The sequence below is a fragment of the Pseudomonas sp. MAFF 730105 genome, from assembly GCF_055380705.1.
On sequence record NZ_AP018438.1, the window covers coordinates 1,059,908 to 1,173,210 of the forward strand.

The 113,303-nt window shown below is 59.7% G+C and carries 110 protein-coding genes, 1 tRNA gene and 2 pseudogenes (2 of these 113 running past the window's edge); 66 read left to right on the forward strand and 47 right to left on the reverse strand.

The genetic code is table 11. The features are described from left to right. Both PCOSP_RS04545 and PCOSP_RS04550 read right to left on the reverse strand, forming a co-directional pair. On the reverse strand, positions 1-62 hold the 5' end (the start) of the coding sequence (locus tag PCOSP_RS04545; RefSeq protein WP_464710427.1) for an N-acetylmuramoyl-L-alanine amidase. It extends 706 nt beyond the left edge of the window; the window shows 62 of its 768 coding nt (coding positions 1-62); the start codon lies at positions 60-62; the stop codon falls past the left edge of the window. 180 nt (positions 63-242) lie between these two features. After that, positions 243-500, reverse strand: a complete 258-nt coding sequence (locus PCOSP_RS04550) for a hypothetical protein (protein WP_139645842.1) — start codon at positions 498-500, stop codon at positions 243-245. Between the two features lie 614 nt (positions 501-1,114). On the opposite strand from PCOSP_RS04550, the gene PCOSP_RS04555 reads away from it, so the two are divergent. The 4 genes from PCOSP_RS04555 to PCOSP_RS04570 all read left to right on the forward strand — a co-directional run bounded on the left by PCOSP_RS04555 (position 1,115) and on the right by PCOSP_RS04570 (position 8,092). After that, complete coding sequence (locus PCOSP_RS04555; RefSeq protein WP_139645844.1) at positions 1,115-2,908, forward strand: DUF1302 domain-containing protein; 1,794 nt, start codon at positions 1,115-1,117, stop codon at positions 2,906-2,908. Positions 2,909-2,930: 22 nt separating this feature from the next. Next, positions 2,931-4,298: a DUF1329 domain-containing protein gene (locus PCOSP_RS04560; RefSeq protein WP_139645846.1), complete on the forward strand. Its 1,368-nt coding sequence runs from the start codon at positions 2,931-2,933 to the stop codon at positions 4,296-4,298. 302 nt (positions 4,299-4,600) lie between these two features. Beyond that, a complete protein-coding gene (locus tag PCOSP_RS04565) occupies positions 4,601-7,153 on the forward strand; it encodes a helix-turn-helix transcriptional regulator (RefSeq protein ID WP_464710428.1) in 2,553 nt (850 codons plus the stop codon). 237 nt (positions 7,154-7,390) lie between these two features. After that, a complete protein-coding gene (locus PCOSP_RS04570) occupies positions 7,391-8,092 on the forward strand; it encodes a hypothetical protein (RefSeq protein ID WP_464710429.1) in 702 nt (233 codons plus the stop codon). Here PCOSP_RS04570 and PCOSP_RS04575 read toward each other — a convergent pair. Then, positions 8,081-8,878, reverse strand: a complete 798-nt coding sequence (locus PCOSP_RS04575) for an IclR family transcriptional regulator (protein WP_139645852.1) — start codon at positions 8,876-8,878, stop codon at positions 8,081-8,083. The genes PCOSP_RS04570 and PCOSP_RS04575 overlap by 12 nt on opposite strands. Positions 8,879-8,995: 117 nt before the next feature. Here PCOSP_RS04575 and hmgA point away from each other — a divergent pair, with 117 nt between their 5' ends. From hmgA to maiA, 3 genes are read left to right on the forward strand one after another with little or no spacing between them, the layout of a single operon-like run. Then, complete coding sequence (hmgA, locus tag PCOSP_RS04580) at positions 8,996-10,300, forward strand: homogentisate 1,2-dioxygenase (protein ID WP_139645854.1); 1,305 nt, start codon at positions 8,996-8,998, stop codon at positions 10,298-10,300. Between the two features lie 3 nt (positions 10,301-10,303). After that, positions 10,304-11,608 carry a fumarylacetoacetase gene (gene fahA, locus PCOSP_RS04585; protein ID WP_464710430.1) on the forward strand — a complete coding sequence of 435 codons (1,305 nt, stop codon included), beginning with the start codon at positions 10,304-10,306 and terminating at the stop codon, positions 11,606-11,608. Positions 11,609-11,618: 10 nt separating this feature from the next. After that, entirely contained in the window at positions 11,619-12,260 is a 642-nt protein-coding gene (maiA, locus tag PCOSP_RS04590; protein ID WP_139645858.1) for a maleylacetoacetate isomerase, read from the forward strand. 136 nt (positions 12,261-12,396) lie between these two features. On the opposite strand, the gene PCOSP_RS04595 is transcribed toward maiA, so the two are convergent. Then, positions 12,397-13,200, reverse strand: a complete 804-nt coding sequence (locus tag PCOSP_RS04595; RefSeq protein WP_139645860.1) for a SirB1 family protein — start codon at positions 13,198-13,200, stop codon at positions 12,397-12,399. A 185-nt stretch (positions 13,201-13,385) separates the two neighbouring features. Between PCOSP_RS04595 and PCOSP_RS04600 the strand changes: the two genes are divergently transcribed. Then, a complete protein-coding gene (locus tag PCOSP_RS04600) occupies positions 13,386-14,405 on the forward strand; it encodes a Glu/Leu/Phe/Val dehydrogenase family protein (RefSeq protein ID WP_041022375.1) in 1,020 nt (339 codons plus the stop codon). A 33-nt stretch (positions 14,406-14,438) separates the two neighbouring features. Here the strand turns inward: PCOSP_RS04600 and PCOSP_RS04605 are convergent, their stop codons facing one another. Next, complete coding sequence (locus PCOSP_RS04605) at positions 14,439-15,638, reverse strand: benzoate/H(+) symporter BenE family transporter (RefSeq protein ID WP_464710431.1); 1,200 nt, start codon at positions 15,636-15,638, stop codon at positions 14,439-14,441. 323 nt (positions 15,639-15,961) lie between these two features. Here PCOSP_RS04605 and PCOSP_RS04610 point away from each other — a divergent pair, with 323 nt between their 5' ends. After that, complete coding sequence (locus tag PCOSP_RS04610; protein WP_139645864.1) at positions 15,962-17,350, forward strand: aminotransferase-like domain-containing protein; 1,389 nt, start codon at positions 15,962-15,964, stop codon at positions 17,348-17,350. A gap of 48 nt (positions 17,351-17,398) precedes the next feature. Here the strand turns inward: PCOSP_RS04610 and PCOSP_RS04615 are convergent, their stop codons facing one another. Continuing rightward, positions 17,399-17,662: a YebG family protein gene (locus PCOSP_RS04615; RefSeq protein ID WP_139645866.1), complete on the reverse strand. Its 264-nt coding sequence runs from the start codon at positions 17,660-17,662 to the stop codon at positions 17,399-17,401. A gap of 355 nt (positions 17,663-18,017) precedes the next feature. On the opposite strand from PCOSP_RS04615, the gene PCOSP_RS04620 reads away from it, so the two are divergent. Then, positions 18,018-18,518, forward strand: a complete 501-nt coding sequence (locus PCOSP_RS04620; protein ID WP_041022371.1) for a phosphate-starvation-inducible protein PsiE — start codon at positions 18,018-18,020, stop codon at positions 18,516-18,518. Here the strand turns inward: PCOSP_RS04620 and PCOSP_RS04625 are convergent. Continuing rightward, on the reverse strand, positions 18,515-18,826 hold the full coding sequence (locus tag PCOSP_RS04625) for a DUF3509 domain-containing protein (RefSeq protein WP_139645868.1): 312 nt from the start codon (positions 18,824-18,826) through the stop codon (positions 18,515-18,517). The two genes, PCOSP_RS04620 and PCOSP_RS04625, sit on opposite strands and share 4 nt — an antisense overlap. 485 nt (positions 18,827-19,311) lie before the next feature. Here PCOSP_RS04625 and PCOSP_RS04630 point away from each other — a divergent pair, with 485 nt between their 5' ends. Beyond that, a complete protein-coding gene (locus PCOSP_RS04630; protein ID WP_047699635.1) occupies positions 19,312-19,719 on the forward strand; it encodes an HPF/RaiA family ribosome-associated protein in 408 nt (135 codons plus the stop codon). A 76-nt stretch (positions 19,720-19,795) separates the two neighbouring features. Here the strand turns inward: PCOSP_RS04630 and PCOSP_RS04635 are convergent, their stop codons facing one another. After that, on the reverse strand, positions 19,796-20,671 hold the full coding sequence (locus PCOSP_RS04635; RefSeq protein WP_139645870.1) for a helix-turn-helix domain-containing protein: 876 nt from the start codon (positions 20,669-20,671) through the stop codon (positions 19,796-19,798). Positions 20,672-20,811: 140 nt separating this feature from the next. Here PCOSP_RS04635 and PCOSP_RS04640 point away from each other — a divergent pair, with 140 nt between their 5' ends. Beyond that, the gene (locus PCOSP_RS04640; RefSeq protein WP_464710432.1) at positions 20,812-21,729 is read left to right on the forward strand and encodes a DMT family transporter; all 918 of its coding nucleotides are present in this window, start codon (positions 20,812-20,814) and stop codon (positions 21,727-21,729) included. 90 nt (positions 21,730-21,819) lie between these two features. Here the strand turns inward: PCOSP_RS04640 and PCOSP_RS04645 are convergent, their stop codons facing one another. From PCOSP_RS04645 to norR, 5 genes are all read right to left on the reverse strand, one after another. Then, positions 21,820-22,791, reverse strand: coding sequence for a 2-hydroxyacid dehydrogenase (locus tag PCOSP_RS04645; RefSeq protein ID WP_139645874.1), 972 nt, complete (start codon positions 22,789-22,791; stop codon positions 21,820-21,822). A gap of 204 nt (positions 22,792-22,995) precedes the next feature. Continuing rightward, a complete protein-coding gene (locus PCOSP_RS04650; RefSeq protein ID WP_139645876.1) occupies positions 22,996-23,745 on the reverse strand; it encodes a YkgJ family cysteine cluster protein in 750 nt (249 codons plus the stop codon). A gap of 77 nt (positions 23,746-23,822) precedes the next feature. Further along, the gene (locus PCOSP_RS04655; RefSeq protein WP_139645878.1) at positions 23,823-24,149 is read right to left on the reverse strand and encodes a hypothetical protein; all 327 of its coding nucleotides are present in this window, start codon (positions 24,147-24,149) and stop codon (positions 23,823-23,825) included. Positions 24,150-24,243: 94 nt separating this feature from the next. Beyond that, positions 24,244-25,146, reverse strand: coding sequence for a chemotaxis protein CheV (locus tag PCOSP_RS04660; RefSeq protein WP_139645880.1), 903 nt, complete (start codon positions 25,144-25,146; stop codon positions 24,244-24,246). Between the two features lie 199 nt (positions 25,147-25,345). Further along, positions 25,346-26,902 carry a nitric oxide reductase transcriptional regulator NorR gene (gene norR, locus PCOSP_RS04665; RefSeq protein WP_464710433.1) on the reverse strand — a complete coding sequence of 519 codons (1,557 nt, stop codon included), beginning with the start codon at positions 26,900-26,902 and terminating at the stop codon, positions 25,346-25,348. 150 nt (positions 26,903-27,052) lie between these two features. Between norR and hmpA the strand changes: the two genes are divergently transcribed. Beyond that, positions 27,053-28,234, forward strand: a complete 1,182-nt coding sequence (gene hmpA / locus PCOSP_RS04670) for an NO-inducible flavohemoprotein (protein WP_139645885.1) — start codon at positions 27,053-27,055, stop codon at positions 28,232-28,234. 155 nt (positions 28,235-28,389) lie between these two features. Here hmpA and PCOSP_RS04675 read toward each other — a convergent pair whose 3' ends face one another. Together PCOSP_RS04675 and PCOSP_RS04680 are read right to left on the reverse strand one after the other, a co-directional pair. Further along, positions 28,390-29,226: an IS3 family transposase gene (locus PCOSP_RS04675; RefSeq protein WP_254705043.1), complete on the reverse strand. Its 837-nt coding sequence runs from the start codon at positions 29,224-29,226 to the stop codon at positions 28,390-28,392. Then, the gene (locus PCOSP_RS04680; RefSeq protein WP_047230570.1) at positions 29,223-29,525 is read right to left on the reverse strand and encodes an IS3 family transposase; all 303 of its coding nucleotides are present in this window, start codon (positions 29,523-29,525) and stop codon (positions 29,223-29,225) included. The genes PCOSP_RS04675 and PCOSP_RS04680 overlap by 4 nt, the downstream gene beginning before the upstream one ends. A gap of 421 nt (positions 29,526-29,946) precedes the next feature. On the opposite strand from PCOSP_RS04680, the gene PCOSP_RS04685 reads away from it, so the two are divergent. The 6 genes from PCOSP_RS04685 to cyoE all read left to right on the forward strand — a co-directional run bounded on the left by PCOSP_RS04685 (position 29,947) and on the right by cyoE (position 36,094). Continuing rightward, on the forward strand, positions 29,947-30,456 hold the full coding sequence (locus PCOSP_RS04685) for a disulfide bond formation protein B (protein ID WP_139645889.1): 510 nt from the start codon (positions 29,947-29,949) through the stop codon (positions 30,454-30,456). Between the two features lie 824 nt (positions 30,457-31,280). Further along, the gene (gene cyoA / locus PCOSP_RS04690) at positions 31,281-32,195 is read left to right on the forward strand and encodes a ubiquinol oxidase subunit II (RefSeq protein WP_464710435.1); all 915 of its coding nucleotides are present in this window, start codon (positions 31,281-31,283) and stop codon (positions 32,193-32,195) included. A gap of 3 nt (positions 32,196-32,198) precedes the next feature. Further along, on the forward strand, positions 32,199-34,229 hold the full coding sequence (cyoB, locus tag PCOSP_RS04695; protein ID WP_139645892.1) for a cytochrome o ubiquinol oxidase subunit I: 2,031 nt from the start codon (positions 32,199-32,201) through the stop codon (positions 34,227-34,229). Between the two features lie 3 nt (positions 34,230-34,232). Then, the gene (locus PCOSP_RS04700) at positions 34,233-34,859 is read left to right on the forward strand and encodes a cytochrome o ubiquinol oxidase subunit III (RefSeq protein WP_024777554.1); all 627 of its coding nucleotides are present in this window, start codon (positions 34,233-34,235) and stop codon (positions 34,857-34,859) included. Continuing rightward, complete coding sequence (cyoD, locus tag PCOSP_RS04705) at positions 34,860-35,195, forward strand: cytochrome o ubiquinol oxidase subunit IV (protein ID WP_041022358.1); 336 nt, start codon at positions 34,860-34,862, stop codon at positions 35,193-35,195. Between the two features lie 11 nt (positions 35,196-35,206). After that, on the forward strand, positions 35,207-36,094 hold the full coding sequence (cyoE, locus tag PCOSP_RS04710) for a heme o synthase (protein ID WP_025211928.1): 888 nt from the start codon (positions 35,207-35,209) through the stop codon (positions 36,092-36,094). Between the two features lie 177 nt (positions 36,095-36,271). Here cyoE and PCOSP_RS04715 read toward each other — a convergent pair whose 3' ends face one another. From PCOSP_RS04715 to PCOSP_RS04725, 3 genes are all read right to left on the reverse strand, one after another. Beyond that, the gene (locus PCOSP_RS04715) at positions 36,272-36,976 is read right to left on the reverse strand and encodes a hypothetical protein (RefSeq protein ID WP_047699663.1); all 705 of its coding nucleotides are present in this window, start codon (positions 36,974-36,976) and stop codon (positions 36,272-36,274) included. 91 nt (positions 36,977-37,067) lie between these two features. Next, a complete protein-coding gene (locus PCOSP_RS04720) occupies positions 37,068-37,859 on the reverse strand; it encodes a DUF72 domain-containing protein (RefSeq protein ID WP_464710436.1) in 792 nt (263 codons plus the stop codon). Positions 37,860-37,955: 96 nt separating this feature from the next. Next, positions 37,956-38,864, reverse strand: a complete 909-nt coding sequence (locus tag PCOSP_RS04725; RefSeq protein WP_175361703.1) for a LysR family transcriptional regulator — start codon at positions 38,862-38,864, stop codon at positions 37,956-37,958. Positions 38,865-38,962: 98 nt separating this feature from the next. On the opposite strand from PCOSP_RS04725, the gene PCOSP_RS04730 reads away from it, so the two are divergent. Both PCOSP_RS04730 and PCOSP_RS04735 read left to right on the forward strand, forming a co-directional pair. Beyond that, complete coding sequence (locus PCOSP_RS04730; protein ID WP_464710438.1) at positions 38,963-40,135, forward strand: acetylornithine/succinylornithine family transaminase; 1,173 nt, start codon at positions 38,963-38,965, stop codon at positions 40,133-40,135. A 122-nt stretch (positions 40,136-40,257) separates the two neighbouring features. Then, complete coding sequence (locus PCOSP_RS04735; protein ID WP_024777561.1) at positions 40,258-40,992, forward strand: OmpA family lipoprotein; 735 nt, start codon at positions 40,258-40,260, stop codon at positions 40,990-40,992. Positions 40,993-41,171: 179 nt separating this feature from the next. On the opposite strand, the gene PCOSP_RS04740 is transcribed toward PCOSP_RS04735, so the two are convergent. Both PCOSP_RS04740 and PCOSP_RS04745 read right to left on the reverse strand, forming a co-directional pair. Further along, positions 41,172-42,977, reverse strand: coding sequence for an alkaline phosphatase D family protein (locus PCOSP_RS04740; RefSeq protein WP_464711868.1), 1,806 nt, complete (start codon positions 42,975-42,977; stop codon positions 41,172-41,174). Between the two features lie 333 nt (positions 42,978-43,310). After that, positions 43,311-44,306, reverse strand: a complete 996-nt coding sequence (locus PCOSP_RS04745; protein ID WP_464710440.1) for a TRAP transporter substrate-binding protein — start codon at positions 44,304-44,306, stop codon at positions 43,311-43,313. Positions 44,307-44,481: 175 nt separating this feature from the next. Between PCOSP_RS04745 and PCOSP_RS04750 the strand changes: the two genes are divergently transcribed. Both PCOSP_RS04750 and PCOSP_RS04755 read left to right on the forward strand, forming a co-directional pair. Further along, entirely contained in the window at positions 44,482-44,994 is a 513-nt protein-coding gene (locus PCOSP_RS04750) for a type VI secretion system amidase effector protein Tae4 (protein WP_047699671.1), read from the forward strand. Beyond that, the gene (locus tag PCOSP_RS04755) at positions 44,991-45,218 is read left to right on the forward strand and encodes a hypothetical protein (RefSeq protein WP_175361701.1); all 228 of its coding nucleotides are present in this window, start codon (positions 44,991-44,993) and stop codon (positions 45,216-45,218) included. Before PCOSP_RS04750 ends, PCOSP_RS04755 begins: the two co-directional genes overlap by 4 nt. 81 nt (positions 45,219-45,299) lie before the next feature. Here PCOSP_RS04755 and aceE read toward each other — a convergent pair whose 3' ends face one another. Next, positions 45,300-47,969 carry a pyruvate dehydrogenase (acetyl-transferring), homodimeric type gene (gene aceE, locus PCOSP_RS04760; protein ID WP_464710441.1) on the reverse strand — a complete coding sequence of 890 codons (2,670 nt, stop codon included), beginning with the start codon at positions 47,967-47,969 and terminating at the stop codon, positions 45,300-45,302. A gap of 174 nt (positions 47,970-48,143) precedes the next feature. Between aceE and PCOSP_RS04765 the strand changes: the two genes are divergently transcribed. Then, a complete protein-coding gene (locus PCOSP_RS04765) occupies positions 48,144-48,596 on the forward strand; it encodes a MarR family winged helix-turn-helix transcriptional regulator (RefSeq protein WP_464710442.1) in 453 nt (150 codons plus the stop codon). A 30-nt stretch (positions 48,597-48,626) separates the two neighbouring features. Here the strand turns inward: PCOSP_RS04765 and PCOSP_RS04770 are convergent, their stop codons facing one another. From PCOSP_RS04770 to dctP, 4 genes are all read right to left on the reverse strand, one after another. Next, positions 48,627-48,836: a hypothetical protein gene (locus PCOSP_RS04770; RefSeq protein WP_175361698.1), complete on the reverse strand. Its 210-nt coding sequence runs from the start codon at positions 48,834-48,836 to the stop codon at positions 48,627-48,629. Positions 48,837-49,074: 238 nt separating this feature from the next. Continuing rightward, on the reverse strand, positions 49,075-50,358 hold the full coding sequence (dctM, locus tag PCOSP_RS04775; protein WP_047699676.1) for a C4-dicarboxylate TRAP transporter large permease protein DctM: 1,284 nt from the start codon (positions 50,356-50,358) through the stop codon (positions 49,075-49,077). Further along, on the reverse strand, positions 50,355-50,987 hold the full coding sequence (locus PCOSP_RS04780) for a TRAP transporter small permease (protein ID WP_175385497.1): 633 nt from the start codon (positions 50,985-50,987) through the stop codon (positions 50,355-50,357). Before PCOSP_RS04780 ends, dctM begins: the two co-directional genes overlap by 4 nt. 64 nt (positions 50,988-51,051) lie before the next feature. Next, complete coding sequence (gene dctP, locus PCOSP_RS04785; RefSeq protein ID WP_047699677.1) at positions 51,052-52,047, reverse strand: C4-dicarboxylate TRAP substrate-binding protein DctP; 996 nt, start codon at positions 52,045-52,047, stop codon at positions 51,052-51,054. A gap of 213 nt (positions 52,048-52,260) precedes the next feature. On the opposite strand from dctP, the gene PCOSP_RS04790 reads away from it, so the two are divergent. Further along, positions 52,261-52,632: a PH domain-containing protein gene (locus PCOSP_RS04790; RefSeq protein ID WP_039592153.1), complete on the forward strand. Its 372-nt coding sequence runs from the start codon at positions 52,261-52,263 to the stop codon at positions 52,630-52,632. Between the two features lie 47 nt (positions 52,633-52,679). Here PCOSP_RS04790 and PCOSP_RS04795 read toward each other — a convergent pair whose 3' ends face one another. The 6 genes and pseudogenes from PCOSP_RS04795 to PCOSP_RS04820 all read right to left on the reverse strand — a co-directional run bounded on the left by PCOSP_RS04795 (position 52,680) and on the right by PCOSP_RS04820 (position 62,321). Continuing rightward, positions 52,680-54,986 carry an Orn/Lys/Arg family decarboxylase gene (locus PCOSP_RS04795; RefSeq protein WP_464710444.1) on the reverse strand — a complete coding sequence of 769 codons (2,307 nt, stop codon included), beginning with the start codon at positions 54,984-54,986 and terminating at the stop codon, positions 52,680-52,682. Between the two features lie 13 nt (positions 54,987-54,999). Further along, positions 55,000-56,390 (reverse strand): annotated as a pseudogene (gene potE, locus PCOSP_RS04800) (putrescine-ornithine antiporter); the annotation flags it as partial. 123 nt (positions 56,391-56,513) lie between these two features. Further along, complete coding sequence (locus tag PCOSP_RS04805; RefSeq protein ID WP_175361695.1) at positions 56,514-56,918, reverse strand: DUF488 domain-containing protein; 405 nt, start codon at positions 56,916-56,918, stop codon at positions 56,514-56,516. Between the two features lie 255 nt (positions 56,919-57,173). After that, positions 57,174-57,407: a pyocin S6 family toxin immunity protein gene (locus PCOSP_RS04810; protein ID WP_175385495.1), complete on the reverse strand. Its 234-nt coding sequence runs from the start codon at positions 57,405-57,407 to the stop codon at positions 57,174-57,176. Next, entirely contained in the window at positions 57,404-58,684 is a 1,281-nt protein-coding gene (locus PCOSP_RS04815) for a colicin E3/pyocin S6 family cytotoxin (protein ID WP_464710445.1), read from the reverse strand. Before PCOSP_RS04815 ends, PCOSP_RS04810 begins: the two co-directional genes overlap by 4 nt. A gap of 340 nt (positions 58,685-59,024) precedes the next feature. Continuing rightward, positions 59,025-62,321, reverse strand: a complete 3,297-nt coding sequence (locus PCOSP_RS04820; protein ID WP_464710446.1) for an ATP-binding protein — start codon at positions 62,319-62,321, stop codon at positions 59,025-59,027. A 204-nt stretch (positions 62,322-62,525) separates the two neighbouring features. Between PCOSP_RS04820 and PCOSP_RS04825 the strand changes: the two genes are divergently transcribed. The 4 genes from PCOSP_RS04825 to PCOSP_RS04840 all read left to right on the forward strand — a co-directional run bounded on the left by PCOSP_RS04825 (position 62,526) and on the right by PCOSP_RS04840 (position 67,379). Next, a complete protein-coding gene (locus PCOSP_RS04825; RefSeq protein WP_175385492.1) occupies positions 62,526-64,448 on the forward strand; it encodes an MAC/perforin domain-containing protein in 1,923 nt (640 codons plus the stop codon). Between the two features lie 69 nt (positions 64,449-64,517). Beyond that, positions 64,518-65,369: a hypothetical protein gene (locus tag PCOSP_RS04830; protein WP_175385491.1), complete on the forward strand. Its 852-nt coding sequence runs from the start codon at positions 64,518-64,520 to the stop codon at positions 65,367-65,369. Between the two features lie 250 nt (positions 65,370-65,619). Further along, on the forward strand, positions 65,620-66,822 hold the full coding sequence (locus tag PCOSP_RS04835; protein WP_464710447.1) for a hypothetical protein: 1,203 nt from the start codon (positions 65,620-65,622) through the stop codon (positions 66,820-66,822). Positions 66,823-66,833: 11 nt separating this feature from the next. Then, on the forward strand, positions 66,834-67,379 hold the full coding sequence (locus tag PCOSP_RS04840; RefSeq protein WP_464710449.1) for a DUF4256 domain-containing protein: 546 nt from the start codon (positions 66,834-66,836) through the stop codon (positions 67,377-67,379). 53 nt (positions 67,380-67,432) lie between these two features. Here the strand turns inward: PCOSP_RS04840 and PCOSP_RS04845 are convergent, their stop codons facing one another. Further along, positions 67,433-69,076, reverse strand: coding sequence for an alkaline phosphatase D family protein (locus PCOSP_RS04845; protein ID WP_464710450.1), 1,644 nt, complete (start codon positions 69,074-69,076; stop codon positions 67,433-67,435). Positions 69,077-69,446: 370 nt separating this feature from the next. On the opposite strand from PCOSP_RS04845, the gene PCOSP_RS04850 reads away from it, so the two are divergent. After that, a complete protein-coding gene (locus PCOSP_RS04850) occupies positions 69,447-70,151 on the forward strand; it encodes a hypothetical protein (RefSeq protein ID WP_217510094.1) in 705 nt (234 codons plus the stop codon). A gap of 19 nt (positions 70,152-70,170) precedes the next feature. Here PCOSP_RS04850 and PCOSP_RS04855 read toward each other — a convergent pair whose 3' ends face one another. Then, positions 70,171-71,040, reverse strand: coding sequence for a LysR family transcriptional regulator (locus tag PCOSP_RS04855; protein ID WP_464710451.1), 870 nt, complete (start codon positions 71,038-71,040; stop codon positions 70,171-70,173). A 116-nt stretch (positions 71,041-71,156) separates the two neighbouring features. Between PCOSP_RS04855 and PCOSP_RS04860 the strand changes: the two genes are divergently transcribed. Together PCOSP_RS04860 and PCOSP_RS04865 are read left to right on the forward strand one after the other, a co-directional pair. Further along, positions 71,157-71,576, forward strand: coding sequence for an ester cyclase (locus PCOSP_RS04860; protein WP_139645933.1), 420 nt, complete (start codon positions 71,157-71,159; stop codon positions 71,574-71,576). A gap of 3 nt (positions 71,577-71,579) precedes the next feature. Further along, positions 71,580-72,617 (forward strand): SDR family oxidoreductase, encoded by a 1,038-nt coding sequence (locus PCOSP_RS04865; protein WP_464710452.1) that lies wholly within the window; start codon positions 71,580-71,582, stop codon positions 72,615-72,617. Positions 72,618-72,696: 79 nt separating this feature from the next. On the opposite strand, the gene PCOSP_RS04870 is transcribed toward PCOSP_RS04865, so the two are convergent. Continuing rightward, positions 72,697-72,927: a hypothetical protein gene (locus PCOSP_RS04870; protein WP_464710453.1), complete on the reverse strand. Its 231-nt coding sequence runs from the start codon at positions 72,925-72,927 to the stop codon at positions 72,697-72,699. A gap of 1,091 nt (positions 72,928-74,018) precedes the next feature. On the opposite strand from PCOSP_RS04870, the gene PCOSP_RS04875 reads away from it, so the two are divergent. From PCOSP_RS04875 to PCOSP_RS04895, 5 genes and pseudogenes are all read left to right on the forward strand, one after another. Continuing rightward, positions 74,019-74,858 (forward strand): helix-turn-helix domain-containing protein, encoded by an 840-nt coding sequence (locus tag PCOSP_RS04875; protein ID WP_464710454.1) that lies wholly within the window; start codon positions 74,019-74,021, stop codon positions 74,856-74,858. Then, complete coding sequence (locus PCOSP_RS04880) at positions 74,858-77,260, forward strand: hybrid sensor histidine kinase/response regulator (RefSeq protein WP_464710455.1); 2,403 nt, start codon at positions 74,858-74,860, stop codon at positions 77,258-77,260. The genes PCOSP_RS04875 and PCOSP_RS04880 overlap by 1 nt, the downstream gene beginning before the upstream one ends. Position 77,261: 1 nt before the next feature. Beyond that, on the forward strand, positions 77,262-78,869 hold the full coding sequence (locus PCOSP_RS04885; RefSeq protein ID WP_464710457.1) for a TonB-dependent receptor: 1,608 nt from the start codon (positions 77,262-77,264) through the stop codon (positions 78,867-78,869). Then, positions 78,833-79,165 (forward strand): annotated as a pseudogene (locus tag PCOSP_RS04890) (TonB-dependent receptor domain-containing protein); the annotation flags it as partial. The gene PCOSP_RS04885 and the pseudogene PCOSP_RS04890, both read left to right, overlap by 37 nt. Positions 79,166-79,500: 335 nt before the next feature. Then, entirely contained in the window at positions 79,501-79,635 is a 135-nt protein-coding gene (locus PCOSP_RS04895; protein ID WP_464710458.1) for a hypothetical protein, read from the forward strand. Here the strand turns inward: PCOSP_RS04895 and PCOSP_RS04900 are convergent. Beyond that, positions 79,619-80,704: a diguanylate cyclase domain-containing protein gene (locus tag PCOSP_RS04900; protein ID WP_464710459.1), complete on the reverse strand. Its 1,086-nt coding sequence runs from the start codon at positions 80,702-80,704 to the stop codon at positions 79,619-79,621. The two genes, PCOSP_RS04895 and PCOSP_RS04900, sit on opposite strands and share 17 nt — an antisense overlap. Positions 80,705-81,113: 409 nt before the next feature. On the opposite strand from PCOSP_RS04900, the gene PCOSP_RS04905 reads away from it, so the two are divergent. Continuing rightward, positions 81,114-81,548 (forward strand): hypothetical protein, encoded by a 435-nt coding sequence (locus tag PCOSP_RS04905; RefSeq protein ID WP_464710460.1) that lies wholly within the window; start codon positions 81,114-81,116, stop codon positions 81,546-81,548. Positions 81,549-81,725: 177 nt separating this feature from the next. Here PCOSP_RS04905 and PCOSP_RS04910 read toward each other — a convergent pair whose 3' ends face one another. The 3 genes from PCOSP_RS04910 to PCOSP_RS04920 form a co-directional block, all read right to left on the reverse strand. Beyond that, positions 81,726-81,995: a Rho-binding antiterminator gene (locus PCOSP_RS04910; protein ID WP_464710461.1), complete on the reverse strand. Its 270-nt coding sequence runs from the start codon at positions 81,993-81,995 to the stop codon at positions 81,726-81,728. Between the two features lie 95 nt (positions 81,996-82,090). Further along, complete coding sequence (locus tag PCOSP_RS04915) at positions 82,091-82,978, reverse strand: dihydrodipicolinate synthase family protein (protein WP_464710462.1); 888 nt, start codon at positions 82,976-82,978, stop codon at positions 82,091-82,093. Between the two features lie 19 nt (positions 82,979-82,997). Then, complete coding sequence (locus tag PCOSP_RS04920) at positions 82,998-83,780, reverse strand: aldolase (protein ID WP_210642950.1); 783 nt, start codon at positions 83,778-83,780, stop codon at positions 82,998-83,000. A gap of 150 nt (positions 83,781-83,930) precedes the next feature. Between PCOSP_RS04920 and PCOSP_RS04925 the strand changes: the two genes are divergently transcribed. Further along, a complete protein-coding gene (locus PCOSP_RS04925; protein ID WP_175385154.1) occupies positions 83,931-84,497 on the forward strand; it encodes a helix-turn-helix domain-containing protein in 567 nt (188 codons plus the stop codon). A gap of 499 nt (positions 84,498-84,996) precedes the next feature. Continuing rightward, complete coding sequence (locus PCOSP_RS04930) at positions 84,997-85,356, forward strand: DUF6124 family protein (RefSeq protein WP_175361678.1); 360 nt, start codon at positions 84,997-84,999, stop codon at positions 85,354-85,356. Positions 85,357-85,421: 65 nt separating this feature from the next. Here PCOSP_RS04930 and PCOSP_RS04935 read toward each other — a convergent pair whose 3' ends face one another. Continuing rightward, the gene (locus PCOSP_RS04935; protein ID WP_175361677.1) at positions 85,422-86,198 is read right to left on the reverse strand and encodes a sulfite exporter TauE/SafE family protein; all 777 of its coding nucleotides are present in this window, start codon (positions 86,196-86,198) and stop codon (positions 85,422-85,424) included. Positions 86,199-86,331: 133 nt separating this feature from the next. On the opposite strand from PCOSP_RS04935, the gene PCOSP_RS04940 reads away from it, so the two are divergent. Next, complete coding sequence (locus PCOSP_RS04940) at positions 86,332-87,207, forward strand: LysR family transcriptional regulator (RefSeq protein ID WP_464710464.1); 876 nt, start codon at positions 86,332-86,334, stop codon at positions 87,205-87,207. Positions 87,208-87,354: 147 nt separating this feature from the next. Here PCOSP_RS04940 and PCOSP_RS04945 read toward each other — a convergent pair whose 3' ends face one another. The 3 genes from PCOSP_RS04945 to PCOSP_RS04955 all read right to left on the reverse strand — a co-directional run bounded on the left by PCOSP_RS04945 (position 87,355) and on the right by PCOSP_RS04955 (position 89,461). Next, on the reverse strand, positions 87,355-87,867 hold the full coding sequence (locus tag PCOSP_RS04945; RefSeq protein ID WP_175361675.1) for a hypothetical protein: 513 nt from the start codon (positions 87,865-87,867) through the stop codon (positions 87,355-87,357). Between the two features lie 160 nt (positions 87,868-88,027). Next, positions 88,028-88,864, reverse strand: coding sequence for a macro domain-containing protein (locus PCOSP_RS04950; RefSeq protein WP_464710465.1), 837 nt, complete (start codon positions 88,862-88,864; stop codon positions 88,028-88,030). Between the two features lie 33 nt (positions 88,865-88,897). Continuing rightward, entirely contained in the window at positions 88,898-89,461 is a 564-nt protein-coding gene (locus tag PCOSP_RS04955) for a TIR domain-containing protein (protein WP_175361673.1), read from the reverse strand. Between the two features lie 285 nt (positions 89,462-89,746). Here PCOSP_RS04955 and PCOSP_RS04960 point away from each other — a divergent pair, with 285 nt between their 5' ends. After that, positions 89,747-89,941, forward strand: coding sequence for a hypothetical protein (locus PCOSP_RS04960; RefSeq protein WP_175361672.1), 195 nt, complete (start codon positions 89,747-89,749; stop codon positions 89,939-89,941). Beyond that, positions 89,938-90,264, forward strand: coding sequence for a low molecular weight protein tyrosine phosphatase family protein (locus tag PCOSP_RS04965; protein ID WP_464710467.1), 327 nt, complete (start codon positions 89,938-89,940; stop codon positions 90,262-90,264). The genes PCOSP_RS04960 and PCOSP_RS04965 overlap by 4 nt, the downstream gene beginning before the upstream one ends. Before the next feature lie 34 nt (positions 90,265-90,298). Here the strand turns inward: PCOSP_RS04965 and PCOSP_RS04970 are convergent, their stop codons facing one another. The 4 genes from PCOSP_RS04970 to PCOSP_RS04985 form a co-directional block, all read right to left on the reverse strand. Beyond that, positions 90,299-91,021, reverse strand: coding sequence for a PD-(D/E)XK nuclease domain-containing protein (locus tag PCOSP_RS04970; protein WP_464710468.1), 723 nt, complete (start codon positions 91,019-91,021; stop codon positions 90,299-90,301). Then, a complete protein-coding gene (locus PCOSP_RS04975) occupies positions 91,018-91,383 on the reverse strand; it encodes a hypothetical protein (RefSeq protein WP_464710469.1) in 366 nt (121 codons plus the stop codon). The genes PCOSP_RS04970 and PCOSP_RS04975 overlap by 4 nt, the downstream gene beginning before the upstream one ends. A 6-nt stretch (positions 91,384-91,389) precedes the next feature. Then, entirely contained in the window at positions 91,390-91,719 is a 330-nt protein-coding gene (locus PCOSP_RS04980) for a hypothetical protein (protein ID WP_464710471.1), read from the reverse strand. Between the two features lie 230 nt (positions 91,720-91,949). Continuing rightward, a tRNA-Leu gene (locus tag PCOSP_RS04985) sits at positions 91,950-92,034 on the reverse strand. 108 nt (positions 92,035-92,142) lie between these two features. On the opposite strand from PCOSP_RS04985, the gene queA reads away from it, so the two are divergent. The 6 genes from queA (at position 92,143) to PCOSP_RS05015 (ending at position 98,225) form a co-directional block, all read left to right on the forward strand. Then, complete coding sequence (gene queA, locus PCOSP_RS04990) at positions 92,143-93,192, forward strand: tRNA preQ1(34) S-adenosylmethionine ribosyltransferase-isomerase QueA (protein WP_053192626.1); 1,050 nt, start codon at positions 92,143-92,145, stop codon at positions 93,190-93,192. Between the two features lie 14 nt (positions 93,193-93,206). Then, a complete protein-coding gene (tgt, locus tag PCOSP_RS04995; protein ID WP_162843649.1) occupies positions 93,207-94,322 on the forward strand; it encodes a tRNA guanosine(34) transglycosylase Tgt in 1,116 nt (371 codons plus the stop codon). A gap of 43 nt (positions 94,323-94,365) precedes the next feature. Further along, positions 94,366-94,701 carry a preprotein translocase subunit YajC gene (yajC, locus tag PCOSP_RS05000; RefSeq protein WP_024777037.1) on the forward strand — a complete coding sequence of 112 codons (336 nt, stop codon included), beginning with the start codon at positions 94,366-94,368 and terminating at the stop codon, positions 94,699-94,701. Between the two features lie 65 nt (positions 94,702-94,766). Beyond that, entirely contained in the window at positions 94,767-96,635 is a 1,869-nt protein-coding gene (gene secD, locus PCOSP_RS05005; protein WP_175361668.1) for a protein translocase subunit SecD, read from the forward strand. A gap of 9 nt (positions 96,636-96,644) precedes the next feature. Continuing rightward, positions 96,645-97,559, forward strand: a complete 915-nt coding sequence (secF, locus tag PCOSP_RS05010; protein WP_175361667.1) for a protein translocase subunit SecF — start codon at positions 96,645-96,647, stop codon at positions 97,557-97,559. A 117-nt stretch (positions 97,560-97,676) separates the two neighbouring features. Beyond that, on the forward strand, positions 97,677-98,225 hold the full coding sequence (locus PCOSP_RS05015; protein WP_041023394.1) for a glycine zipper 2TM domain-containing protein: 549 nt from the start codon (positions 97,677-97,679) through the stop codon (positions 98,223-98,225). Positions 98,226-98,465: 240 nt separating this feature from the next. Here the strand turns inward: PCOSP_RS05015 and suhB are convergent, their stop codons facing one another. Beyond that, positions 98,466-99,284: a type III secretion system regulator SuhB gene (gene suhB, locus PCOSP_RS05020; RefSeq protein WP_041023393.1), complete on the reverse strand. Its 819-nt coding sequence runs from the start codon at positions 99,282-99,284 to the stop codon at positions 98,466-98,468. A gap of 144 nt (positions 99,285-99,428) precedes the next feature. On the opposite strand from suhB, the gene trmJ reads away from it, so the two are divergent. The 17 genes from trmJ to PCOSP_RS05105 all read left to right on the forward strand — a co-directional run. Next, on the forward strand, positions 99,429-100,199 hold the full coding sequence (gene trmJ / locus PCOSP_RS05025) for a tRNA (cytosine(32)/uridine(32)-2'-O)-methyltransferase TrmJ (protein ID WP_175361666.1): 771 nt from the start codon (positions 99,429-99,431) through the stop codon (positions 100,197-100,199). A 1-nt stretch (position 100,200) separates the two neighbouring features. Further along, positions 100,201-100,977, forward strand: a complete 777-nt coding sequence (gene cysE / locus PCOSP_RS05030; RefSeq protein WP_139645972.1) for a serine O-acetyltransferase — start codon at positions 100,201-100,203, stop codon at positions 100,975-100,977. 239 nt (positions 100,978-101,216) lie between these two features. Next, entirely contained in the window at positions 101,217-101,708 is a 492-nt protein-coding gene (gene iscR / locus PCOSP_RS05035) for a Fe-S cluster assembly transcriptional regulator IscR (protein ID WP_024777044.1), read from the forward strand. A 50-nt stretch (positions 101,709-101,758) separates the two neighbouring features. Next, the gene (locus PCOSP_RS05040) at positions 101,759-102,973 is read left to right on the forward strand and encodes an IscS subfamily cysteine desulfurase (RefSeq protein WP_024777045.1); all 1,215 of its coding nucleotides are present in this window, start codon (positions 101,759-101,761) and stop codon (positions 102,971-102,973) included. A 43-nt stretch (positions 102,974-103,016) separates the two neighbouring features. After that, a complete protein-coding gene (iscU, locus tag PCOSP_RS05045) occupies positions 103,017-103,403 on the forward strand; it encodes a Fe-S cluster assembly scaffold IscU (RefSeq protein WP_464710472.1) in 387 nt (128 codons plus the stop codon). A gap of 23 nt (positions 103,404-103,426) precedes the next feature. After that, the gene (gene iscA, locus PCOSP_RS05050) at positions 103,427-103,750 is read left to right on the forward strand and encodes an iron-sulfur cluster assembly protein IscA (protein WP_024777046.1); all 324 of its coding nucleotides are present in this window, start codon (positions 103,427-103,429) and stop codon (positions 103,748-103,750) included. A gap of 8 nt (positions 103,751-103,758) precedes the next feature. Then, positions 103,759-104,280, forward strand: coding sequence for a co-chaperone HscB (gene hscB / locus PCOSP_RS05055; protein WP_139645973.1), 522 nt, complete (start codon positions 103,759-103,761; stop codon positions 104,278-104,280). Positions 104,281-104,330: 50 nt separating this feature from the next. Beyond that, positions 104,331-106,193, forward strand: coding sequence for a Fe-S protein assembly chaperone HscA (hscA, locus tag PCOSP_RS05060; protein WP_139645975.1), 1,863 nt, complete (start codon positions 104,331-104,333; stop codon positions 106,191-106,193). Positions 106,194-106,196: 3 nt separating this feature from the next. Beyond that, a complete protein-coding gene (gene fdx, locus PCOSP_RS05065) occupies positions 106,197-106,538 on the forward strand; it encodes an ISC system 2Fe-2S type ferredoxin (protein ID WP_008014719.1) in 342 nt (113 codons plus the stop codon). Positions 106,539-106,551: 13 nt separating this feature from the next. After that, positions 106,552-106,752: a Fe-S cluster assembly protein IscX gene (gene iscX, locus PCOSP_RS05070; RefSeq protein WP_024777049.1), complete on the forward strand. Its 201-nt coding sequence runs from the start codon at positions 106,552-106,554 to the stop codon at positions 106,750-106,752. Between the two features lie 89 nt (positions 106,753-106,841). Further along, the gene (ndk, locus tag PCOSP_RS05075; protein ID WP_003185145.1) at positions 106,842-107,267 is read left to right on the forward strand and encodes a nucleoside-diphosphate kinase; all 426 of its coding nucleotides are present in this window, start codon (positions 106,842-106,844) and stop codon (positions 107,265-107,267) included. A 27-nt stretch (positions 107,268-107,294) separates the two neighbouring features. Then, entirely contained in the window at positions 107,295-108,440 is a 1,146-nt protein-coding gene (gene rlmN, locus PCOSP_RS05080; RefSeq protein ID WP_041023387.1) for a dual-specificity RNA methyltransferase RlmN, read from the forward strand. 12 nt (positions 108,441-108,452) lie between these two features. After that, positions 108,453-109,211 (forward strand): type IV pilus biogenesis/stability protein PilW, encoded by a 759-nt coding sequence (pilW, locus tag PCOSP_RS05085; RefSeq protein WP_041023386.1) that lies wholly within the window; start codon positions 108,453-108,455, stop codon positions 109,209-109,211. After that, the gene (locus PCOSP_RS05090) at positions 109,211-110,245 is read left to right on the forward strand and encodes a RodZ domain-containing protein (protein ID WP_464710475.1); all 1,035 of its coding nucleotides are present in this window, start codon (positions 109,211-109,213) and stop codon (positions 110,243-110,245) included. The genes pilW and PCOSP_RS05090 overlap by 1 nt, the downstream gene beginning before the upstream one ends. A 3-nt stretch (positions 110,246-110,248) precedes the next feature. Next, a complete protein-coding gene (gene ispG / locus PCOSP_RS05095) occupies positions 110,249-111,358 on the forward strand; it encodes a flavodoxin-dependent (E)-4-hydroxy-3-methylbut-2-enyl-diphosphate synthase (RefSeq protein WP_020795607.1) in 1,110 nt (369 codons plus the stop codon). A 25-nt stretch (positions 111,359-111,383) separates the two neighbouring features. Next, a complete protein-coding gene (hisS, locus tag PCOSP_RS05100) occupies positions 111,384-112,673 on the forward strand; it encodes a histidine--tRNA ligase (protein ID WP_139645981.1) in 1,290 nt (429 codons plus the stop codon). A gap of 40 nt (positions 112,674-112,713) precedes the next feature. Further along, on the forward strand, positions 112,714-113,303 hold the 5' portion of the coding sequence (locus PCOSP_RS05105; protein WP_041023383.1) for a YfgM family protein. 52 nt of this gene lie beyond the right edge of the window; only the first 590 of its 642 coding nucleotides appear in the window; it begins with the start codon at positions 112,714-112,716; the stop codon falls past the right edge of the window.

Below are 113,303 nucleotides of genomic sequence, written 5' to 3' on the forward strand. Positions count from 1 at the left end.
AAGCGAATGCGGTTGTTGTGGCCTTTGTTTGAACGGTAACGGGTGGAATTTATCGGGTACATAAATGTGCTCATTGATAATTGAAGGGGTCGAAGCTGCGCGCTTCGATTAACTTCAGACTAACAATGATCTTCAAATTGGCTTGTAGTGAGGGTCTTGGTCTTTTGTAGGAATTGGCGTTTGGTTTGTGGGGTTCTATAACCTGGAGATAAAGAAATCGCTGTACAGGCAGCGGCTAATGGTTAGGTGTATCTTTTTTCAAGAAAGAATTTTGGTGCTTTCCAGTTGGGGCCCTTAATGCAAAGACCTTTTTTGCCGTTTGCCAGGACCCCTGTTTTGAAAAGCTTAGTGTAAGTTCTTTCAAGCTCACCATGCTGTATAAGCTTAATGTTATGGCGTCTGATCATCATGTCCAAATGTGGGGGCGCTTTCAATAGTGCAAATACTGTGACGATTTCTTCTAATGGCTCATTCTTGATTATTTGCTCAATGGTGTTCATTAAACTCTCCTTTCAAAAGTCTGATCCATCCCTGATCGACGAATAAAGACTATAAATTCGATCCTGAAAGTTGGGCAGGTGAGAGATTCCGAAGGTGTTGTAGGAAACAAGAAATCTCACGCCGGAGAAAACCGCGCCGCAGAACTCAAGTCAGCTTGGGTACCCATCTGGAAACCATTGATATAAAAAAGGCCGCTGCAAAAAGCAGCGGCCTGAAGATGACGTTGCAAAGGAGCCACAAACCAACGTCGGTAAGCACGGGGTGATGGATCGATAATCCATCCGAATGACGGTGCGCCAGGCGTGAGGGATGCCATGGCGGGTGCTTGCAGGCCCGTTACCCTGAAAGCCCGGCCAGCATAGGGATCGGGCGCATCGGGAAACAGACCGGATCCGGACATGCACTGTTACGGCGCGCGCAACAGTCGAAACGAAGCGCCGAACATGCATTGCACTGATGGGCCACTATCCAGCCCATCCATGGCGTGTGCAAAGCCCCGTCTTGTGCGGGCAATCATCCTTTCGAGCGACAACGTGAATACCTCCTTGGTGCGCTTATCGCCCATGACGGGCGGCAGTAGGGTGAAGTCTCTGTCACTCACCGGGGAAGACGCATGACAACAATAACAATGCGCGCCATCTTCAAGCCGCAGGCGCTGGCCGTTGCGGTGGCCTTGGGCTGCTGTGCCCAGGCTCAGGCTGTCTCATTCAACATTGGCGAGATCGAAGGCCAGTTCGACTCCTCGCTGTCCGTGGGCGCGAGCTGGGGTATGAGCGATGCCAACAAGGACTTTATCGGCACGGTCAACGGCGGTCGGGGCCAGGCTTCCACCGGTGATGATGGGCGGCTGAATTTCAAGAAGGGCGAGACCTTCTCGAAGATCTTCAAGGGGCTGCACGACCTCGAACTCAAGTACGGTGATACCGGCGTGTTCGTGCGTGGCAAGTACTGGTATGACTTCGAGCTGAAGGACGAAAGCCGTCCGTTCAAGGACATCAGCGACAGTAATCGCAAGGAGGGCGCCAAGTCCTCAGGGGCGGAGATTCTCGATGCCTTCGTCTATCACAACTATTCCATCGCCGATCTGCCGGGCACCGTGCGTGCCGGCAAGCAGGTGGTCAGTTGGGGGGAGAGTACCTTCATCGGCAACTCCATCAACAGCATCAACCCGGTGGACGTGTCCGCATTCCGTCGCCCGGGTGCCGAGATCAAGGAAGGCCTGATTCCGGTGAACATGCTGTTCGCCTCCCAAGGCCTGACCGACAAGCTCACCATCGAGGGCTTCTACCAGTTGGAGTGGGACCAGACGGTGGTCGACAACTGCGGCACGTTCTTCGGCAATGACGTGGTAGCGGATGGCTGCACCAGTGGCTATACCGTGGGCAGCCCGGCTATCGCGCCGTTCGTACCGCTGACCCAGGCGTTCGGTCAGGGGATCGAGGTGTCCAGCGAAGGCGTGGTCATTCCTCGTGGCGGCGACCGTGATGCCCGTGACTCCGGCCAGTGGGGCACGGCGTTGCGCTGGCTTGGTGATGACACCGAGTACGGTCTGTACTTCATGAACTACCACAGTCGCACGCCTACGGTCGGTACCACGACGGCGGGAGCTTCAACCCTGGCGGCTCTACCGGGAATGGTTGCGATTGCCAACGGTCTGGCTCCGGGCAGCGGTGCGGGGCTGGCGCAAAGCGTGATGCTGGGTCGCGGTCAGTACTACCTGGAATACCCCGAAGACATCCATCTGTACGGTGCCAGCTTCTCCACCACGCTGCCCACCGGCACCGCATGGACCGGTGAAATCAGCTATCGCCCCAACGCTCCGGTACAGCTCAATACCAACGACTTGACCCTGGCCTTGCTCAATCCGATTGCCGGTGGAGCAGCCTCACCGATTGCAACCAGGGCCGGCGCCGACAACACCGGCTACCGCCGCAAGGAAATCACCCAGATCCAGAGCACCATGACGCACTTCTTCGATCAGGTGTTGGGCGCGGACCGCCTGACCCTGGTGGGCGAGGCGGCGGTGGTGCATGTCGGCGGGCTGGAGTCCAAGGACAAGCTGCGTTACGGCCGCGATTCGGTCTACGGCCAATATGGGTTCAACGGTGACACTGATGGCTTCGTCACCTCGACCTCATGGGGCTATCGCGCCCGGGCGATCCTCGACTACTCCAACGTCATCGCCGGCATCAACTTCAAGCCCAACATGTCCTGGTCCCATGACGTGGCCGGCTACGGTCCCAACGGTCTGTTCAACGAGGGCGCCAAGGCCGTCAGCCTCGGCGTCGATGCCGACTATCGCAACACCTACACCGCCAGCCTGAGCTACACCGACTTTTTCGGCGGCGACTACAACGTCCTCAAGGATCGCGACTTCCTCGCGTTGAGCTTCGGCGTGAACTTCTGATCTGGCTGACAAGGAAAAACCTATGCGCAAGATGATCCTGCAATGCGGCGCCCTGGCTTTGAGCCTGTTGGCCGCAAACGTGATGGCGGCGGTCTCGCCGGACGAGGCGAACAAACTGGGCACCAGCCTGACGCCGCTGGGTGCGGAGAAAGCCGGTAACGCCGATGGCTCGATCCCGGCCTGGACCGGTGGTATTCCGAAAAACGCCGGTGCCGTGGACAGCAAAGGTTTCCTGGCGGATCCGTTCGCCAATGAGAAGCCGTTGTTCATCATCACCGCCGCGACGGTGGACAAGTACAAGGACAAGCTTTCCGAAGGCCAGGTCGCGATGTTCAAGCGCTACCCGGAGACCTACAGGATCCCGGTCTATCCGACCCATCGCAGCGTTGGGCTGCCGCCGGAAATCTACGAGTCGGCCAAGCGCAGTGCGCTCAATGTCACCGCGATCAACGACGGTAACGGCCTGGCCAATTTCACCGGTAACCGCTACTACGCGTTTCCGATTCCCAAGAACGGTGTGGAAGTCATCTGGAACCACATCACCCGTTATCACGGTGGCAACCTGCGACGCATCATCACCCAGGCGACACCGCAGACCAACGGCAGCTTTACGCCGATCCGTTTCGAAGAGGAAGCCGCGGTGCCGGCCCTGATCAAGGACGCCGATCCGGAAAAAGCCAGCAACGTGCTGACCTATTTCAAGCAGGAAGTCACCGCCCCCGCACGTCTGGCCGGCAACGTACTGCTGGTGCATGAAACCCTCGACCAGGTGAAGGAGCCGCGCCTGGCCTGGATCTACAACGCCGGCCAGCGCCGTGTGCGCCGTGCCCCTCAGGTGGCCTACGACGGCCCGGGTACTGCCGCTGACGGGCTGCGCACGTCCGACAACTTCGACCTGTTCTCCGGTGCACCGGATCGCTACGACTGGCAACTGGTCGGCAAGAAGGAAATGTACATTCCGTACAACAGCTACAAGCTCGACTCACCCAACCTCAAGTACGACGACGTGATCAAGGCCGGCCACATCAACCAGGACCTGACCCGCTATGAGTTGCACCGGGTCTGGGAAGTGATCGGTACGGTCAAGCCCAACGAGCGGCACATCTATGCCAAGCGCCACATGTACTTCGACGAAGACAGCTGGCAGGCGGCGCTGGTGGATCACTACGACGGTCGTGGTCAACTGTGGCGTGTGGCCGAAGGGCATGCGCAGTTCTATTACGACCACCAGAACCCCGCCTATACCCTCGAGACGCTCTACGACATCATCGCCGGCCGCTACATTGCGCTGGGCATGAAGAACGAAGAGAAGCACAGCTATGAGTATGGTTTCGAGGCCAGGGCAGCCGACTACACGCCGGCGGCGCTGCGCTCGAGCGGGGTTCGGTAAGCCTTGATGGCCTTCTGATTGTGGCGAGGGATTTTATCTGCGGTGAGGGGATGATCTGTGGCGAGGGGATTCATCCCCGCTGGGCTGCGCAGCGGCCCCAAACCCTACGACTCGGTGTATCAGGCTGATTGAGTCGCCTGTGTTGGGGCTGCTACGCAGCCCAGCGGGGATGAATCCCCTCGCCACAAGAACATCTTTCCGGTCGTTTTCTTATGGCGCGCGATCAGCGCGCTGAATACTTCTCCAAAGGTTGGCGACACAGGGCTAGGGTGGTGAGACAACAATAAAAGGGACTCTCGCACATGACCGCCATGACCCCGTGTCCGGATCGTCCTGGATTGCTGCCTCGCCTGTCCTCGACGCATGTGCCACGTCGGTCCCTGAGCGAGCCGTTGCTCACTTCCGAAGCTCGGATAAAACTGCTCTGCGCGCCGGCGGGCAGTGGCAAGAGCGCGTTGTTTGCCGAATGTTTTCTACAGGCTCCCGCCGGATGCCAGTTGCACTGGCTGCCGCTGGGGGGCGCGGCGTTGGATGCGAAGCAGATGTGCGAGCAACTGGCGCAGACCCTCGGGCTACCGGTGATGGAGGAGGCGGCGCTGTTGTCCCATCTGGCGCGCTTGCAGACGCCGACCTGGTTGTTCCTGGATGATTATTGCCGAGTACCTAATCCCGAACTGGACCAGTTCCTTGACCGTCTGCTGAACGCCAGCAGCCCGGCGCTGCACCTGTGGCTCAATGGCCGTCGCCGACCACATTGCAACTGGTTGCGCTTGTTGCTCGATGACGAGCTGCACGAGTTCGATGCGAAGGCGCTGGTGTTCAGCCCTGACGATATTCAGCCGTTGCTCGGTCATCTGCCTGGCCCTCTGGCGATCCGTACGGCTCGCGAGGTAATACAGCGCAGCGGCGGCTGGTGCGCCGGTGTGCGCATCGCCTTGCTCGAGCGTTGCGAGTGGGCGCGCCGCCACGCATCGCCGGGACGCCCCGGTACCTTGCTCGATTATCTGGAGCACGAATTGTTCAGCGCGTTGACCCCGGACCTGGCACAGGCCTGGCGCGTGCTGGCCCATCTGCCGCGCTTCAATGCGCGGCTGTGCGAGCATCTGTTCGGTGACACCGTGGGAGCGGAATGCCTTCCCTTGTTGCAGGATCTGGGATGCTTTATCGAGCCGTGGGAGCAATCCTCGGACTGGTTGCGGATATTCCCGGCCCTGGCCCGGCTGGTGCGTGAGGAACCCTGGCCCCAAGGGCGCTCCTGGCATCGACGGGCCTGCCAGTGGTTCGCGGCCGAGCAGGATTGGCCGATGGCGTTCGAGCAGGCAATGTTGGCTGAAGAGTTCGAGGCCGCCGTCAGTGTTCTGCAGCACCTGAGCTTCGAGCATGTCTTGCAAGGTCGCAACGTGGCGCTGTTACTGGGTTTGCATGATCGACAGGGCGAAGCGCTGGCGCTGGGTACGCCGCAGTCGGTGGGGTTGGTCACGGCCGCGCTGCTGTTCGCCGGTCGTTTCGATCAGGCATCGGCGTGTATCGAGCAACTGGCCAGGTTTGCCCCCCAACCCAAGGCCTGCCAGCAGCGCCAGTTGATTGCCCGGTGGCAGGTTCTCAGTGGCTGGTTGCGGCACCTGGCAGGAGAGGGTGATCAGGCGAGCGAACATTTTATCCAGGCCCAGAACAGCTTGGATCCGGAGGCCTGGGCTTCACGACTGCTGTGCCAGTCGGGGCTGACACAACAGGCGTTGCTCAGGGGCGAGTTGGCGTCGGCCCAATGGATCAACCGCCAGGCGCTGTGCCTGGCGCGTGCACAGGGTTCGCTGGTGTTCGAGGGGGTGTTGGAGCTGGATCACGCCCAAGTGCTGGAGCAGCGCGGCGCGCCTCACCGGGCCGACCATCTGTTGAGTGCGGTGCAGGGGCTGCTGGATAAGCCAGGCCAGGACTTTTCTCCGTTGCTGGGGCGCATTGCCCTGCGGCGCGGGCGCCTGGCATTGCGCATGGGGTATGCAGAGCAGGCTGCGGAGCAGTTTCAAACGGGTCTGGAGACGAGTCTTCACTGTCAGGACAAACAAGTGCTCTACGGCTTTCTCGGCAAGGCCAGTCTGGCCGCCAACCAGGGCGACTACGGCGAAGCCTTCGTGCAACTGCGTGAAGCCGAGCGGGTCATGCAGCAGCGGCACATTCCCGACACCGTATACCGTGGTGTGTTGCTGCAGACCAGTTGCCAGTTCTGGTTGCAGCAAGGCCGCCCGGAACTGGCCCATGAAGCCTTGACCCGGGTCTTGCGACATTTCCGCGGCCCACAGGCCAGGCACGCGCCGCCTGCGACCCTGGAATTGATTCCGCGGCTTGAATACCTGTTGGTACTGGCCGAGGTCTACCTGCAGCGGGCGCAAGATCCGCAGGGCCGGTTGAGAGACATGATTGCCCAGGCGCAACGCTGTGGAATGCAGGGACTGGAAACCGAGCTGCATCTGGCCTTGGCCGAAGTCGTCTGGCTGTGCGGCGAGCATTCCCAGGCCCGTGTCCTGATGCAGGAAGGTCTGGAACGAGTCGCCTGTTGGCGCGCGCAGCAGGCCCTGTGTGAGCTGCGCTTGCGCCAGCCGGAACTGATGCGTTGGGCACAGTCGGCGGAGCCCGTCGGACAGCCAACGGTCATTGCCGAAGGCGCCTTGCTCAGTCAGCGAGAGTTGGAAGTTCTGGAGCTGATTGCCCAAGGCCATTCCAATCAGCAAATTGCCGAACGGTTGTTCATTTCGCTGCACACGGTAAAAACCCATGCGCGGCGGATACATAGCAAGTTAGGCGTGCAGCGACGTACCCAGGCGGTGGCGAAGGCCAAGGTCATGGGTGTCATGGGTTAGTTCCGCTATTAGAAGCCCGGTTGTTTTGTGCAAGGTAGGCACTGCCTGAGATAACTGTTTGCAACTCCTCACGCACGCTTACATTTGCCGTTTCACGATAAGCGGGGGCTCTGGTGTATAACGGCCCTGGTGAAGTTGCACGGGTTGTTTTACCCGGTCGCTTTATCAGTGAACCCTGCCTGGGTGAACATCAATAAAGGATCGGACAGGAAGTCCGAATACAAGACAAGGATGCTTATGAATATGCCGTTGTTTTCCTCTCACGCTGAAAGGCTTTTTACGCTCAAGAAAACCCGTGTGGATTTTGCCGTGCGGGTACTGTTGGGCCAGTCGCTGGAGGCGCGAGGGATTAATCCCCATGCCAACTACCTAACGACACTGACCAATGTTTCGAGCGCAGAGCTTCAATCTTCCGAGACCTTGTTCGATGTCGCGCTGAGTTGCGTCGAAGAACAAGTACTGCCTCATTACACGCAAGGACTCAGTAATGTCTTCAGCAAGCGTTATTCCTTTGCTGCCGAAGACCGGGTAAAGGCTCTGGATCTGATCGAGTTCGAACGCATTGTCATGGAGATCGTGACAAGCCTTGCCGGAAAACCTTCAATGGATCTGTCTTGGCGCACGATCAAGCGTCTGACGGTCGAGGATATTCGCGGGGCGTTGAACATTCATTTGCCCGGGGTAAATCTCGATGAAGTCTACGTCACCAGTTTCGTCACCCATGACTTCGGCAAGCGCGTGGTGTCTTCCTCTCAGCAACTGGCCGAGTACCTGCTGGGCCATTTCGAGCAGGATGAAATTCCTTACCACTCGCACGGCAGTCACCAGGCCATTCATGCCGTCCCCTTCAGTGGCAGCGACGAGCACCTGCATCCACAGCTGACCACCGTGCATATCAACGATTTACTGATCAGAATGGTTCCGGACTTACTGAGCTGATCCTGAGCCGGACTCATACCCCATCCGCCAACTCACGGCCCGGGTCGCCGCCAACAATCGTTGGGCCGCCGGGCCATTTTCGTCGGCATGGAACAGCGAGGTCGGGCCGACGATGGTCATGACGGCCGTGACTTGGCCGACGGCATTGAAGACCGGCGCGGACAAGGCGTCCACGCCTGGCATCAGCAAGCCATGCACATGATGCAATCCCCGACCGCGGATCTGTTCGCACAGGGTGGCATAGGCGTGGTCGTCGGCCAGTGCATGAGTGTCGGTGGCCGCCACCTCCTGTTCTCGCAGCCCGATGGTCTCGCGCTCCGGCAGATAGGCACTGAACACCAGTCCGGTGGACGAACTGAGCAGCGGCAACACCGAACCCAGTTGCGTCACCACAGTCACGGCGCGCACGGCGGGTTCGATCCGTACCACGGTCGCGCCGTGATTGCCCCACACCGCCAGGAAACAGGTTTCGTTCAAGTCGTCCCGCAGTTCCGCCAGGGGCAGGGCGGCCACTTGCAGCACGTCCATGCCGTTCAGCGCCGCCAGGCCCACCCGCAAGGCTTCGCGCCCCAGGCCGTAATGGTTGGTGGCGGTGTTCTGCTCGGCGAACCCGCTGGCAATCAAGGCCTGCAGGTACCGATGAACCTTGCTCGCCGGCATCTGCACGTGTTCGGCCAGGCGCGACAGCGACGTGGAGGGGGAGAGTTCGGCCAGGGCCTTGAGGATGTCGGTGCCGACTTCGGCCGAGCGGACTTTCTGTTTGCCGTTATTGAGCGGGGTTTCCATGGAGGCACTGGATCCGGAGGGCGAATGGGCGTCTTTATAGCTTGACGGTCGCTGTCGAGCAAATTACGTTATGCGTAATCGAATTACGATAAAAACAACAGGTGTTCAGGAGGCTCCATGAACCTCGATTCCACAGCGTCTGAGCTGGCGTACCAATCAGGCTTTGGCAACGAATTTGCCAGCGAAGCGCTGCCTGGCGCGCTGCCTGCCGGCCAGAACTCGCCGCAGAAGGCCCCCTACGGTCTCTACGCCGAATTGTTTTCCGGTACGGCATTCACCATGGCGCGCAGCGAGGCGCGGCGCACCTGGATGTATCGCATCCGGCCATCGGCCAACCATCCGGCTTTCGTCAAGCTGGAACGCCAACTGGCCGGCGGGGCGCTGGGCGAGGTCACCCCCAATCGCCTGCGCTGGAACCCGTTGGACATCCCCGCCGACCCCACCGACTTCATCGACGGGCTGGTGCGCATGGCCGCCAATGCCGGCCAGGACAAGCCCGCCGGGATCAGCATCTTCCACTACCGTGCCAACCGTTCCATGGAGCGGGTGTTCTTCAATGCGGACGGCGAATGGCTGATCGTGCCGCAGTCGGGGCGATTGCGGATCGTCACCGAGCTGGGGCGGCTGGAACTTGAACCGCTGGAAATCGCCGTGTTGCCTCGCGGCTTGAAGTTTCGCGTCGAGCTGCTCGATCCGCAGGCCCGTGGCTACCTCGCCGAGAACCATGGCGCGCCGCTGCGCCTGCCTGATCTCGGTCCCATTGGCAGCAACGGCCTGGCCAACCCGCGGGACTTCCTGACCCCAGTCGCGCATTACGAAAACCTCGCTCAGCCGACCACGCTGGTGCAGAAATTCCTCGGTGAGTTGTGGGCTTGCGAACTGGATCATTCGCCGTTCGACGTCGTGGCCTGGCACGGCAATAACGTGCCGTACAAATACGACCTGCGCCGGTTCAACACCATCGGCACGGTCAGCTTCGATCATCCGGACCCTTCGATTTTCACGGTGTTGACCTCGCCTACCAGCGTCCACGGCTTGGCCAATCTCGACTTCGTGATCTTCCCGCCGCGCTGGATGGTGGCGGAAAAGACCTTCCGTCCACCCTGGTTCCACCGCAACCTGATGAACGAATTCATGGGGCTGATCCAGGGCGCCTACGATGCCAAGGCCGAGGGTTTCCTGCCGGGCGGAGCCTCCTTGCACAGTTGCATGAGCGCCCACGGTCCGGACGGTGAAACCTGCACCAAGGCAATCAACGCCGAGCTGACACCGGTGAAAATCGACAACACCATGGCCTTCATGTTCGAAACCAGCCAGGTGCTGCGCCCGAGTCGTTTCGCACTGGACTGCCCGCAACTGCAAACCGACTACGATGCCTGTTGGGCTTCGCTGCCCGTCACGTTCGACCCGACCCGGAGATAATCCATGACCCAAGTTTCCCCTGCCCGTAGCTGGGTTGCCTCTGCCAACGGCCATGCCGATTTCCCACTGCAAAACCTGCCACTGGGGATCTTTAGCGTGAACGGCGACGCTCCTCGCAGCGGTGTTGCCATTGGCGATCATGTGTTCGACTTGCAGGCCGCGCTGCAGGCAGGCCTGTTCGATGGCGCAGCGCGCGAAGCCGTCGAAGCCATGAGCGGCGGCCAGTTGAACGCATTCTTCGAGCTGGGTCGCAATGCCCGGGTGGCCTTGCGTGAACGACTGCTGGCCTTGTTGGGCGAAGACAGTGCGCAACGCGAGCAGATCCTGGCCCAAGGGACGAAGATGCTTCCCCTGGCGACGGATTGCCAGATGCACCTGCCGGCGAAAATCAACGACTACACCGACTTCTACGTTGGCATCGAGCATGCGCAAAATGTCGGCAAGCTGTTTCGCCCCGACAACCCGCTGTTGCCCAATTACAAATACGTTCCCATCGGCTACCACGGTCGCGCCTCGACCATCCGCCCGTCCGGTACCGATGTACGCCGCCCCAAGGGCCAGACCCTGCCCGCTGGCCAGAGTGAACCGACTTTCGGCCCCTGCGCGCGGCTGGACTACGAGCTGGAGCTGGGGATCTGGATCGGCAAGGGCAATGCACTGGGCGAGCCCATCGCCATCGGTGATGCCGCTGAACACATTGGCGGGTTCTGCCTGCTCAACGATTGGTCGGCGCGGGATATCCAGGCCTGGGAATACCAACCGCTTGGGCCTTTCCTGTCGAAGAGTTTCCTGACCAGCATTTCGCCGTGGGTCGTGACGGCTGAAGCCTTGGAACCGTTCCGTCGCCCTCAACCGGCGCGGCCTGAAGGCGATCCGCAACCGCTGCCGTATCTGCTGGACAAGCGCGATCAGGAAGGCGGCGCCTTTGATATCGAGCTGGAAGTCCTGCTGCTGACCGAAGCCATGCGTGAGCGGAACCTGCCGGCCCATCGCCTGACCCTGAGCAACACCCGCTACATGTATTGGACCGTGGCGCAGATGGTCGCGCACCACAGCGTCAATGGCTGCCAGTTGCAGGCCGGCGACCTGTTCGGCTCGGGCACCTTGTCGGGCCCGGAGAACGGTCAATTCGGCAGCTTGCTGGAGATCACCGAGGGCGGCAAGAAGCCGATCGAGCTGGCGTCCGGTGAAGTGCGCAAGTTCCTCGAGGATGGCGACGAAATCATCCTGCGGGCCCGTTGCAGCCGTGAGGGCGTCGCCTCCATCGGCTTTGGCGAATGCCGGGGCAAGATCCTGCCGGCGCGTTGAGGGACAGGGCATGGAACTCTATACGTACTATCGCTCCACTTCGTCTTATCGGGTGCGCATCGCCCTGGCACTCAAGGGCCTGGATTACCGTGCCGTGCCGGTCAACCTGATCGCACCGCCGGGAGGCGAGCATCGTCAGCCGACTTACCTCGCGATCAACCCGCAAGGGCGGGTACCGGCGCTGCGTACCGACGAGGGGGCGCTGCTGGTGCAATCGCCGGCCATCATCGAATACCTGGAGGAGCGTTATCCACAGGTGCCGCTGCTCAATCCTGACCTGGCGGTGCGTGCCCATGAACGCGGCGTCGCCGCCCTGATCGGTTGCGATATCCACCCATTGCACAACGTCAGCGTGCTCAACAAGCTGCGGCAGTGGGGGCACGATGAAACGCAGGTGACGGAGTGGATCGGGCATTGGATCAGCCAGGGGCTGGCGGCGGTGGAGCAGTTGATCGGCGACGAGGGCTACTGTTTCGGCCCCGCGCCAGGATTGGCAGATGTCTACCTGATCCCGCAGTTGTACGCGGCTGAGCGTTTCAACGTGTCCTTGCAAGGTTATCCACGGATCCGTCGCGTTGCGGCGCTGGCAGCTGCACATGCCGCGTTCCAGCGGGCGCATCCGGCTCATCAGGTGGACACGCCTGCCAGCTGACATCAAGGGTGGCTGATCTGGCGCCATCGCGAGCAGGCTCGCTCCCACATGGTTCGCGTTACACCGTCCCGTGTGGGAGCGAGCCTGCTCGCGATGGCGGCCTGACATTCAACCAGGGCGCCGGCCTCTCTGCAGATCAATGCACAATCGAATTCGGCGGCAGATGCCCCAGCCGTTCTGTCAGCCGGATCCGCTGGATCGGGTCGTCACTGAGCATCAGCGCATGTTCCAGGTCGAAGCGTTCGGCGTTGGGGCAGTCGAGCCGCTGGTACAGGCTGGCGCGGGCCAGATAATCGGCGGCGCTGGCGTTGCCGAGTTCCAGCACCCGTTCAGCATCGATCAGCGCGTCGATGTACTCGTCGTTCGTCAGATGCAACTGCCGGAGATTGCGTGACAGGCGCTGGAGCATCTGCAGCGGTTCGGCGCTGGCCAGGTGTTCAGCCTTGAGCGACACGTTCGAGCCATATTGGCGCTGTAACAGTTCCCGGCAGTCGTTGGGATACAGCCGACGGCCGCCGCATGGGTCGAGCAGGTGATCGGCACCGGGCACCCGGAGCAGGAAGTGACCGGGGAAATTGACCCCGACCATCGGTATTTCCAGACCTCGGGCCAATTCCAGGGCAATCAGGGCGAGAGCCAGCGGTTGGCCGCGCTTTCTGGCCAACACTTTGTCGAGCAACGCTACACGCGGGCGCAGGGGCGTGAAATCGTCCTGGGCAAACCCCAGGTCATTCAGGCAGCGCAACAAGGGCTGGCCCAGCTCAGCGACGGGCAGCAACGGCAGGTCATGGCTGACCCGCTGTTGCAGATCCCTGAAGTCCCTCAGCAGGGCCGGTACGTCGACGTCGCGATCATGCTCGGCAGCGATCCAAAGCGCCGCTTCGAACAGCGCAGCAGGCGACCGGTGCAGACATTCAAAAAAGGCTTGGCGCGGTTTCATCACACTCTCCGGACATTGCCTCGTTTTAGCCCTGCCACGGGCTTTCGTCCAGTATCGGAGAGAGGCGGCAACGGTTATGTCCGAAAAGACTGACAGCTGAAGCGGCTTATTCCGGCGTGCTCCAGCAAATTTCAGCTACGCGCCTATACTGGCGAAACAAACAGAAGTGATTCGGGAGCCTGTCGATGTTTGCGCTCATGCAAAGCTCCCGCCTTGAATCGCTGCACTTGAGCGTGGACCCGACAACAGGGTTGAAGGCGGTCATTGCCATCCATAGCAGCCGCCCAGGGCCAGCCTTGGGCGGATGTCGTTATCTGTCCTACCCCGACGATGAAAGTGCCGTGGTCGATGCCGTGCGCCTGGCCCAAGGCATGAGCTATAAGGCCGCCCTGGCGGGGCTGCCCGTGGGTGGCGGGGTGGCGGTGATCATGCGTCCGGCCCATGTCGAAAGCCGGGCCGCGTTGTTCGAAGCCTTTGGTCGCTGCATCGAGCAACTGGATGGCCGGTACATCACCGCCATCGACAGCGGTACCTCGGTGGCCGACATGGATTGCATCGCCCAACAGACCCGTCATGTCACCAGTACCACCGCCTCGGGAGACCCGGCACCTCACGCGGCGATGGGCGTGTTTGCCGGCATTCGTGCCACGGCCATGGCCCGGCTGGGCAGTGATAACCTTGAAAGCCTGCGCGTGGCGATCCAGGGCCTGGGCAATGTCGGGTACGCCCTGGCCGAACAGTTGCACGCGGCCGGTGCCGAACTGCTGGTCAGCGACATCGACCCCGGCAAGGTGCAACTGGCAATGGAGCAATTGGGCGCCCATCCCATTGCCAACGATGCGTTGCTCAGCACCCCTTGCGACATTCTTGCTCCTTGCGGCCTGGGCGGTGTGCTCAACAGCCATAGCGTGGCGCAACTGCGTTGCTCGGCCGTGGCCGGCTCGGCCCATAACCAGTTGAGCAACCTGCAAGTGGCCGATCAACTGGAAAGGCGCGGGATTCTCTACGCGCCGGACTATGTGATCAACTCCGGCGGCCTGATCTACGTCGCCCTCAAGCATCGCGGCGAAGAGTTGCCAACCATCACCGCTCACCTGTCGAAAATCGCTGCCCGGCTCACGGAAGTCTTTGCCCATGCCCAGGCGGAGAAACGCTCACCAGCCCGGGTGGCGGATGAATTGGCGGAGCGTTTGCTGTATCGCTAACAACGGCTCGCAGCGCACCGCGAACCGTCATGATCAGTTGCCCGCGGCGATGACGGCGGTTTTGGCTTGCCGGGTATGGGTCAGCACGAAATGCGCCACGAGACCGAAGATCAGGCCCCAGAATGCGGCGGCCAGCCCCAGGAAACTCATGCCCGATGCGGTCACCAGGAAGGTGATCAGCGCTGCTTCCCGCTGCTTTTCATCGGCCATGGCTCCGGTCAGCCCTGCGCTGATTGCACCGAACAAGGCGAGGCCGGCGAGGGAGGCGATCAGTTCTTTCGGCAGTGCGGAAAATACCGAGGCCAGCGTTGCGCCGAAGGTGCCCATCAGGATGTAGAACACCCCGCAGGCGATGCCGGCGATGTAGCGTTTGTCGCGGTCCTCATGGGCCTCGCGGCCGGTGCAGATCGCTGCGGTAATGGCCGCCAGGTTCAAACCGTGGGAGCCGAAGGGCGCCATCAGCGCCGCGCCAATTGCAGTGACCGAAATGATAGAGCGCGCCGGCGTGTTGTAGCCCGCGGTCCGTAACACGGCCATGCCCGGTACGTACTGGCCGGTCAGCGTCACCAGCGCCAATGGCAGGCCGATGTTGATGATTGCGTGCCAGCTCCATTCAGGGGCGATAAAGACCGGATGGGCCACCTCGATGGTAATCGAACCACTGTTGAGTTCTCCGAACGCGGCGGCCATCGCGCAGCCGACCACCAGCACCGACAGAATCGCGTAGCGCGGCGAAAAGCGCTTGCAGAGCAGATAAGCCGCAATCATCGACAGTACCAACGCCGGCTGCAGTTTGATCGAAGTGAACAGCTCTGCGCCGAAGCGGAACAGGATGCCGGCGAGCATGGCGGCGGCGATGGCTTTGGGCAGGCGACTCATCAGTTTGTCGAACGCGCCGGACAAACCCACGACGGCAATGATCAGCGACGCCACTGCATAGGCGCCGATGGCCTGGGGCAGGGTGACGGTCGGCAGCATCGACACCAGCAAGGCCGCGCCCGGTGTCGACCATGCGGTGATCACAGGAACACGCAGGCGCCAGCTCAGGAGCAGGCCGGTGATCCCGCTGCCGATGGAAATGGCCCAGATCCATGAGGACACCACATCGTTGGCCAGGTGTGCCTCCTTGGCTGCCTGGAACACGATGATGAGGGGGCCGGCGTAGGAAATGATCACGGCGATAAAGCCCGCGATGATCGCTGACAGGGATAGATCCTTTCTGAGTGTGGCCATGATGTCTCGACTTGGCACGGCAGGAGCGTGCAGTTGATCAGGGATTGATTGAATCGATTGATTCGATTCTGGATGAGTGTATTTGAATGAATTGAATTGATTCAATGGTTCGGTGATAGGTTTCGCAGCGTTCTGCTTTTTTTTCAATTAACTATATGATTTATATGTATATTAATTTTCAATGCGTTGTCTTTTGAGAACCGGTTTTGGATTGGATATCGAATCAATCGACTCAATTCCTTGATTGTTCCCATCATTAATGGCCTCGCCTCGATGTGATATGCTCGCAAATTCATCATTTCTACGAGGGGCGGCGATCATTCATGTGGATTCCCCAGCTAAGCGAGTTCAACCAGCCGATGTACCTGTCAATTGCCGATGCGTTGGCACGCGACATCGGTAATGGGGTGCTGAGCGAGGGTGACCGCTTGCCGACCCTGCGGGAATTGGCCAATGCCCTGGATGTCACGCCGGGCACCATCAGCCGGGCCTATGGCGAAGCCCATCGACGTGGGCTGGTGCAAGGTGAGGTGGGGCGTGGCACGTATGTGCTCAGCCAGCAGCAACTGGACCTGCCGACAACTCATGGCGCCGCGCCGTTGAACCTGGGGCAGCCCGAACTGCTCGATCTCTCGATCATCAAGCCTTCCAGCGAAACCCTGGAGTACTGGTTGCGCGGTGCGCTGGTGGGCATGGCAAAAAGCACCGATTTTGCCGGCGCCCTGGATTACGCCCCGGACGGTGGTCACCCGGCCCATCGTGAAGCAGGCGCGCAGTGGCTGCGTCATTCGTTGCCCGACGCGCAATGGCAGCAAGTGGTGATCACCGCCGGGGCCCAGCATGGCTTGATGGTCGCGATGAGCGCGCTGACCAACGCTGGCGACCTGGTACTCTGCGAGGCGCTTTGCTACCCGGGCATCATTTCCCTGGCCCATGGCCTCGAACGCCGCCTGCGCGGTGTGCCGATGGATGACGAAGGCATCATCCCCGAAGCGTTGCGTGAACTGTGTTTGCGAGAGAAACCAGCGATGCTGGTTTGTGTGGCGACTTGCCAGAATCCGACGGCGGCGATCATGTCGCAAAAGCGTCGGGCACAGATTGCCGCGCTGGCCGAGGAGTTCGACTTCATCATCCTGGACGATGATATCTATGGTTTCCTCGCCACCGATCCGTCGACCAGACCGCTGTCGGCTTTTGCGCCGGACCGGTCGGTGTACCTGACCAGTCTGTCGAAGGCGGTCATGCCGGCGCTTCGGGTCGGTTATCTCTACAGCCCGCCGAAACTGCTGTCACGGCTGACCTCGATGGTGCGCAGCAGTGTCTGGATGCCGTCACCGTTGACCGCGCAACTGGCGAGCAATGTGATCACCGAGGGCCTGGACAAGAAACTGATCCGCATCCAGCGCAATGAAGCCGCCGGGCGGCAAGCGATTGCTCGGGAAGTCTTTGCCAACTTCGAGCTCAAGGCCCAGCCCTATGCGTACCATGTCTGGTTGACGCTGCCCGAACCGTGGACCGGCGACGAATTCACGATGCTGGCCCGGGCCAACGGCGTACTGGTACTCAGTGGCTCGCAGTTCCAGGCTGAACGCTCCGGGACTAGCCGAAGTGTAAGGGTGGTGCTGATGTCCCCTACCAGCCAGGACGAGCTGCGTTTCGCCCTGACAAAGTTGGCCAGCCTGATCGATTCCGATCCACGCCGTTACTATTGAGTCGCCCCAGGCTGGACCTCACGCTGCATTGAGCAGTCGGCAACGGCCTCACTCGCTTTCTTCGGTACCCAGAAGCTCCCCGAGGGCGGCTGCGTTGCTTTTGAACGCGGCTGCAAACGCCGCTCTGTTTTTTGCCATGAAGATGCTCGCATCCTCAGCCTGTTTCTCGTTCAGGCCCTGCACGTTCTTCATCAGAACAGTGGTCAGCACCTCCGCCAGTTCGAGCATCTGGTCATGGGCATCAGCGAGCTTACGGTCCAAAAACGTAGTCTCCAAATCACGTGTACTGCGGTACAGAATCTCAACAGCCATGGCTGGCCTCTCGTTTGTTTGCATGTCTGCCGCAAGCATGGGAAGCCAGGCTGCGGAATCTATAAAATCCAAGCATCACGGCTGTGAGGTGCGACGGTCGGTCCCGCCTCGTGCGCCTTCAAACCGGTAATCTGCGAATACTGTATTTATATACAGCTCGGAGGATAAGCGAATCCTTTCTCTTTGGGTAGTGGCTTTTTAATGTAGACCGGTTTCGGCGTTTGTCGTGGGGAGGACGTGTCGGTTGCCAGCCTTTCGCCATCTCACTCACGGCGCTGGCCTTTTTTCTGCATGCAGAACAACCGTCACGTCCAACCCGCATCATTCGGTCGAGTCGACCTAAGGAAACCGTATCGTGAAAATCAACTGGGCCGAGAATCTGCGCCAGAACGTCCATCAGTTGGCCGAGTCCCTGGGCAACCTGTTCGTCGAGACGTTCCACTATCTGGCGCTGTTCGCCATCGGGGCGGTGACCGCATGGGCGGCGGTCATGGAGTTTTTGCAGATGATCGAGGCAGGGCACATCAAGATCGACGATATCCTGCTGCTGTTCATCTATCTGGAATTGGGCGCGATGGTCGGGATCTACTTCAAGACCAACCACATGCCAGTACGGTTTCTGATCTACGTGGCCATCACCGCCTTGACCCGCCTGCTGATCTCCAACGTTTCCCACCACAGCCCGCCGGACCTGGGGATCATCTACCTGTGCGGCGGAATCCTGCTGCTGGCATTCTCGATCCTGGTGGTTCGCTACGCGTCGTCGCAGTTCCCGTCGGTGAAGATCGAGCACCCGCACCGTAAGGTCGGCGCGGGCTCCAGCGAGCATGCAGAAATAGAAAAAGGGGAAATCTAAAGGCTGGCGGAGGCCGGTCCTTGGGTGCGCGGTGGTGGCAGCTTGACGTTGTCGCCGCCGGTCATGGCTTCGAGGATCGCCACGGCGCTGTGGCCCTGTTCGATGGCGATGCCGAACTGAATGCTTTGCACCAGGCGCTTGAGCCGTTCCGGATCGTTGCGCTGCTGGGCACTGATCATGCGCTTGGCGACGATCCGCCCGGCCCGGGACAGGGTCAGCATGATGCTGCCGTCGAGGCCCTGGATGCTCAGGTTGATTTGATACTGCGGCGCAAAAGCGTCGGTAATGATCTGAAAAGGGTTGTCCATGATGCGTCACCGCCTGATTGAACGTGCAGTTGTTGACCGGCCTTGATCGGGATTAGTTCGCAATACCGGACCATCGGCCATTCCATGATCGTGTTCCATCGCTGAGTGCAAGCAACCATCAGCAGATTGCAGCCTCTGGCCGCTGCAATAAGACGATAGCAAGGGGCATGCCGGAAAAACTGTCGGTCAATGTTCGCGGTGAGACAGCTCGCGACGCTCTGGAACGGGACCCCAGGGACTGCCCGTTTCGGGGCGGGATGTTCGTTGACGGTGCGGTGCGGGGCGCAAATCGCGAAAGATGGCGGGGCGAGGAAACTCCCGACATTAACAGCGCTTTTGCCTGTTGTCCGGCTTTATTTGCAAATCAATATTTATCTTTTTAAAGGGCTTGAATTGTTCCTCGGGCAGCCCGACTCTGTACTCAAGGGGCCGTTACGCCAACGTCGACAGGCCCCTGGCGAGCTAGCCGAAATAAGGGATGAACTATGCAAATCCAAGTCAACAGTGATAACCATATTCAAAGCAGCATCCGACTGGAGGAGTGGGTACGTACTACCATCGAAAGCACGCTCGAACGTTATGAGGAAGACCTGACTCGGGTCGAAGTCCATCTGGGGGATGAAAACGGCGCCAAGCCTGGTCCCCATGATCTGCGCTGCCAGATCGAAGCCCGGCCGAAGGGCCATCAACCGATTTCCGTGACGCATAAGGCCGGTTCGCTGGAGGCAGCGATCGAGGGCGCGTCGACGAAGTTGGAAAATGCCCTGGAACATCTGTTCGGCAAGTTGCGTGGCAAACGCGCCGCTGCGGTCCAGACCGAATCCGTGGCCCTGGCCGATGCGATGCTGGAAGAAGAATTCCTGGAGAACGAGCGAGCCGCACGTCACGGCTGAAGTTTCGTTTACCTTTAATCCCAACTGAAAAAACGGGCCTTGCAATTGCAGGCCCGTTTTTCGTTAGCAATCACCATCAGCGCAAGAAGGCCTGCCGATACTCCCCAGGCGTCGCCCCCAATGCCTGGCGGAAACGGTGGGTGAAGTGACTGGCGCTGGCGAATCCGCAAGCCAGTGCCACGTCGCCCAAGGGTTGTGAGGTGTGGCGCAGCAGGTGCCGCGCCTGTGCCAGGCGCCTCGCCAACACATACTGGTGGGGTGGCAGCCCGAAGCTCTCGCGGAACATCCGGGCGAAGTGGTATTCGGACAGCGCACACAATGCCGCCAATTGCCCGAGGCTGATAGCGTCGGCCAGATGGCTGTCGATGTAATCCACCAGCAACCGGCGTTGGTGTGCGGCGAGCCCGCCTTTGAGGCGCAGGTCCTGGCGTTGGCCGACCTGGCTGAGCAGCAGGTGATTGAGCAGTTCGTGGGCCAGGCTGGTGGTCAGCAGGCGTTCGCCGGGTTCGTCCCAGTTCAAGGCGATCAACTGACGAAAGCGTTGTGCCTGTTGCTCGTCGTCGAGGAACGTCGCCTCGCGCAGTTGCACTTGCCGGGGTTCGCGATCCAGCAGCGTGACGCAACCGAGGGCGAACTGTTCGGCGCTGAAGTACAGGTGAGCGAGGCGAATGTCGCCGTTGATGACCCAGGCCGACTCATGGTCCGCCGGCAGGACGCAGAGTTTGTCGGGGGCCCCGAGCGTGTCGGGTCGCTCGCGCCGAAAGGTACCGGTGCCGCCGGCGATGTAGCAGGACAGCGTGTGGTGGGTCGGCGCGTCGTAGTCCCGGGCGTCATGATGATTGGTCCACAAGGCGGCCGCCATGCCGTCACCGAGCTCGGCGCTGTGCTCCAGACGGGCATTGGGCGAGCTGTTGAGGGCTTGAAAGACTTGCAGGGTTTGCAGTGTGGGCATGATCGGTTATCTCCAACGCCTTGCATCCTACTCCGTTGAAAGACCCGTGCCAGCCTGCACGCCGACAAAACCGCAAGTTTACGCAAGCGCCCGGTGGACGGCGGCGTGACACTGAACGCCATCGTCCAGGAGCCGTCACCATGAACCTCTCGTTATACCTGCTCACCGTGCTCATCTGGGGCACCACCTGGATTGCTCTGAAACTGCAACTGGGCGTCGTTGCCATCCCGGTATCGATTGTCTATCGCTTCGGCCTCGCGGCCCTGATCCTGTTCGCAATGCTCCTGCTCAGCCGGCGCCTGCAAGTGATGAACCGTCGTGGGCATTTGATCTGCCTGGCCCAGGGACTGTGCCTGTTCTGCGTCAATTTCATGTGTTTCCTCACGGCCAGCCAGTGGATTCCCAGCGGCCTGGTGGCGGTGGTGTTCTCCACGGCCACGTTGTGGAATGCCCTCAATGCCCGGGTGTTCTTCGGCCAGCGGATCGCCCGCAACGTGCTGTTGGGCGGTGCATTGGGATTGTCGGGGCTGGGGCTGTTGTTCTGGCCGGAACTGGCCGGCCATCACGCGAGCCCGCAGACGCTGCTCGGATTGGCGTTGGCATTGCTGGGCACGCTGTGTTTCTCGGCGGGCAATATGCTCTCGAGCCTGCAACAAAAGGCTGGGCTCAAGCCGCTGACCACCAACGCCTGGGGCATGGCTTATGGCGCGACGATGCTGGCGGGGTGGTGCCTGTTCAACGGGATTGCTTTCGATATGGAATGGAACCTGCGCTACATCGGTTCGCTGCTGTACCTGGTGATCCCGGGCTCGGTGATCGGCTTCACCGCTTACCTGACGCTCGTGGGGCGCATGGGGCCGGAGCGGGCGGCGTATTGCACTGTCCTGTTCCCAGTGGTGGCGTTGAATGTCTCGGCGTTTGTCGAAGGCTACCAGTGGACGGCGCCGGCACTGGCCGGGCTGGTATTGGTGATGCTGGGGAACGTGCTGGTGTTTCGCAAGCCTCGACCAGCGGCGACCAGTGTCGCGCTTTGTGAAAGCAAGGCTTGCCCGCTATGAAGACGACGCGCTCTGTCAGAAACCGAGGCGTTCGTTTCGCGGGCAAGCCGTGCTCCCACAAAGCGGGGCGATGGGATACGGCGCCGGCTTCTACTTCCAGACTTGCGGGTTGACCAGGTTCTGCGGCCGCTCACCCAGCAACGCACTGCGCAAGTTTTCCACCGCGAGATTGGCCATGGCTTCACGGGTTTCGTGGGTAGCCGAGCCGATGTGGGGCAGGGTGACGGCGTTCTTCAGCTGGAACAGCGGCGACTCGGCCAACGGCTCCTTTTCGTAGACGTCCAGCCCGGCGCCGCGGATGCGGTTGTTCTGCAAGGCCTCGATCAATGCAGGCTCATCCACCACCGGGCCGCGGGAAATGTTGACCAGGATCGCGCTTGGCTTCATCAGCGACAGTTCACGCTGTCCGATCAGGTGGCGGGTCTTCTCGCTCAGGGGCACAACGAGGCAGACGAAGTCCGCTTCGGCCAACAACTGGTCCAACTCGCGGAACTGCGCGCCCAGCTGGTTTTCCAGTTCGGTCTTGCGGCTGTTGCCGCTGTACAGGATTGGCATGTTGAACCCCAGCCGGCCACGCCGGGCGATGGCCGCGCCGATGTTGCCCATGCCGACGATGCCCAGGGTCTTGCCGTGCACGTCGCTGCCAAACAGTTGTGGCCCCACCGTCGCCTGCCATTGTCCGGCCTTGGTCCAGGCGTCCAGTTCCGCAACGCGACGGGCACTGCTCATCAGCAGGGCGAAGGCCAGGTCGGCCGTGCTTTCGGTGAGCACGTCCGGGGTGTTGGTGAGCATGATCCCGCGTTCATTGAAGTAGGCCAGGTCGTAGTTGTCGTAACCCACCGACACACTGGCAACCACCTGCAGGTTCGTGGCGCCTTGCAATTGCTCGCGACCGAGTTTGCGACCAACCCCGATCAGGCCGTGGGCATGGGGCAGGGCTTCGTTGAACTGTGCATTAATGTCACCCTTCGATGGGTTCGGCACGATCACGTCGAAGTCCTGTTGCAGGCGCTCGACCATCTGGGGCGTGACACGGCTGAAGGCAAGTACGGTTTTTTTCATCGTGCAAGGCTCGTCTTGGAGGCAATACCAAGCACGCTAACATTCTCGGCGAGGGTTAGGCGAGAGGGGGGTGCAGTTTATGACTTGGAATGACCTGTGGGAGCGAGCCTGCTCGCGATGGCGGCGGTTCAGCCAGCGTTGATGTTGACTGACATACCGCTATCGCGAGCAGGCTCGCGCCCACAAGGGGCCTTTATGTTGTCTCTAGGCCGCCCGCAGCGAAATGAACGCATAATCCGAAGCTGCCTCGGTGACGACCCGAGCCCCACAGGCCATGACCTCGCGGGCGACGTCATCCCCGGACAGATGGAATTGCCATTCACTGGTTTCCTGCGCCGTTGGTCGCAAGCGCACCTGATCGATGGCGGCGGCGAACGCTGTCATGTCCGGCAGATAGGCGGCAAACCCGTCACCTTTCAGCGCGGTGGTATGGATGCCCAAGGCCGCACAGATGCGGTCCTTGATCGCAATCTCTTCGCGATCGGCCTGGCGCGAGCGTTCGATCAGCTCGGCCAGTTCTTTATCAACCAATTTCCCGCCGACGATCAGTTGCGGACCGGTTTCCCAGGATTCCGGGGGGCAGTCCTTCGCTGCGATATTGAGCGGGATATGTGGGTTGATTTCCATCGGATAGATCCGGCACACCAGCGGCCTGCGTTCGTAGATGCTGCACAGGTTTTCTTCGTCGAGATTGTGGCAGCGGCCGGGGTTATAAGCGGCGAAGGTGATCGCCACGAAGGCATCGGTGCCGCCGCTCCGGACCCTCGCGGAACGGCGTTCGGCATGCTCGCGCTGCGCCACCGGCAGACCGAGGCCGTTGGGCAGGAAGGCTTCCACCAGGACGATGACCTGGCCGCCGTCGCTTGCCCACATCCGGGCTTCATCGAGGGTCAGGGGAACGTGGTGGCCAGAGCAGCATTTGCCGCAGCCTACGCAGGAAAACGTTGTATTCATTGAGCGACCGGTCGAGAGCTGAAAGGCGGCGACAGAAAAACGCCGTGATGAGCCTCGCGAAGCAAGTTATGCGCCACTCACTGATCGGTCGCGGTGGAGCGTATCGAGTCCCATTCGGTCACGTGGGCGGTCTTGGTTTTCTTGCGGTAGAGGCACAGCTCGGTACCGCTCGCCCCTTTCATGTGTTTCTGCGGGTATTGGCCTTGCAGCAACAGCGCGGTATAGCCGACCCGGTCGTCGAATTGCGCGGCGGTGCCTACCGGCTCGGCGTTCTTCAAGCCACTGGCCTTGATGCAACTGGCCAGCACGGCTTTGTCGTAGGCAGCCCAGGCTTCCGGGCTGGAGGCATGGGCTTGGGAGGCCAGGGCAGCGAGGCCAAGGAGAAACGATGCGCGGATGTTCATCGGGATGTCTCGTTCCGGAAAGTCATGGCAAAAGTATGCCTGAGATTGCCGGACCCTCCCACGCCGGAACGCAGGAGCGCACCGTCGGTACAACTCAGTGGCCTTGTTCGGCCACCGCCTTGGCTGCCGTGATCAGGCACTTGGTCAGTTCGGGCGAGGAAAACTTGGTCAGCACCCCATTGGCGCCGGCCAACCGGGCCTTTTCACTGTTCATGGCACTGTCCAGCGAGGTGTGCAGCAACACGTAGAGGTGGGCGAAGTCCGGCGTTTCCCGCAGCGTGCGGGTGAGGGCGTAACCGTCCATTTCCGACATTTCGATGTCGGAGACGATGAGGTTGATCTGTCCGGCCGTGCCTTGCAGGTCCAACAGGCATTCGATGGCTTCCTTGGCGCTGCGGGCGGTGTGGCATTGCAGGCCCAGGTTGCGCAGGGTGTGCACCGATTGTTGCAACGCCACCTGGCTGTCATCGACCACCAGGATCCGTGCGTTGCCCAGCACTTCGGCGTCTTCCATGCTCAGCTCGGTGGGCGCGGTTTCGATCTGCGCCGGGGCGATGCCATGGATGACCTTCTCGATGTCCAGCACCTGCACGAGCTTGCCGTCCACCGACGTCACGCCGGTGATGAACGCGCGATTGCCGCCGGAGCCGTAAGGCGGTGGCTTGATGTCGGTGGTCAGGCAGTGGACGATCTTGCTCACCGCCTGCACGTGCAGGCCCTGCTTGGAGCGGCTGACATCGGTGACGATCAGGCAGCCGCCGTCCGGATCTTCCAGCGGCCGCTCGCCAATGGCACGGCTCAGGTCAATCACCGACAGCGATGTGCCACGCAGGGTCGCAATGCCTTTCACGTGTGGATGCGACTCCGGCAGTTTGGTCAGTGGCGGGCACGGGATGATCTCACTGACTTTGAGCAGGTTGATTGCCATCAGCTTGCCGCTGCGCAACGTAAACAGCAGAAGCGAAAGTGAATCTGCGCGGGCTTTGTTGGAAGACATAAAAACCTTCTGTGTAAAAAGGTGGGGCGAACGTGAAGATCGCCAAAACAGCTTTTGATATCGGGTTATCGACTTGTTGAGGGCAGGCTTTAGGGCGAAAGCGGCCGACATCCGCTTTCCGGGCCAGCGGCCTGTGAATACACACCTGTGGCGAGGGGATAAATCCCCTCGCCACAAAGGCTTGAGCAACTTGAGGGCGTTATTTGAGCCCCAACCGTCGTGCCATCCGCCCCAGGTTCGCCCGATCCAGCCCCAGTTCTCGGGCGGCACTGGCCCAGTTGTGTTGATGGCGTTCCAGGCTGGCGCCGATCAGCCGGCGCTGGAAATCGTCCATGGCTTCGCGCAGGTCTCCCGTCACGGGGGTGATCGCCAGCGCAGGGGGTGTTGCTGAAGGCTCGGACGTTGGCTCGGTGGCCTGGGGCAAGTCCAGGTCCTGGGCACCGAGGCTGAGGATTTTCGGCCGCACCGGGCATCTGCCAAGCGCTTTCAGGGCGCTACGGCCGATCAGGTGTTCAAGTTCACGCACGTTACCCGGCCAGTCGTAGGCCAGCAGCGCGGCCTGGGCATCGCTGCTCAGACGCAGGCTGTTGAGGCCCATGCGCGAGCGATTCTGCTCCAGGAAAAAACCGCTGAGCAGCAGCACATCGCGGCCACGATCCCGCAGCGCCGGTACCTGCAAGGGATACACGCTCAAGCGGTGGTAGAAATCGGCCCGATAGCGGCCGTTGCGCACCTCTTCGGCCAGGTCGCGATTGGTGGCGGCGATCAGACGCACATCCACCAGATGCTCCTTGTCCGAGCCCAGGCGCTGCAACTGGCCGCTCTGCAACACTCTCAGCAGTTTGGCCTGGACGGTCAGGGACAACTCACCCACTTCGTCGAGGAACAGCGTGCCGCCATCGGCCAACTCGAACTTGCCGCGCCGGTCGCTCGTCGCTCCGGTGAACGCGCCGCGTACGTGGCCGAAAAGTTCGCTTTCCACCAGAGTGTCCGGCAGGGCGGCGCAGTTGAGGCTGATCAGCGGCTGTTCGGCGCGTTTGGAGGCTGCATGGATGGCTTGGGCGACCAGCTCCTTGCCGACGCCGGTTTCACCGGTGATCAACACGGTCAGGTCGCTGCCGCCCACCAGCTTGATCTCTTCCACCAGGCGTTTATGGGCTTTGCTCTGGCCGACCATGTCGCGGGATTGCTGGCCGCTGGCCTGGCGATAGACCTCGGCTCGGCGGTGTTCGTCTTCGGCTTTCAAGGCCAGGCGTTCGATGCGTTCGGCGGCGCTGACCGTGGCGGCGGCGAGGCTGGCGAAGGCCTGCAGCGCACCGAGGTCGATGGGTTCGAAGCGCTCCGGATCCAGGGAGTCAAGGGTCAGCAGGCCCCAGGGGCGCTCATCGACGAACAGCGGGCAGCCCATGCAATCGTGAACTTCCAGATGGTCGTCGAGGCCTTCAACCAGTCCGTCGTAGGGATCGGGCAGGTCGCTGTCGGTGGCGAAACGGGTGGGGTTCGGGTTGGCCAGCAGCGCTTCGAAGCGCGGGTGTTCACTGACCCGGAAGCGCCGGCCCAAGGTGTCGGTGCTCAAGCCGTCCACCGCCAGCGGCACCAGGCTGTCCCCGTCCAGCCGCAACAGCGCTGCAGCGTCGCAAGGCAGCAAGGCGCGCAGGGCGCCGAGCAGGCGGCGATAGCGCTCGCCTTCAAGCAGTTCGCGAGACAGGTCAGCTACCAGCGGCAACAAGGCGGTCAGCAGGGAGGTTGCGGTCATAATGACTCCGTGTAGTCAAAAAGACTATAGCTTCACGTGTGTCGTTATGACTACATTATTTTTAAGCTATTGAAAATTAACGAAAATATTTGTGGCATGAAACCTGATAAGCATCGGTATCCGTTTCCGTAACACACGAGGATTCACCTTATGCTCACCCGGGAAGAACGCGCCATCATTCGCTCCACCGTTCCATTGCTTGAAAGCGGTGGTGAAGCGCTCATCACTCACTTCTACCGCATGATGCTTTCCGAATATCCTCAGGTTCGACCGCTGTTCAACCAGGCTCACCAAGCCAGCGGCGATCAGCCTCGGGCCCTGGCTAACGGTGTATTGATGTATGCACGGCATATCGACCAGCTCGACCAGTTGGGTGACCTGGTGGCGAAAATCGTCAACAAGCATGTCGCCTTGCAGATCGAGCCACAGCATTACCCGATTGTCGGCTCCTGCTTGTTGCGGGCGATTGCCGAAGTGCTGGGCAACGAGATCGCCACGCCCGAAGTGATCTCCGCCTGGGGCGCCGCTTATAACCAATTGGCCGATATTCTCATCGGCGCCGAAGCCGGCATGTACGACAAGAAGGCCGCGGCGCCGGGTGGATGGCGGGGCGAGCGGGAATTCATCCTGGTGGCCAAGGTCCAGGAAAGCTCGGAGATCACCTCGTTCTACTTCGAACCGGCGGACAAGGGGCCGATCCTGCTGGCCGAGCCGGGTCAGTACATCGGCATGAAACTGTTCCTGGACGGTGAGGAAGTGCGCCGCAACTATTCGTTGTCGGCCCTGGCGGACAACGGCCAGTACCGGATCAGTGTCAAGCGCGAGCCGGGTGGGCGGGTATCGAACTACCTGCATCATGATTTCCAGATTGGCAGCCGCATCCAGTTGTTCCCGCCGTCCGGGGACTTCTACCTGACCGCCAGCGACAAGCCCTTGGTGCTGATCAGCGGTGGCGTCGGTATCACCCCAACCCTGGCGATGCTGCAAGCGGCGCTGCAAACCGAGCGACCAGTGCATTTCATTCACTGCGCACGTAATGGTCGTGTCCATGCCTTCCGTGAGTGGATCGACGACCTGGCCAAGCGGCACCCGCAACTCAAGCGCTTCTATTGCTACGACGAAGACGACGGCTTGAGCGAGGCAGCCGATCGGATTGGTTTGTTGAGCCAGGAGCAACTGGCCAAGTGGCTGCCGGAACAGCGTGACCTGGATGCCTATTTCCTGGGGCCGAAGGGCTTCATGGCCGCCGTGAAGCGTCATCTCAAGGCCCTGGGCGTACCGGATGGGCAGAGCCGTTACGAGTTCTTCGGGCCGGCTGCGGCGCTGGAATAAAGGCAAGCGGCAAGCCCGGCAGAACCGGGTTGCCTTTATCGCGAGCAGGCTCGCTCCCACAGGAAATTGCGGCGGACGCACAGTTGTGAGTGCTGCAAAAAAACGGTGGGAGCGGGCTTGAACTGGTCAAGTAATTCTGGACACCAGTTAAGGTTTCACGCCGCCAGTTTCTCCATAGCTACCGGCGACCGGTAATCGTTGTAGCTATGGAGCCTGACGTTGTTGTATCGCATCACATAGCGTTGCACATCCACGCGGGCTTCATGCTCCGAACTGTAGCCCGCTTCGGGCACCCACTCTGACTTCAGGCTGCCAAAGAAACGCTCCATCGGGGCATTGTCCCAGCACTCACCTTTGCGACTCATGCTTTGCAGAAGCCCTTGTTTGCGCACCTCATTCCTGAATTTGTGGCTGGTGTATTGGCAACCTTGATCAGAATGAAACAACACCTCTTTTGGGCGCCCTCGCAATTGAACCGCCATCCGCAACGCTTCGCAGGTCAGAGCGGCGTCGGAAATCATTGAAAATGACCATCCCACGATCCGACGAGCAAATAGATCCAAAACCGCTGCGAAATACATCCAGCGTCTGCCGACCTTGATGTACGTGACATCGCCGCACCACACTTGGTTGATCGCAGTGACATCAAACTTGCGTTTGAGCACATGCGGCGCCACCAGCGCTTCCACGCCGCAAGACTTGTACTTGTGCCGACGCCGCTGATGACTGGCAACACCGGCTTCGCGCATCAAACTGCGAGCCATATGGCGCCCAACGCGATGCCCCTTGGCTTGCAGCTCCTTGGAAAGAGTACGAGACCCTGCGGACGCTCTGGATTCCTTGTGATGTTCGATCAGCACGGCTTTCAGTTTCTCCCGCTCAGGCTTCACCTTGCCTTGGCGCTGACGCCAGGCGTAAAAGCTGCTGCGGTTGACTCCAAACGCCCGGCAGCAATTGTTAACGCCGTACTGCTCGTCCAGCTCGTTGATCAACGAGAATGATCTTTGGAGTCCAAAAGCAGGAGAGCACTGGCCTTTTTTAGGATTTCAATGTCCAGGTCTTTTTGCCTGAGCAGCGCTTTGAGCTGCTGGATCTCTCGCTGATCGGCGGTAATCGCCTTGGCCCCTTCCGGGGTCGACCCCAAGCGCTCTTTGCGAACCTGGTCGACCCAACGGCGCAAGGCAGTAGGGCCAATATCCAGACTGGCACAGACCTCAGGAACTGACTGGCCTTCGTCCAGCACCATGCTGGCAGCCTTGAGCTTGAACTCACTGGAATAAGATTTACGCATAGCCAAACACCTCAGATTTGGGCGCCATCATAGCGCCCGATTGAAGTGTCCAAAATCATTAGGCCAGTTCAGCTTGCTCGCGAAGACGGCGGCATCGTCGACATCGAGGTTGCCTGACACACCGCTTTCGCGAGCAAGCCCGCTCCCACAGTGGAGCCGCGGTGCACGCAGCATTTGCATGCACCATCGGACCCTGTGGGAGCGAGCCTGCTCGCGAAGGGGCCGGCATGCTTTGCACACTCAACTGACCTTTCGCCCGCTCAAAGTTAATCCGCACTTAACCTTTTTCCTGTCTATTCCCCCCAAAGATGGCGCAAGCCGCTCGTTCACTGTCATGGCCAACGTGTAGACTTCGGCCATCCGACTGTGCGCCGAGTGTCGCAAGGCTGTGCGTCGATCCATGCATTCAAAGGAAAAGGTAATGAGTGAGGAAATGATGCGGTTGGGCCGCGAGCGGCGCTACCTGGTGTTGCTGGGGCTTATCTGCCTGGCGCTGATCGGTGGTGCGCTATATATGCAGGTGGCCTTGGGTGAGGCACCGTGCCCGCTGTGCATCCTGCAGCGTTATGCGCTGTTGCTGATCGCGATCTTCGCGTTCATCGGCGCGGCCATGCGCACCCGTCGCAGCCTGACGATTCTCGAGGGGATTGTGGTGCTCTGTGCCCTGGCCGGTGCGGGGGTGGCGGGACATCACGTGTATACCCAGTTCTTCCCGGCAGTCAGCTGCGGTATCGATGTGCTGCAACCGATTGTCGATGATCTGCCGCTGGCGAAGATCTTCCCGTTGGGGTTCCAGGTCGACGGGTTCTGCTCCACCCCATACCCGCCGATCCTGGGCTTGTCCCTGGCGCAATGGGCGCTTCTGTCCTTCGTACTGATCGTGGTACTGGTACCCTTGCTGGTGTCGCGTAACCGCAAGACCCTTCGCTGAAGCACCTCGATGAAACGCCCCGGTTTCCCTGTTGGAGAACCGGGGCGTTTTGCATTCAGCGATAGGAGGGACAGGCCTTGATCCGGGACAAGAATGACCTGCGACACTGTGCGACACGTTGTCACACATCCCCAGGTTCCGGGGGCGTTCGCGGCAGGAATATACGCCTCGTCCTGTAATAAAAAAATGTACCGGCTTGCCACGCCCATTACCTTGGCGGAGCCGGCAGCAGGCATTTTTAACAGCGCAGCGCCATTTGGCGAGCCCCCCGAAAAACGGGCGCTTGCCAGGCAAAAAACCTCAACGCGTTTCGTTCAGGCTGTCTGAATCGGGCGTAGTAGGCCTACGTTTTTTGGGGTTCTTGTTGAGAATCAATTTCGATAACATGCCGGACCGTTGCGGTATCGGGAAGAGATTGTTGCCGGTTTGGATAAAAATTATTTCGGGATGAGACATGGTCTACAGCGCTCCAGCTCACTACAATCGCCCGCACCGAATATCCGACCCGGCTCAGGCTTGAGCACGAGAGGCGGTCGAAGGGTGCCAGCGCCCCATGCGACCCCAGGTGTCGGTGCCTTCCAACTACCCGCACCAAATGGAATTGGGCTGTAACAAGGCCTTTTACCGACGAATTCGAATAAGAACTCACTGCTGGCCCAGGATATGTCGAACAGCGTCTGACGCTCGACGGGCAGCCCTTATTCAAATCCAAGAAATGCCAACCCTTGGCAGGGTGAAGTGTTGGCGATCAAAACCCAACTGCATTGCGCAAGCTGCTTTAGAGGTCGTGAGATGAGTAAAAACAGGTACCCCGATTACTAGGCTTGTTGCCGCTGCTCGGCACGTTGCTGCTGGGAGGCTGCAACATGACCTTGCTCGATCCCAAGGGCCAGGTCGGCCTGGATGAACGAAACCTGATCATCACCGCCACGCTGCTGATGTTGCTGGTCGTTGTGCCGGTTATCGTCATGACGTTCCTGTTCGCCTGGAAATACCGCGCGTCCAATACCAAGGCGGTGTACACGCCGAAGTGGTCGCACTCCACCAAGATCGAAGCTGCCGTGTGGACAATCCCGGTCCTGATCATCATTGCCCTGGGTTATGTCACCTACAAGTCGACTCACGCCCTGGACCCGTACCGTCCGCTGGAATCCGACGTCAAGCCGATCACCATTGAAGTGGTCTCGATGGACTGGAAGTGGCTGTTCATCTATCCGGAACAGGGCATCGCCACCGTTAACAAGATCGTGTTCCCGGCCCACACGCCGATCAACTTCAAGGTCACCTCCGACACCGTGATGAACTCGTTCTTCATCCCGGGCCTGGGCGGCCAGATCTACGCGATGGCGGGCATGCAGACCAAGCTGCACCTGATCGCCAACCAGAACGCCGAACTCGAAGGTATCTCCGCCAACTACAGCGGCGCGGGTTTCACCGGCATGAAGTTCAAAGCAATCGCCACCACCCAGGAAGACTTCGACGCCTGGGTCAACGATGTGAAGAAGGCACCTAAACAGCTTGAAAAAGCTGAATACGAAGCCCTTTCCAAACCGAGCCAGAACAACCCAGTCGAACTCTACTCCGCGGTCACGCCGAACCTGTTCCAGACCATCATCGACAAGTATGAAGGGATGAATCCGGGCAAGCCGATGCACCACGAGAAGAAAGAGCAGGAAGTGGCGCACAACATGGAAGGGATGGACATGAGTTCGCATTCAGCTGCCGGGGCAGAGGAGTAAACGATGTTTGGTAAATTAAGTTGGGAAGCGATCCCGTTCCACGAGCCGATTGTCATGGTGACCCTCGCCATCATCGCGCTCGGTGGTCTGGGGCTGTTCGCCGGGATCACTTACTTCAAGAAGTGGACCTACCTGTGGACCGAGTGGCTGACGTCGGTCGACCACAAGAAAATCGGCGTGATGTACATCGTCGTCGCCATGGTCATGCTGCTGCGCGGTTTTGCCGACGCCATCATGATGCGTACCCAGTTGGCCATGGCCACCGAGGGTTCGCCTGGCTACCTGCCACCTGAACACTATGACCAGATCTTCACCGCCCACGGTGTGATCATGATCATCTTCATGGCGATGCCATTCTTCACCGGCCTGATGAACCTGGCAGTGCCGCTGCAGATCGGTGCCCGCGACGTTGCCTTCCCGTTCCTGAACTCCCTGAGCTTCTGGCTGCTGGTGTCCGGCGTCGTGCTGATCAACGTTTCCCTGGGTGTTGGTGAATTCGCCAAGACTGGTTGGGTTGCCTATCCGCCGTTGTCGGGGCTGCAATACAGTCCGGGCGTAGGTGTGGATTACTACATCTGGGCGCTACAGCTATCCGGGTTGGGTACGACGCTCACGGGGGTCAACTTCCTGGCCACCGTGCTGAAAATGCGTACCCCGGGCATGAAGCTGATGGACATGCCGATCTTCACCTGGACCTGCACCTGGGCCAACGTACTGATCGTCGCTTCGTTCCCGATCCTGACCGCCACCCTGGCACTGCTGACGCTTGACCGTTACATGGATTTCCACATTTTCACCAATGAACTGGGTGGAAATCCGATGATGTACGTCAACCTGTTCTGGGCCTGGGGTCACCCCGAGGTGTACATCCTGATCCTGCCGGCGTTCGGGATCTTCTCCGAAGTCATCTCGACCTTCTCCGGCAAGAAACTGTTCGGCCACCACTCGATGATCTACGCTTCCGGCGCGATCTCGGTGCTGGGCTTCATGGTTTGGCTGCACCACTTCTTCACCATGGGTTCGGGGGCCAGCGTCAACGCCTTCTTCGGCCTGGCGACGATGCTGATTTCGATCCCGACCGGGGTGAAGCTGTTCAACTGGCTGTTCACCATCTACCAGGGCCGTCTGCGTTTCACCAGCCACGTCATGTGGACCCTGGGCTTCATGGTGACCTTCGCCATCGGCGGCATGACCGGCGTACTGCTGGCCATCCCGGGTGCCGACTTCGTCCTGCACAACAGCCTGTTCGTGATCGCGCACTTCCATAACGTGATCATCGGCGGCGCGGTGTTCGGCTACATCGCTGGCTTCGCCTTCTACTTCCCGAAAGCGTTCGGCTTCAAGCTGCACGAAGGCTGGGGCAAGGGCGCGTTCTGGTTCTGGATCACCGGCTTCTTCGTCGCGTTCATGCCGCTCTATGTACTGGGCTTCATGGGCATGACCCGTCGTCTGAACACCACCACCAACCCTGAGTGGGTGCCGTACCTGTACGTTGCCATGTTCGGTGCGGTGCTGATCGCCGTCGGTATCGCCTGCCAGCTGATCCAGCTGTATGTCAGCGTACGTGACCGCAACAAGCCAGAGAACATGTGCGCACACGGCGACCCGTGGGATGCCCATACCCTGGAGTGGTCGACTTCTTCGCCACCGCCGTTCTACAACTTCGCCGTGCTGCCGAAAGCGGACACCATCGACCCGTTCACCGAAGCCAAGGAAAACGGTACTGCGTACCAGACTCCGGCCAAGTACGCGCCGATCCACATGCCGAACAACACCGCTACCGGTGTGGTCATGGGCGGCCTGTTGACCGTGTTCGGTTTCGCGATGATCTGGCACATCTGGTGGCTCGCCGCTGCCAGCCTGGTCGGCACCGTGGTGTATTTCGCCATCCATGCCGCCCGCGACGATCAGGGCTACATGGTGCCGGTGGATGTCATCGAGCGCATCGAAGCCGAGCAGCACAAACGTCTGGTCGCGGCCGGGAAAGTCCGGGCTACCTCCACCCGTGTTGAAACCTCGTTGGAACAGGCTTAAACCATGTCGAACTTAGTGACCAATGTTGGACACGCCCATGGTCATGACCATGGGCATGATGACCATCACCACGACTCGGGCGAGATGACCGTATTCGGTTTCTGGCTCTACCTGATGACCGACTGCATTCTGTTCGCGTCGATCTTCGCGGCCTATGCAGTGCTGGTCAACAACGTCGCCGGTGGCCCGTCGGGCCACGACATCTTCGAGCTGCCTTACGTACTGGGCGAAACCGCTCTGCTGCTGTTCAGCTCGATCACCTACGGCTTCGCCATGCTGGCGTTGTACAAGGGCAAGAAAACCCAGGTCCTGGGCTGGCTGGCCATGACCTTCCTGTTCGGTGCCGGCTTCATCGGCATGGAGATCAACGAGTTCCACATGTTGATCTCCGAGGGCTTCGGTCCTAACCGCAGCGGCTTCCTGTCCGGGTTCTTCACCCTGGTCGGCACCCACGGTCTGCACGTGACCAGCGGCCTGATCTGGATGGCGATCATGATGTACCAGGTCCAGAAAAATGGCCTGACCGCCACCAACAAGACCCGCCTGAGCTGCCTGAGTCTGTTCTGGCACTTCCTGGACGTGGTGTGGATCTGCGTATTCACCGTTGTTTATCTGATGGGGACCCTGTAAATGGCTAACGCACATTCCCATGATGGTCATGACGCCAGCCACGGCAGCGTCAAGTCCTATGCCATCGGCTTTATCCTGTCGGTGATCCTGACCGTCATCCCGTTCGGCCTGGTGATGTACCCATCGCTGCCCAAGAGCCTGACCCTGTGGATCGTCCTGATCTTCGCCGTGGTCCAGGTCCTGGTGCACCTGGTGTACTTCCTGCACCTTGACCGCTCCGCCGCCCAGCGTAACAACGTGATTGCGTTTGTCTTCGCGGCGTTGGTGATCGTCCTGCTGGTCGGCCTGTCGTTGTGGATCATGTTCAGCATCCACACCAACATGATGGCGCACTGAGGAAAGTCCGGATGTCCTTAAAGCACTTTATCCAAATCACCAAGCCGGGGATCATTTTCGGTAACGTGCTTTCTGTGGCAGGCGGGTTCTTCCTGGCCTCGAAAGGGCATGTCGATCTGGCCATCTTCCTGGCGGCGATGATTGGCACGTCCCTGGTGGTGGCGTCCGGTTGCGTGTTCAACAACTGCATCGACCGCGACATCGACATCAAGATGGAACGCACCAAAAACCGCGCGCTGGTCCAGGGGCTGATCCCGGTACAACTGGCCCTGGCGTTCGCCACGGTGCTGGGCGTGGCCGGTGTGGCGCTGTTGTACCGGGTGGCCAACCCGTTGGCGGCGCTGTTCGCGGTGATCGGTTTTGTCATCTACGTCGGTCTCTACAGCCTGTACCTCAAGCGCAAGTCGGTTCACGGCACGCTGGTGGGCAGTCTGTCGGGGGCGATGCCACCGGTGATCGGCTATGTGGCGGTCAGCAACAGCTTCGACATGGCTGCGCTGACGCTGCTGGTGATGTTCAGCCTGTGGCAGATGCCGCATTCCTATGCCATCGCGATCTTCCGCTTCAACGACTACCTGGCAGCCTCGATTCCGGTGTTGCCGGTCAAGCGCGGTATTCGCGTGGCCAAGAAGCACATCCTGCTCTACATCCTGGCCTTCCTGGTGGCGACCTTGATGCTGACCTTCAGCGGCTACGCCGGCATGAGCTACCTCGCCGTCGCCGCCGCCATGGGCATGTACTGGCTGTACATGGCCTGGACCGGCTACAAGGCCGTGGATGACACGGTCTGGGCACGCAAGCTGTTCGTGTTCTCGATCTTCACCATCACCGCCCTGAGCGTCATGATGTCCCTGGACTTCAAAGTGCCAAGTGAGCTGCTGCTGACCTACGCACCTTAAGCGCCAGATGCCCCACAAAAAGCCCCGCCTTCGAGAGAAGCGCGGGGCTTTTTCATGGGCGTCTTCCCGCACTGTTGTTTCTATTGTGGGAGCGAGCCGGCTCGCGATGGCGGCGGCACATCCACCCTCCATTCAAACTGATTCACCGCCTTCGCGAGCAAGCCCGCTCCTACAGGCTTACTGCTGGGCGATGCTGTAGCCGTCAAAGGCCTTTTGCTGCTGCAAAGCGGTGATGATGCTTTTGCGGGTGGCCTGTTGTTCGGTGCCGTCGTTGTCCAGGAACAGGTCGTTTTCCAGTTCGGCCTCGTCCCCTTCGCCGACGAAATTGAAGCCCAGGAATTCGAAGGCCTCACGGTCGACGTTCGGCTTGGAACTCGGGGTGCGCAGGGGCAGGGTGACGCTGATGCCGTCCTTGCTGATGACAAACACTTGCGCTTCCTTCTTGGCTCGCGAGGCCTTGCCCTTGCTGCCGCTCGGGTTGCTGATGGCCTGGTGGGTCTGGTTCAGCACCTTCAAGGCCAGGCCATAGACCAACTCCTGGAAGGCCGGGTCATCCTTGTAGCTGGAGAGAATCCGGCTGATGGGGAAGCGGCTGCTCAGGTCTTCCAGCGCGGCGAAATCGGCAGCTTCGGCGTCCTTGAGCTGCTTGAGCTGGCCCATCAGTTCGTAGGCCTTGTCATCGTCGAACGCATCGTGAGCCTGGCGAATGGCGCTGCGCAGCTCGCGGATCTGGTCGCTCTCGCGGTTCGACTGGAAGGCATCCAACACCATCTCACTGATGGTCTTGGCTTGAGGCAGATGCTGTGAAAGATTGATGGAGTTTTCGTATTCCGCTTTGGACGACAAGGTGACTACGGATTCAGCGGTATTGGAATCGGACATTGAAATTTCACTACTTCTGTTAGCTGGATAAGACGAGAAAGGCATTGAGCTTTTTTTCGGCCGCCTAATCTATTGGACACGGGCGGCGTTGTCACGGTTGATCCGGTGGCTGGTCGGCATTTGTTGCAGGCCACGGTGTTTTCGTACGCATCAGCGCCTCCAATCGCAATGCGTCGGGGATAGCCGCGCCACTGGCGGTGTTGTCGAAGATGCACCAGGTCGGTGTATCGGGTTCGCGTTTCAACTGCCGGGCGAGTTGCTCCAGCCAAATGTCTTCGTAGCGGGAGTAATAGATTCGCGGTGAGCCGTGCAACCGGTAGTAGCGCACCCCGGGCCAACCCCCGGGCTGGTCGCAGCCGGGCAAGGGCGATGGATCGGCGGCCACGCGGCCGATGTGTTCAGCGTGCAGCAATGCCGTGACGTGCTCGGCCAGCCAGCTTGGATGTCGGGGCTCAAGTACCGCGTGGCCCTGATAACGGTCCCGCAATGCCTTGAAAAACGATTCGGCCGCTCCGGCATCGAAGGCCAGTGACGGTGGCAGTTGGATCAACAGGCAGCCCAGCTTTTCCCCTAACTGCGAACACTGGCCGAGAAACTCATCCACAAGCCCGTCACAATCGCGCAACCGCCGTTCATGGGTGATCTGCTTGGACACCTTGACCGAGAAACGGAAGTCCGGCGCGACGCTGTCTGCCCACTTCGCATAGGTGGCGGGACGGTGCGGACGGTAGAACGAACTGTTGATCTCCACGGCCGGGAAGCGGGCGCTGTAGCGTTGCAGATGGGTGCCTTCCTCGGGAAAGGCCGGCCATTGTTCCCGGGGCAGCGACCAGCCGGCGCAGCCCAAATGAAAGTCAGGTGAAGAGCGAGATTGAATCGACAAGGGCAATGACCTGTAGCGTCTCTGATTTCGCTGGGTTGTTCTGTAGCCCTGAAAGGCTACATTTCCAAAAGTAGCCTCTCAGGGCTACTCCTACGTTTAGTCAGCGGATCTCGCCCATTTCTCCAAGGCAAATTCCACAAAACTGCGCAGCTTCGGCAACCGGTAGCGGTCCTGGGCGTAGATCAGGTTCATCGGCCGATGAGGCAGTTGATAATCCTGCAGCAACGCCACCAGGTGCCCGTCCTTCAAATCCTGTTCCACCAGCGCATCGGGCAGCATCACCACGCCCATGCCGGCCAGGGCCGCGCGATGCAGCCCCGCCGAACTGTTGATCAGCATCGGTCCGTTCACCGGCACTTTGATTTCGCCGTCCGGGCCGTCGATGGGCCAGTGGTCCTGGGCGAAGCGCCACTCGTCACTGGCGGAATAGGCGAACGACAGGCAGTCATGTCGTTGCAGATCGGCGGGTTGTTCCGGGGTGCCCCGGCGGGCCAGGTAAGCCTTGGAAGCGCAGATCGTCAGGGTGTAGTCCATCAATGGACGGGCGATCAGTTTCGGATCGGACAGGCCGAGGCGGATGGCGGCATCGAAGCCGTGGTCGAGCAGATCCAGGCGCTGGTTGGTCAGAACCACGTCGAGTTTGACCTGCGGGTAGCGCTGGCTGAATTCGGCCAGGGCCGGTGCGAGGCGTTCGGTGCCGAAGGTCAGTGGCGCGGTGATGCGCAGGGTGCCGGTGGGTTCGCCTTGGGTCTGCTCGGCCAGGCGCTCGGAGTCGGCCACCAGTCCCAGGACTTCCAGGCAACGCTGATAATAGGTCGAGCCGAATTCCGTCAGGCGCTGACGACGGGTCGTGCGGTTGATCAGGCGCACTCCCAGGCGTTGCTCCAGTGCCCGAAGGTGATTGCCCACCATGGTGGTGGACATTTCGCACGCCTGGGCCGCCGCGGTCAGGCTCCCGGTTTCTACCACTTTGACGTAAACCGTCATTGCCTGGAACAGATCCATTATCAAGCCTGGCTTCTAAATGATTGAAGTAAAGCAGTGTTTATCCAGCAAGGGTGGCTAACCATACTGGAAAAAACCACTTGATGGAGCTTGATGTCATGACCGCTGCCTGCCTGATGACCACCTACCAACCCCTGGCGCTGAGCTTCACCCACGGGCTGGGGACGCGCCTGTGGGACCAGGACGGTCGTGAATACCTCGATGCGGTGGCCGGTGTGGCGGTGACCAATGTCGGTCACTCCCATCCCCGGTTGGTAGCCGCCATCAGCGAGCAGGCCGGTTTGCTGCTCCACACGTCGAATCTGTACAGCATCGACTGGCAGCAACGGTTGGCGCAAAAGCTCACGCAACTGTCGGGGTTGGAGCGGGTGTTTTTCAATAACTCGGGTGCCGAGGCCAACGAGACCGCGTTGAAGTTGGCGCGTCTCTACGGCTGGCACAAAGGCATTGAGCAGCCCCTGGTGGTGGTCATGGAAAACGCCTTCCACGGACGCACCCTGGGCACCCTGTCCGCCAGCGACGGCCCGGCAGTACGGCTGGGTTACAACCGCTTGCCGGGGGATTTCATCAAGGTGCCGTTTGGCGATCTCGCCGCGCTGGAAGACATCCAGCAAATCCACGGTGAACGCATCGTCGCGATACTGGTGGAGCCGATCCAGGGTGAAAGCGGCGTGCAAATGGCCCCGCCGGGCTACCTCAAGGCTTTGCGGCAGTTGTGCTCCCGGCGTGCCTGGTTGTTGATGCTCGACGAGATCCAGACCGGCATCGGCCGCACTGGCCAATGGTTCGCGTTTCAGCATGAGGGCATCGTGCCGGATGTCATGACCCTGGCCAAAGGGTTGGGCAATGGTGTGCCCATTGGCGCATGCCTGGCGCGGGGCAAGGCGGCCGAACTGTTCACTCCCGGCAGTCATGGCAGCACTTTCGGGGGTAATCCGCTGGCTTGCCGGGTCGGCTGCACGGTGTTGGACATCATTGAGGAGCAGGATCTGGTGGGCAACGCCAGGCGTCAGGGCGAGCAACTGCTCGTCCGGCTGCGGGCGGAACTGGCGGATAACCCGAACGTGCTGGCGATTCGTGGCCAGGGATTGATGATCGGCATCGAACTCAAGCAACCGGTCCGCGACCTGGCGCTTTGCGCCGCCCGGGACCACGGCTTGTTGATCAATATCACCCGGGGCAAGACCATCCGTTTGTTGCCGCCGTTGACGATTGATGGCCGGGAAATAGGAATGATTGTCCGGGGGGTAAGCCGCAGCCTTGTCCAATGATAAAATCGGCCTGGGCGAAGCGCAGCGGAACGGAATTTTTAACGTTTGCTGCGTTCCAACGCCAGCCAGAGTCGATTGCCCATGCCCTGGCACATCAGATTGAAAACCCAGGAGCTTGTCCCATGTTCACCTCGCGTCGCTTGATCGTTGTCGCTACCGCCGTGGCCCTGTTGTCCGGCTGTGCGTCGCCTAACCCGTATGACAATCAGGGCCAGGCTTCCACGGATTCTTCAGGGATGAGCAAGACCGCCAAGTACGGCGGCCTCGGAGCCCTGGCCGGGGCACTGGCCGGTGCGGCCATCGATCACAACAATCGTGGCAAGGGCGCGTTGATCGGCGCTGCGGTCGTGGGCGCTTCCGCGGCAGGTTACGGCTACTACGCCGACCAGCAGGAAAAGAAACTGCGGGCCAGCATGGCCAACACCGGTGTTGAAGTGCAGCGCCAGGGCGACCAGATCAAACTGATCATGCCGGGCAACATCACCTTCGCCACCGACTCGGCGAACATCGCGTCCAGCTTCTACCAGCCGCTGAACAACCTGGCCAACTCCCTCAAGGAGTTCAACCAGAATCAGATCGAAATCGTCGGCTACACCGACAGCACCGGCAGCCGCCAGCACAACATGGACCTGTCCCAGCGCCGTGCCCAGAGCGTGGCGACCTACCTGACTTCCCAGGGCGTCAGCGGTGCCAACCTGAGCGCCCGCGGGGCCGGTCCGGACAATCCGGTGGCCAGCAACGCCGACGTCAACGGTCGGGCGCAGAACCGTCGCGTCGAAGTCAACCTCAAGGCCATTCCGGGCCAGCAATACCAGGCACCGGCGCAGCAAGGGCAGACTTACCAGCAGTACCCGTGATTGCCTGACGGCAGTTGAAAACGGGGGGCCATGGAAACATGGCCCCCCGTTTTTTTTCAGCCTGATGCCAGCCCTGTGGCGAGGGCGCTCGTTTCCACAGAATCTGGCACACCGCAGATCCACTGTGGGAGCGAGCCTGCTCGCGATAGCGGTCTACCGGCCTCGGTAAAGTCCCACCGTCAACGCGGCCCCAGCATCCGCGTCGGCGGTTTGCCGTTGGCGTTGTGCTGGTAGATCTGCGTGGGCTGGCCTTGCTCATTGAAAAACACCTGCCCGATCCCGGCCGAGTTCCACAAGCGCTCACCCGCCTCGGCATGTTCCGGGGTGTGGGGGATGATGCGCATGCGTCGGCGCTGGGTGAACCAGTTCAGGGGCGAGCGTGGGGCGTAGAGCCAGCGGTTCAGGCGGTCGAACCATTCCAGCAGCACCGGCGGGAACTCATTCTTGATGCCGCTGCTGGTGACCTGCCAGATGCGTGGGCCACCCTTGCGATGGGGGATCAACACTTCGTAGACGAAGGAATAGTGCACATCCCCTGACAACACCACGTAGTTCCCCGGCGTCCGCGAGTGTCGGAAAATGTTCAGGATCACCTGGGCCGCACCGCGATGGGCCATCCAGTTTTCCGCGTCCACCAGCAGCGGATAACCACACCAACTGAACACCCGTTGCACGGTTTCGATCAGCTTCACGCCGAAGATCGGGGCCGGCGAAACGATGATCGCCGAAGGGTGGTCCAGCAGTTCCTGTTGCAGTTCGCTCAGGGCTTCCCAATCCAGCAAACCGGAGGGATGCCTGAGGTTGCGTTCGCTGCGCCAGCGGCGGGTGCGGGTGTCGAGCACCACCAGGGCCGGGGTGCTTGGCAACACGTAGTGCCACTGCTGGAAGCCCAGCAAGGTATCGATCAATTTGTCCTGGGGGCCGCTGTCCAGGTAGCGGTCCCGTGCCGTGTCACTCAGGGCCACGGTCTGGCGAACCACCTCCTCGAACGCATCCGGGTTGTTGCCCCAGCCTTGGCAGAGCATGTAGGCGATCAATGCGTTGCCGATGATGCGTTTGGAGAACGGGTGGCCGTAGGCCGTTTCCTCCCACTGCGCGGACAGATTCCAGTCATCGGTGATGTCGTGATCGTCGAAGATCATCAGGCTCGACAGATGCGCGAACACCCGTGCCACACCACCCAGGCCGGCCTTGAAGCCATCGATGCGTTGCTGCTCCAACGCGTAGCGCTGACGCCGCTCGACGGTCAGCTCGGGTGGCTGCGGGTCGATCAACGTCCAAGGCACCGGCGACCAGGCCAGCAGATACATCGCCATGACCTCGGCGAAGGTCACCAGGTGATTGTCGGCGCTGCTGCTGGTGAAAATCGGCTTGCGTGCGCCGCCGAAAAACCGCTCGCGCAGGGTTTCGTTGCTTTCCAGGGCCGGTAGCAGGTCGGCGCGATGGTAGTAGCTGGCCGGGTGTCGATAGAGCCGGGCGCTGTCTTCCACCACCGCACCGTCCAGGCACTCCTCGAACAGCCCCAACCGCTCGATCAACGCATGAGTCGCCCGCAGCATCGGCCCGGCAACGTCGTCGGCGTAGATTTGATCGCCGCTCATCATCAGCAGTGCCGGCCGTTGCTCAGGCGCCTGGGCGAGCAGCCGGTCGACACAGAGCAAACCGTCGTTGGCTGGATGATGGGGTTTGCGACATGAGCCGTGGACCAGTTGGCCGATACGCGAGTGCAGCACGAAACTTGGGCGTTTCGCCTTGCCATACAACAAGTGTGGCGCCCATTCGGCGATGGGCGCGCCGTCCACCAGCAGGTCGTATTCAAGCGCGACGTCCTGGGGCAGGGGATGATCGAGCCGGACATCGATCAGGTGCACAAACGCTTGCTGCCCCACCGGCACCACCGTGCAGCGTTCGGTATCCAGCGCCAGATCGCTCACACCTTCCACCTGCAATGTCAACGCCAGCGACCGCGTCCCTACCAGCCACATCACCAACCGCGTGGGTTCCAGCCGCCGCAACAGCGGACCGACCAGGACGGGGGCAGGGTGATGGAGATATCAGCAGTGGAAGGCATGCGCGGGTAAAGCCCTGGTTCAGAACGAGGAGGGGATCATAACGCAATGCGCTTTGGCACTGAGGAGGGGTGAACAAGAGCAGCAAAGCGACACGGCTCTTGTGGCGAGGGGATTTAGCGAAACGTCGCACCGCCCCGTTGGGGTGCGCAGCAGCCCCCTAACCATGAGCGAGCGATGTGCTCGTAGTTTGGATGGGGCCGCTTCGCGGCCCAGCGGGGATGAATCCCCTCGCCACAGGTCGCTCGATCACTGAACCTGATTGGCCGCTTGCGCCGCCTTGAGCAGATCCGTTCCGATCTCCTTCTCGAACTTCGCCCATACCGGCTTCATCTTGTCCCGCCAGGCGTTGCGCTGTTCCGGCGTGAGGGTAATGATCTCGGTGGTCTTGGCGTCCAGGGCATGTTGCTTATCCTGCTGGTTCAACCGCTCTGCCTCACCGTTGGTATAGGTGGTCACCTCCGCCACGATCTTGTCCAATTCGCTGCGGATGTCCGGCGGCAGGCCATTCCAGAAATCGGACGTGGTGATCCACATGTAGTCGAGCGCACCGTGGTTGGTTTCGGTGACGTATTTCTGCACCTCATGCAGCTTCTGGTTGTAGAAGTTCGAATAAGGATTTTCCGCGCCATTGACGACACCTGCGCGCAAGGCCTGGTACGCCACGGAAAAAATCATTGGCTGCGCCTTGGCGCCCACTGCCTTGAACTGTTCTTCCAAGACTGCGGACGTCTGTATGCGGAACACCAGGCCACGGGCATCATCGGGCATGCGCAAGGGCTTGTTGGCCGACAACTGCTTCATGCCGTTGTGCCAATAAGCCAGGCCGGTGATGTTCTTGCTTTCCATGGACTTGAGCAGCTTCTGGCCTTCGGGGCTCTGTTGAAAGCGCTCCACCGCGGCCATGTCGTCAAACAGAAACGGCAGGTCGAACAGTTGCACGGTCTTGGTGTACTGCTCGAACTTGGCCAACGACCGCGCAATCATCTGCACATCTCCCAGCAGCAGCGCCTCCATCTCTTTGTCGTCGTTGTACAAGGTGGAGTTGGGATACACCTCGACCTTCACTTTGCCTGCCAGTCGCTCCTCCACCAGCTTCTTGAACATCAACGCGCCCTGGCCCTTCGGAGTCTGTTCGGCCACGACGTGGGAAAACTTGATCACGATTGGTTCTGCCGCCATCGCGGTGGCCCCTGCACTGAGGACGAGGATGCAGAGGAGTGTCTTCCATATCGGCTTGAGCATTGCAGGCTTCCTTTTTATTTGTCTTTATCGTACGGGTTCATTCAAAACCCGGCGTACAGCGGACCACGACAAGTCTAGGGGAAAAAAAGCAGACTGCAGGATGCCGTCCAAGTGAGGGGTTCGAGTGTCTGCTAGGCTACGTCGTCAGAATCGAGGAACCTAAGGAAGGGGCAGCATGTTTACATTCGATAAATTATGGAACAGTCATCCGCAGATATTCGGCGACGCCGCGCCCTGTAGAACCAAGGGCGCCAAGAACTTCAGCGACCAATGTGCGATCAGCCTCGGCGTCGCGCTGCGTCGCGCCGGTGCCGACATGAGCCAGCTCAAAAGCGTGCGCCATTGTTGGCAGCACCCCAAAAGCGAAGGGCACATATTGGCCGCCGAAGAGCTCGCCAACGCCTTGACCCGCGCCAGGATTCCCGGCTTGCAGCCCATGAAGACGGTCAAAAGTGAAGACTTCGAAGATGCCCTGAAAGGCCAGCAGGGCGTTATTTTCTTCAAGGACTTCTGGCGTCGGGCAAATGAAACCACTGCCGGTCGCAGTGGTGACCACATCGACTTATGGAATGGTCGACGCCTGACGGATTGGATGAGCTACGTGCGTATACAGATGGGTTTTTCGATCGAAGGTACGTTTTCGGATTTCCATGACTCCAAGGACATATGGTTCTGGAGGGTCATATGAACGTCATCAAGGGAACGTTGTTTGTCCTCCTGATCATTGCCCTGGCCGTCGGGGCGTTCAATCTGGTTTTCATCGCGGTCGGCAACTACTTTGGGCCGTTCTACGAAAGCGAGGCGGATCAGAGCCGTAACTTTGCAATCTGGTTGTTCGGTAATGTCGGGGTGGTGATCATTGCGGCGGTGGTCGGGGTCTTGTGGAATCGCCGGCGCAACCGCCGAATCTAACCGAGCCACAGCATCGCAGGAATGCTGCGGCACCCACAGGTCACAGCGACGCCCTGAAGGGCGCCGCTGCAAGGCTGAGACTCAAACCTTTGCAGGGTTCTGTTTTTGCGGATCAATGCCGTAAAGCCTGATCGCCTCGGCTACTTTTTCCCGGGATATTTTTCCGTCGTCGGCCAGGGCCTTCAACGCCGCGAGGGCGATGAAGTGCCGATCCACTTCGAAAAATCTACGCAGCGACTCGCGCGTATCCGATTGGCCGAAACCGTCGGTGCCCAGGGCCACGAAGCGGCGATTGGGGACGAATGGGCGGATCTGGTCGGCGAATATCTTCATGTAGTCAGTCGCGACCACCACCGGGCCCTGTTTGTCCTGCAGGCAATTTTCCACATAACCGATACGCGGCGCATGCTCGGGATGCAGCAGGTTCCAGCGTTCGGCTTCCTGCCCGTCGCGACGCAATTCGGTCAGGCTGGTCACGCTCCAGACTTCACTGCTGACGCCAAAGTCCTGTTCCAGCAACTGAGCGGCTGCGACCACTTCCTGGAGAATCGAGCCACAGCCCATCAGCTGGACATGCTTGCCTTCGACCGCTTTTTCAGGCGCCGAGAGCCGGTACATGCCCTTGAGGATGCCTTGCTCAACGCCTTCCGGCATCGCTGGATGGGCGTAGTTTTCGTTCAGCACGGTGATGTAATAGAAGATGTCTTCGTTTTCGGCATACATCCGCCGCATGCCGTCCTGGATTATCACGGCCAGCTCATAGGCGTAGGTAGGGTCATAGGATACGCAGCACGGGATGGTCGACGACAGCACATGACTGTGACCATCGTCATGTTGCAGGCCCTCACCCATTAGCGTGGTCCTGCCGGAGGTGGCGCCGAGCAGGAAGCCACGGGCACGAGCGTCACCTGCCGCCCAGGCGAGGTCGCCGACGCGCTGGAAGCCAAACATGGAATAGAAGATGTAGAAGGGCACCGTCATAACGCCGTGGGTGCTGTAGGACGTACTAGCGGCAATCCATGAAGAAATCCCGCCGGACTCGTTCAGTCCCTCCTGCATGATCTGGCCATCCCGGGCTTCTTTGTAATAGCTCAACTGGCCGGCGTCTTGAGGCGTATACAGCTGGCCCACGTGGGAATGAATACCGATCTGGCGGAACAGGCTTTCCATGCCGAAGGTGCGTGATTCGTCCGGGACAATGGGCACGATCAGCTTGCCGATGTGCGGGTCCTTGAGCAACGTGCCGAGGATGCGCACGAATGCCATGGTGGTGGAGATTGCCCGTTCGCCAGTGCCTTTGAGCTGTGTGTCCAGGGTCGACAAAGGGGGAACCTGCAATGGTGCTACGGCATTGAAGCGTGCCGGAATGTAGCCACCCAATTGGTTGCGCCTGGCTTGCAGGTAAAGGGCCTCGACGCTGTCCGCCGCTGGCTTGAGGTAAGGCATGTCGCCCAGTTGGTCATCGGTGAGGTCCAGTCCGAACCGATCCCGGAACGCCTTGACCGCGTCGTCGCCCATTTTCTTGAGTTGGTGATTGATATTCTGGCCTTCACCGGCTTCGCCCATGCCGAACCCCTTCACGGTCTTGGCCAGGATGACGGTCGGCCCGCCGGTATGGCGCATGGCGGCGGCATAGGCGTTGTGGACTTTCTCCGGGTCGTGGCCGCCACGAGACAGCTTCCAGATATCGTCATCGCTCAAGTCGCTGACCAGTTCCAGCAGCTCGGGGTACTTTCCAAAGAAGTGTTCGCGCACATAGGCGCCGTTCTGGGACTTGTAGTTCTGGTAGTCGCCGTCCACGCACTCCATCATCCGTTGGCGCAGCAGGCCGCTCTTGTCCTTTTCCAGCAGGGCATCCCAGCCGCTGCCCCAGATCACCTTGATTACATTCCAGCCGGCCGCCCGGTACAGGCTTTCGAATTCCTGAATCACCTTGCTGTTGCCGCGCACCGGGCCGTCCAGGCGTTGCAGGTTGCAGTTGACGACAAAGATGATGTTGTCGAGCTTCTCCCGACCCGCCAGGGAAATCGCCGCCAGCGATTCCGGCTGGTCCATTTCACCGTCACCGAGGAAGGCCCAGACCTTGCGACCCTGGTGTTCCTTCAGGCCGCGATCTTCCAGGTAACGCATGAACCGCGCCTGGTATGCGGCTGTGATGGGGCCAAGCCCCATGGATACCGTTGGGAACTGCCAGAAGTCCGGCATCAGCCGTGGATGCGGATAGGACGAAACGCCATCGCGGTCGGTCTCGCGACGGAAGTTATCCAACTGATCCTCACTCAGGCGTCCTTCCAGATAGGCGCGTGCATAGATGCCGGGCGAGGAGTGGCCCTGGATGTACACCATGTCACCGGCGAACTGCTCCGTGCGGCCACGGAAGAAATGTTCGAAGCCGACGTCGTACAGAACCGCCGCCGACGCGTAGGACGCGATGTGCCCGCCCACGTTCGAATGTTTGCCGGCGCGCAGCACCATGGCCAGCGCGTTCCAGCGGATGTAGGCGTTGATCCTGCGCTCCACGGTCAGGTCGCCGGGGTAAGGTTGCTGGCGGTCGACCGGGATTGTATTGACGTAGGGTGTCGTCACGCGACCGTAGAAATCACCGTGGCGGTTGGCGTCGAAATCAAGCATCTGATCGATCAGGTAGTGGGCGCGAGGGCGCCCTTCGACACTCGCCACCGATTCAATGGATTCGAGCCATTCGCGAGTCTCTTGTGGATCCTCGTCGAGAAACATGGATTGTTGTGCCATCGTTGTCGTCTCCTGGACAGTGCAGCAGCACCGAGTCGTTTGGTGCCTGACTAAGGGGCGTGGGTCGACGCCAACCTTCGAGAATTTTGTAGTTGCAGTTGCAACTACATGCGAGAACTTAGCCTGCCGCGCGCTACAATTGCAACTAAATCGATTTCTTGAAAAAGGTGTTGCATGTCTTCCAGCGAGCCGGATACCTGGTTCAGATTCGTCAGGGCCCACCGTTGCCTGATCCGCGAAATCGAGCGTCGACTGGCGGCTGCCGGGTTGCCTGCCTATGCCTGGTACGACGCTTTATGGGGCCTGGAAAGCGGCCCGGATGGCGCGCGCCGCATGAACGAACTGGCCGATGTCATGGCCATCGAACGCTACAACCTCACCCGCCTGGTGGACCGCCTTGAGGCGGAAGGCCTGGTGACCCGCAGCCGCGCCAGCGACGACGGCCGAGGTGCGTATGCCGCCATCACCGAGAGCGGAAAAGTGCTGCGCAAGAAGATGTGGAAAATCTACGAAGGAGCGGTGGACGAATTGTTCCTGTCACAATTCGACGACGACCAGCAGCGGGTCTTCAGCCAAGCGCTGGAGCGTGCGGCCAATGCCGCGCGCAGCAGCGGTCGAACGAAATGAGCGCGAATTAGCCACATACGCCACCAGGTTTCATTGCAGCAGGTAACGACTCATTGCCTGTTTGACGCATGCCTGTTCGATGACACCTTCCTGAGCCAGCGCTTGCAGCGCCAGCACCACGATCCAGTGCTTATCCACTGTTTGCAAAGAGGTCCCGGTAGAGTCGGCGCCAAGCGCTACGAACCGTGACGTGACGTGGGCGCCGATCTGATCGGCGACGTGCTGCGCGTAGCCCGTCACCGCAACGACCGGGCTGCTCCCCGCGCCCAGGCAAAGTCGCTAAATGCTACTGAAATGTCGCCAGTCGTCCATCTGGACTTCGGTGATCCCGCCCGGCCTTCATATTCGCTCCAACTCCAGAACTCCAGTTTCCCCTGCGATGAAGTCAACGCGTTGATCTTGGAACCGAGGCGTCTTTATCGCGGGCAAGCCTTGCTCCCACAGTCGATCGGCAGTTCGGTCACTGAGCCTGGTTGAATCAACTCATCCCCAACCAGTTCGGCAACACCAGCGAGATCCATGGCACATAGGTAATCAGCACCAGGAACGCCAGCAGGATCATCAACCATGGCATGGCCGCGCGGATGGTGGCAGGCAAGGACATGCCGGTCACCGCCGAGGTCACGAACAGGTTCAGACCCACCGGCGGTGTAATCAACCCAATCTCCAGGTTCACCACCATGATGATGCCCAGGTGGATCGGATCGATGCCCAATTGCATGGCGATGGGGAACAGGATCGGTGCCAGGATCAGGATGATTGCCGATGGCTCCATGAACGCGCCGGCAACCAGCAGCACGATGTTCACCACCAGCAGGAACGTCACGGGCGTGAGCCCGGCATCGATCACCCATGCCGTGATTTGCTGGGGAAGCTGCTCAGTGGTCAGCACATGGGCGAAGAGCATGGCGTTGGCGATGATGAACATCAGCATGATGCTCAGCTTGGCCGACTCCAGCAGCACCTTCGGCGTTTCACGGAACGTGAGGTCCTTGTAGACGAACAAGGCGATGAACGCTGAATACACCGCAGCCACCGCAGCCGCTTCGGTCGGAGTGAACATCCCCGAATAGATCCCGCCGAGGATGATGATCATCAACAGCAGGCCCCACAGCGCTTTGCGTGCCGCAGACAGCCACTCGCGAAACGTTGCCCGGGGCAGGGCCGGCAGGTTCTTTTTCACGGCGACGATGTAGATCGCGATCATCAGCACGACGCCCAGCAGCACCCCGGGAATCACGCCGGCCATGAACAGTTTGCCCACGGAGGTTTCGGTCGCGGCGGCATACACCACCATCACGATCGAGGGCGGAATCAGGATTCCCAGTGTCCCGGCGTTACACACGATGCCAGCACCGAATGCCTGTGGATAACCCGAGCGCACCATGCCGGCAATGGCGATGGAGCCGACCGCCGCCACCGTTGCCGGGCTTGAGCCGGACAGTGCCGCAAACAGCATACATGCCAGTACCGCGGCAATCGCCAGGCCGCCGCGGATGTGGCCGACACAGGCGTTGGCGAAGTCGATCAGCCGTCGCGCCACGCCGCCGGTGGTCATGAACGCGCCGGCCAGCAGGAAGAATGGAATGGCCAGCAATGTGTAGTGCTCGGACGTTTCGAACAGCTTGATCGCCAGGGAGCGTACCGAGTCCGGGCTGAAGAAAATAATGGTCAGCGAGCCGGCCAACCCCAACGAGATGGCAATAGGCACGCCAATGAACATCAGCACGAACAGTGCCACGAACAGGAAGGCAATGGTCATGGCTTGTCTTCCTCGTGCTCGGTCAGTTTGATGGCCTCCGCCGCTTCATCGGCCAGGCCCAGTCCTGTCTGACGATTTCTCAGGATGCGCACGAGGATTTCCGCGAAGCGGATGAACACCAGGGCAAAACCCACCGGTACGATCAACCCGATGTGCCATTGCATGATGCCGAATTGACCCAGATCCTCGGCGCCGATCTGCGCGATCATCAACGTATTGATCCATTCATAGCTTGCCACCGCCAGCAGTCCGGCGTAGGTCAGGCAGAACAGGCAGGCGATCACCCCGATAAAGCGTTGTACCGGCTTGCTGGCCAGTTTCACCAGCGCATCGACGCCGATATGCCCGGCGGTGCGCACGCCATACGACAAGCCGAAAAAGATCAGCCAGCCGAACAGCGCCTTGGTCAGCGAGCTGCTCCAGGTCATGGCCTGGGCCAGATTCATGATGCCGTCGCCAATGGCGGACGCCGGTTCACTGACGGCAGACCAGTTGTCGCCGATGCTGTAGAAGACGCTGTAGAGGTTGTTGAGCACCACATAGACGAAAGTGATCAACGTCATGGCGGCCAGAAGGAAGGCAATGAAACCTTCCTCGAAGTGTTCCCAGATGCGCCGAAAAGCGTTCATGGAGGACATCTCCTGCAGGGGATGACAAGCCGGCGCTGCCAGGGCGGCAGCACCGGCCAACCCATTACTGAGCTTTATTGGAGGCTTCGGCCGCTTTGATCAGATCGGCACCGATGTCGCCTTCGAACTTCTTCCACACCGGTTTCATCTTGTCGCGCCATTCGCCACGCTGTTCAGGTGTGAGCGTGATGATTTCGGTGGTTTTGGCGTCGACGATTTTCTGCTTGGCGTCCTGGTTCAGTTGTTCGGCTTCCTTGTTTACCTGGGTGGTGACTTCCTTGATGATCTTGTCCAGTTCGGCACGGACATCGGGTTGCAGGCCGTTCCAGAACGTGGTGTTGGTGATCAGCATATAGTCGAGTACACCGTGGTTGGATTCGGTGATGTACTTCTGAACTTCATGCATTTTCTGGCTGTAGATGTTCGAGTACGGGTTTTCCGCACCATTGACCACGCCGGTCTGCAGGCCTTGGTACACCTCGGCAAAACTCATCTTGCGCGGGTTGGCGTTCACCGCCTTGAACTGTTCCTCCAGTACGGCCGAGGCCTGTACCCGGAACTTCAGGCCACGGGCATCCTTGGGTTCACGCAGCGGCTTGTTGGCCGACAGCTGCTTCATGCCGTTGTGCCAATAAGCCAGCCCGGTGATGTTCTTGCTTTCCATGGACTTGAGCAGCTTCTGCCCATCAGGGCTCAACTGGAAGCGGTCCACGGCAGAAATGTCGTCGAACAGGAACGGCAAGTCGAACAACTGCACGCTCTTGGTGTATTGCTCGAACTTGGCCAGCGATGGCGCAATCATCTGTACATCGCCCAGCAGCAAGGCTTCCATCTCCTTACCGTCTCCGAACAGCGAGGAGTTGGGGTAGACCTCCACCTTCACTTTGCCCGGGAGTCGTTCTTCCACCAGCTTCTTGAACAGCAACGCGCCCTGGCCCTTGGGCGTTTGTTCGGCCACCACGTGAGAGAACTTGATGATGACCGGATCAGCCGCCATGGCCGTGCTCAATGCACTGAGGGCGAGGGTACAGACGAGTGCTTTCCAGATTGGTTTGAACATTGTGGGGATACCTCGTTATTTTTGTATTTATCGTGCGGGCTCATTCAACCCTAACGCACGTTGGGACAGTTGCAAGTCTAGGCAGAAAACCGCCTGCCGGTGGAAGTCCTCTTTCAGTCCTTGTGAGATTCGCTTCAACAGCCTCAGAATCCCATCCGCCAGCCTCCACTGGCCGGGTGACCTGGAATACTTTTCAACTCGAAGGATTTACGGATGATCGACTTCAACAACAAAGGCTTCTTCAAACTCAAGCAGAACGACGAATATGCCGAACGTGTCACGGCCCTGCTGCTGGACGGCGAGCAGGTCATCGACGCTTACAAATCCATGCGCGATGGGGTGGTCTTCACCAACAAGCGCATCATCGCGGTGAACGTACAGGGCATCACCGGCAGCAAGAAGGATTTCACCTCCCTGCCATACAAGAACATCGTGGCTTACTCGGTCGAAACGTCCGGCACTTTCGATCTGGATTCCGAGCTGGAGATCTACTTCTCATCCCTGGGCAAGGTGAAGTTCGAGTTCACCGGCAAGACAGGGATCGTCGAGATCTCGAAGGTGATCTCCCGGCATCTCCTGGCTTGACCTCAGGACCCGCTGGGAGAGAGGGCGCCAGTAATCGGCGCCTACCCTCACTCGAAATCCGTCCCACCGGACGTCAATACCAGTAAACGATAGACGCCGTTCTCCACTTCGATCCCATGGGTGTCATGGGCGAAGCCGGGGAAGGACCTATCGAAGCTCTCCAGTGCTTTCAGATAAGCCAGCAACGGTCCATCCGCGGGGCCGGTGTTTTCCCCCGGCATCAACAAGGGGATGCCGGGTGGGTAAGGCACGATGCCGGTGGCGGCGATGCGTCCGGCTGCGTCCTCCAGGGTCACTTGCTCGACGTCGTTGCGCACCAGCTTTTCGTAGGCCTGCACCGGGCTGAACACGGCCTTGGGCAACGTGCCGAACGCCTGGGCCATGGTGGAGGTGGTCTTGGTCTTTTTCATCGCGGCGAAGATTTCATCGGCCAGGTCCTTGAGGCCCATGCCGGCGTAGCGCTGCTGGTTGGCGGTCAGCAGGTCCGGCAGGCACAGCTCCAGCTCGGTGTTTTCGTCATAGTCGCGCTTGAAGTCGAGCAGGGCGTTGACCAGGGTGCCCCATTTCCCTTTGGTGATGCCGATGGAGAAGAGAAACAGGATGGTGAAGTCGGTGGTCTTCTCGACCACGATGCCCTGATGCTCCAGGTAGGCCGTCAGGACGCAGGCCGGGATGCCGAAGTCGAGCAGGTTTCCATCATCCCCCATGCCGGGGCTCAACACTGAGACCTTGATAGGGTCGAGCATGCAATAGCCTTCTTCGATATCGCCGAAGCCATGCCAGACCTCGTTCGGATGCAACACCCAGCAGCTCGGGTCCGTCTTGAGCAGCGCCGGATCGACTGCATGGAACGGCATTTGGCTGGCGCCAACGCGCACCGACGGCGGTTGCCAGCAGGTGAAGAACCATTCGTGCTTGCTCGACATCTCGTTGTGCATGCGCGACAGAACCTGGCGAAACGCGACGGCTTCCTCGATGGATTCGCTGGTCAGAATCTGCCCGCTCGGTGCTTCCATCATGGCCGAACTGACGTCGCAGGAGGCCATGATCGCGTAGTTGGGCGAGGTCGAGGCGTGCATCATGAACGACTCGTTGAACCGCCCGTGTTCGATCGGGTTGCGGCCATTGCGCACATGAATCATCGAGGCCTGGGACAAGGCAGCAATCAGCTTGTGTGTCGACTGGGTGGCGAACACGGTTGGCTTCGAGTCGTCGTGATCGTCGGGGTCGCCATGCATGGCGAAGCGGTCGCGGTACAGCGGGTTGAAACGTGCATAGCCGTACCAGGCTTCGTCGAAATGCAGGCGGTCGACGCTTTGTCCGAGCAGTTCTTCTACGCGGGTGACGTTATAGGTCAAGCCGTCGTAAGTGGAGTTGGTGATGATCGCGTGCACCGGTTTCGGGTCGACGCCCTTCTTGACCAGCGGGTTATTCGCAATGGCCGCTTTAACCCCTTCGGCGCTCAGGGTCTGCGGCAGGATCGGGCCGATGATGCCGTAGCGGTTGCGGGTGGGGACCAGGTAGGTGGGCAGCGCGCCCGACAGGGTCATCGCATGCTCGGCCGACTTGTGGCAATTGCGGTCGCAGAGGGCGATCTGGTTGCGGGTGACGCTGGCCATCAGGATCACGCGGTTGGACATCGAGGAACCGTTGGTCACGTAGTACGTGCGATGGGCGCCGAACACCTTGGCCGCATAGCGCTCACCTTGGCCGATGGGACCACTGTGATCCAGCAGCGAGCCCAGCTCCCCGACCGAAATGGACAGGTCCGCACGCAACAGGTTCTCCCCGAAGAACTCGTAGAACGCCCGACCTGCGGTGCTCTTGAGAAACGCTGTGCCGCCTGCATGTCCGGGAGTGTGCCAGGAGTATTCGTAGGAACTGGCAAACCTGACCAGAGCACCGAACATCGGTGGCAGGGAGGCTTTGCGATACCGCTCGATGGCTGCCAGGACACGCCCGCTGAGGAAACGGCTGGTGTCCTCCGGCAGCCAGATGAAGTCGTCGGCGTATTGCATGACCACCAGGGGAATACTGGAGGCGCTGCTGCGATCGCTGATCAGGAAGACCGGTACCCGGGTGTTGCGTTCACGCAGATTGGTCAGCAGCTTGATGCACTCGTCATGGTCCTCGCTGTCGTCCATTTCCCAACTGAGCAGGACACATTGAATCGCCGGGTCCGAATTCAGGATCGACGTGGCGTCGCTCAGGGATTCCGACACCAGCAGGCTGATGGCCCGTTGCTCCACGTCGCTGATCAGCTGAAGCAGGGCACGACCGAAGACTGTGCGTTTATCCGGCGGGCTGCTGACCAGCAGGGTGAGCATCCCCAGAGTGTGCTTGTTTTCCGTCATGGCAGGCCCCCGAAGTGGCTTTATTCAAGTGGTTCACAGGTACTGGCTCGCCTCTGGATGTTGTGCGCTGACGGTTTGCGTCGGCGCACTGTTATTGAGCGCTTCGAGGCGAATGAGGCGGGTGTTGATGAAGCCGAACAACGTGCAGCCGAAAAGGATCACCACGCCACCGAGCATCAACGCCTGTTCGCCCGAGCTGTAGAGCGCGAGATAACTGTAGGCCGCCGCTACCCAGGCAATGATGTTGGTGACCAAGGCCTTGCCGGCGGGGACGTTGGACACTTTTTGCAGGGTCATCAACGCGGCCATCGAAAGGATGTAGGGCACCAGGTTGGTGACCACCGCGAGGTTGACGAGAATGTTGAACTGCTTGCTCAGGTCAGGGCTGATGGTGAGCAGGCCCAGTGCCGTTTGCGCGGCAAGCAGCACCAGCATGCCGACAATCGGCGTACCGGCTTTGTTGGTCTTGGCGAAGATCGGCAGGAAATACCCGGTATCCGCCGAGCTTTTGTAGACCTGGGCAATGGTGAACTGCCATCCCAGCAACGAACCGATGCAGGCCAGCACCATCAATCCCATCACGATATCGCCCACGAACGGGGTGAACATCTTGGCGAAAACCAGCCCGAACGGCGCCGTGGATGCGGCCAGTTCGGGGTTGTCGACGATCCCGGCAATCACGTTGGTTGAGACAATGTAGAGCGCCGCTGCCCCCAGCGTGCCGCCCAGCACCGCAATGGGTACGTTCTTCTCGGGATTCTCCACAGCGTCGGTATTGGCACACGCCGACTCCAGGCCGAGAAAGGCCCACAAAGTGATCGCCACGGAAGCCCCCGCCGCGTCGTACCAGCTCTTGTCATGCGGGTTCCAGCCGGCAGCGTAGACACTGCTGTCGAACCAGAACCAGCCGATGGTCGAGACAAGCGCCACCGGCGCGATGACCCCCCACACGGTGACCGAACCTATCCGGCCGGTGATCCGCGCACCGCCGAAATTGGCGAGCGTGGTGATCCACAACAGCGCGATGGTCGCCAGCCCCACTTGCAGGGCATCCAGCCGGACCTGCAGAAGTTCCTGGATGTAGCCTACGGCGGTAATGCTGATCGCCACGTTGGCGATCAGCAGCGACAGGCCATAGGTGTAGTTGGTGATGTAGTTGCCGCCCTTGCCGAAGGTATATTCGGCGTAGCCCCCCATGCCACCGGTCTTGCGACTGAGCATTCCGCAGCGGGCGAACGAATAGGCCAGCGCCAATGAACCGGTGGCCGTGACCAGCCAGGAGAGGATAGAAATGCCCCCGACCTCGGCGAGTTTGGTGGGCAACAACACAATGCCTGAGCCGAGCATGTTCACGGCGGTCAGCATGGTCAATTGCATCACCGTCATCTTCTCGGTGACTGACATCCCTGCCTCACTCAAACGCACAGTAAAGACTTAGCTATAGCTGAAGATAGAGATGTCGCAAGGCTTTGCGTGGTGAGTTCGGGGGGCCGGTAGTGTGGAAAAACCTTCGGCGTCGCCTCGGGTTCAGTGGCCCGGAAACTCAGGCAGGTAACACGCAGGCGAACTCATTTGCGCCCGTTTTTCCACCTCATCCTCCAACCATTCGGCCAGCACCACGGCATTGTTTTCGAGGGGCGATCGGGCTGCGCAGACCAGGGTGAGGGTGCCATTGCAGGCGATATCGACCAGCTTCCACCAATGCTGCGGTTGCGCGCCCAGTTCCTGGCGATAAGCCGTTTTGAACTGATCGAAGGAGATCTCACCGCCCTTGAATGCCTTGCGCAGCTCAGGGGATGGAGCGACGTCCTGGAGCCATGCGTCGATGCTCAACGCGTCCTTGCGGCAGTTGCGCGGCCACAGGCGGTCGACCAGCACGCGCTGGCCATCGTCGAGGGCGGGCGCTTCGTAGGCGCGTTTGCATTGGATCATCACGAGCGGCCTGTCGCGGGGATTGGGTCAGCATAGGCCTTGGCGGCTGGGTTATCACGGGAGAAAGGCGATACCAGATGAGATGCCGACGGAGCGGAAGCAAAGATGCCCGAGCAAACACGGAACCTGTGGGAGCCAAGCTTGCTCGCGATGGCGGCGGTCCGTCCGACATTGATGCAAGCTGACCCAACGCCATCGCGAGCAGGCTCGCTCCCACAGGTCTGGTGCCGTACTTCAGTACCGCATACCAATTTTTCAGTCAATGTTGCAGGTAAGCTGGAAGAGATGGTCTGCGTCGTAAAACTGCCTGCCGACCAATGCTTCAATGGCCGCTGCCTGGTTGGCGTTAAGGTTGTAGCCCTCATCACCACGCTGTGCTGCTGACCAGCCCATGATTTGTGCAAGCTGCGAATCGCAACCCTCAGGCAATTCGATTTCGAATGCCAGGAAGTCAGATTCCTTATCGAACGCTTCAATGATGTACTTCAAGGTTCTACCTCGCGGCTGTCGTCCGCATCTTTGGTTTGCTCACCTGTTTCGGGGTTGAATTCCCCTAGGTGCTTCCCTCGCTTGTTATATTTTTCAACGGCTCCGTGCTGGCTGTCCCATTCAAAAATAGTCCCGTCTTTCGTCCTCCATCGTTTCCGAAGACCTCCTCCGCCTTTTATGAGCGTTTTTCGAGGGGCAATCCTGGCGTCTGGGAACGCACTCAGTACTTTGGGGGGAGGGTAATATTTATGGTCACCCGGAGCGGGTTTTGAAAACACCACATACAGCGACTTCAACCCCGTATCCGCCGGAAAAACCAGAATACAGTCGTCGGTGGTAATGTCCTCCCCCGGCAGCCCCTCTATCTGACTGTCGACATCCGCTGGTATGGGATGCACGAGAATGGTGCCCAGCCGCCTACCCATGTCACCGGGATAGATCAGCGGCGGAATCGATCCGAGGGGCCCGTGCTGAGGTGTCCATAACAGGGTGATGCCATTCAGCTTGGCCTCCATCGCGGTTTTATCGGCGTTCCATGTCACCTGCACCGTGCGAACCGAATCGTCGCCCGCGGCACCGCTATGGATACCGTAAACCTGCAACACGCCGTCTGGGTCCCGGCGAAACTGAAAGCGCACCCGTGTAGGCGCGTGGCTCATGTTGCGCAACTGCTCGTCGGTATGAAGTGTGCCGTCTCCCATCTTGACCGGTAGCATCCCCAGGACGAACACGCTGGCCGGTCCGCCCGCGCCGCGTACCAGCCAGTTGAGGCGTTGCTGCAGGATGCCGCCACCGGCCAGGCGTCCCAGCGCCAGATCGGCACCGAGCGCCGAGGCAATGGCGGTACTGGAGGACGGTAGAAGCATTGCTCCCGCCACCATTATCCGCCCGAAGTTGGAGGCCGATTCGATGGTCGTCCCGGCGTTCGTTTGGCACCAGTTTTCAGCGATGCAGGATTTGGCGAACACCTGGTCTTCGCGTGGTTTGGGGGGCGGCCAATGATCCTGGACTATATGGATCGGTTCAGGTACTGGCGATGGGCGGGGCATCCAGCCGCCCCCCGAGCCGGTTGTAGGTGGCTTGATCAACAGCAGGTCACCTTTGCTGATCGCCTCTACAATCTCGCTGTCGCTGGCGATCCGGGCCAGGCTTCCAATCTGGTCCAGCCCATCGATGGTGTGCCTGCCGCGCATCAACGCGTCATTCACCATCCGAGCCGCGGAGTGCGGGGGCTCGGTCTGTTCGATGCCCTTGTCCGCACTTCTTATCAAGCGCATTGCAATCCTTGCCATTATGTAGGGCGGGGTATTCTGGTGTGGGCGTTCATGGCCGGCAATGAAAGGACTTTTGCGGTATATGTCCGGGCTGGGATGAAATGTCAGCCGGTTTTAGGCCAAGCAACGCCAATCCTGTGGGAGCCAAGCTTGCTCGCGATGGCGGCGGTCCGACATTGATGCAAGCTGACCCAACGCCATCGCGAGCAGGCTCGCTCCCACAATGGTTCTGTGTAGGCGAGAGATTTGTATTCACCACAAGTCCCTGTGGGAGCGAGCCTGCTCGCGATGGCGGTATGTCAGCCGACGACGGTGTGTCGGCTGCCACGGACCACGCATTGCGTCACTGAGCGTCCAGCAACTGCCGCAATCGCGGCATCGTTGCCGCGAATCCCATCTGCTGCGCCTCGCGTTGGAGCCCTTTCAACGGCTCCTCCTTCGTTTGATCGCCCCGCAACCACTGGCCTGCCACGTCGATCAGCCGCACATGATGATTGACCCACGCGCATGACGCGGACTCGGGCAGTACCGCCATCTGCTGTCCATGCCGGATTGCCTGTTCGATGTTCCCCGCCAGCAGACAGGTTTCAGCGGCAGCTACGCGAAAGCGCAGGGTATTGTGGGCGAGGCACGCTTGGGTGAGTTGAGTTTCGCCCTTCAATAGCGCCTGTTCGCTGAGCTGCGGATCGTCGACCATCATCGCCAGGCTGCCGTAGATCCAGGGTCCGATGTAGCGGTGCAAGTCGAAGCGTTCAACCAGGCTTGCTGCGCCCATGATCAACGTCTGCGCCAGCTCGCGTTCACCCTGGTGCAAGGCCACCCGTGCCAGCCCTTCCAGCAGGATCGCTTCGAAACGGCTGGCGCCCAGGTTGCGCGCCAGTTCAAGGGCACAGGTCAGTTGCTGCTCTGCCGACGCCTGCTGAGTACTTGCCGCCAGCACCCAGGAGGCGGTCAGGCGCGAGAACACTTCCGCCCGATGGTTGCCGATCCTGCGGCTGCATTCGATGGCCTCCGTGGCGTCGCGCAACGCCAGGTGCGGCTGGCCCAGGTAGAACTGCGCCGAGCCGCGGGCGCTGCGATTGCCCGCTTCCACGTCCACCAACCCATGGCGCTCGCACAGGCGCACGCATTGGTCGAAGACTTCGTAGGCGGTCTGCATGTGCCCTTGGGCGTAGTAGGAGTCGCCGATCCCGCTCAGGGCCTTGGCCTCGGTTTCCAGATCCCCGCCGATCCTCGCAAAGGAGAGCGCCTCTTCGTGCAAGCGGCGACACTCGACATAGTCTCCGCGCGGAAAGTAGATATTGCCGTGCAACTGATGCAGCCGGGCCAGTGCCGTGTGGGCGCGCAGGGCCTGGGCAACGGGCAGCATGTCTTCGATCAGGCGTTCTTCTTCGTCCAGGCACTCGAGGGTATTGAGGACTGCCGCCAGGCCCAGCGCCGACTCGATCCGGTCCTGCGGCTGTTCCGCCAATGCCAGCGCCCGCTGGAAATGCTCCCGCGCTTGCGCCGTCTGGCCAAGGCCTGAACAGGCTTGGCCGCACAAGAACGCAAGGGAAAAACTGCCGTGGGTGCGCTCGCCGAACACCGCACATTGATGTGCCAGCGCGAGCACGCTGTCGTACTGGCAGGCGAGGCGCTTTTCGTCCATGGCCGCCAGCAGCGCATCGAACGCTGCCGGGTCTTTGGCTCGCAGCAGATGCTGGGCATGGAGCACCCGGTCGCGCTCGCGGTAGAGCTTCGCTACCGTCCGATGCAACTGTTCACGCAGCACGTCGGGGATCGCGTCGTAAAGGCAATGCATGACCAGGTCATGGACGAACAGGTAGTTTCCCGGCTCGACTTCGCGCAGCAGCCCTTGGCGCATGTCCGCCGTCGGCAGATAGTCAGGTTGTCCAAGTGCCTCGCGCCAGAGCGTCAGTTCGAAGCGATTGCCCAGCACCGCAGCGTAGTGCAGGGCGCGACGCTGGTGCGAGGCCAGCTTGTCGAAACGGGTCTGGATCAGGTGTCGCAGGCTGTCGGGAAAAGTACCTTCCTGGCTCGCCAGCAACTGCGTCAGGTACAACGGGTTGCCTTGGGCGCGGATGACGCAATCGGCGCGGTAATGCGGGTCGACATCAATGAACTGAGCGGCCAGGGCGGAGGCCTCCCGTGCGCGGATCGGCGCGATGTCGAGCACGCTCATGGGCGTGTTCGCGTGCGCTCGGATTGCGTTTTCCAGCGGGTCGCCTTCGGGGCGGGACGTCAGCAGCCAGACGATGGGCGCGTCGTCCGTGGCATCGAGCAGTTTGCCCAGCAGCGTAAACAATGGAGCGTCGCCCCAGTGCAGGTCCTCCAGGCCAATCAGCAAGGGCTGCTGCACCGCCATTCGCCGCAGCACCTCGAGCAAGGCGAGCAGCAGCCCCTGTGTGCGAGCCGGGCTGCTCATCGCTGCATACAACGCGGGCGGCTCGGCGGATGAAACAGCCGTCAGGACCTGGAGGAACATCCAATGTTCGGGCGCCACTTTCAGGCGGGATAACCCGGCCTCCAACTGCGAAGCATTGATCGACGTAGCGCCAGCGACACCCAGCAAGCTGCCCACCAACTGCCCCAACGGCCAGAGGCTGTTGTCCATGCCGAAGTCCAGCACATCGGCACGATGACAAGCGAAACCGCTTTGCCGGGCGATGTCGAAATACTCGCTGACCAGCCGTGTCTTGCCGATGCCCGCCATGCCGCGCACATAGACCACATGGCCGTCCTGGCACTCGTGGGTGGCCTCGATCACGCCCTTGAACTGCAGCAATTCAACGGCCCGTCCCACCAACGGTCGGGGCGCGTTTTCGTCGAGGCTGCGCAGGCGCCGACACTTTCGATAGGCGGCAAAGGCCTCATCGGTGGAGGAAAACTCGAAGCGCGAAGCGAGTTGTTCCAGCAAGTTCTGCGCGACATACACCGGTGCGTGACCGTGTCGATCCGACAACGGCTGTTGCGCCAGCAGGATTGCATCGCCCTCCGGCATTGTCGTTTCGCTGCCCAGGCGCACTAGCCGCAGCAACAAGGCGTGCCCCGGCTTTACGAATTGCTCCCGGCTCAGCGCCAGTGCGCACAGCAGGCCACGTTCGCTGTCGCTGCGATAGGCTTGAGGTGAGCCGAACCGCGCGATGACGACATCCTGGGCGATGACGGGGGCTGCGCCGCCGAACTGCCGGACCAGGCGTTCGATGTCGTCCGCCAATACCTCGGGCACCCCCTCGATGGCAAAAGACAGTTCCAGCACGTAGCGGATGACCGCGTCGTCGGCTTGTTTCAGCGTCTGTTGTGCCAGGGCCTTCTCATGCAACTCGGTGACCGATTGCTCGATCTCCACCAGCATCGTCGACACAGCAGCGCCCAACAACGCACTCACGTCGACATCGAAGGCCGTCGCCAGGTGACGGGCCGTGCGGTAGAGCACCGGTTTGCCGGTTTCGGCGCGTTTGATGGAGGCGATGGATACGCACAGGTGCCGGTTCAGGCAGGCTTCAGCCAGGGTCTCCTGGCTCAGGCCATGTTGTTTGCGCAGCCCTTTCAACAGCCCGGCGTCCAGCAGTACACGGCCATCGGACACCGAAGCTTCGCGCTTGGGTGGAGCAGGGTGCACGCGGTGTCTGGAGTCCATGTTGATCGCCAGGGGAAGTCAACGGCAGACGCCCGAGTCTACTCCTCTCCATCCGCGACGTTAATGAAAAGATGGCATTTTGCCTGATACCAAACTGATACCGGACTGACACCGCTCTGGACTGTCGGCTCGGCAGCGGCCTCCTGATACTGAATCCCGTCAATTGGCATCAGTTGATACAACGTGAGCGATGGGAGAAAGGCGATGAACGAAGGACTCCAAGGCAGCGCAAATGATCCGCGTGATATCGGCGGCTCGCAGTTACTGGGACGCGGCCTGAATCGGCTCGACTGGGCCGGCGACAGGAAGGAATGTCAAAAGGTCGGTGATACCGAGTCGGGTAAACGGACCGTGCCCTACAAAGACACGTCCTACAACGTGGGCAAGCACGTCACCATGAGCACAGCGGTCTCCCAGGACAACTCCACGGTCGAGACATTTTCTTCCCGCGACGATTATGAAAGCCATACCCAATCGAGCGTCGAGGCGGCTGGTAAGTACGGTGCCTTTTCCGCGGGTTTCAAAGTCACGTTCGGCAGCGAGATCAAAACCTTCGAGGAGCGTGAGGCTGCGCTCTACAGCCACACGGCACGGCTGTGGAAACTGACGCTTGCGGTCGACCCCGCCAACGCCACCGACGTCTTCAAGGAACGAGTCAAGGCACTGCCGTCGGCTTTCGACGAGGACAATCCGCAGCCGTTCTTCGACTTCTTCCTCGCTTTCGGCGTCGATATCGTCAGTGAGGTCACCGTCGGCGGCTCGCTGAACTACGCGATGACCGCGCTCAAGAGCTATCTCAGCCAGACCAACACCCTCGATGCGATGGTCAAGGCCGAGTACGGCGCTTTCGTCAGCGGCAGCGCCTCGACCTCGATTTCGGAAACGGTCAAGAAACACCTGGCCCATCGCAAGGCCAACCTGACCACCCGGGGGGGCACCCATTCGATCAACTTCAACTCGATGGAGCCCAATAACTGCAACGCGGATTTCAGCAAATGGCGCGAGTCGCTGGCCAACGATCCCGCGATTGTGGAATTGAACCTCTCGCCGGTCTATTACTTCATCAACACTGGTGCAACTCGCACGGCAGTGGAGCAGGCCTACCGGTGGTACACCAGCTACAAGGCGGAAATCAAAGCGGATTGGCAAGAGTCGACGATTGTTCTCGGCCGCTCCAATCGGCTCAAGGCATCTGTCGCGGCGACAGCCGGCCCAGCCCTGCGGCTTGTGTTCGTCGACAACAAGAGCAAGGAAACCAGCGAAACCTTTCACACCCCACCGGCAGCGGATGCCTCCAGCGAAGACTTTGAACAGTTCTGGGATGCGCTGGCCTCGCTGGTGAAACAAAAAAGCGGGCACAAGCTATTGATGGCCACTGAGCGCTGGCCTCGTGACAAGCGTTACTACCCCGGTCGTCGCATGCGTGAGGTGCTGCTGCTGAACGGCGCCAGTGAAAAGGCGCTCCAGCGTTGGGAGGCCCTGACCAGGTACATGGTGCCAAACCCATTGGCCGGCCTCACTTATGTGCTGGCGGGCAATGACCTGGAAACGCCGGGCGTCGACGGGCTCGTCGCCGGCTTCGGCCAGGCGGGCAAAGACCTCAACCCAACGGTGAAAGTCTCGGCGCGCCTGTGTCATGACTCGTTCGGCAACGTCAAAGTGGTGCAGACGGAAAAGACCCAGGAAGACCCGTGTACGTTGCTGTACATCGTGCGCAACAACACCGACTCCAAACCGGCCCTGGCCACCGACCCGCAGAACAAGACCCGGATCGCCATGCAAACCCCGGACAGGCACAACCTGGGGCAATACTGGTACATGCCCGAGCTGGAAAAACCTTATCCGGAAATCAACCACCCGGTGCTGCTGATCAACTACGAGACGGGTACCTGTCTGCAAGGCATGCATGACCAAAATGACTGCCGGCTCAAACCCATCGAAGCAGGGCGCCAGCAAGACGACGTGATCTGGGATCGGCGTGGCGACGACGTGTTCCATCTGTTGCTGGTGCACTACTGGATGAACGCCATGTGCCTGACCCAGATCGAAAAACGCGCCGCTGTCCGGCCATGGCGCCTGCCCCACGGCATGGACTGGTTCCGCGAGGCGCATCGTCCGTATAGTTGATAACCAACAGACAGACCCGGCCTATACGGCCGGGTCTCCCGTGCTTTCTTGCGTGAGTGGTCCCTGACGATGCAAGTCTTCAACAGTGTTCCCTTTATCGACGAGGGCGTGGAAGCAGCGCTCGATCCGCGAACCTTTCCTTATCTGTTCAATGACCATGGCCTGGCCCAGCCCAGCGCCTACGTGCGCGGCAAGCTGATCTCCCTGACACCTGAAAACCCCGACCTGCTGCTGGGCGCCCGCTATTCCGGCATCACCTGGTGGGACCGTGAAGTGCCGACGAGCTGCGGTTCCTATCGGATCAAGCAATTCGATTTCCGCGTCAAGGAAGTACGCTACGAGCCCATCTGGGCCACGAAGGAAACGGCACAAGCCTTCGGCATGACCCTGCTTGCCAATGGCGAATGCCTGCGCTTCGAGTACGACCAGTTGATCCTGGGCCAATACACCTATGGCAAATGGGCGGGCCATCAATCCCCGTATCTGGGGCCGGAGCGCATGCGTGAACTGCTGACCTACAACCCCACCGACCTCGAATACCACAACTTTCCCCATGCCTTCTTCTCTCGCTACGGACGTCTGCCACTGGTCATCAGCGTCGCCCGCTGGCGTCCTGCGGCACGGGAGATCTACCTGGCCGACCTGTGGCTGCGCCCCGGCGACGCGTTGGTCCTGCCGCCCAAGCACTACCCCGACATCCCACCCAGCGACGCCGGTGGCCTGGAGAACTGGCCGGTGGTGGTGGACATGCATGGCAATAGGAACTCGGCCCTGGCTTGCTGGTTTGGGGGAGAGGACTGCCTGCTGACGGAGACGGTATTGGCGAACTCGGCCTTGATGAGATCGCCGGCGGGGCGGCCGCATTATCACGAAGAAAAGACGGCGACGCGGCATGAGATGCCGGTGGGTTATCGGCTGTAAAAAGGCCTGGACACGGATGTTGAATGTGTCGACGCCATCGCGAGCAGGCTCGCTCCCACAGGGTCCGTTGTCGTACCTGAATACCACTAGCACCACAGCCCCCCATGTGGGAGCGAGCCTGCTCGCGATGACGGCCTGTCAGTCACCCCGATACCGACAGTTGCCGCACAGCCAATTCCCCTAGCTGGACGTCCCGAATTCCCCTGTCTAGAGTGAAATATCCGCGCCGGATACATTGGGAGGGATTCCTGTGAATCAGCTTAATGACTACACCAGCCTGACGGATCCATTGAATGTAAAAATCATGGAACTGGCTCCCAAGGAAAAGCGCGATGGTAAGAAAACCAATTTGTTCTTCACCCCCGACACTGCATTCGACTCCAAGCCACTGACCCTGACGACCGGCAGCTATCCCTTCACGCCCATCGGCAGCCTGGGCATCACCCAGGTGGATACCACCGGAAAGGAATGGAGGCATGTCGTCAATCAAATCACCAACAGGCATGGCCTCACTTCGGATTACGGCAATCCTGACCGGGCTGATCAACTGGTCTTGCTGGACACCCTGGATGCCGTGAAGATCAAGGAGGCCGTCGCGCGGGACAAGCAATTCACCAAAGGCAGCTACTTCCACCCGGACGTCGAACAGGTATTCGGGACAACCAACCCTGTCACAACCTATGCCGCCCAACAGGTCATCGAACGCCGAGCCGTCTTGTGTCAACCCGTGCCCGATCCGATTGCGCTCAACTACTGGAACCTGCTCAGCTCGGACCCCGCCGCGCAGGCGAAGCTATATAACTGGCTGCAAACCCATGGGGGGATTTCTCACAAGTTCTCGGTCAATGACAGAAAATCAGGGAACAGAATCCAGAACCACTTCCAGAACTTGGAGAACTCCAACGCCATCCATTTCGCCAGCGAAACCCGTGGTGAATATGCTGCCACCAAACTGCTGATTACCGTCCTCGGCAACGAATACCAGATGAAGATCGGCAAAGCCTCTTCAGGCCGCACCAATGGAATCGACCAGATATGGGTCAAGCGCAACCTGATCAGCGGCGTGGTGGAGGAGTACATCATCGTCGAGTGCAAAGGCAGCGTGGATGCGTCGCTCAACGAAGCCAAGTATGGCTGGCAAATGTCGCCCTGCTGGGTCTTCTACTGCCTTGTCGGTCTTCTGGGCACCAACGGCAATCTCGCCAGCACCTCGACCACGGATGTGTTCGCCAAGACCACCATGGTCAGGAAAATCCTCGACGCCTTGATCAACCCGGGTCCCCCCGTGGTGAAAGGCCTGGTCATCCAGCCCATGACCAAATCCGTCACGGCGCCCAATAACATCGAAATGGTCGACTTGGGGGCCTATGACCTGGTCGAGCAATATACGAATGCGGCGGCTGGGCACTCGAAGTTCCATAACGCCCAAGTGTTCACCGGCACCTTGTTCTAGGAGCCAATGCCATGAAAAAACCAGAACAGGAAAACCTCCTGCACACGCTGAAGTCCCGTTTCGAACAAAACCCTCATCGCCACCCGGACCTTCAATGGCCTGACGTCCAGGCCCGGCTCGAAAGCAACCCCGCCGCGCTGAAAACCCTCCAGGCCATGGAAACCACTGGAGGCGAGCCGGACGTGATCGGCCACGACAAGCACACCGGGCGCGTGACGTTCTGCGATTGCGCCAAGGAAACCCCGGCCGGCCGTAGAAGCCTTTGCTACGACCGCGCGGCCCTGGAAGCGCGCAAGGAGAACAAACCTCGGGGCAGCGCGCTTGAGCTGGCGGAAGAGATAGGCATCGCCCTGTTGACGGAGGATCAGTACCGCGAGTTGCAGGCGTTGGAGGCATTTGACCTGAAAACGTCCAGCTGGCTGGCAACACCCGCTGACGTTCGCTCGCTGGATGGGGCGATATTCGGTGACCGGCGTTATGGCAGGGTGTTCGTGTACCACAACGGCGTGCAGTCGTATTACGCGGCGAGAGGGTTTCGTGGGGTGTTGTGTGTTTGAACTGGGTCAGCGCTATCGAGCCACTGATCGGCGTTGCCCAGTTCGTGTCGATCTCAGCGAAGCCGGAGTGTCTTCACCACTGCCTCTCCCTGGGCGCCGCCAGGCCAGCATAGGTCAACGGAGGCTGAGGCCCCACCCGTTACATGGAAGATTGCAAAGTTCTTATCTTCCGAATGGCCGAACAGATGCTCAAAGTAAATGGAGGCATGGCCGCTGATCCTTCCTGAGCTTGCAATTCCACCCCCGGCAAGCTGGCCGGCGGGCATGCGCGAAATAGCGCTTGAGGTGATCTGGTAAACACTGGCTCTACGGTAGTCATCGTGGCTCAGGCGAAAAGCCGCCGCGCAGTGGACATCACCGCTGATGAATACAAGGGTCTTCCCGCCTTTATCCAAAGCCTGAAAAGCCGCATCAAGCAGCAGGTTTCGCTCTGTGTGATTGGTGCTGTGGTCCCACTCATCCATACAGTCATCTTTGGCTGAGTCAAACCATGACCCCACCGTCAATAGAACCGATTTCCAGTGGACGACGGGCACTGAGCTGACCACAAATAATACCGGTGAGGAGGTGTGCTCGTTGCTTGTCAGCCACGTTTTGAATCTTTCGACTTGCTGTGTTCCGAGAATAAAATTCTTATGTTCGGGGCTCTCGACGTCGTGATGCCCGCGAAGATCAAGCATGTAGAAAGGAACCCCACCCTTTTCGAAGCTGTAATCCCAAATACATGATTCCGGCGTCTTTAATGAGTCTTTGGAAATGCCGGTGTCTGGATTGTGGCTATGCGCATACTCAAAGTAGGCAGTCCGCGCCGCTGTCCACATGGACGCGACCAGTTTTCTGTCAGTCGCGTTGTCGTCGGATTTGAAAATCCTCGAGATGATTGCAATTCGTTCTTCATCGGTACGGGAGCCCCAGCCATCCATGATTTCATGATCATCCCAGATCATGTACTGCGGATATCTCGCAAACACTTCCTGCAGGTGAGGGAATTTCCAGTACACCCGATAATACCAGCGGTACAAATTCAACAGATACGCGTCGAGTTTCCTGGTATCAAGCCTCTTGCCGGTGGAACACTCGGCTATCAGATCGTCCTTGTTCTCGACCAACCATTCCCAGATGTCTGGAAAGTGTTTGCTATCCTGACAGTCCACGTAAACCTGATCGCCTCCACCTATTGAAAACCTGGCGTCCGACGTGTTCATTCGCTCAAGAAAGAGCGGCCACGCACCATAACTTCCGTTGGCGTTGAATGGGTCGTGGCAGCTATAGAACCCAAAGCTGAAGTCCTGCATTGCGTCAGCCATGGTCCTGAATGTAAGGGACTTGTGACAGCCGATTTCAGTTTTGCGAAAGGCTTCCGTGCCGTCTGTCTCGTCGGTCATCAGGTAGTAGTAATAGACAGTATTTTGATCCAGACCTTTAAGATCAAACGTATGGGTCAAGTCATCATCCCAACTGAACGAGTGCGATTCATACGCACAGTCGAATGATTTTAAAAAAACCACCAAGGGTTTTCCGTCCAACTTGACCAGATCCCCGTCAATGGGTTTGGTCGACCAGACCAGGCTCCATGTCCCCGGTCGATACGCACGAATCCAAATTCGCGCAGTATCGGAGGTTACATGGCCAATGATGCTCGCGCTCTGGAGTTTGCAAACGTCGTATTCGTTATTTCTGGGATCGACCAGGGCCATGGGAAGTCCTTTGCCCGAGCTCATTTCCGTCGGGCATGAGATGAACCGGTTGTGCAGGTCTTTACCTTTCAGCAGGACCCACCACTCGGGATTTCGGCTCCAGTGGGAGCGATGGCCCTGTGAATATAGACGTGCCGCTTCGCTTGTCTAACCGACCTTCGTAACGTTTGGCGATAAGCAGATGCAGAATCGGCCACAGTCACGGCCTTTTGGCGATGACGACCAATCCGCCCGCAATCAACACCGCGCCTATCCGCGTGCGCGGGGTGATCACTGATACATCGAAGCAGAGGTAGTTGTAAGCTGGCAATCACAACAGACAACGCCCGCCCCCGAGCCACGACACGGTGGCAATTGATGGACACCTCACATGCCCCAAGCAACCCTGAACCTGATCCTGAATGCCTTGAACGAAACCGAACTGGGCCCTCTTGCCTCACGCCCATATGACTGCGCGTTCAACGTACTGGCAGCACCGCCGGAACAGAAAAGGCTGATCGTGATGGGGTTCAACGGCTCTGAGGCCGACAAGGACTTCACCAACGTTTCCGCCATCGAAGGAGACTTCCAACAGCCCGAGGTCTGTAATGTGGGGCTTGGCGTAGAGGGCAAATGGGGCAGCACTCGCCTGGCGAACCAGCTCAACACACTGCCGGACAAACTGGGCTTCACCAAGGCCGAAACCCTCTACACCAACGCCTTGCTGCTGTGCTCCAAGGACGCCGCTTCAATCGGCAGAGCGGCCAGGGCATCGGCGCTTGGCAGTCATCAGGTGCTTGCCGAGCGATCCATGCGGTTTTTTGCCGAGGCGACCATGAAGCTGAGTCGCCCGGAGTTGATCATTGCCTACAGCAACTCACTCCGGGCGCCTTCTGCTGCCAGCATTCTTTATGCGGCATTTGGTCAAGGCGAGGTCATCGACCACATCTGTACCGGCTCGCATACCGCAACATTCGGCTTCACTGCGACCATTGCTGGCGTTCGAGTGCCGGTGGTTGGCATACGCCACATGTCGCGTTTTACCGCCAGGCCGGAGCTCATTCATGAAGCCTGGAAGCGGCAGTTGTCCAGGTGAGTACGCGGCTTTCCAAGTCCTAACCCCCGGACACACTTTCCAGCAACACCTGCTCCATCATCTCGAAAAAACATTTGATATGGGCCTGCTTCAACGCCTGGGGCCGGCTCACCAGATAGATTTCCAGGTCTGGAATAGGCAGCTCAGGAAACACCTCGATCAGATCCTGCGCCAATACCCGAGGCAATACCGCCACCCCCATGCCTCGCCGCACTGCCTCGAGTTGTGCGGTGAACGAATTCACGCTGATCGGCGCATGCTCTAGGCCGCCGGCTTTTGCCGCGCGCAGTTGCGGCAACATGTCCAGCGGGGGAAGCAAGGCGATATGCGCCGCCGTGGCTGGGGTGAGCGCTGGAGAGCGCTTCAGATAGGCCGCATCGGCGAAGACGCCGTAAGCGACTCGGCCGATGTGCTTGTAAATCAGTGACGGCTCACCCAGATGGGCGGTGCGCACCGCAATGTCTGCCACGCCGCGGACGATCTTGTGGAATTCGGCGGTGACCAGCAATTCCACCGAACAATTGGGGTGCAGGGCGGTGAAGCGGCTCGCGGCCTCCAGCACGGAGGAAGAGAAACCCTCCCCGGCACTGACCAGCACGCTGCCACTGAGCTCAGCCTGCCGCCCGGGCGGGCTCGCAAGGGTTTGTCGGCGCAAACCGGTTTCCGCGGCCAGGGCGACTTCCACCAGCGACTGGCCTCGCGAGGTCAGCCAACAGCCTTCGACGCCCCGCTCGACAAGGGGTTCGCCCAAGGCGCTTTCCAACTGCGTCAGGCGACGGGACACTGTAGACGCCGCGATTCCCAACAACTGCCCCGCCTGAAGAAAACTGCCCCGCCGCGAGACGGCCAGCAGCAATCGAAGATCGTCCCAATTCGCCTGCGATGCCATGCGTCCTGTCTTCCCTGGTTTGCATATGTGCAAAGCCATTATGCAGCAGTCGCTGTTTTTCAAAAACGGCGCCAACGGTATATCTACGGCCCTTCGAAACCCACGGAGTGGACTGTATGACCGCCGGCCCCAACGACTACGCGGAACGCGCCTCAAGAGCCTTCAATTGCCGTGATGTGGAGGCGATGCTTGCATTGGTGAGCGAGGATTTCATCTACCTCGATGGCACGGGCATTCAGATTGGTCGCGAGGCCATGCGCAAACGGGAACTCGCGTTGTTCGAAGCGCTGCCCGACGCCGAAATCACCTTCAGCCCCTTCATGGTCGCCGAGGATCGACTGGCACTGGTTGCCGTACTGTCCGGCACCTTCACTGCTCCCCTGGTGCTGCCGGAGCGGGTGATACCGCCCCATGGTCGGCACATCACTGTGCACTTTGCGGCGCACTTTATCTTCAAGGATGGGCTGGCCACCCATGAAGAAGTGTTCTTCGACAGCGCGGTGCTGCTGCCGTCCGCCGAACAGGGCGAGGCTTGAGTCATGCGCAACGTATTTGTGACCGGCGCCACCGGCCTGCTGGGCAACAACCTGGTACGGGAACTGGTTGCGCGTGGCTACGCCGTCAAAGCCCTGGTCCGCTCCAGAAGCAAAGGCGAACAGCAATTCAGTGACCTGCCCGGTGTGGAGCTGATTGTCGGCGACATGGCCGATGTCAACGCCTTCGCCGCTACGCTGCAAGGCTGCGATACGGTGTTCCACACGGCGGCATTCTTTCGCGATAACTACAAGGGCGGCAGCCACTGGGCGGCGCTTGAAGCGATCAACGTCGGCGGCACCCGAGACCTGCTTCATCAGGCGTACCGCGCGGGTATACGCCGATTTATCCACACCTCTTCCATCGCTGTGCTCGACGGTGAACCCGGCGCGTCCATCGATGAAACCTGCCTGCGGGCCGAGGCCGATGCGGACGATTACTACCGCAGCAAGATCCTCGCCGACCGTGTCGTGTTGGCCTTCCTGGACGCCCATCCCGACATGCACGCCTGCATGGTCCTGCCCGGCTGGATGTGGGGCCCTGGCGACATGGGCCCGACGTCCTCGGGACAACTGGTCAAGGACGTCGTGAACGGCAAGTTGCCCGGGCTGATCCCCGGCAGCTTTGCCGTGGTCGATGCCCGCGATGTGGCCTGGGCACTGATTGCCGCCGCCAAGCTGGGACAGCGAGGCGAGCGCTACCTCGCGGCGGGCCGGCACATGACCATGGGGCAGTTGGTGCCTGTGCTGGGCCGTATCGCGGGCGTCAAGACCCCTTCACGGCAACTGCCGCTGCCCTTGCTATACGCCCTCGCGACGGCCCAGGAGATTTATGCGCGGCTGACCGGCAAGCCGATCCTGTTGAGCTTGGCGACGTTGCGGCTGGTGATACGCGAGGAGCATCGCACCTGTTTCGACCCTCGCAAGAGCGAGCAGGCGCTGGGGCTGCGTTTCCGGGATCTGGAGGTGACCGTTGCGGATACGGTGGCGTGGTATCGGGAGCATGGTGGGTTTGGCAAGCACAATGCGCTAAACACTGCATAACGACCGGGCCGCTCTATGGCGAGGGGATTCATCCCCGCTGGGCTGCACCGCAGCCCCAACCCCCTCAGCCTAATGCCAATCAGTTAATCCACAAACCTGTGGGAGCAAAGCTTGCTCGCGATTGCAGTAAGTCAGTCAGCAGCAATGTCGACTGGTTTGCCGTCATCGCGAGCAAGCTTTGCTCCCACAGGTTTTCTGTTTCGACCCTCGCAAGAGCGAGCAGGCGCTTGGGCTGCGCTTCCGGGATCTGGAGGTGACCGTTGCGGATACGGTGGCGTGGTATCGGGAGCATGGTGGGTTTGGCAAGCATAATGCTCTAAACACTGCATAACGACCCGGCTGCTCTGTGGCGAGGGGATTCATCCCCGCTGGGCTGCACCGCAGCCCCAACCCCCCCCTCAGCCTAATGCCAATCAGTTAAGCCACAAACCTGTGGGAGCAAAGCTTGCTCGCGATTGCGGTAAGTCAGTCAGCAGCAATGTTGACTGGTTTGCCGTCATCGCGAGCAAGCTTTGCTCCCACAGGTTTTCTGTTTCGACCCTCGCAAGAGCGAGCAGGCGCTGGGGCTGCGCTTCCGGGATCTGGAAGTGACCGTTGCGGATACGGTGGCGTGGTATCGGGAGCATGGTGGGTTTGGCAAGCACAATGCGCTAAACACTGCATAACGACCGGGCCGCTCTGTGGCGAGGGGATTCATCCCCGCTGGGCTGCACCGCAGCCCCAACCCCCCCTCAGCCTAATGCCAATCAGTTAAGCCACAAACCTGTGGGAGCAAAGCTTGCTCGCGATTGCGGTAAGTCAGTCAGCAGTGTTGACTGGTTTGTCGTCATCGCGAGCAAGCTTTGCTCCCACAGGTTTTCTGTTTCGACCCTCGCAAGAGCGAGCAGGCGCTGGGGCTGCGCTTCCGGGATCTGGAAGTGACCGTTGCGGATACGGTGGCGTGGTATCGGGAGCATGGTGGGTTTGGCAAGCACAATGCTCTAAACACTGCATAACGACCGGGCCGCTCTGTGGCGAGGGGATTCATCCCCGCTGGGCTGCACCGCAGCCCCAACGCCCCCCTCAGCCTAATGCCAATCAGTTAAGCCACAAACCTGTGGGAGCAAAGCTTGCTCGCGATTGTGGTAAGTCAGTCAGCAGCAATGTTGACTGGGTTGCCGTCATCGCGAGCAAGCTTTGCTCCCACAGGTTTTGCGTCGTTTGATCCTTAGCCTCGCCGCAAGACCGCTTCAGCACCGGCGTCTAACGGGGAGAAAGCCACGGACGACCCAGCCTCTTCAAGTCTTCGCTGCACCTGCCGCTATCGGTATAACGATTTTTACCGTATCCCTCGATTGTCTTTGCGATACCTTTGCCTTTCGGCAATGACGTTGGCAAAAGCACGATAAGAGAACGTAGCGAATGGACGACGGACGAGACGAAAGGCGGGCGGCTGTGTCTGGGGGGGCGACGGTGTCTGGCGACGCGCTGCCGCATATTCTGCTGATCGACGATGTCCCGGAGGACCTCCGTGCCACGCTCATTCTGCTGAAGGCACAGCCCTGGCGCATATCCCTGGCCAGCGATGCCCAGCAGGGCTACCAACGGGCCCTGGCATTGCGTCCCGACTTGATCGTGCTGGATGTGCACATGCCGCACATGGACGGCTTCAGCCTGTGCCGGCTGTTGCGCGAGGCTCCGTCGACCCGGCAGACGCCCATTCTCTTCTTGTCTTCGGCCAACAGCACCTTGGAACGCCTGGAAGGGCTGACCGTGGGCGCAGTCGATTACATCCCCAAATCTTGCGCCCCCGAAGAAGTGCTGGCGCGCATCAAGATCCACCTGCAGTTGACCTGGCGCGCGCCGCCAACCTATCAAGCCAGCCCGGCGGACCCAGAGCCCGAGGGCGACGAGATCGTGCTGCGCGCCGCGATGCGATGGATTGAACAGCACCTCGACGACATGCCCTCCCTGGTGCAATTGGCGCAAAAAGTCGGTACCCATGAAAAACGTCTTTCCCGGATATTTCGCGAGCATCTGGGGCTGACTGTGTTCGCTTACATTCGCGATGCGCGGCTGCGTCGTGGCCAACAATTGCTGACCGAAAGTGCTGTGAGCGTGCAAGACGTCGCCGAGCTGGTGGGCTTTCGCAATGCCTGCAACTTCACCACGGCCTTCCGTCAACGCATCGGCATGACGCCCAGTCAGTTTCGCCAGCAAACCCTGGGTATAGCCGATACCGAGTCGGCCGGGCGCGCCTGATGCGGGGCCTGCAATTTTTGTTGCTGGCGATGACGTTGTTGTCCGCCGGCCTGCTGCGCGCGGCGCCTGTGGATATCTGCCAGGCTGAACAGCTGGATGTGATGCCCGCGATGCAGTTTGTCGAAGACCCCCAGGCCAGGTTGAGCCTGGAGGAAGTCGCGCAACTGCCCGACGGGCGATTCAACACCGCGACCCCTGGCTGGCCGGCGCAAGGCTACAGCCGCTCGGCATTCTGGTTGAAACTGCAACTCACCAATGCAAGCGCCAGGACCTGTTCGCGCCTGCTGGTGATCGGGGCGCCGCGGCTGGAAGACATCCGCGTCTATCAATCTGTCGACGGACACTGGCGCGAGGCCCATGCCGGTAGCGCCCATCCCCTGGCCGAATGGCCCCAACCGGCGGCGCGTCAACCCGCGTTCCCGGTCGCGCTGGCGGCGGGGCAGGGCACCACGCTGTTCATCCGGGTGACCGGCAGTTTCCAGATGTTGCTGGAGCCGCAGCTGTGGTCCGAACCGGCGTTGCTGCGCAGCGAACAACAGACATACTTGAGCGACGGTCTGACCCTGGGCATTGTCTTGCTGGTCGTCCCGTTCGGGCTGATCGTCGGCTGGATCCTGCGCTCCCGATTGCTGAACGTGAATGCAGGCGCGGTACTGAGCTATATCCTGCTGACCTGCATCGTAAACGGCTACCTGATCTACTGGCCCGCGGCGCTCGGCTGGACGCGCGAGCTGCTGGCGTGCGTCAGCGTGATCTCGTTCGTCCTGTTCCTCGCCTACATGCGTGTGTTGCTCCAGGTGGACCGGCTGCCCCGGATCATTGGCTGGAGCTATTGGGTGCCACTGCTGGGTTGTGCACTTGGCCGGGTCTGGTGGTTGAAGGTCGATCCGGTCCAGGGTGCGCAGATGATCCAGGTGTCGCTCCTGAGTTTCTACGGCGTGCTCCTGGCCACGTTGTTCATGGCGTGGCGCCGACGGCTCACTTACCACTGGATGGCGTGGCTGGTGACGGGGCTACTGCTTTCGCAGTTGTTGATGCGGATTTTCTTTCCGCAGGAACAGTTGCCCTGGCAGTCGCCGCAAAGCAAACACAGCCTGTCGTCGACCCTGCCCGGCGTGGCGTTGCTGGTGTGCACGTTGATCATGGAAGTCAGCCGCAGCCGGTATCGGGAAAAACACGCCCTGTCCACCCTCGAACAACAGCGCCAGGCCGAGCACGAGCGCCTGGAAAGCACCGTGGCGCTGCGCACGGCACAGTTGCGCGAATCCCTGGCGGCACGCAGTGCGTTGATGGCCCGCATCAGCCACGACCTGCGCTCGCCGCTGGTGCGCATCATCGATTATTCACGCCTGCTGCACGCGGGGCCGAACCACGAATACCCGGCCAATATCGAGCGTAACGCCCGCCAGCAACTGGAGCTGATCGACGAGATGCTCGAGTTCTCCCGTGGGGAACTGGAGCAGATGCAACTGACCCTCGCGCCCGGCTATTTGTATGGGTTTCTGAGGGAAATCGAAGAGGAGGCGGGGTTCCTCGCCGCGCGGCAGGGCAACACCTTTGAAGCCGTTTTGGAGCAGGACCTGCCGGCGCTGGTGGAGGCCGATTTCAAGCGGCTGCGGCAGGTCCTCATGAACCTCTTGGCCAACGCGGCGAAGTTCACCCGTAACGGCCAGGTCCGTTTCGAAGTGAGCGCTTCGCCAGGGGTGACCGCTGACACCGTGGCGCTGCGTTTCAGCGTGATCGACAGCGGCATCGGTATCGATCCGCAAGAGTTCGAACAACTGCTGCAACCGTTCCATCGTGGCCGCAATGCGCAACGCTACGAAGGCAGCGGGCTGGGCTTGTCCATCGTCACGCAACTGCTGGAGCGCATGGGCAGCCGGCTGGAACTCCAGGCCGGTGAACAGGGCGGCAGCCGCTTCAGTTTTCGCCTGCAATTGCACTGCGCCGCGGAACACGAGCTGGAAAGCGGCATCGTCGATAACCATGCCGAGCCGTTCGATGGCCAGGGCCAGCATGTCCTGCTGGTGGACGATGTCGAGCAGAACGGCGAATGGCTGTATGACCTGCTGGCCGGCTACGGGTTTGACGTGAGCCTCGCGGCGAACGGCGAAGACGCCCTGGCCTGCCTGGCTCAGCAACCGGTCGACCTGCTGATCAGCGACCAGATGATGCCCGGCATGGACGGCTGGGCACTGCTGCGACAGGTGCGCGAGCACGGGCACGATTGCCCAGTGCTGCTCTATTCGGCGGTCCCGCCCCGCAGGCCGGAGGACTATCCCCAGGACCTGACCTTCGATGCGGTTCTGCTCAAGCCCGCCGACAGCCGTGAATTGCTGGCGTGGGTCAAGGCACTGACGGACTCGGACAGCGTGCGTCGCCCGATGGCTCGGGAGCAATAGCGTGCTCGGTCGGCGTTACCGGCTACTCTTGCTCGGCAGCCTGACGGCATTGCCCTGCACGGCGGCCTATGCCGAACAAACGCCATTGCCGACCACGCCTGGCGTATCACCCGCTCCCCTGGTCCTTGAGGAAACCAAGGTGACCGCTCGCCGCCGCGAGGAAGACCCGCAACAGGTGCCGATCCCGATCAACGTCCTCTACGGCGAGCAACTGGACGAAGCCGGCCTGCACACGCTGCAAGACATCCAGCAGCGCGTGCCCGGGCTGGTGGTGTCCGGGCATGACGCCCGCTATGCCGGCTTCGGCCTGCGCGGTTTCGGCGCGACCGCCTACAACGATGGCCTGGAAGGCAGCGTCGGCACTTACGTCGATGGCGTCTACCAGGCGCGCCAGGGCATGGCCTTCACCGAGTTGATGGACATCGAGCGCATCGAAGTGCTGCGCGGGCCCCAGGGCACCTTGTTCGGCAAGAACACCACCGCGGGCGCGCTGAACATCATCACCCGTCAACCGACGTTCCAGCCCGAGGCCAACCTGGAGGCCAGCTACGGCGAGCACGGTCTGCGTGAATATCGCGGGACGGTTTCCGGGGCGTTGCACGACGATGTACTGGCCGGGCGACTGAACGTCTTCGAACGCTCGGTCGATGGACAAGTGGAAAACCTGGAAGACGGCGCCCGCCTTGGTGACGCCGACAGCCAAGGCTTGCGTGGGCAATTACTGTGGACCCCGAACGCGGACTTCAGCGCGCGCCTGATCGCAGATCATGCCCGACAAAACGAGGCCGGCAACGTGCTTCTGGTCAACCACTACAGCCAGCAGACGCGCAAGCGGGCCCAGTTCGTCGGCTATCCGCTGGCAGAGCCGGACCCTTACCAACGTGAAGTGCGTATCGACGCACCGGGGCACCCGCAGACCCTGCAGAACGGTGTGTCCCTGGAATTGAACTGGGACCTGGACGAGACGATGCGTTTGACCAGCATCACCGCCTACCGTGACTGGGACTACCGCGCCACCCGCGACGGCGACAGTACCGCACTGTCAGTGGCTCAGTCCGAGACCGAGCTGGGGCACCGACAGTTCAGCCAGGAATGGCGCCTGTCCGGCACGGCCGGCTCGTCCATCGACTATGTCGCCGGGCTCTATTACCTGCACCAGCAGCTTGACCGTGATATCGATGTCGAATTCGGCAAGGACGCCGCGTCCTGGTTCGTCGGCGACCAACTGGAGCAATTGCAGAGGCTCTACGGCATCACCATCACCGATCCGCGGCAGGTGCCGCCCCAACTGCTGGACGGCGCCCGGCAACGTTACGACGGCGAGCAGAAGGGCGACAGCCGGGCCGTGTTCGGTCAGGTGTCCTGGCGCCCCGTGGACCTTCTCGAACTGACCGGTGGCTTGCGCTACAGCCAGGAGCGCAAGGACGGCTGGATCTCCCGCGACGTCAGCAACCTCGCCTCGCTGGCCGGCCTGCCACCGACGTTCCAGGCGGGCGGCCAGTTGCTGCGGGACATCGCCCTCGGGGGGATTATTACCGCCAGGACTCGATTGAAGAAGACAACGTCTCCGGCCTGCTCAGCGCCAGCTACCGCTTCAGCGATGCCGTGATGGGCTACGTCAGTTGGTCCCGCGGCTACAAGGCTGGCGGCATCAACTTCGACGTGGTCGGCCCGTTCGCCGCGCCCACCTTCGAGCCGGAGCGCGCCACGTCGTTGGAGCTGGGCATGAAGACGCGGTTCTGGGATGAGCGCGCGCTGCTCGACCTCGCCGTCTACCAGACCGACGTCGACAATTACCAGGCGCTCACCTACAGCCCGTCGACATCGGTGTTCGCGCCACCGCTGCGGGACAACCTGATCAACGTCGGCAAGGTGCGCCTGCGCGGCATCGAACTGGACTCGGCCTGGCAGTTGGCCCCCGGCTTACCGGACGCCTGGGTCTGGCCTGGAGCGACGCGCGCTATCGCAGCTTTCCCAACGCACCGTGCCCGCCGGCCTCGGGTCAGTGGACCTGCGACCTCAGCGGCGACCGGCTCTACAACGCGCCGGAATGGAGCCTCAGCAGCGGCCTGGAGCATACCCATCCGCTGTCTTATGGGCTGGAAGCCTACAGCGGCATCGACTACAGCTTCCGGACCGGCTACTCCGGTACCCTCGAAGGCGGCGAAGGCAGCTACCAGCCCAGCTACGGCCTCACCAATCTGCGCCTGGGGCTACGCAGCCAGGACCGTGGGTGGGAAGTGGAAGGTTGGATGCGCAACCTGTTCGACCGTCATTACGTCACCGCCGTCTATTCGCTGCTCGGCGCCGGTGACTACGGGGTGATGACCGGCAGCGAAAGAACCGTCGGCACCACCGTCAGGCTCCGTTATTGAGGGAAATGAAGCGGGTCGGACAAAACGCCAGGCGGTTGCCGCCGGCCTTTTTCGACAGGTACATCGCCTGGTCCGCCTTGCTGATCAGCGCGTCGATCTCCTGACCGTGCTCGGGGAAAAATGCCACGCCGATACTGGCGGAAATCTCCACCGTCTGGGCGCCGATCAGGATGGGCGCGCTGGCCGCTTGCAGCATGCGCTTGAGCAACGGCTCGCTGTCTTGCACCTCCTCTAGCTCCACCAATCCGGCGATGAACTCATCACCGCCGAGTCGCGCCAGCGTGTCGCTCGCACGCAGCGTCGCGTTGATCCGCGCCGCGACGATCTGCAACACCCGATCGCCCCAGTCATGCCCGTAACTGTCGTTCAGCGACTTGAAACCGTCGAGGTCGATAAACGCAATCGCCACCTTCTGCTGATGGATCCGCGCCTTGCCCAACGCCTGGCGCATCCGTTCGGCCAGCAGCAATCGATTGGGCAATTGCGTGAGCGCGTCATACCGGGCGTCCCGTTCCAGCAACTGCAGGCGTTGCTTCATCTGAGTCATGTCGCTGAGCAGCACCACGTAATGTTGAACATTGCCGTGGCGGTCATGCACGGCACTGATGCTGACGCGCGACGTCATCTCCCGGCCGTCCTTGTGGCTGCTTTGGATTTCCCCGGACCAGTGCCCGTGGAAATCCAACGCGTTCTTCATCGGCGCATAGAACGCCGCGAGCCGCCGCACCATGCGATGGGAATTCAAGTCCCGGCCCCTGACCTCGTCCTCCCCATAACCGGTCAGGCGCGTGAACGCCTCGTTCACACCGATGACCCGCCCGAAGGGGTCGACCAGCATCGCCCCTTCCCGCGCATGGCTGAACACAGTCGCGGCCAGCTCCGGGCAAATGGCATTGGCCTGCCTGTCCGCGGCATCCTCATCACGAGGCACCGGCCACCGCTCGGAATCGAAGCCCAACCGCGCCAGATAACCGGCCATGAAAGAAAGCGCCCGGTGCAGCCGGATCAGCGCACTCATGGCGAACCTGGACTTGAGGCAATAACAACGGATGAGGGCACGTAGGTTCATGGGGTTTACACGGTGTTGGCGGGTAAGGGGACTGCAAGCGAAGCGGGCATTATCGAGGGGGAGAGGGCGCGGCGACTTTGCTGGAGCGGATGGGAGCTTTGCGGGAGGGGATAAAGCGAAAGATTTTTGCCAGGCGGCCAAAAGAAACAGCAGGATCAAACGCTGCAAAACCTGTGGGAGCAAAGCTTGCTCGCGATGGCGGCAGGCCGTTATTGCCGATTGACTACCGCCATCGCGAGCAAGCTTTGCTCCCACGGTTATTGCGTTTTTTGCAGATCACTCGCAACCAACTCATTAAAACGATCTTGCTAGCTGTTACTCCTGACAGTAGTCGATGGGTATATCTGATGCTTATATCCCTTTGCGCTGTCTTATTGGCGCCTTGAGTCACCGCACTGAGGGTTCAAACATGAAAACCGACAATGAAAAATCAGATGCCCGCATGGTAGGAACGATTATCGTCAATACGCCATCTCCGGTAACTTTTACAGAGGTCAATGCGACGTTGTTCAATAGCGATGGCAACAACGCCAGTGGCGGATTTCTGCAAGGAGGGCTGAAAGCGTGGAAGCGAGGAAAAAAGGACGACGCCGCGATTTTTATCGGTTTCCCGGCCGCTCAAGCGGGTGGCGACACACAAACGTTTCAATATCCTGGTGATTTCGATGGCCCCTCTATACGGTGGATCTTCATCGACGAGGAGGGGAAGCGTCATTCGGTCAGCACCGGGACGATCACTATAGAGTTCGGCAGATTCTTCAGGTTTTTCAGAGGGGTCTATTCTTTCGCTGATACGGAAGGTCAAATTGTCAGAGGGTCGTTTGATGTGAGGTATGTGGAGTAATGGTCTAGACACAGCAGCATCAGGAGACAGCACTTGGCAGCCTGTTACAACCCGGTACCCAATAAGTCTCCTCAATCTGTGGCGAGGGGATTTAGCGAATCGTCGCACCGCCCCGCTGGGGCTGCGCAGCGGCCCCAAACCAACCTTGCATCTGGTGGCGCTTAACAAGCTTGATGCTTAGCCACCCACCGCCAGCACAACCCGGCCAAACTGGGCGTGCTCATCCCGCGGCGTAATCGCCAACAAGTGATCCAGACGAATCTCCCGGCGACCCTCCGCGGTTTTAACGTCGAGAAACTCCTCCCGCGTGCGAGCGGTACGCGTGATGATCGCGCGGGCTGTCAGGCGTTGGCCGTCAGTCAGTTCGATGTCCAGCGTGTAGCCGTACAGGCAGGCAATCTCCAGGTAGTCATGCAGGTCGCAGTTCAAGGGTTGATAGGTGTTCATCTCATTGCCTCGATGGTCATGGCGGTGCTCACCCATTAGGACGACAGCGACCGAACAGGATGGCCCACCTGTCGGTCGCAAGGGCCCAGCGTGATTCAGCGCAATTGATTCAACATCGTCTGCAGTTGGCTAATGCGCGCCTCGTCGAGTGGGAACACCGGCAAGCGCGGATCGCCCACCTCCAGGCCCAGGCTGCATAGACCGGCCTTGATGGTGGCCGGCAAGCCGCCCTTGAGGATGAAGTCCAGCAGCGGCAGTTGGCGATAGAACAGCGCCCGGGCCCGGCTCAGGTCGTTGGCCAGCACGGCGTCATACAGGTCGAGGTTGAGCTGCGGGATCAGGTTCGGCGCTGCGGTGCACCAGCCCTTGGCGCCGGCCGCGAAGGCTTCCAGGGCCAGTGGGTTGCAACCGTTGTAGAACGGCACCTGGCCCTCGCCCAACAGCTGCAGCTTGTGCATGCGCTGGATGTCGCCGGTGCTCTCCTTGACCATGGTGACGTTCGCCACCGCGTTGAAAATCCGCAAGATCAGCTCCACAGACATGTCGATGCCGCTGGTGGCCGGGTTGTTGTACAGCATGATGGGCAGGTCGATGCTGGCGCCAATGGCCTGGTAGTGGGCCAGGATTTCCGCCTCGCTCAGTTTCCAGTACGAGGCCGGCAACACCATCACCACGTCGGCGCCCTTTGCCTGGGCAAAGCGTGCGCGGCGCACTGCCTTGGCGGTGGTCAGGTCCGACACGCTGACCACCGTCGGCACCCGGCCGGCGACGCGGGCAATGCTGAACTCGCTGACCTGATCCCACTCCGCATCGCTCAGGTAAGCGCCCTCGCCGGTGCTGCCCAAAGGCGCGATGGCGTGGACGCCGCTGTCGATCAGGCGGTCGATGGACTGGCCCAGTGCGTCCAGGTCCAAGCCTTGGCCGTCGGCGGAGAAGGGCGTGATGGTGTAACCGATGATGCCGTGGATATTGGGGGTAGACATGGCGTGGCTCCTAATGGGTTCAGTTCAGGCAATCGGCGTGTTGGCGCAGGTTCTGCCGGGCGTAGTAGTTGAAGGCGGCGGCGTGACGCTTGGGGCGGGCGATCCAGTCATGGGCTTCGCGACCCAGGTGAGGCAGGATCGGCTTCACCTCGCCGGCGGCCATGGCCAGCAGTTGCAACTTCGCGGCGCGTTCGATCAGTTGGGCGATGTTGCAGGCTTCTTCCACGGTGGCACCGGTGGACAACTGGCCGTGGTGGGAAAGCAGGATGGCGCGCTTGTCGCCCAGGGCACCGGCGATCAATTCGCCTTCCTCATTGCCCACCGGCACACCCGGCCAGCCCTCCAGAAAAGCGCAGTCTTCGTAGAGCGGGCAGAGGTCCATGTGGGAAATCTGCAGCGGCACCTCCAGCATCGACAGCGCGGCGATATGGGTCGGGTGGGTGTGGATGATGCAGTTCACATCCGGCCGGGCGCGGTAGACCCAGGTATGAAAGCGGTTGGCCGGGTTGGGAATGCCGTGGCCCTCCAGCACCTCCAGGTCTTCATTGATCAGCAGCAGATTGCCGGCGGTGATTTCGTCGAAGCCCAGGCCCAATTGCTGGGTGTAGTAGGTGCCCGGCTGCGGCCCGCGCGCAGTAATCTGCCCGGCCAGGCCCGAGTCGTGACCGTTCTCGAACAGGATGCGGCAGGTCAATGCCAGCTTTTGTCGTACAGTCCACGTATTATCCGGCAGTGTTTTTTGCATCTGGTTGACAGCATGCTGGACCAACTGGTCCTTGGGCGTCGCCAGTGTCTTGCTCATATCCGTTCTCCTGATTCGTTCTTTGACCGTTCTTGATCCGCGTCATGGAAGCTGTGAAAGGAAGGTGCTAATGACACAAAAAATACTATATGACACAAAGTGTCATTTGCAACCTTTGATTGTCCGTTTCCCAGGAAATGTTGGTTACCTATGTCCATTCGCTTGAAATTGCTCAGGAAAAAACTCGGCATGACACTGGACGTCCTGGCCGAAAAAACCGGGATGACCAAGAGCTACCTGTCCAAGGTGGAACGCGGGCTGAGCACGCCCTCCATCGCCACCGCGCTCAAGCTCGCCAAGGCGCTGAACGTGAATGTCGAAGAATTGTTCTCAGAGGAGAACGTCTCCCTCGACAGCTACAGCCTGGTGCGCAGTGAAGACCGGCGCTCGCTGGCGTCGAGCAGCGGCAGCTCTGAATACGCGGTCCTGGCCCATCAGGTCTCCGAGCGCAGCCTGCTGCCCTTCATCCTCTACCCCGCGACCGAATTCACCGCGCACCACGCGTTCAAGGAACACACGGGGGAGGAGTTTCTATTCGTGCATGAGGGGCAGGTGGAAGTGGATTTCATGAACGAGCGCGTGCTGCTGAATCGCGGCGATGCCTTGCATTTCAATGCGCAAAAGCCCCATCGGCTGCGTTCGGTGGGGGATGTTCAGGCGCAGTTGTTGGTGGTGGTGCATAGCGATGAAGCGTCGGAGAAGGGCGAGGGCGCATAACAGCTCCAATCGCAGGTAACCAACGTGGCGAGGGAGCTTGCTCCCGCTGGGCTGCGTAGCAGCCCCCTTCCCATGAGCGCCTCGCAACAGATCTTCCGACAGCCTCCACTGAACGACATCGAGCATCTGTCCGGACCAGTCGAGTGGCGTCCGTCAGTACAGACCGACAGACACTAGCGACGAAGGCTCGCCAGGCCACAGCGCCTTGCGCCTTTGCCTACAACTACGCCAGAATCCGCCGGCTTGTGCGCCTGGGGTTGCGTCGGTAGTTTTGGACCTGTCACTGATTGTCAGTGATCGGGTTTAGCAGCTCGCCGAGTTAAGTCGCACAACGCGTCATCAAACAGGAATCCCCATTCCTGCACTTGATGGTGGCTGTGCGCAGGGCGCCCTCGGGCGCGCCGATTTCTTAACTCGTCGGTCTGCTAACCTGCGTACAGCTGCCTCCCAATTCGTTTAGCAGCGAACGGGTCGTGGCCTCAACTAGAGAGTTAAGACCATGGTCAAAGTTACACCGAACCCCCCGGTTACCGACGAACACGTCTCCCGCGCCCAATCCGCGCGCAACAAGAAAATCGACGACGCAGCCACCCGAGCGTTGGATTTCTATCTGACCCCCAAGCCCGAGAAAGAAACGTCCGACAATCCCAACACCATTTTCCGCATTGCTTCTGATGTTGATTCTGAATGCCTGCTTGCCAGCCTTAGTGAGAATCTGGCTTCGGCCAATGCCATGATCAGTGATTTGGCGTTTGACCTAGATGGGTCGCGGCGACATGTGGCCTTGGGGATTCAGCAAGTGATCGAGCTGAGTGAGCTATTGGCGAATCGGGCGTTGGATATTGTTGAGGTGAGGTAGGTCCGCTGGAGAAAGCGCTACTCATCTTCATTTAAAGGGCGTTGCTAGCGCAAGGCCCTTTTTTACTATTGATTATCTATGAAAATACTCAGCCCCATTCGACCTATTAAGAAAATAAGTAGCATCAGGAAGAAAATTCTTATAAAGCCACTCCCATAACGCAGTGCCAAAAAAACACCAGCGAGAGAACCCGCCATATTACAAAGAGCAACCACGCCTCCAATAGCCCATAACACATTGCCGGATGGAGCGAAAAACATAAGTGCTGCGCTAAATGTACCCAAATTAACTAGCTTCGCCGACGCTGATGCGTTTAGAAAATCGAAGCCAAAGACTTTGACAAAAATAAAAAGCAAAAGACTACCGCTGCCTGGGCCAAAGACACCGTCATAAAACCCAATCAAACCTCCAAAAAAAATCCCTGATGCGATCTCTTTTGTTCCGCAAGGTTTGTTGGAACTCACCAGCCCTAATCTTTTCTCCTTGAAAGTATAAATAGCCATGACTATCAGGATGAAAAAAACAACAAGCTCCATTAGCTTTTTAGGCGCAACAGATACTACAGCGGCCCCAAGGAAAGCAAAGACAAATGCCGAGCACATGGTGGGAAGCATCAGCCTCCACACGACGGTTATTCGCTTTAAATAGCTGAGTATGGAGCTCGCATTGCCCGCCAAGACAGCCAGCTTATTGGTTCCGAAAACAGTGGCCAGGCTTTGTTGGGGCAGGGCATGTAAAAGTGCTGGCACTTGTACAAGCCCGCCACCGCCTACCGCTGCATCTATCAAACCGCCACAAAAGGCAAAAAAACCTAGCGCGATCATGGCTTGGCTAAAATCCATCCAGGTCTACTCCCGCTGTTTGAATAGCCGGTTAAACTTTTCCATCCAGTCAGAGGCATGAAATTAACGAGTTGGAGTGCTCACGACAAGTGACTTATACTGAGCAAATCATTCACTTTCAGTGAGTAATGGTATGGAGTTTTCTCAGCTAGCTATGTTCAAGGCGGTGGCCGATCAGGGCAGTATTGTTCGCGCGGCTGAATTTTTACACTGCGTTCCGTCAAATATCACAAACCGAATCAAGCTTTTAGAACGAGAGCTGGGTGTCTCATTATTTATCAGGAAGGGAAGGGGGCTGGTCATCAGTCCGTCGGGTAGATTGTTTCTTGATTACACAAATAAAATATTGTCTCTATGTCAGGAGTCACAAAGAGCTCTTGATTCTGCGGCAGCACCATCGGGCAGTTTGAAGATTGGCGCTATTGAATCATCCGCAACAGGTAGATTGCCCAGGTTGTTGGCAAAATATCATCAACTCTATCCTCTGGTGCAAATGCAGTTCAGTACTGGCGATTGGTCACAGTTATTAAGCGATGTGGTTGGCCATAAACTGGATGGAGCAATCATTGCGGTCAAACCTGAGCATCCGGATATTGCAAGCGCAGAAATTTACAAGGAGGAGCTTGTATTGATTGCTTCTGCAACAGCAGGGCGGATAAGTGAACCGCAGGATTTAAGCGGTATGGATATATTCATGTGGCCAGAGGGATGCCCTTACAGGGGAGCATTGGAGAATTGGCTGAGGATGCATGAGGTATCGAGCTCCATAACCAATATAGCCAGTTATGGCACCATTCTTGGCTGTGTCAGCTCCGGTGCAGGAGCTTCGTTAGTTCCGAGGGGGATGTTTGAACAGTTTAAAAACATCGGTAGCATCAGCGGATATGTGTTTGATGATCTGCTCCCCGTACAAAATTATTTTGTGTGGAATGAAAATATTGAGGTTTATAGTGCAAGAGATAAAATTGGCGAGCTATTGATGAAGGAGTTTAATGCGGTTGACGAATAATGAGGAAGAAGAGAGGTTTTGTTATTTGGTTTTGGTCGGAATAAATCCATTTATTTGAAAAAAAGGGCGGATTTATTTTCTTTGTCTGAAAATAAATCCGTTCTCTTCTTGCGCTCTGAGCTGTTTTAAGAAAAGCTATTGACGATTTTATTTGGTTGTTTTGTTGTTTTGTTTTTTGTCAGGGGTCTGATAATGCCCATATTCCGTTCTTTGGATTTTTATTGAAATTAAGGTGAATAGATATATAATTCCCAGGCCGCCCGCTATGCCTACAGTTAAGGTAAATGGTCCCCACAAGTTTTGAATTAAACCAGTGCTTTTTTGTGCTGAAAAAACCAAGCAAATCAAAGAAGTGACAAAACCTAAAATTGATATAGTCATAGAGCACTCTCGCTCGAATTTGTCTTGAACGGGAGATCCGCCATTAAATGCACGGGGAGTTTCTCTTAAACAGGCAGCCCAGATGGAAACGCAAAAAAACGAAAAGGCTGGAAATTCCAAACTGATTTGTGGCGTAGGGGTGGAGAAGGCTATGATAAATATCCATATTAGAACTGGCATTAATGTCAGGATTACTTCATAGCTCGCCCAGGTGGATGAGCGAATAATTATCTGAAGTCTTGAGCTGCTTGGCTTGCTATGATTGCTTGGCGAGGTCACTAATAATTCCTTAGCGTTTAATAAACTTATGTTCTTTGCTGCTTAATCAGTCTCTCAATTCCTGATGAATAGTGCGATTCGTATGGCGACGCTAGCCACAAGGATAAGGGAGGTGTTTGTAGTTGCTTTAAAATAGAGTTGTCTCATTGCTCTCCGAGGACTATAAGCCGTTCTTGGCTGTTTTGATGTCAAGAAGATTTATGGTATTTATTTTGTCTTTGTGAATAACTATTGTTAATTTTGCTGGGTATTTGAAGCGCATCTCGCTAATGCGGAATGTCCAGAGCATTATTTTTAAGAGGTCCTCGTCGGTGATGTTTTTGTGCTCTTTAATTCGAGTGATGCCCGAGCCGAAAATCGGAGTGGATACGCTTTGCTGAGCGTACACTTTGTTTATTTTATCCCAGAAATTAATCAAAAACTCCAAGTATTCGGGCATGGTTAAAACTGCTTTGTTTTGAGCGTCAAATTTTGAGAAGGCTGTGAGAATGAAATCGTCATATATGCATAGAGTGCCGATTTTAAATCTTTGTCTTTTTCCTTCTTGTCTGGATTCGTTAAAGCTGGATAACTCGTCGCTATCGAAAGGGTAGTTAGTAATATGGTTGTCGAGCTGAGTGATGGTGCTTGGTAGGTGAAGGTTGATAAAGGTTCCGTTTAAAGAGTGAGCGGATATAATTCTGTCGTTAACTATCGTATCGAAGTATTCGTTGAAAGCGATTGCTTTTAGGCCGGGCTCAAGAAAAATATCGCCAGCTTTTACTGTGACTTTGCTTCCCTCAATATTAAGATCAATAGACTTTAGTTGATTTGCCCTGAGCCAAAGCCAAAAATAAGTTGCGCTTAAAGCTGCTAGGAAAATGCATCCTGCAAAAATTTTATTTTTTGCTGGGATCTCGATGAATATAAGGAGGAGTGAGAGAATAGTACTGATAGTGGATATTCGCTCCTTGAAATTTTTTACTAGTTGACTATCAAAAAAATTGACCTTTCTCAAGTTCTCCTCCTGGTTTTTATGATGACGGTCTGACTATGCGCTGTACCGGTATACGTTTGGTTCGGTCTTTGATGAAACGGAGAAGTCTGGGTCATTCAGAGATTTTATAATAAGGTTCTGATTTAGTGGGACGTGGAGTGTAGGAACTTTATGTATCAGCTCTTTGAATTTTGGTATTTTGTTCCATAGGTCTTTTACTTCTTTTTTTAAACTTCCATTTAATAGTAGGGATTCTTTTGATTGGAACTCTGGATAGATAACGATTACAGGAAGTCCTTGATTATCTATGCCGTATTCTATTTCTTCGCTAAGTGCAACTGAACCTATAGTCGAGCTGCTCAGAAATAAAATAATATTTTTTGACGACTTTAGCCTCTCCCGCAGCCTCGGTTTCAACGTTTTTTCCCAGTCGCTACCATCTCGTACGCTATATGTCTTTGCGTGAGAGTCAACGAAGGGAAAGCTGTTTTCCTTTGCTTTCCAAGCGCGTAACATATTGTAATATACGAAGTCTTTAGTTGCATGTGCACCTAGTGAACTTTCATTAAAAGGTTCGGCAACGTAAAAGGCGCAATAGTTACCATTTCGATAGGCCATAAATTCTTCCTTGGTGATTTTTACTATCTAGTTAGCAGTCTCTGGTTAGGAGAGTGTGGGCACGATGCCATCATTTGGATCCAATATGCAAGATAGAAAATGGGTAAATTTAGTTTTTTGCCTTGGTTGATAATAAAATTCGTCCCCGCATCTCGATCAATTGCATTCGGGTTACCCCGCTGCTAGCCATATCGCCCACACTAGCCGCAACCCCAATTCACGCTTACCATCCCACCACCTCGTATTACCGCGGCTGCTGAACCCGGTACTCACGAAGAAACAACCATGGAAAGAACCCGCAGTTGGAGACGCGCGCAATCCCGCAAGCACAATGGGCGCGAAGCGATTAGCCCGCAGGACTCCAAACCAGAAAAGAATTGGAAGCTGATCTACACCCGTGCCGACAAGCTGCATCGGGCGCGTCAGCTCGGTATGAGCTATCCCATCCGCACCACCCGCCAACTGTTGGATCGAGAGTGACTAATCTCCTGTTCGTTTGCAGTCGTAATCAATGGCGCAGCCCTACCGGGGAGACGATCTGGCGTCGACGTCCTGGCTTCAGTGCTCGTTCGGCTGGCACCAGCCCGAACGCACGCAAACCTATCGGCCCAGCGGATATCCGTTGGGCCGATGTCATTTTTGTGATGGAGCGTAAGCACGAGCATCGCTTACGGGCAGAGTACGCTCGGCTGCTTGAGCACAAGCAGCTGCATGTTCTGGACATTCCCGATGACTATCGCTTCATGGATCCCGAGCTAGTGGACATGCTTGAGCAGGCGGTGACGTCATACCTGTGTATTTGAGCATCCAGGGCAGTTTTCACGAGCCGCCCTTTCCTCAATGGCTTGGCGAAACGATCAGGCTCACAGGTAGCTCGCCCGCAATTTCCGTTAACTCCGTTTGCAATGCCACGGTGTTCTTAACAAGGCCGCGAGGGTCGTAAACGAAGAAAATGATTGCATGGCATTCGGGATGGGCCCGGTAGCGTGCGATATCCAGGATAAGCGCGTCTGCCAGCGATCTTACCGTCATGCCATCGCGCGTCATCTTGAGTTCAATAAAGAGCCCATGCTCAGGCAGGAAGAAGTCTGTGCGGGTGCCGCCTGCTGCCATGCTCGGGGACGGCTCTTCAGACTTTACGTTATCGAACTGCAATCTTAGCAACGCGTTGACCAGAAACTGGACGTCGTATTCATCGTCAAGCTGAATGCCCTTTCGGCCGCGTGGGCGGTATTCCAGATCTTTCGCAAAACGGTGAAAACGCAGCAGCATGCGCTCGATGGTCTGCTCGGCTCGCTCTTCGATAGCGGGAAGCACGGGCATATCAAAGGAGAAATGCTCCTGTAGTATCTGTTCCTCAAACCTGCGTTGCGCTTTTGGTGGTCCTTGGAAAATGACGCAGATTGCTATCCCGACCAGAAGCAATTCGATGGTCAGAAACATAATCAGATAGCCTGTGACGACTGTCACTTTGTACTGGCCATCAAGCTTGTATTTGTTGCCTCCTCCTTCCCTGGGCTCGTCTCGTGGTACCAGTTGCAGGTTGAAAGTGACCGTCACCCCGCCAATTCGGTGAACGCCCTGTATACCATGCAGTGAATCCAGGCCAATCTCCCCCGGTTATAGAGGTCGAGCAGAGCGACGGCCTCCCGGGTTGCCTGTCGATATTCTTCGCTATTGATCACCTCAAGCACTGCGGGATTGGTAAGTCCCGAGTCCTCAAATCGTGGGGCTATCCAGGAGCAGTAGGTGAGGATGGGCATCAACGTCAGTATCGTGAATCCGACCTTGGCGAACATGCGCCAGCGCCGATTCTCCATCACTAACTCACCCAGTGTGTCGTTCTCTTTGCTTCTATCAAAAAATGCAGAAATCCATTTCAGCAAAACGTCTTCTCCAAGATGTTCGGTTGTGTCAGCCACGCAGGTTTACTGGATATCTCTCAGGTAATCCCTAAGGGTTAGAAGCGGATCTCTAAGCTCCTCCACCGTCCGGGTAGCGCCGAATTCAGTCGCCAAACGATTCAGCTCCCGCCCCAGGACAGTATCAACGCCACCAACCGCTTCCAATGCCAGCCCCAGGCAATGCTCCACCTTGCCCCGAATCCCCTGGATATCCCCCTTGCGCACCATCAACCCGAACACTTCCCGCTCATAATCCGCCATCAGCGGATCATCCCGGAGAATCGGACTATGGTCCTCAGCCTCGTAAACCAGTTTGAGGCAATAGAGGGCGACGGTTTCCAGCAGCAATTCCATGGGGTGAAATCCTTTGTAACCGGGGTGAAGGTTTGGTCAGTGGTTTAGGTACTAGGAGTCGCGACAGGGTCCATCTTCAGGCGTAGCAATGACCTTTTTGTGAGCGCTTTGCGCTCAAGCGGGAGCGAGCTCCCTCGCCACAATGGATTGGGTGATGTGTTGGATCACGGCAAGACCACTTTCCTGCAGACGAAAAAAAAGACCTTGAATTTCAAGGTCTTTCTTTAAGATGGTGCCCCGAGGGAGACTCGAACTCCCACTCCTTTCGAAAACGGATTTTGAATCCGCCGCGTCTACCAATTCCGCCATCAGGGCTCAATGGCGGCGAAGTATAGAGAGGTGCCTACCGTTGGTCAATCACGTTTCATGGTGAATTTTTGATATTTCCGCTAGACTTTCCGGCCCTGCTAGACGAACCCCATCATGCGTGTTGCTGACTTTACCTTCGAACTCCCGGATTCGCTGATCGCTCGCCACCCTCTGGCCGAGCGTCGCGCCAGTCGACTGTTGACCCTGGACGGGGTCAGCGGTGCCATGGCTCACCGTCAATTCACTGATTTGCTTGAGCATTTGCGCCCGGGCGATTTGATGGTGTTCAACAATACTCGCGTCATTCCCGCGCGGTTGTTTGGCCAGAAGGCCTCTGGCGGCAAGCTGGAGATTCTGGTGGAGCGGGTGCTGGACAGTCATCGTGTGCTGGCCCATGTGCGCTCCAGCAAGTCGCCCAAGCCGGGCTCGTCGATCTTGATCGACGGTGGCGGCGAGGCGGTGATGGTGGCGCGGCATGATGCATTGTTCGAGCTGGCGTTTGCCGAAGAGGTGTTGCCGCTGCTCGACCGTGTCGGGCACATGCCGTTGCCTCCTTATATAGACCGCCCGGACGAAGGTTCGGACCGCGAGCGCTACCAGACCGTGTACGCCGAGCGCCTGGGGGCGGTGGCGGCGCCGACGGCGGGGCTGCATTTCGATCAGCCGTTGCTGGAGGCGATTGCCGCCAAGGGCGTCGAGACCACGTTCGTGACGCTGCACGTCGGCGCCGGTACGTTCCAGCCGGTGCGGGTCGAGCGTATCGAAGACCACCACATGCACAGCGAATGGCTGGAAGTGAGCCAGGACGTGGTCGATGCCGTGGCGGCCTGTCGCGCTCGCGGCGGGCGGGTGGTGGCGGTGGGGACCACCAGCGTGCGGTCCCTGGAAAGCGCTGCCCGCGATGGCGTGCTCAAGCCGTTCAGCGGCGACACCGATATCTTCATCTACCCGGGCCGGCCGTTTCATGTGGTCGATGCCCTGGTCACCAATTTCCATTTGCCCGAATCCACGCTGTTGATGCTGGTTTCGGCGTTCGCCGGTTATCCCGAAGCCATGGCCGCCTACAAGGCCGCCGTCGAGCATGGTTACCGCTTTTTCAGCTACGGTGATGCGATGTTCATCACCCGTAACCCCGCGCCACGCGGGCCCGAGGAAACAGTATGAGTCGCACCTGTCGCATGTCCTTCGAGTTGCTGGCCACCGATGGCAAGGCACGTCGCGGTCGCCTGACCTTCCCCCGCGGTACGGTGGAAACCCCGGCGTTCATGCCGGTGGGCACCTACGGCACGGTCAAGGGCATGCTGCCACGGGACATCGAGGCCATCGGCGCGGAGATCATCCTGGGCAACACCTTCCACCTGTGGCTGCGTCCGGGCATGGAAGTGATCAAGGCCCACGGCGACTTGCACGATTTCATGCAGTGGAAAGGCCCGATCCTGACCGACTCCGGCGGTTTCCAGGTGTTCAGCCTGGGCGCCATGCGCAAGATCAAGGAGGAGGGCGTGACCTTCGCCTCGCCGGTGGATGGTTCCAAGGTGTTCATGGGCCCGGAAGAGTCGATGCAGGTCCAGCGCGACCTCGGCTCGGACATCGTGATGATCTTCGACGAATGCACCCCGTACCCGGCCGATGAGGACGTCGCGCGGGTGTCCATGGAACTGTCGTTGCGCTGGGCCCAGCGCTCCAAGAACGCCCATGGCGACAACACGGCGGCGCTGTTCGGTATCGTCCAGGGCGGCATGCACCAGGACCTGCGCATGCGCTCCCTCGAAGGCCTGGACAAGATCGGTTTCGACGGCCTGGCCATCGGCGGCCTGTCGGTGGGTGAACCCAAGCACGAAATGATCAAAGTGCTGGATTACCTGCCGGGCCAGATGCCTGCTGACAAACCTCGTTACCTTATGGGCGTTGGCAAACCGGAAGATCTGGTTGAGGGTGTGCGCCGCGGGGTGGACATGTTCGATTGCGTGATGCCAACCCGTAATGCCCGCAATGGGCATCTGTTCATCGACACGGGTGTGCTGAAGATCCGTAACGCGTTTCATCGCCATGATGATTCGCCGCTGGATCCGACCTGCGACTGCTACACGTGCAAGAACTTCTCCCGCGCTTATCTGCACCATTTGGACAAGTGCGGCGAAATGCTCGGTAGCATGCTGAATACGATCCACAATTTGCGCCATTACCAGGTGCTTATGGCTGGTTTGCGCGAGGCTATTCAACAGGGTACATTGGCCGCCTTCGTCGAGGCCTTCTATGCCAAGCGCGGGTTGCCTGTGCCGCCCTTGGACTGAGTTTTCCGATCCTAAGATTCAATACTTGCAACTGGAGTGCTAAATGAGCTTTTTTATCTCTAACGCCATGGCTGATGCCGCTGCTCCCGCAGCCGCGCCTATGGGTGGCGGTTTCGAGTGGATTTTCCTGGTCGGCTTCCTGGTCATCTTCTACCTGATGATCTGGCGTCCACAGGCCAAGCGCGCCAAAGAGCAGAAGAACCTGCTTGGCAGCCTGCAGAAGGGCGACGAAGTGGTGACCACTGGCGGTATCGCCGGCAAGATCACCAAAGTGGCCGACGATTTCGTGGTGCTGGAAGTGTCCGACACCGTTGAAATGAAGTTCCAGAAGGGCGCTATCGCGGCCACGCTGCCAAAAGGCACGCTGAAAGCGATCTAAGGTTTCAAACATCTCTTCAATCGACGGGGCGCGCAAGGCGCCCCGCGTCATAAGCGGGCGGCGTGATGCTGAACAAATACCCTCTGTGGAAATATGTACTGATCCTGGCGGTGCTGGCGGTCGGTCTGATTTATTCCGCTCCCAACCTCTACCCGGATGACCCGGCCATTCAGGTCAGTGGCGCAAGCACTGCCTTGCAGGTCACCCAGGCGGATCTGGACCGTGCGAGCGCGGCCCTCAAGACCTCCGGTATCGAAGTCAAGGCTGCGTCTGTTGCCGATAACGGCAAGGGCGGCCTGTTGCGCCTGGTCAAGGCTGAAGACCAGTTGCCGGCCAAGGACGTGGTACGCAAGGCATTGGGCGACGAATACGTCGTGGCCCTGAACCTGGCCCAGACCACCCCGCAATGGCTGCGCAAATTCGGCGCGCATCCGATGAAGCTGGGCCTGGACTTGTCCGGCGGTGTGCACTTCCTGCTGGAGGTGGACATGGAAAAAGCCCTCGACGCGCGGATGAAAGTCTACGAAGGCGACGTCAAGAGCCTGTTGCGTAAAGAGCGCGTGCGCTATCGCAGCCTGCCAGACTTCAACGGCGCCATTCAGCTGGGCTTCAGCGATGAAGATACCCGCGAACAGGCCCGTGCGCTGATCCGCAAGACCTTCAACGATTTCGACATTGTGCCGGCCGACCTCAATGGTCAGGCGGTGCTGCGTCTGGCGATGACCCCGGCCAAGCTGGCGGAAATCCGCGAATACTCCATCAAGCAGAACTTGACCACCGTGCGTAACCGGGTCAACGAGCTGGGTGTGGCTGAACCGATCGTGCAGCGCCAGGGCGCCAACCGCATCGTGGTCGAGCTGCCGGGTGTGCAGGACACCGCCGAAGCCAAGCGTATCCTCGGCAAGACCGCCAACCTGGAATTCCGCCTCGCGGCTGAGCCGGGTGCGTCCAAGGCCACTTCCGAGAGCTTTGAGTTCCGTGAGGGCAACCGCCCGGCGGCGCAGATCGAGCGCGGCCTGATCATCACCGGTGACCAGGTCACCGACGCCAAGGCGAGCTTCGACGAGCACGGTCGTCCACAGGTGAACATCCACCTCGACGGCCACGGCGGCGAACTGATGAGCCGCGCCACGCGCAGCAACGTCGGTCGCAGCATGGCGGTGATCTTCATCGAGCAGAAGCCGGTCACCACCTATACCAAGCAAGTGGTCGACGGCGTCGAGAAAGACGTCGCGGTGCAGGCGTTCAAGGAAGAGAAGAAGATCATCAGCCTGGCGACCATTCAGTCGCCACTGGGCAGCCAGTTCCGCATCACCGGCCTGAACGGCCAGGGTGAATCCTCCGAGCTGGCCCTGCTGCTGCGCGCCGGTGGCCTGGCCGCACCGATGTACTTCGCTGAAGAGCGCACCATCGGCCCGAGCCTGGGTGCGGACAACATCACCAAGGGTATCGATGCGTCGCTGTGGGGCATGCTGTTCGTGTCGCTGTTCATCATCGCCATCTACCGCTTCTTCGGCATCATCGCCACCGTCGCGCTGGCGGTGAACATGGTGATGCTGCTGGCCCTGATGTCGCTGCTGGGCGCCACGCTGACCCTGCCGGGTATCGCCGGTATCGTGTTGACCATGGGTATGGCGGTGGACGCCAACGTGCTGATCTTCTCGCGGATACGTGAAGAGATCGCCGCGGGCATGTCGATCCAGCGGGCAATCAACGAAGGCTTCGGCCGGGCATTCACCGCGATCCTCGACGCCAACCTGACCACCTTGCTGGTCGGCGGGATTCTCTTCGCCATGGGCACCGGCCCGGTCAAGGGCTTCGCAGTGACCATGTCCCTCGGGATCTTTACCTCGATGTTCACAGCCATCATGGTGACCCGCGCAATGGTCAACCTGATCTTTGGCGGTCGTGACTTCAAGAAGTTGTGGATTTAAGGGGCTGCCATGTTACGTACAATCAACTTCATGGGCGTTCGCAACTTCGCGTTCGGCGTCACATTGTTCCTCACTGCGCTGGCGTTGTTCAGCTGGGCCACCAAGGGCCTGAACTACGGCCTGGACTTCACCGGCGGTACGCTCATCGAGCTGACCTACGAGCGTCCGGCCGACGTGACCAAGGTGCGTGAGCAGCTGGCAACGTCCGGCTACCACGAAGCCATCGTGCAGAGCTTCGGCGCAACCACCGACCTGTTGGTGCGCATGCCGGGTGAAGACCCGCAACTGGGTCACCAGGTTGCCGATGCCTTGCAGAAGGCCGGTGGCGACAACCCGGCGAAGGTCAAGCGCGTCGAGTTCGTGGGGCCGCAAGTGGGTGAAGAACTGCGCGACCAGGGCGGCCTCGGCATGCTGATGGCGCTGGGCGGCATCCTGATCTACCTGGCCTTCCGCTTTCAGTGGAAGTTCGCGGTGGGCGCCATTGTCTCGCTGATCCACGACGTGGCCGTGACCGTGGGTATCCTGTCGTTCTTCCAGATCACCTTCGACCTGACGGTGCTGGCGGCGGTACTGGCGATCATCGGTTACTCGCTCAACGACACCATCGTGGTGTTCGACCGGGTGCGTGAGAACTTCCGCGTGCTGCGCAAGGCCACGTTGATCGAGAACATCAACATCTCGACCACCCAGACCCTGCTGCGGACCATGGCGACGTCGATCTCCACCTTGCTGGCGATTGCCGCGCTGCTGTTCTTTGGTGGTGACAACCTGTTCGGTTTCTCCATTGCGCTGTTTGTCGGTGTCCTGGCGGGTACCTACTCGTCGATCTACATCGCCAACGTGGTGCTGATCTGGCTGAATCTGAGCACCGAGGATCTGATTCCTCCGGCGGCCACCGAAACGGAAGTGGACGATCGCCCGTAAGGCTCGTCGCTCCGTCCGTCACCGCTGAAAAGGCGCGAGTTGAACTCGCGCCTTTTTTTATGCTCCAAGGCTGGGAGAAGCGCGGATTATTCCGCTGGTGATGGCCAGGAGGTTCAAGTGAACAAATCGATGCTGGTTGGTGCGGTATTGGGTGCTGTCGGTGTTACTGCCGGTGGTGCGGTCGCGACCTACAGCTTGGTGAAAAGTGGTCCTGAGTATGCGCAAGTACTGGCGGTGGAGCCGGTCAAGACTCAGATCAAAACCCCGCGTGAAGTCTGCAAGGACGTCACCGTGACCCGGCAGAAGCCGGTCCAGGATCAACATCAGATCGCCGGTACTGTGTTGGGCGCCGTGGCGGGCGGCCTGTTGGGTAACCAGATCGGCGGCGGCACCGGCAAGAAAATCGCCACCGTGGCGGGTGCGGCCGGCGGCGGTTATGCCGGTAACAAGATTCAGGAAGGCATGCAGGAGCGTGACACCTACACCACCACTCAAACCCGCTGCAACACCGTCAATGACATCAGCGACAAAGTGGTTGGCTACGACGTGCGCTACATGCTCGACGGCAAGGAAGGCAAGGTCCGCATGGACCGCGACCCGGGCAACCAGATCCCGGTGAACAAGGAAGGCCAACTGATCCTGGGCCAGAACCAACCGGCGCAGTGATCCAACCGCTATGAAAAAAAAGCACCCTTCGGGGTGCTTTTTTTGCGCCTGAATTCTGGGCTGTAGATCGTTCCCGCGCTCCGCGTGGGAATGCATCCCGTGACGCTCTGCGTCACCTTCGAGAAGCGGAACGCGGAGCGTCCCTGGCGGCATTCCCACGCGGAGCGTGGGAACGATCAATTACCGAAATTCAGGCATAAAAAAAGCACCCCGAAGGGTGCTTTTCTGTAGCTGGGGCGCTTAGCGCTTCAGCGAGTGTGGCAGGTGTGGCTGGATGGCTGTCAGAACAGCCTTGAAGCACTTGGTGTTGCCGGCAACGATGTGGCCTTTTTCAAGGAAGTCGTGACCGCCGGTAAAGTCGCTCACCAAGCCGCCCGCTTCCTGGATCAACAGGGCGCCCGCTGCCATGTCCCATTCGGACAGGCCCGACTCCCAGAATGCATCAAAACGGCCTGCCGCCACATAAGCCAGGTCCAGGCTCGCGGCGCCGGCGCGGCGGATGCCAGCGGTCTGGCCGACCAGGGCGCGGAACATGCCCAGGTAGTTGTCCAGGTTGTCCATCTGGTCATCACGGAACGGGAAGCCGGTACCCAGCAGGGCGCCGTCCAGGCTGGTGCGACCGCTCACCCGCAGGCGACGACCGTTCAGTTGGGCGCCACGGCCACGGCTGGCAGTGAATTCTTCCTGGCGAACCGGATCCAGCACGACGGCGTGTTCCAGGCGGCCACGGTATTTGCAGGCGATGCTGACGGCGAAGTGAGGAATGCCGCGCAGGAAGTTGGTGGTGCCGTCCAGCGGATCGATGATCCACAGGTACTCTTCACCCTCGATGCCGGTGCCGGCGTGCATACCGGTCTCTTCACCCATGATCGAGTGGTTCGGGTAAGCCTTGCGCAGAGCATCGACGATTTTCTGTTCGGCGGCACGATCAACCTCGGACACATAGTCCTTGGCGTCTTTTTCATCGACCTTGATGGTATCCAGGCGCTCGATGGAGCGGAAGATCAGTTCACTGGCGCTGCGGGCGGCGCGCAGCGCGATATTCAGCATGGGCTGCATGGATGTGTCACCTAAGGTTGTTAAAGAAAGCCGCGCATTCTATCAGAAAGTTTTCTCAGGAGAAGGTTGGCGTTCGCTTTCATAGCTTAACGGTAGGTGCTTATGTAAGATTTGCTCCCTTTATCGTGTTCGAGAGCGCCTCCCTTGTTGCAGAACATTCGTGTCGTCCTGGTCAATACCAGCCATCCGGGCAATATCGGCGGAGCTGCGCGGGCCATGAAGAACATGGGCCTGTCGCGGCTGGTGCTGGTCGAGCCTCGCTTGTTTCCTCATCACGAAGCCGACGCCCGAGCCTCCGGCGCCGGTGACATCCTGGCCGGTGCGCAGGTCGTCGCCACCCTGGAAGACGCCCTGGTGGGCTGCAACCTGGTGCTCGGCACCAGCGCCCGCGACCGCCGTATCCCCTGGCCCATGCTCGACCCCCGCGAGTGCGGGACGAAAGTGGTCGAGGAAGCTGCGCAGGGTATCGAAATAGCACTGGTGTTCGGCCGTGAAGACTCCGGCCTCACCAACGACGAGCTGCATCGATGTCACTTTCACGTGCATATCCCTTCCGACCCCGAATTCAGTTCCCTGAACCTCGGGGCGGCGGTGCAGGTGTTGAGCTATGAAGTGCGTATGGCCTGGCTGGCGGCCGAAGGCAAGCCGAGCAAGGTCGAAAAATATGAGGCGACGTCGCCGCGCAGTGAGACACTGGCGACCATGGACGAACTGGAGCGATTCTATGAACACCTGGAGCAGACCCTGGTGGACGTCGAGTTCCTCGACCCGGACAAGCCTCGGCACTTGATGGCGCGCCTGCGTCGGTTGTACGGACGAAGCTCGGTCAGCCGGGCGGAGATGAATATATTGCGCGGCATCCTCACGGAAACCCAAAAAGCGGCCCGTGGCGAGCTGATTAAGCGGAAGGATTAAAATGTTCGATCGTTTGCGTGAAGATATCCAAAGCGTTTTCCATCGTGACCCGGCGGCGCGCAATGCCTTTGAGGTGCTGACCTGCTACCCGGGAATGCACGCGATCTGGCTCCATCGCTTGTCCGGCGCCTTGTGGAACATGGGCTGGAAGTGGCTGGCGCGGCTGGTGTCCAACTTTGGGCGCTGGCTGACCGGGATCGAGATCCATCCGGGCGCCAAGGTCGGTCGTCGATTCTTCATCGACCACGGCATGGGCATCGTCATTGGCGAAACCGCCGAGATTGGCGATGACGTGACCCTGTACCAGGGCGTGACCCTGGGCGGCACCAGCTGGAACAAGGGCAAGCGCCACCCGACCCTGGGCGATGGCGTGGTGGTCGGCGCGGGCGCCAAGGTACTCGGTCCGTTCACCGTGGGGGCGGGGGCGAAGGTCGGCTCCAACGCCGTGGTCACCAAGGCCGTGCCGCCTGGCGCGACCGTGGTGGGCATTCCTGGGCGGATCATCGTCAAATCCGATGACGAGCAGGACGCCCGGCGCAAGGCCATGGCCGAGAAGATCGGCTTTGACGCCTACGGTGTCGGCGAGGACATGCCCGACCCGGTCGCCCGCGCCATCAACCAATTGCTCGATCACCTGCAGGCCGTCGACGGCCGCCTGGAGGGGATGTGCGGCGCCCTGAAGGACCTGGGCAGTAATTACTGTGCCAAGGAGCTGCCTGAACTGCGCGAGGAGGATTTTGCGTGTGTGAAGGACAAGGATCAGAGCCAGGTCGGCTGACCGAGGCGTCTGCATCGCGGGCAAGCCTTGCTCCCACAGACCCAGTGGAGACGTCTGTGGGAGCAAGGCTTGCCCGCGATGAACGATAACGCGGTATCGCTGGTCCCCGGCGATCACCCTTTGCTATCATGCGCGCGCTCTTTCGCGGGTAAACCCGAGTACCCCACTAGGTCTTATAGTTGACTTAATTACTCGGGAATTGCATACTCGCCCCATTCCGAACTCCGTGGTAATTGTCCATGCGACTGACTACAAAAGGCCGATACGCCGTGACCGCAATGCTGGATCTGGCATTGCATGCGCAGCACGGGCCGGTGTCCCTGGCCGATATCTCCGAGCGCCAGGGCATTTCCCTGTCTTACCTTGAACAACTGTTCGCCAAGCTGCGTCGCAGCAACCTGGTGTCCAGCGTGCGTGGTCCCGGTGGCGGCTATCAGCTGTCGCGGGACATGCAAGGCATCCAGGTCGCCCAGGTGATCGATGCGGTGAACGAATCGGTCGATGCGACCAAATGTCAGGGGTTGGGCGACTGCCATGGCGGTGATACTTGCCTGACCCATCATCTGTGGTGCGACTTGAGCCTGCAGATCCACGAATTTCTGAGCGGTATCAGCTTGGCTGACCTTGTCACTCGTCGTGAGGTGCAGGAAGTAGCCCAGCGTCAGGACCAGCGCCGTTGCAATGGCAAGGCGCCGCACCTGGACAAGATTGAAGCGTCCGCCGTCGAATGACTGCCGCAGAGCAAGCGGAACGCCAGCCAGCCTGATTTAGGAGAGAGTCCATGAAATTGCCGATTTACCTTGATTACTCTGCGACCACCCCGGTTGACCCACGTGTCGCGCAGAAAATGAGTGAATGCCTGCTGGTCGACGGAAACTTCGGTAACCCGGCCTCCCGCTCCCACGTGTTCGGCTGGAAAGCCGAGGAGTCGGTCGAGAACGCCCGTCGCCAGGTCGCTGACCTGGTCAACGCCGACCCGCGTGAAATCGTCTGGACCTCCGGTGCCACCGAGTCCGACAACCTGGCAATCAAGGGTGTCGCGCACTTCTATCACACCAAGGGCAAGCACCTGATCACCTCCAAGATCGAGCACAAGGCGGTCCTGGACACCACGCGCCAACTGGAGCGTGAAGGTTTCGAAGTTACCTACATCGAGCCTGGCGAAGACGGCCTGATCACCCCGGCCATGGTCGAAGCCGCGCTGCGCGACGACACCATCCTGGTTTCGATCATGCACGTGAACAACGAAATCGGCACCGTCAACGACATCGAAGCCATCGGCGAACTGACCCGTTCCCGGGGCGTGCTGTTCCACGTCGACGCCGCCCAGTCCACCGGCAAGGTCGACATCGATCTGTCGAAGCTCAAAGTCGACCTGATGTCGTTCTCCGCCCACAAGACCTACGGCCCTAAAGGCATCGGCGCGCTGTACGTGAGCCGCAAGCCGCGTGTTCGCCTCGAAGCGACCATGCACGGCGGCGGTCACGAGCGTGGCATGCGTTCCGGCACCCTGGCGACCCACCAGATCGTTGGCATGGGCGAAGCCTTCCGCGTGGCCAAGGAAGACATGGCTGCCGAGAACGTGCGCATCAAGGCCCTGAGCGACCGCTTCTTCAAGCAGGTCGAGCACCTGGAAGAGCTCTACGTCAACGGCAGCATGACCGCCCGCGTACCGCACAACCTGAACCTGAGCTTCAACTACGTTGAAGGCGAGTCGCTGATCATGGCGCTCAAGGATCTGGCCGTGTCGTCCGGTTCGGCGTGCACCTCGGCGTCCCTCGAGCCTTCGTATGTATTGCGCGCCCTGGGCCGCAACGACGAACTGGCCCACAGTTCGATCCGCTTCACCTTCGGCCGCTTCACCACCGAAGAAGAAATCGATTACGCCGCGCAGAAAGTCTGCGAGGCCGTCACCAAGCTGCGCGCACTTTCGCCGCTGTGGGACATGTACAAAGACGGCGTCGACATTTCGAAAATCGAATGGGCGGCGCACTGAGAAGTCGCCACCAGAGCGGCTCCACTGATGAGGATTGAAGCAAATGGCATATAGCGAAAAGGTCATCGACCACTACGAGAACCCGCGCAACGTCGGCAAGATGGACTCGCAGGATCCTGATGTCGGCACCGGCATGGTCGGCGCCCCGGCGTGTGGCGACGTGATGCGTCTGCAGATCAAGGTCAACGAGCAAGGCATCATCGAAGATGCCAAGTTCAAGACCTACGGCTGTGGTTCGGCCATTGCGTCCAGCTCCCTGGCCACCGAGTGGATGAAGGGCAAGACCCTTGATGAAGCCGAAACCATCAAGAACACCCAGCTGGCCGAAGAACTGGCCCTGCCGCCAGTGAAAATCCACTGCTCGGTACTCGCTGAAGACGCCATCAAGGCCGCCGTTCGCGACTACAAGCAGAAGAAAGGCTTGATCTGAACCGCGACAGGTAAGGAGTTTTCATGGCTATCCAGATGACAGAAGCAGCCGCCAGGCACATACAGCGCTCCCTCGCGGGGCGCGGCAAGGGCGAGGGCATCCGCCTGGGTGTTCGCACCACGGGTTGTTCCGGCCTTGCCTATGTACTGGAGTTCGTCGATGAAGTCGGCGAAGACGATCAGGTGTTCGAGAGTCATGGTCAGAAAGTGATCATCGACCCGAAGAGCCTGACGTACCTGGACGGCACTGAGCTGGATTTCGTCAAGGAAGGGTTGAACGAAGGCTTCAAGTTCAACAACCCCAACGTGCGCGGTGAATGTGGCTGCGGCGAAAGCTTCAACATCTGAGGCGGCTCGTGGGTACTCCTTGTCATTTTGCTTTGTTCCAGATGCAGCCGGGTTTCAGCCTGGATCTCGATGAACTGTCGGCGCGTTATCTCGAGCTGGCCCGAGGCGTCCATCCGGACCGCTTCGCGGACGCCTCCGAGGCCGAGCAGCGGCGGGCGCTCGAGCAGTCCGCGAACCTCAACGAGGCCTACCAGACGCTCAAGAGTCCGGCCAAGCGCGCGCGATACCTGCTTGCCATCAGCGGTCATGAACTGCCCCTGGAAGTCACGGTGCACGATCCCGAGTTTCTTCTGCAGCAGATGCAGTGGCGCGAAGAGCTCGAAGACCTGCAGGACAGTGCCGACCTGGCGGGTGTCGCCACGTTCAAGCGCCGCTTGAAGGACGCCCAGCAAACCCTGAACGAAAGCTTCGCAGCCTGCTGGAACGATGCCGCGCAACGCGAACAGGCCGAACGCCTGATGCGGCGCATGCAGTTCCTCGACAAGCTCACCTACGAAGTGCGCCAGCTAGAAGAGCGCCTCGACGATTAACCCAGTGCCGCTCCGGTCGCACGCCTGATTACAGATAAGTCCTGATTACGATGGCCCTACTGCAGATCGCCGAACCCGGCCAAAGTCCTCAACCGCACCAGCGTCGCCTGGCTGTGGGAATCGACTTGGGTACCACCAATTCCCTGGTCGCTGCGTTGCGCAGCGGTCTTTCCGAGCCGCTGGCCGATGAGCAGGGGCGGGTGATCCTGCCGTCCGCCGTCCGCTACCACGCCGATCGCGTCGAAGTGGGCGAGTCGGCCAAGCTGGCCGCCGCGACCGATCCGCTGAACACCATCGTCTCGGTCAAGCGCCTGATGGGGCGAGGCCTGTCCGACGTCAAGCAATTGGGCGATCAACTGCCGTACCGCTTCGTCGGCGGCGAGTCCCACATGCCGTTCATCGAAACCGTGCAGGGCCCGAAAAGCCCGGTGGAAGTGTCGGCCGACATCCTCAAGGTCCTGCGTCAGCGCGCCGAAGCCGCGTTGGGCGGTGAGCTGGTGGGTGCGGTCATCACCGTCCCGGCCTACTTCGACGACGCCCAGCGTCAAGCCACCAAGGATGCGGCCAAACTGGCCGGCCTGAACGTGCTGCGCCTGCTCAACGAGCCGACCGCCGCTGCGGTGGCGTATGGCCTGGACCAGCATGCCGAAGGCCTGGTCGCCATCTACGACCTGGGCGGCGGTACCTTTGATATCTCGATTCTGCGCCTGACCGGCGGTGTTTTCGAAGTCCTGGCCACCGGCGGCGACAGCGCCCTGGGCGGCGATGACTTCGACCACGCCATCGCCGGCTGGATCATCGAGCAAGCGGGCCTGTCCGCTGATCTTGATCCGGGTGCGCAACGTCACCTGCTGCAAACCGCCTGCGCCGCCAAGGAAGCCCTGACCGACGCGATGAGTGTCGAGGTCGTCTACGGCGACTGGAAAGCCTCCTTGAACCGCGAAGCCTTCAATGCGCTGATCGAACCCATGGTCGCCCGCAGCCTCAAGGCCTGCCGCCGCGCCGTGCGCGATTCCGGCGTCGAGCTCGAAGACGTCAAGGCCGTGGTCATGGTCGGCGGCTCGACTCGCGTGCCGCGGGTTCGCGAAGCCGTTGCCGAGGCCTTTGGTCGTCAACCGCTGACTGAAATCGACCCGGACCAGGTGGTCGCCATCGGCGCCGCGATCCAGGCCGATACCCTGGCCGGCAACAAGCGCGACGGCGGCGAACTGCTGTTGCTCGACGTGATCCCGCTGTCCCTGGGCCTGGAAACCATGGGCGGCCTGATGGAGAAGGTGATTCCGCGCAACACCACCATCCCCGTCGCTCGCGCCCAGGATTTCACCACCTATAAAGACGGCCAGTCGGCCATGATGATCCACGTGCTGCAAGGCGAGCGGGAACTCATCAGCGACTGCCGTTCCCTGGCGCGCTTCGAATTGCGCGGCATCCCGGCCATGGTCGCCGGGGCGGCGAAGATCCGCGTGACCTTCCAGGTCGACGCCGACGGCTTGCTCAATGTCTCCGCCCGCGAGCTGGGTTCGGGCGTCGAGGCCAGCATTCAGGTCAAGCCTTCCTACGGCCTGACCGATGGCGAAATCGCCCGGATGCTCAAGGATTCCTTCCAGTACGCCGGTGACGACAAGGTGGCCCGCGTGCTGCGCGAGCAGCAGGTCGACGCCCAGCGCCTGATCGAAGCCGTGCAAGGCGCCCTTGAGGCCGACGGTGAGCGTCTGCTGGACGCCGAAGAGCGCATGGTCATCGAGTTGCAGATGCAGGAATTGTCCGAATTGATCAAGGGCACCGATGGCTATGCCATCGAGCAGCAGACCAAGCGTCTGTCGCAAGTCACCGATGCCTTTGCCGCCCGCCGCCTGGATTCGACGGTCAAAGCCGCCCTGGCGGGGCGTAACCTGAATGAGATCGAGGAGTAATAGATGCCGCAGGTGATTTTTTTACCCCACGAGAAGTTCTGCCCCGAGGGCATGGTTGTGGAGGCTGAGCCTGGGATTTCCATCCTCGAGCTCGCCCATGAACACCATATCGAGATGGAAAGTGCCTGCGGCGGTGTCTGTGCCTGCACCACTTGTCATTGCATCATCCGTGAAGGGTTCGATTCGCTGGAAGAAGCGGACGAACTGGAAGAAGATTTCCTCGACCGGGCCTGGGGCCTGGAAGCGCAATCGCGCCTGGGTTGCCAGGCCATCGTTGGTACGGAAGACCTGACCGTCGAGATCCCGAAATATTCGCTTAACCATGCGGCTGAAGCGCCGCACTGATGGTGAGACTGTCATGAGCTATGGTTGGAATGATGTACGACGCATCGCTGAAGAGTTGGCCGAAGCCAAGCCGGATGTAGACCCGATGACGGTCAACTTCGTCGATCTGCAGCACTGGATCATGGAGCTTGACGACTTCGACAGTACCTCTGGCCGTTGTGGCGAGAAGGTGTTGGAAGCGGTCCAGGCGCTCTGGATCGAAGAAATCGACTGATCGGCGTGGCAGGTTAGGCAATACCCATGAACCCGCGTATAATTCGCGGGTTTAATTTTTCGCACATTACCGTTTCTGGAGTTACACCCATGGCTGTTCAACGTACTTTCTCCATCATCAAGCCTGACGCCGTTGCTAAAAACGTGATCGGCAAGATCGTGACCCGCTTCGAAGACGCAGGCCTGCGCGTCGTTGCTTCGAAAATGAAGCAACTGTCCAAGGCCGAAGCCGAAGGCTTCTACGCTGAGCACAGCGAGCGCGGTTTCTTCGGTGAACTGGTTGCGTTCATGACTTCCGGCCCGGTTGTCGTTCAGGTTCTGGAAGGCGAAAACGCCATCGCTCGCAACCGTGAGCTGATGGGCGCTACCAACCCTAAAGAAGCCGCTGCCGGTACCATCCGCGCTGACTTCGCCGAGTCCATCGACGCCAACGCCGTCCACGGTTCGGACTCCGAAGCCGCTGCTGCTCGCGAAATCGCCTACTTTTTCGCCGCTACTGAAGTAACCGCTCGCTAAGTAAAGCTTGTGAGTGAGGGTGAGACCATGACTGCATCGATCGGCAAGATTAACCTGTTGGGCTTGACCCAGCCGGAAATGGAGAAATTCTTCGACTCAATCGGGGAGAAGCGTTTCCGTGCCGGTCAGGTAATGAAATGGATTCACCACTTTGGCGTCGACGATTTCGACGCCATGACGAATGTCGGCAAGGCCTTGCGTGAAAAACTCAAGGCCGTTGCCGAGATTCGCGGCCCCGAAGTGGTCAGCGAGGACATTTCCAGCGACGGCACCCGCAAGTGGGTGGTGCGCGTGGCGTCCGGCAGCTGCGTCGAGACCGTTTACATTCCCCAGGGCAAGCGCGGCACCTTGTGCGTTTCGTCCCAGGCAGGCTGTGCCCTGGATTGCAGTTTCTGCTCCACCGGCAAGCAAGGCTTCAACAGCAACCTCACCGCCGCCGAAGTGATCGGCCAGGTGTGGATTGCCAACAAATCCTTTGGCAGCGTCCCGGCGACCGTCGACCGTGCCATCACCAACGTGGTGATGATGGGCATGGGTGAGCCGCTGCTGAACTTCGACAACGTCGTGTCCGCCATGCACCTGATGATGGACGACCTGGGCTACGGCATTTCCAAGCGCCGCGTGACCCTGTCCACGTCCGGCGTGGTGCCGATGATCGATGAGCTGGCCAAGCACATCGACGTCTCCCTGGCGTTGTCGCTGCACGCACCCAATGACGCATTGCGTAACCAATTGGTGCCGATCAACAAGAAGTATCCGCTTAAGATGCTGCTGGAGTCGTGCCAGCGCTACATGTCGGCTTTGGGCGAAAAACGCGTGCTGACCATCGAGTACACCCTGCTCAAGGATGTGAACGACAAGGTCGAGCATGCGGTCGAGATGATCGAACTGCTCAAGAACATCCCGTGCAAGATCAACCTGATCCCGTTCAACCCGTTCCCGCACTCCGGTTACGAGCGTCCGAGCAACAACGCGATCCGTCGCTTCCAGGATCAGCTTCATCACGCGGGTTTCAACGTGACCGTGCGCACCACCCGCGGCGAAGACATCGATGCCGCCTGTGGTCAATTGGTCGGGCAGGTGCTGGACCGCACCCGTCGCAGCGAACGCTACATTGCCGTGCGCGAGTTGAACGCAACCGACGATGTACAGAACGCTGCGAACGGTCACTAAGAGAGGAACTCTATGTCCCTGCGCTTCGCGCTGCTGTTGCTGTTCACCGGTCTGTGCGCCGGTTGTGTTCTGTCGGGCGACTACAACCCGATGAAGACCAGCAAGGGGCGTGACGAAGCGCGTGTGGCCTATGTGCAACTGGGCATTGGCTATCTGCAGCAGGGCATGACCGAACGGGCCAAGGTGCCGCTCAAGAAAGCCCTGGAGCTGGACAGCTCCGACGCCGATGCCAACGCGGCCCTGGCCCTGGTGTTCCAGGCCGAGCTGGAACCGGAGCTGGCCGACGAGCATTTTCGCAAGGCTCTGTCCAGTCGGCCGCAGGATGCACGGATCCTGAACAACTACGGCAGCTTCCTTTACGAGCAACAACGTTACAAGGAGGCCTACGAGCGCTTCGAGCAGGCCGCCGCCGATACCCTTTACCCTGAGCGTTCGCGGGTTTTCGAGAACCTTGGCATGACCGCCGCGAAACTCGGCCAGCGTGACCTGGCCCGCCAGCAACTGGAAAAGGCGTTGCGGCTCAACCGCCAGCAACCGCGAGCCTTGCTGGAAATGGCTGAGTTGTCCTACGAGGACAGGCAATATGTGCCCGCGCGGGACTATTACGAACGTTTTAGTCTGCTGAGCGAGCAAAATGCACGTAGTCTATTGCTCGGCGTTCGGCTGGCACATGTATTCGAAGATCGTGACAAGGCCGCCAGTTATGGCCTGCAACTAAAAAGACTCTATCCCGGTACGCCGGAATATCAGCAATACCTGTCGGAGCAATGATGAAAGCGGCGCATCCTGAAGTGGTAGCAGCGACTCGCGTGAACCCCGGTGAGACCCTGCGTCAAGCCCGCGAAAGCAATGGTTGGTCGCTGGCCCAAGTAGCCCTCAAGCTCAATCTCACCGTGGCTTCCCTGAGCAACCTGGAAGCGGGCGCGTTCGACAAATTGCCAGGGCATACCTTCGCCCGGGGCTACATCCGCGCCTACGCCAAATTACTCGACATGGACCAGACCGTGCTGGTCCAGCAATTCGATCAGTACACCGGTTCCGACGCCCAGGGCAGCAATGTGCACAGCCTGGGCCGCATCGAGGAGCCGGTGCGTGTTTCCCACACCATTTTGCGAATCGTCAGCCTGTTGTTGCTGATCGCGGTGATTGGGGGCGGTTTCGTCTGGTGGCAGGATCAAACCTCGCTGCGTAGCAAGGAATCGGTCGCCCTGGCTCCGGAGCATGTAGAAGTGGAGGGCGCCGACGGCACCACGCGGATCCATCCATTGGACGAGCCGGAAGACCAGGCGGTGCTCGAAGGCCAGGCAGAAGGCGAAAGCAGCCTGGCGTTGCCACAAGGCCAGGACGGTGCCGATGCCGAAGCCGGCGCTGAGCCGAATACGCCTGCTGCCCCAACTGTGGCCCCGGCCGTGCCAAACACGCATACGCCCACTGCCGGCGCACCGGTTGCCCCGAGCACTCCAGCGCCGACCGTGGCGGCTCCAGCAGCCCCAGCAGCTCCAGTCGCTCCAGTCGCTCCTGCGCCGACAGCAACACCGGTTGCCCCTGTGGCGCCGGCCGCAGGTGAAGGCCAGGTGCAGATTCAATTCACCGCGGATTGCTGGACCCAGGTCACCGACGGCAACGGCAAGGTGCTGTTCAGCGGCCTCAAGCGCAAGGGCGATGCCACGTCCATCAACGGCAAGCCGCCGTTTGCCGTGCGCCTGGGCTATGCCCGTGGCGCGCAGGTCAGCTACAACGGCCAGCCGGTCGATGTGGCTCCGTTCACCAGTGGCGAGACTGCTCGCCTGAAGTTGGGTCAATAAGTCATGCACGGCGAATCTCCAATCAAACGTCGCGAATCCCGCAAGATCTGGGTCGGTAACGTGCCCGTGGGCGGCGATGCGCCTATCGCTGTGCAGAGCATGACCAACAGCGACACCAACGACGTGGCTGCCACCGTTGCGCAGATCAATCGCCTGGAAGCCGCCGGCGTCGACATCGTGCGGGTGTCCGTGCCGGACATGGACGCCGCCGAGGCGTTCGGCAAGATCAAGCAACTGGTCAAGGTGCCCCTGGTGGCGGACATTCACTTCGACTACCGCATTGCCCTGCGCGTGGCCGAGCTGGGTGTCGACTGCCTGCGCATCAACCCGGGCAATATCGGTCGCGAAGACCGCGTGCGCGCCGTGGTGGATGCCGCTCGGGACCGTGGCATTCCGATCCGCATCGGTGTGAACGCCGGTTCCCTGGAAAAAGACCTGCAGAAGAAATACGGCGAACCCACGCCGGCGGCCCTGGTGGAGTCGGCGCTGCGTCATGTCGAGCACCTCGAACGCCTGAATTTCCAGGACTTCAAGGTCAGCGTGAAGGCCTCCGACGTGTTCATGGCCGTCGAAGCCTACCGCCTTCTGGCCAAGGAAATCGTCCAGCCGCTGCACTTGGGCATCACTGAAGCCGGTGGGTTGCGTTCGGGCACGGTGAAATCCGCCGTCGGCCTCGGTATGCTGCTCGCCGAAGGGATTGGCGATACCATCCGCATCTCGTTGGCGGCCGATCCGGTCGAGGAAGTGAAGGTCGGCTACGACATTCTCAAATCCCTGCACCTGCGTTCCCGTGGCATCAACTTCATCGCCTGCCCGAGCTGCTCGCGGCAGAACTTCGATGTGGTCAAGACCATGAACGAGCTGGAAGGGCGTCTCGAAGACCTGCTGGTGCCGCTGGATGTCGCGGTGATCGGTTGCGTGGTCAACGGGCCGGGCGAAGCCAAGGAGGCCCATATCGGTCTCACCGGCGGTACGCCGAACCTGATTTACATCGACGGCAAGCCGTCGCAGAAGTTGACGAATGACAATCTGGTGGATGAGCTGGAACGGCTGATCCGCGAGAAAGCGGCCGAAAAGGTCGAAGCCGACGCAGCGGTCATCGCACGCGGCTGAGCAAACGAATTTTTAAGGATTTATTGTGAGCAAGTCTCTGCAAGCCATCCGTGGCATGAACGACATCCTGCCCGAACAGACGCCCCTGTGGCGCTATTTCGAGGGCACCGTCGCACGTTTGCTGGATAACTACGGTTATCGGCAGATCCGCATGCCCATCGTCGAGTTCACCGAGCTGTTCAAGCGCTCCATCGGCGAAGTGACCGACATCGTCGAAAAAGAGATGTACACCTTCGAGGATCGCAACGGCGACTCCCTGACCCTGCGCCCCGAAGGCACGGCGGCCTGTGTGCGTGCGGTGCTCGAACACGGCATTACCGGCGGCGGCCAGGTGCAGAAACTCTGGTACATCGGCCCGATGTTCCGTCACGAGCGTCCGCAGAAAGGCCGCTATCGCCAGTTCCACCAGATCGGTCTGGAAGTGTTCAACCTCGACGGCCCGGACATCGACGCCGAGCTGATCGTCATGACCTGGCGCCTGTGGGGCGAACTGGGGCTTCGTGACGCGGTCAAGCTTGAGCTCAACAGTCTGGGCACCAGCGAGTCCCGTGGCCGATATCGTGAAGCGCTGGTGGAGTTTCTTTCCGCGCACCTGGACAAGCTCGACGAAGACAGCCAGCGCCGTCTGAAGACCAATCCGCTGCGTGTGCTCGACACCAAGAATGCCGACACCCAAGCGATCCTGGTCGATGCGCCGAAAATGGCCGACTACCTCGACGACGAATCCCGTGCGCACTTCGAAGGGTTGAAGGCGCGCCTGGACGCCGTGGGCATTCCTTACGTGATCAACCCCAAGTTGGTCCGTGGCCTGGATTACTACAGCAAGACCGTTTTCGAATGGGTCACCGACAAGCTTGGCGCCCAGGGCACCGTGTGTGCCGGTGGCCGTTACGACGGCCTGGTGGAACAGATGGGCGGCAAGCCGACGCCAGGCGTGGGCTTTGCCATGGGCATCGAGCGCCTGGTGCTGATGCTCGAGGCATTGGACAAGGTGCCGGAAGCGCTTTCCCGGCAGGTCGACGTCTACCTGTGTGCCTTCGGTGAAGCAGCCGAACTGGCGGCCTTGTCCCTGAGCGAGCGGGTCCGCGACCAGTTGCCTGGTCTGCGCCTGCAGATCAATGCCGGCGCCGGCAGCTTCAAGAGCCAGTTCAAGAAGGCCGACAAGAGCGGTGCGTTGTATGCACTGATCCTGGGTGACGACGAAATGGCCCAACAAGTGGTAGGTTTCAAACCCCTGCGTGGCCAGGGCGAACAACAAAGTATTGCCTGGGATGCGCTTGCCGCACACCTGGCCACCTGCGTCGTGCAGGGTTGAAGCTGTCAAACAGCCGATTTAGCGATTAAGGAGTATTGGGGTGTCGAGTACCGAAGATGAACAGCTGGCGGATTTGAAGGACTGGTGGAGTCGCAACGGCAAGCCGCTGGTCACTGGCGGCCTGTTGGCGCTGGTCATCGTATTCGGCTGGCAGGCGTTCCAGAAATACCAGAGCAACCAGTCGCAAGGCGCCTCGATGCTCTATCAGCAATTGCTGGAAACCACCCTGACCCCGGACGGCAAGCCTGACGCTGCCCGCGTGGCGGACCTGGCCGGCAAACTTAACAGTGAATACGGCGGCACCGCCTACGCGCAGTACGGTCGCCTGTTCGTGGCCAAGGTCGCGGTAGACAGCGGCAAGCTGGACGACGCTGCCATCGAGCTGAAAGGCATCATCGACAAGCCTGCCAACCCGACCCTGGGCGAAGTGGCGCGTCAGCGCCTGGCCCAGGTACTGGCGGCGCAGAACAAGACCGAAGATGCATTGAAGCTGCTCGACGGCGATGCCGACAAGGCGTTCCTGGCGACCCGCGAAGAACTCAAGGGCGACTTGCTGGTACAGCTGGGTCGTGCTGACGAGGCCTATGCGGCCTACCAAAAAGCCAAGGCCGCGCTGTCGGATGAAGCCGC

Bases quoted from the DNA above. Each gene is read 5' to 3' on its own strand.
- PCOSP_RS04550 (WP_139645842.1), bottom strand. From the start codon at position 500: ATGAACACCATTGAGCAAATAATCAAGAATGAGCCATTAGAAGAAATC.
- PCOSP_RS04555 (WP_139645844.1), top strand. From the start codon at position 1,115: ATGACAACAATAACAATGCGCGCCATCTTCAAGCCGCAGGCGCTGGCC.
- PCOSP_RS04560 (WP_139645846.1), top strand. From the start codon at position 2,931: ATGCGCAAGATGATCCTGCAATGCGGCGCCCTGGCTTTGAGCCTGTTG.
- PCOSP_RS04565 (WP_464710428.1), top strand. From the start codon at position 4,601: ATGACCGCCATGACCCCGTGTCCGGATCGTCCTGGATTGCTGCCTCGC.
- PCOSP_RS04570 (WP_464710429.1), top strand. From the start codon at position 7,391: ATGAATATGCCGTTGTTTTCCTCTCACGCTGAAAGGCTTTTTACGCTC.
- PCOSP_RS04575 (WP_139645852.1), bottom strand. From the start codon at position 8,878: ATGGAAACCCCGCTCAATAACGGCAAACAGAAAGTCCGCTCGGCCGAA.
- hmgA (WP_139645854.1), top strand. From the start codon at position 8,996: ATGAACCTCGATTCCACAGCGTCTGAGCTGGCGTACCAATCAGGCTTT.
- fahA (WP_464710430.1), top strand. From the start codon at position 10,304: ATGACCCAAGTTTCCCCTGCCCGTAGCTGGGTTGCCTCTGCCAACGGC.
- maiA (WP_139645858.1), top strand. From the start codon at position 11,619: ATGGAACTCTATACGTACTATCGCTCCACTTCGTCTTATCGGGTGCGC.
- PCOSP_RS04595 (WP_139645860.1), bottom strand. From the start codon at position 13,200: ATGAAACCGCGCCAAGCCTTTTTTGAATGTCTGCACCGGTCGCCTGCT.
- PCOSP_RS04600 (WP_041022375.1), top strand. From the start codon at position 13,386: ATGTTTGCGCTCATGCAAAGCTCCCGCCTTGAATCGCTGCACTTGAGC.
- PCOSP_RS04605 (WP_464710431.1), bottom strand. From the start codon at position 15,638: ATGGCCACACTCAGAAAGGATCTATCCCTGTCAGCGATCATCGCGGGC.
- PCOSP_RS04610 (WP_139645864.1), top strand. From the start codon at position 15,962: ATGTGGATTCCCCAGCTAAGCGAGTTCAACCAGCCGATGTACCTGTCA.
- PCOSP_RS04615 (WP_139645866.1), bottom strand. From the start codon at position 17,662: ATGGCTGTTGAGATTCTGTACCGCAGTACACGTGATTTGGAGACTACG.
- PCOSP_RS04625 (WP_139645868.1), bottom strand. From the start codon at position 18,826: ATGGACAACCCTTTTCAGATCATTACCGACGCTTTTGCGCCGCAGTAT.
- PCOSP_RS04630 (WP_047699635.1), top strand. From the start codon at position 19,312: ATGCAAATCCAAGTCAACAGTGATAACCATATTCAAAGCAGCATCCGA.
- PCOSP_RS04635 (WP_139645870.1), bottom strand. From the start codon at position 20,671: ATGCCCACACTGCAAACCCTGCAAGTCTTTCAAGCCCTCAACAGCTCG.
- PCOSP_RS04640 (WP_464710432.1), top strand. From the start codon at position 20,812: ATGAACCTCTCGTTATACCTGCTCACCGTGCTCATCTGGGGCACCACC.
- PCOSP_RS04645 (WP_139645874.1), bottom strand. From the start codon at position 22,791: ATGAAAAAAACCGTACTTGCCTTCAGCCGTGTCACGCCCCAGATGGTC.
- PCOSP_RS04650 (WP_139645876.1), bottom strand. From the start codon at position 23,745: ATGAATACAACGTTTTCCTGCGTAGGCTGCGGCAAATGCTGCTCTGGC.
- PCOSP_RS04655 (WP_139645878.1), bottom strand. From the start codon at position 24,149: ATGAACATCCGCGCATCGTTTCTCCTTGGCCTCGCTGCCCTGGCCTCC.
- PCOSP_RS04660 (WP_139645880.1), bottom strand. From the start codon at position 25,146: ATGTCTTCCAACAAAGCCCGCGCAGATTCACTTTCGCTTCTGCTGTTT.
- norR (WP_464710433.1), bottom strand. From the start codon at position 26,902: ATGACCGCAACCTCCCTGCTGACCGCCTTGTTGCCGCTGGTAGCTGAC.
- hmpA (WP_139645885.1), top strand. From the start codon at position 27,053: ATGCTCACCCGGGAAGAACGCGCCATCATTCGCTCCACCGTTCCATTG.
- PCOSP_RS04680 (WP_047230570.1), bottom strand. From the start codon at position 29,525: ATGCGTAAATCTTATTCCAGTGAGTTCAAGCTCAAGGCTGCCAGCATG.
- PCOSP_RS04685 (WP_139645889.1), top strand. From the start codon at position 29,947: ATGAGTGAGGAAATGATGCGGTTGGGCCGCGAGCGGCGCTACCTGGTG.
- cyoB (WP_139645892.1), top strand. From the start codon at position 32,199: ATGTTTGGTAAATTAAGTTGGGAAGCGATCCCGTTCCACGAGCCGATT.
- PCOSP_RS04700 (WP_024777554.1), top strand. From the start codon at position 34,233: ATGTCGAACTTAGTGACCAATGTTGGACACGCCCATGGTCATGACCAT.
- cyoD (WP_041022358.1), top strand. From the start codon at position 34,860: ATGGCTAACGCACATTCCCATGATGGTCATGACGCCAGCCACGGCAGC.
- cyoE (WP_025211928.1), top strand. From the start codon at position 35,207: ATGTCCTTAAAGCACTTTATCCAAATCACCAAGCCGGGGATCATTTTC.
- PCOSP_RS04715 (WP_047699663.1), bottom strand. From the start codon at position 36,976: ATGTCCGATTCCAATACCGCTGAATCCGTAGTCACCTTGTCGTCCAAA.
- PCOSP_RS04725 (WP_175361703.1), bottom strand. From the start codon at position 38,864: ATGGATCTGTTCCAGGCAATGACGGTTTACGTCAAAGTGGTAGAAACC.
- PCOSP_RS04730 (WP_464710438.1), top strand. From the start codon at position 38,963: ATGACCGCTGCCTGCCTGATGACCACCTACCAACCCCTGGCGCTGAGC.
- PCOSP_RS04735 (WP_024777561.1), top strand. From the start codon at position 40,258: ATGTTCACCTCGCGTCGCTTGATCGTTGTCGCTACCGCCGTGGCCCTG.
- PCOSP_RS04740 (WP_464711868.1), bottom strand. From the start codon at position 42,977: ATGTGGCTGGTAGGGACGCGGTCGCTGGCGTTGACATTGCAGGTGGAA.
- PCOSP_RS04745 (WP_464710440.1), bottom strand. From the start codon at position 44,306: ATGCTCAAGCCGATATGGAAGACACTCCTCTGCATCCTCGTCCTCAGT.
- PCOSP_RS04750 (WP_047699671.1), top strand. From the start codon at position 44,482: ATGTTTACATTCGATAAATTATGGAACAGTCATCCGCAGATATTCGGC.
- PCOSP_RS04755 (WP_175361701.1), top strand. From the start codon at position 44,991: ATGAACGTCATCAAGGGAACGTTGTTTGTCCTCCTGATCATTGCCCTG.
- aceE (WP_464710441.1), bottom strand. From the start codon at position 47,969: ATGGCACAACAATCCATGTTTCTCGACGAGGATCCACAAGAGACTCGC.
- PCOSP_RS04765 (WP_464710442.1), top strand. From the start codon at position 48,144: ATGTCTTCCAGCGAGCCGGATACCTGGTTCAGATTCGTCAGGGCCCAC.
- dctM (WP_047699676.1), bottom strand. From the start codon at position 50,358: ATGACCATTGCCTTCCTGTTCGTGGCACTGTTCGTGCTGATGTTCATT.
- PCOSP_RS04780 (WP_175385497.1), bottom strand. From the start codon at position 50,987: ATGAACGCTTTTCGGCGCATCTGGGAACACTTCGAGGAAGGTTTCATT.
- dctP (WP_047699677.1), bottom strand. From the start codon at position 52,047: ATGTTCAAACCAATCTGGAAAGCACTCGTCTGTACCCTCGCCCTCAGT.
- PCOSP_RS04790 (WP_039592153.1), top strand. From the start codon at position 52,261: ATGATCGACTTCAACAACAAAGGCTTCTTCAAACTCAAGCAGAACGAC.
- PCOSP_RS04795 (WP_464710444.1), bottom strand. From the start codon at position 54,986: ATGACGGAAAACAAGCACACTCTGGGGATGCTCACCCTGCTGGTCAGC.
- PCOSP_RS04805 (WP_175361695.1), bottom strand. From the start codon at position 56,918: ATGATCCAATGCAAACGCGCCTACGAAGCGCCCGCCCTCGACGATGGC.
- PCOSP_RS04815 (WP_464710445.1), bottom strand. From the start codon at position 58,684: ATGCGCTTGATAAGAAGTGCGGACAAGGGCATCGAACAGACCGAGCCC.
- PCOSP_RS04820 (WP_464710446.1), bottom strand. From the start codon at position 62,321: ATGGACTCCAGACACCGCGTGCACCCTGCTCCACCCAAGCGCGAAGCT.
- PCOSP_RS04825 (WP_175385492.1), top strand. From the start codon at position 62,526: ATGAACGAAGGACTCCAAGGCAGCGCAAATGATCCGCGTGATATCGGC.
- PCOSP_RS04830 (WP_175385491.1), top strand. From the start codon at position 64,518: ATGCAAGTCTTCAACAGTGTTCCCTTTATCGACGAGGGCGTGGAAGCA.
- PCOSP_RS04840 (WP_464710449.1), top strand. From the start codon at position 66,834: ATGAAAAAACCAGAACAGGAAAACCTCCTGCACACGCTGAAGTCCCGT.
- PCOSP_RS04845 (WP_464710450.1), bottom strand. From the start codon at position 69,076: ATGGCCCTGGTCGATCCCAGAAATAACGAATACGACGTTTGCAAACTC.
- PCOSP_RS04850 (WP_217510094.1), top strand. From the start codon at position 69,447: ATGCCCCAAGCAACCCTGAACCTGATCCTGAATGCCTTGAACGAAACC.
- PCOSP_RS04855 (WP_464710451.1), bottom strand. From the start codon at position 71,040: ATGGCATCGCAGGCGAATTGGGACGATCTTCGATTGCTGCTGGCCGTC.
- PCOSP_RS04860 (WP_139645933.1), top strand. From the start codon at position 71,157: ATGACCGCCGGCCCCAACGACTACGCGGAACGCGCCTCAAGAGCCTTC.
- PCOSP_RS04865 (WP_464710452.1), top strand. From the start codon at position 71,580: ATGCGCAACGTATTTGTGACCGGCGCCACCGGCCTGCTGGGCAACAAC.
- PCOSP_RS04870 (WP_464710453.1), bottom strand. From the start codon at position 72,927: ATGCTTGCCAAACCCACCATGCTCCCGATACCACGCCACCGTATCCGC.
- PCOSP_RS04875 (WP_464710454.1), top strand. From the start codon at position 74,019: ATGGACGACGGACGAGACGAAAGGCGGGCGGCTGTGTCTGGGGGGGCG.
- PCOSP_RS04880 (WP_464710455.1), top strand. From the start codon at position 74,858: ATGCGGGGCCTGCAATTTTTGTTGCTGGCGATGACGTTGTTGTCCGCC.
- PCOSP_RS04900 (WP_464710459.1), bottom strand. From the start codon at position 80,704: ATGAACCTACGTGCCCTCATCCGTTGTTATTGCCTCAAGTCCAGGTTC.
- PCOSP_RS04905 (WP_464710460.1), top strand. From the start codon at position 81,114: ATGAAAACCGACAATGAAAAATCAGATGCCCGCATGGTAGGAACGATT.
- PCOSP_RS04910 (WP_464710461.1), bottom strand. From the start codon at position 81,995: ATGAACACCTATCAACCCTTGAACTGCGACCTGCATGACTACCTGGAG.
- PCOSP_RS04915 (WP_464710462.1), bottom strand. From the start codon at position 82,978: ATGTCTACCCCCAATATCCACGGCATCATCGGTTACACCATCACGCCC.
- PCOSP_RS04920 (WP_210642950.1), bottom strand. From the start codon at position 83,780: ATGAGCAAGACACTGGCGACGCCCAAGGACCAGTTGGTCCAGCATGCT.
- PCOSP_RS04925 (WP_175385154.1), top strand. From the start codon at position 83,931: ATGTCCATTCGCTTGAAATTGCTCAGGAAAAAACTCGGCATGACACTG.
- PCOSP_RS04930 (WP_175361678.1), top strand. From the start codon at position 84,997: ATGGTCAAAGTTACACCGAACCCCCCGGTTACCGACGAACACGTCTCC.
- PCOSP_RS04935 (WP_175361677.1), bottom strand. From the start codon at position 86,198: ATGGATTTTAGCCAAGCCATGATCGCGCTAGGTTTTTTTGCCTTTTGT.
- PCOSP_RS04940 (WP_464710464.1), top strand. From the start codon at position 86,332: ATGGAGTTTTCTCAGCTAGCTATGTTCAAGGCGGTGGCCGATCAGGGC.
- PCOSP_RS04955 (WP_175361673.1), bottom strand. From the start codon at position 89,461: ATGGCCTATCGAAATGGTAACTATTGCGCCTTTTACGTTGCCGAACCT.
- PCOSP_RS04960 (WP_175361672.1), top strand. From the start codon at position 89,747: ATGGAAAGAACCCGCAGTTGGAGACGCGCGCAATCCCGCAAGCACAAT.
- PCOSP_RS04980 (WP_464710471.1), bottom strand. From the start codon at position 91,719: ATGGAATTGCTGCTGGAAACCGTCGCCCTCTATTGCCTCAAACTGGTT.
- queA (WP_053192626.1), top strand. From the start codon at position 92,143: ATGCGTGTTGCTGACTTTACCTTCGAACTCCCGGATTCGCTGATCGCT.
- tgt (WP_162843649.1), top strand. From the start codon at position 93,207: ATGTCCTTCGAGTTGCTGGCCACCGATGGCAAGGCACGTCGCGGTCGC.
- yajC (WP_024777037.1), top strand. From the start codon at position 94,366: ATGAGCTTTTTTATCTCTAACGCCATGGCTGATGCCGCTGCTCCCGCA.
- secD (WP_175361668.1), top strand. From the start codon at position 94,767: ATGCTGAACAAATACCCTCTGTGGAAATATGTACTGATCCTGGCGGTG.
- secF (WP_175361667.1), top strand. From the start codon at position 96,645: ATGTTACGTACAATCAACTTCATGGGCGTTCGCAACTTCGCGTTCGGC.
- suhB (WP_041023393.1), bottom strand. From the start codon at position 99,284: ATGCAGCCCATGCTGAATATCGCGCTGCGCGCCGCCCGCAGCGCCAGT.
- cysE (WP_139645972.1), top strand. From the start codon at position 100,201: ATGTTCGATCGTTTGCGTGAAGATATCCAAAGCGTTTTCCATCGTGAC.
- iscR (WP_024777044.1), top strand. From the start codon at position 101,217: ATGCGACTGACTACAAAAGGCCGATACGCCGTGACCGCAATGCTGGAT.
- PCOSP_RS05040 (WP_024777045.1), top strand. From the start codon at position 101,759: ATGAAATTGCCGATTTACCTTGATTACTCTGCGACCACCCCGGTTGAC.
- iscU (WP_464710472.1), top strand. From the start codon at position 103,017: ATGGCATATAGCGAAAAGGTCATCGACCACTACGAGAACCCGCGCAAC.
- iscA (WP_024777046.1), top strand. From the start codon at position 103,427: ATGGCTATCCAGATGACAGAAGCAGCCGCCAGGCACATACAGCGCTCC.
- hscA (WP_139645975.1), top strand. From the start codon at position 104,331: ATGGCCCTACTGCAGATCGCCGAACCCGGCCAAAGTCCTCAACCGCAC.
- fdx (WP_008014719.1), top strand. From the start codon at position 106,197: ATGCCGCAGGTGATTTTTTTACCCCACGAGAAGTTCTGCCCCGAGGGC.
- iscX (WP_024777049.1), top strand. From the start codon at position 106,552: ATGAGCTATGGTTGGAATGATGTACGACGCATCGCTGAAGAGTTGGCC.
- ndk (WP_003185145.1), top strand. From the start codon at position 106,842: ATGGCTGTTCAACGTACTTTCTCCATCATCAAGCCTGACGCCGTTGCT.
- rlmN (WP_041023387.1), top strand. From the start codon at position 107,295: ATGACTGCATCGATCGGCAAGATTAACCTGTTGGGCTTGACCCAGCCG.
- pilW (WP_041023386.1), top strand. From the start codon at position 108,453: ATGTCCCTGCGCTTCGCGCTGCTGTTGCTGTTCACCGGTCTGTGCGCC.
- PCOSP_RS05090 (WP_464710475.1), top strand. From the start codon at position 109,211: ATGAAAGCGGCGCATCCTGAAGTGGTAGCAGCGACTCGCGTGAACCCC.
- ispG (WP_020795607.1), top strand. From the start codon at position 110,249: ATGCACGGCGAATCTCCAATCAAACGTCGCGAATCCCGCAAGATCTGG.